106 protein-coding genes, 1 pseudogene and 1 riboswitch (2 of these 108 only partly in view) are annotated in these 113173 nt (G+C 62.9%); of the genes and pseudogenes, 54 read left to right on the top strand and 53 right to left on the bottom strand.

Translation table 11 applies throughout. From position 1 onward, the window contains the following. The 6 genes in view from NCT04_RS28475 to NCT04_RS28450 are tightly spaced (at most 56 nt apart) and all read right to left on the bottom strand, a layout consistent with a single transcriptional unit that may run on beyond the window. On the bottom strand, positions 1–819 hold the 5' portion of the coding sequence (locus tag NCT04_RS28475; protein ID WP_244830962.1) for a GntR family transcriptional regulator. Its footprint begins 201 nt before the window's first position; 819 of the gene's 1020 nt are visible here — the first part of the coding sequence; its start codon is at positions 817–819; its stop codon lies off the left edge, out of view. Between the two features lie 56 nt (positions 820–875). After that, entirely contained in the window at positions 876–1871 is a 996-nt protein-coding gene (locus NCT04_RS28470) for an alpha/beta fold hydrolase (protein WP_250469188.1), read from the bottom strand. Positions 1872–1880: 9 nt separating this feature from the next. Beyond that, entirely contained in the window at positions 1881–2990 is a 1110-nt protein-coding gene (locus NCT04_RS28465) for a Zn-dependent alcohol dehydrogenase (protein WP_250469187.1), read from the bottom strand. A 4-nt stretch (positions 2991–2994) separates the two neighbouring features. After that, the gene (locus NCT04_RS28460) at positions 2995–3831 is read right to left on the bottom strand and encodes a phytanoyl-CoA dioxygenase family protein (protein ID WP_244830965.1); all 837 of its coding nucleotides are present in this window, start codon (positions 3829–3831) and stop codon (positions 2995–2997) included. A gap of 26 nt (positions 3832–3857) precedes the next feature. After that, entirely contained in the window at positions 3858–5051 is a 1194-nt protein-coding gene (locus tag NCT04_RS28455) for an alpha-hydroxy acid oxidase (RefSeq protein ID WP_250469186.1), read from the bottom strand. 12 nt (positions 5052–5063) lie between these two features. Next, positions 5064–6329 (bottom strand): MFS transporter, encoded by a 1266-nt coding sequence (locus tag NCT04_RS28450; RefSeq protein WP_250469185.1) that lies wholly within the window; start codon positions 6327–6329, stop codon positions 5064–5066. 263 nt (positions 6330–6592) lie between these two features. Between NCT04_RS28450 and NCT04_RS28445 the strand changes: the two genes are divergently transcribed. From NCT04_RS28445 to NCT04_RS28435, 3 genes are all read left to right on the top strand, one after another. Next, on the top strand, positions 6593–7783 hold the full coding sequence (locus NCT04_RS28445; protein ID WP_250469184.1) for a GGDEF domain-containing protein: 1191 nt from the start codon (positions 6593–6595) through the stop codon (positions 7781–7783). 414 nt (positions 7784–8197) lie between these two features. Then, a complete protein-coding gene (locus NCT04_RS28440; RefSeq protein WP_250469183.1) occupies positions 8198–10657 on the top strand; it encodes a hybrid sensor histidine kinase/response regulator in 2460 nt (819 codons plus the stop codon). 246 nt (positions 10658–10903) lie between these two features. Beyond that, positions 10904–12280: a CoA transferase gene (locus tag NCT04_RS28435; RefSeq protein ID WP_250469182.1), complete on the top strand. Its 1377-nt coding sequence runs from the start codon at positions 10904–10906 to the stop codon at positions 12278–12280. A 48-nt stretch (positions 12281–12328) separates the two neighbouring features. On the opposite strand, the gene mntP is transcribed toward NCT04_RS28435, so the two are convergent. Further along, positions 12329–12898 (bottom strand): manganese efflux pump MntP, encoded by a 570-nt coding sequence (gene mntP / locus NCT04_RS28430; RefSeq protein WP_250469181.1) that lies wholly within the window; start codon positions 12896–12898, stop codon positions 12329–12331. A gap of 14 nt (positions 12899–12912) precedes the next feature. After that, positions 12913–13080: riboswitch (yybP-ykoY riboswitch) on the bottom strand. 85 nt (positions 13081–13165) lie between these two features. Between mntP and NCT04_RS28425 the strand changes: the two genes are divergently transcribed. Further along, positions 13166–13612: an ester cyclase gene (locus NCT04_RS28425; RefSeq protein ID WP_250469180.1), complete on the top strand. Its 447-nt coding sequence runs from the start codon at positions 13166–13168 to the stop codon at positions 13610–13612. 356 nt (positions 13613–13968) lie between these two features. Continuing rightward, a complete protein-coding gene (locus tag NCT04_RS28420; protein ID WP_250469179.1) occupies positions 13969–15177 on the top strand; it encodes a glycoside hydrolase family protein in 1209 nt (402 codons plus the stop codon). Between the two features lie 6 nt (positions 15178–15183). On the opposite strand, the gene NCT04_RS28415 is transcribed toward NCT04_RS28420, so the two are convergent. Further along, complete coding sequence (locus NCT04_RS28415; RefSeq protein ID WP_250469178.1) at positions 15184–16686, bottom strand: PQQ-binding-like beta-propeller repeat protein; 1503 nt, start codon at positions 16684–16686, stop codon at positions 15184–15186. 83 nt (positions 16687–16769) lie between these two features. Between NCT04_RS28415 and NCT04_RS28410 the strand changes: the two genes are divergently transcribed. Beyond that, positions 16770–16928 carry a hypothetical protein gene (locus NCT04_RS28410; RefSeq protein ID WP_250469176.1) on the top strand — a complete coding sequence of 53 codons (159 nt, stop codon included), beginning with the start codon at positions 16770–16772 and terminating at the stop codon, positions 16926–16928. Positions 16929–17222: 294 nt separating this feature from the next. Then, positions 17223–17360 carry a hypothetical protein gene (locus NCT04_RS28405; protein WP_244830975.1) on the top strand — a complete coding sequence of 46 codons (138 nt, stop codon included), beginning with the start codon at positions 17223–17225 and terminating at the stop codon, positions 17358–17360. A gap of 97 nt (positions 17361–17457) precedes the next feature. On the opposite strand, the gene NCT04_RS28400 is transcribed toward NCT04_RS28405, so the two are convergent. The 3 genes from NCT04_RS28400 to NCT04_RS28390 form a co-directional block, all read right to left on the bottom strand. Continuing rightward, complete coding sequence (locus NCT04_RS28400; protein WP_250469174.1) at positions 17458–20037, bottom strand: glucose/quinate/shikimate family membrane-bound PQQ-dependent dehydrogenase; 2580 nt, start codon at positions 20035–20037, stop codon at positions 17458–17460. Positions 20038–20154: 117 nt separating this feature from the next. Further along, entirely contained in the window at positions 20155–20481 is a 327-nt protein-coding gene (locus NCT04_RS28395) for a hypothetical protein (protein WP_244830977.1), read from the bottom strand. Positions 20482–20531: 50 nt separating this feature from the next. Further along, positions 20532–20780, bottom strand: a complete 249-nt coding sequence (locus tag NCT04_RS28390; RefSeq protein WP_244830978.1) for a hypothetical protein — start codon at positions 20778–20780, stop codon at positions 20532–20534. A 117-nt stretch (positions 20781–20897) separates the two neighbouring features. Between NCT04_RS28390 and NCT04_RS28385 the strand changes: the two genes are divergently transcribed. Beyond that, a complete protein-coding gene (locus tag NCT04_RS28385) occupies positions 20898–21266 on the top strand; it encodes a hypothetical protein (RefSeq protein WP_250469173.1) in 369 nt (122 codons plus the stop codon). Here NCT04_RS28385 and NCT04_RS28380 read toward each other — a convergent pair whose 3' ends face one another. Beyond that, the gene (locus NCT04_RS28380) at positions 21267–22463 is read right to left on the bottom strand and encodes an amino acid aminotransferase (protein ID WP_250469171.1); all 1197 of its coding nucleotides are present in this window, start codon (positions 22461–22463) and stop codon (positions 21267–21269) included. It abuts the gene before it with no gap. A 31-nt stretch (positions 22464–22494) separates the two neighbouring features. Then, entirely contained in the window at positions 22495–23907 is a 1413-nt protein-coding gene (locus NCT04_RS28375) for an amino acid permease (protein WP_250469169.1), read from the bottom strand. Positions 23908–24215: 308 nt separating this feature from the next. Here NCT04_RS28375 and NCT04_RS28370 point away from each other — a divergent pair, with 308 nt between their 5' ends. Both NCT04_RS28370 and NCT04_RS28365 read left to right on the top strand, forming a co-directional pair. Then, positions 24216–24455, top strand: coding sequence for a hypothetical protein (locus tag NCT04_RS28370; protein WP_250469167.1), 240 nt, complete (start codon positions 24216–24218; stop codon positions 24453–24455). A gap of 88 nt (positions 24456–24543) precedes the next feature. Next, positions 24544–24705: a hypothetical protein gene (locus tag NCT04_RS28365; protein WP_250469165.1), complete on the top strand. Its 162-nt coding sequence runs from the start codon at positions 24544–24546 to the stop codon at positions 24703–24705. Between the two features lie 75 nt (positions 24706–24780). On the opposite strand, the gene aroQ is transcribed toward NCT04_RS28365, so the two are convergent. Next, on the bottom strand, positions 24781–25218 hold the full coding sequence (gene aroQ / locus NCT04_RS28360) for a type II 3-dehydroquinate dehydratase (protein WP_244830984.1): 438 nt from the start codon (positions 25216–25218) through the stop codon (positions 24781–24783). A 216-nt stretch (positions 25219–25434) separates the two neighbouring features. Here aroQ and NCT04_RS28355 point away from each other — a divergent pair, with 216 nt between their 5' ends. Further along, the gene (locus tag NCT04_RS28355) at positions 25435–26994 is read left to right on the top strand and encodes a sensor domain-containing diguanylate cyclase (RefSeq protein ID WP_250469162.1); all 1560 of its coding nucleotides are present in this window, start codon (positions 25435–25437) and stop codon (positions 26992–26994) included. A gap of 93 nt (positions 26995–27087) precedes the next feature. Then, positions 27088–28301, top strand: a pseudogene (locus NCT04_RS28350) (MFS transporter). Positions 28302–28315: 14 nt separating this feature from the next. Here the strand turns inward: NCT04_RS28350 and pssA are convergent. Beyond that, entirely contained in the window at positions 28316–28945 is a 630-nt protein-coding gene (pssA, locus tag NCT04_RS28345; protein WP_244830987.1) for a CDP-diacylglycerol--serine O-phosphatidyltransferase, read from the bottom strand. 277 nt (positions 28946–29222) lie between these two features. Between pssA and NCT04_RS28340 the strand changes: the two genes are divergently transcribed. Continuing rightward, on the top strand, positions 29223–29738 hold the full coding sequence (locus tag NCT04_RS28340; protein WP_250469153.1) for a MerR family transcriptional regulator: 516 nt from the start codon (positions 29223–29225) through the stop codon (positions 29736–29738). Next, positions 29735–31300 (top strand): MFS transporter, encoded by a 1566-nt coding sequence (locus NCT04_RS28335; protein WP_502800704.1) that lies wholly within the window; start codon positions 29735–29737, stop codon positions 31298–31300. The genes NCT04_RS28340 and NCT04_RS28335 overlap by 4 nt, the downstream gene beginning before the upstream one ends. 40 nt (positions 31301–31340) lie before the next feature. Here NCT04_RS28335 and NCT04_RS28330 read toward each other — a convergent pair whose 3' ends face one another. The 3 genes from NCT04_RS28330 to NCT04_RS28320 form a co-directional block, all read right to left on the bottom strand. Next, positions 31341–32438: a catalase family protein gene (locus NCT04_RS28330; protein WP_250469143.1), complete on the bottom strand. Its 1098-nt coding sequence runs from the start codon at positions 32436–32438 to the stop codon at positions 31341–31343. A 63-nt stretch (positions 32439–32501) separates the two neighbouring features. Then, on the bottom strand, positions 32502–32945 hold the full coding sequence (locus NCT04_RS28325; RefSeq protein ID WP_244830991.1) for a type II 3-dehydroquinate dehydratase: 444 nt from the start codon (positions 32943–32945) through the stop codon (positions 32502–32504). A gap of 12 nt (positions 32946–32957) precedes the next feature. Continuing rightward, complete coding sequence (locus tag NCT04_RS28320) at positions 32958–34325, bottom strand: MFS transporter (protein WP_250469141.1); 1368 nt, start codon at positions 34323–34325, stop codon at positions 32958–32960. 184 nt (positions 34326–34509) lie between these two features. Here NCT04_RS28320 and NCT04_RS28315 point away from each other — a divergent pair, with 184 nt between their 5' ends. The 4 genes from NCT04_RS28315 to NCT04_RS28300 all read left to right on the top strand — a co-directional run bounded on the left by NCT04_RS28315 (position 34510) and on the right by NCT04_RS28300 (position 38458). Then, a complete protein-coding gene (locus tag NCT04_RS28315) occupies positions 34510–35292 on the top strand; it encodes an IclR family transcriptional regulator (protein WP_250469139.1) in 783 nt (260 codons plus the stop codon). A gap of 93 nt (positions 35293–35385) precedes the next feature. Beyond that, entirely contained in the window at positions 35386–36090 is a 705-nt protein-coding gene (locus NCT04_RS28310; RefSeq protein WP_250469137.1) for a GntR family transcriptional regulator, read from the top strand. Between the two features lie 63 nt (positions 36091–36153). After that, entirely contained in the window at positions 36154–37545 is a 1392-nt protein-coding gene (locus NCT04_RS28305; protein WP_250469135.1) for an MFS transporter, read from the top strand. A gap of 34 nt (positions 37546–37579) precedes the next feature. Continuing rightward, positions 37580–38458 carry an isocitrate lyase/PEP mutase family protein gene (locus tag NCT04_RS28300; protein ID WP_250469133.1) on the top strand — a complete coding sequence of 293 codons (879 nt, stop codon included), beginning with the start codon at positions 37580–37582 and terminating at the stop codon, positions 38456–38458. Positions 38459–38489: 31 nt separating this feature from the next. Here the strand turns inward: NCT04_RS28300 and NCT04_RS28295 are convergent, their stop codons facing one another. Beyond that, positions 38490–39314, bottom strand: coding sequence for an isocitrate lyase/PEP mutase family protein (locus tag NCT04_RS28295; RefSeq protein ID WP_250469131.1), 825 nt, complete (start codon positions 39312–39314; stop codon positions 38490–38492). A gap of 95 nt (positions 39315–39409) precedes the next feature. Beyond that, entirely contained in the window at positions 39410–40477 is a 1068-nt protein-coding gene (locus NCT04_RS28290) for an AraC family transcriptional regulator (protein WP_250469503.1), read from the bottom strand. 161 nt (positions 40478–40638) lie between these two features. On the opposite strand from NCT04_RS28290, the gene NCT04_RS28285 reads away from it, so the two are divergent. From NCT04_RS28285 to NCT04_RS28275, 3 genes are all read left to right on the top strand, one after another. Further along, complete coding sequence (locus NCT04_RS28285; RefSeq protein WP_250469130.1) at positions 40639–41073, top strand: GFA family protein; 435 nt, start codon at positions 40639–40641, stop codon at positions 41071–41073. A 115-nt stretch (positions 41074–41188) separates the two neighbouring features. Then, complete coding sequence (locus tag NCT04_RS28280) at positions 41189–42022, top strand: class I SAM-dependent methyltransferase (protein ID WP_250469502.1); 834 nt, start codon at positions 41189–41191, stop codon at positions 42020–42022. 275 nt (positions 42023–42297) lie between these two features. Continuing rightward, positions 42298–42846, top strand: a complete 549-nt coding sequence (locus NCT04_RS28275; RefSeq protein ID WP_250469128.1) for a DUF4142 domain-containing protein — start codon at positions 42298–42300, stop codon at positions 42844–42846. A 59-nt stretch (positions 42847–42905) separates the two neighbouring features. Here NCT04_RS28275 and katG read toward each other — a convergent pair whose 3' ends face one another. Further along, positions 42906–45167, bottom strand: a complete 2262-nt coding sequence (gene katG / locus NCT04_RS28270) for a catalase/peroxidase HPI (RefSeq protein ID WP_250469126.1) — start codon at positions 45165–45167, stop codon at positions 42906–42908. Between the two features lie 414 nt (positions 45168–45581). Between katG and NCT04_RS28265 the strand changes: the two genes are divergently transcribed. Next, the gene (locus tag NCT04_RS28265) at positions 45582–45884 is read left to right on the top strand and encodes a toxin-antitoxin system TumE family protein (protein WP_250469124.1); all 303 of its coding nucleotides are present in this window, start codon (positions 45582–45584) and stop codon (positions 45882–45884) included. Further along, a complete protein-coding gene (locus tag NCT04_RS28260) occupies positions 45881–46390 on the top strand; it encodes an HVO_A0114 family putative DNA-binding protein (protein ID WP_250469122.1) in 510 nt (169 codons plus the stop codon). The genes NCT04_RS28265 and NCT04_RS28260 overlap by 4 nt, the downstream gene beginning before the upstream one ends. 4 nt (positions 46391–46394) lie before the next feature. Here NCT04_RS28260 and fae (NCT04_RS28255) read toward each other — a convergent pair whose 3' ends face one another. From fae (NCT04_RS28255) to NCT04_RS28245, 3 genes are all read right to left on the bottom strand, one after another. Further along, entirely contained in the window at positions 46395–46928 is a 534-nt protein-coding gene (gene fae / locus NCT04_RS28255) for a formaldehyde-activating enzyme (protein ID WP_244829773.1), read from the bottom strand. Between the two features lie 174 nt (positions 46929–47102). Further along, entirely contained in the window at positions 47103–47483 is a 381-nt protein-coding gene (locus tag NCT04_RS28250; protein ID WP_250469120.1) for a BON domain-containing protein, read from the bottom strand. Positions 47484–47514: 31 nt separating this feature from the next. After that, positions 47515–48630, bottom strand: a complete 1116-nt coding sequence (locus tag NCT04_RS28245; RefSeq protein ID WP_250469118.1) for a porin — start codon at positions 48628–48630, stop codon at positions 47515–47517. Positions 48631–48881: 251 nt separating this feature from the next. Between NCT04_RS28245 and NCT04_RS28240 the strand changes: the two genes are divergently transcribed. Both NCT04_RS28240 and NCT04_RS28235 read left to right on the top strand, forming a co-directional pair. Further along, positions 48882–50135, top strand: coding sequence for an aconitase X (locus tag NCT04_RS28240; RefSeq protein ID WP_250469117.1), 1254 nt, complete (start codon positions 48882–48884; stop codon positions 50133–50135). Then, a complete protein-coding gene (locus tag NCT04_RS28235) occupies positions 50122–50574 on the top strand; it encodes an aconitase X swivel domain-containing protein (protein ID WP_250469115.1) in 453 nt (150 codons plus the stop codon). The genes NCT04_RS28240 and NCT04_RS28235 overlap by 14 nt, the downstream gene beginning before the upstream one ends. Here the strand turns inward: NCT04_RS28235 and NCT04_RS28230 are convergent. From NCT04_RS28230 to NCT04_RS28200, 7 genes are read right to left on the bottom strand one after another with little or no spacing between them, the layout of a single operon-like run. Further along, positions 50561–51259: a GntR family transcriptional regulator gene (locus NCT04_RS28230; protein ID WP_244831019.1), complete on the bottom strand. Its 699-nt coding sequence runs from the start codon at positions 51257–51259 to the stop codon at positions 50561–50563. The two genes, NCT04_RS28235 and NCT04_RS28230, sit on opposite strands and share 14 nt — an antisense overlap. A gap of 59 nt (positions 51260–51318) precedes the next feature. Then, complete coding sequence (locus tag NCT04_RS28225; RefSeq protein ID WP_250469113.1) at positions 51319–52554, bottom strand: metal-dependent hydrolase family protein; 1236 nt, start codon at positions 52552–52554, stop codon at positions 51319–51321. 16 nt (positions 52555–52570) lie between these two features. Further along, complete coding sequence (locus tag NCT04_RS28220; protein WP_250469111.1) at positions 52571–53569, bottom strand: 4-hydroxyproline epimerase; 999 nt, start codon at positions 53567–53569, stop codon at positions 52571–52573. Positions 53570–53582: 13 nt separating this feature from the next. Beyond that, positions 53583–54485 (bottom strand): dihydrodipicolinate synthase family protein, encoded by a 903-nt coding sequence (locus NCT04_RS28215; RefSeq protein WP_250469109.1) that lies wholly within the window; start codon positions 54483–54485, stop codon positions 53583–53585. 21 nt (positions 54486–54506) lie between these two features. Beyond that, positions 54507–55760 (bottom strand): NAD(P)/FAD-dependent oxidoreductase, encoded by a 1254-nt coding sequence (locus NCT04_RS28210; RefSeq protein ID WP_250469107.1) that lies wholly within the window; start codon positions 55758–55760, stop codon positions 54507–54509. Then, positions 55757–56824 (bottom strand): proline racemase family protein, encoded by a 1068-nt coding sequence (locus NCT04_RS28205; protein ID WP_244829787.1) that lies wholly within the window; start codon positions 56822–56824, stop codon positions 55757–55759. Before NCT04_RS28205 ends, NCT04_RS28210 begins: the two co-directional genes overlap by 4 nt. Before the next feature lie 10 nt (positions 56825–56834). Continuing rightward, positions 56835–58148 (bottom strand): MFS transporter, encoded by a 1314-nt coding sequence (locus NCT04_RS28200; protein ID WP_250469105.1) that lies wholly within the window; start codon positions 58146–58148, stop codon positions 56835–56837. 278 nt (positions 58149–58426) lie between these two features. Between NCT04_RS28200 and NCT04_RS28195 the strand changes: the two genes are divergently transcribed. The 7 genes from NCT04_RS28195 (at position 58427) to NCT04_RS28165 (ending at position 64132) form a co-directional block, all read left to right on the top strand. After that, the gene (locus NCT04_RS28195) at positions 58427–59518 is read left to right on the top strand and encodes a toxic anion resistance protein (RefSeq protein WP_244829791.1); all 1092 of its coding nucleotides are present in this window, start codon (positions 58427–58429) and stop codon (positions 59516–59518) included. Between the two features lie 14 nt (positions 59519–59532). Next, positions 59533–60294: a VWA domain-containing protein gene (locus tag NCT04_RS28190; RefSeq protein ID WP_250469103.1), complete on the top strand. Its 762-nt coding sequence runs from the start codon at positions 59533–59535 to the stop codon at positions 60292–60294. 37 nt (positions 60295–60331) lie between these two features. After that, positions 60332–61357 (top strand): DUF475 domain-containing protein, encoded by a 1026-nt coding sequence (locus NCT04_RS28185; RefSeq protein ID WP_250469101.1) that lies wholly within the window; start codon positions 60332–60334, stop codon positions 61355–61357. Between the two features lie 68 nt (positions 61358–61425). After that, positions 61426–62091 (top strand): TerD family protein, encoded by a 666-nt coding sequence (locus NCT04_RS28180; RefSeq protein ID WP_244831020.1) that lies wholly within the window; start codon positions 61426–61428, stop codon positions 62089–62091. A 45-nt stretch (positions 62092–62136) separates the two neighbouring features. Continuing rightward, positions 62137–63006 carry a hypothetical protein gene (locus NCT04_RS28175; RefSeq protein ID WP_250469100.1) on the top strand — a complete coding sequence of 290 codons (870 nt, stop codon included), beginning with the start codon at positions 62137–62139 and terminating at the stop codon, positions 63004–63006. A gap of 28 nt (positions 63007–63034) precedes the next feature. Then, complete coding sequence (locus NCT04_RS28170; RefSeq protein WP_250469098.1) at positions 63035–63679, top strand: HAD family hydrolase; 645 nt, start codon at positions 63035–63037, stop codon at positions 63677–63679. Between the two features lie 111 nt (positions 63680–63790). Continuing rightward, positions 63791–64132, top strand: coding sequence for a zinc ribbon domain-containing protein YjdM (locus NCT04_RS28165; protein WP_244829803.1), 342 nt, complete (start codon positions 63791–63793; stop codon positions 64130–64132). Between the two features lie 27 nt (positions 64133–64159). Here the strand turns inward: NCT04_RS28165 and NCT04_RS28160 are convergent, their stop codons facing one another. Then, the gene (locus tag NCT04_RS28160) at positions 64160–64942 is read right to left on the bottom strand and encodes a phosphatase PAP2 family protein (protein WP_250469096.1); all 783 of its coding nucleotides are present in this window, start codon (positions 64940–64942) and stop codon (positions 64160–64162) included. 220 nt (positions 64943–65162) lie between these two features. On the opposite strand from NCT04_RS28160, the gene fae (NCT04_RS28155) reads away from it, so the two are divergent. From fae (NCT04_RS28155) to NCT04_RS28140, 4 genes are all read left to right on the top strand, one after another. Then, the gene (gene fae, locus NCT04_RS28155; protein WP_244829806.1) at positions 65163–65675 is read left to right on the top strand and encodes a formaldehyde-activating enzyme; all 513 of its coding nucleotides are present in this window, start codon (positions 65163–65165) and stop codon (positions 65673–65675) included. A 10-nt stretch (positions 65676–65685) separates the two neighbouring features. Continuing rightward, entirely contained in the window at positions 65686–66723 is a 1038-nt protein-coding gene (locus NCT04_RS28150) for an aldo/keto reductase (RefSeq protein ID WP_244829807.1), read from the top strand. Beyond that, positions 66720–68159 (top strand): NAD-dependent succinate-semialdehyde dehydrogenase, encoded by a 1440-nt coding sequence (locus NCT04_RS28145; RefSeq protein WP_250469094.1) that lies wholly within the window; start codon positions 66720–66722, stop codon positions 68157–68159. The genes NCT04_RS28150 and NCT04_RS28145 overlap by 4 nt, the downstream gene beginning before the upstream one ends. Positions 68160–68259: 100 nt before the next feature. After that, positions 68260–69618, top strand: coding sequence for an MFS transporter (locus NCT04_RS28140; RefSeq protein WP_502800709.1), 1359 nt, complete (start codon positions 68260–68262; stop codon positions 69616–69618). A 6-nt stretch (positions 69619–69624) separates the two neighbouring features. Here NCT04_RS28140 and NCT04_RS28135 read toward each other — a convergent pair whose 3' ends face one another. The 6 genes from NCT04_RS28135 to aldA all read right to left on the bottom strand — a co-directional run bounded on the left by NCT04_RS28135 (position 69625) and on the right by aldA (position 77638). After that, complete coding sequence (locus tag NCT04_RS28135; RefSeq protein WP_250469092.1) at positions 69625–70515, bottom strand: LysR substrate-binding domain-containing protein; 891 nt, start codon at positions 70513–70515, stop codon at positions 69625–69627. 310 nt (positions 70516–70825) lie between these two features. After that, positions 70826–71743 carry a LysR substrate-binding domain-containing protein gene (locus tag NCT04_RS28130; RefSeq protein WP_250469090.1) on the bottom strand — a complete coding sequence of 306 codons (918 nt, stop codon included), beginning with the start codon at positions 71741–71743 and terminating at the stop codon, positions 70826–70828. A gap of 156 nt (positions 71744–71899) precedes the next feature. After that, entirely contained in the window at positions 71900–73558 is a 1659-nt protein-coding gene (locus NCT04_RS28125; protein ID WP_250469083.1) for a GMC family oxidoreductase, read from the bottom strand. Positions 73559–73579: 21 nt separating this feature from the next. Beyond that, entirely contained in the window at positions 73580–74797 is a 1218-nt protein-coding gene (locus NCT04_RS28120; protein WP_244829812.1) for a mandelate racemase/muconate lactonizing enzyme family protein, read from the bottom strand. Continuing rightward, on the bottom strand, positions 74794–76119 hold the full coding sequence (locus NCT04_RS28115; RefSeq protein ID WP_350030048.1) for an MFS transporter: 1326 nt from the start codon (positions 76117–76119) through the stop codon (positions 74794–74796). Before NCT04_RS28115 ends, NCT04_RS28120 begins: the two co-directional genes overlap by 4 nt. A 94-nt stretch (positions 76120–76213) precedes the next feature. After that, the gene (aldA, locus tag NCT04_RS28110) at positions 76214–77638 is read right to left on the bottom strand and encodes an aldehyde dehydrogenase (RefSeq protein ID WP_250469081.1); all 1425 of its coding nucleotides are present in this window, start codon (positions 77636–77638) and stop codon (positions 76214–76216) included. Positions 77639–77646: 8 nt separating this feature from the next. On the opposite strand from aldA, the gene NCT04_RS28105 reads away from it, so the two are divergent. Both NCT04_RS28105 and NCT04_RS28100 read left to right on the top strand, forming a co-directional pair. Further along, the gene (locus NCT04_RS28105; protein ID WP_250469080.1) at positions 77647–77871 is read left to right on the top strand and encodes a hypothetical protein; all 225 of its coding nucleotides are present in this window, start codon (positions 77647–77649) and stop codon (positions 77869–77871) included. 68 nt (positions 77872–77939) lie between these two features. Then, the gene (locus NCT04_RS28100; RefSeq protein ID WP_250469079.1) at positions 77940–79085 is read left to right on the top strand and encodes a porin; all 1146 of its coding nucleotides are present in this window, start codon (positions 77940–77942) and stop codon (positions 79083–79085) included. 69 nt (positions 79086–79154) lie between these two features. Here NCT04_RS28100 and NCT04_RS28095 read toward each other — a convergent pair whose 3' ends face one another. Next, complete coding sequence (locus NCT04_RS28095) at positions 79155–80924, bottom strand: ShlB/FhaC/HecB family hemolysin secretion/activation protein (protein ID WP_250469078.1); 1770 nt, start codon at positions 80922–80924, stop codon at positions 79155–79157. A gap of 303 nt (positions 80925–81227) precedes the next feature. On the opposite strand from NCT04_RS28095, the gene NCT04_RS28090 reads away from it, so the two are divergent. Further along, positions 81228–82586 carry an MFS transporter gene (locus tag NCT04_RS28090; RefSeq protein WP_244829817.1) on the top strand — a complete coding sequence of 453 codons (1359 nt, stop codon included), beginning with the start codon at positions 81228–81230 and terminating at the stop codon, positions 82584–82586. Between the two features lie 9 nt (positions 82587–82595). Here NCT04_RS28090 and NCT04_RS28085 read toward each other — a convergent pair whose 3' ends face one another. Then, on the bottom strand, positions 82596–83342 hold the full coding sequence (locus NCT04_RS28085) for an Lnb N-terminal periplasmic domain-containing protein (protein ID WP_250469077.1): 747 nt from the start codon (positions 83340–83342) through the stop codon (positions 82596–82598). Positions 83343–83740: 398 nt separating this feature from the next. Here NCT04_RS28085 and NCT04_RS28080 point away from each other — a divergent pair, with 398 nt between their 5' ends. Beyond that, the gene (locus NCT04_RS28080; RefSeq protein WP_250469076.1) at positions 83741–86131 is read left to right on the top strand and encodes an ATP-binding protein; all 2391 of its coding nucleotides are present in this window, start codon (positions 83741–83743) and stop codon (positions 86129–86131) included. A gap of 93 nt (positions 86132–86224) precedes the next feature. On the opposite strand, the gene NCT04_RS28075 is transcribed toward NCT04_RS28080, so the two are convergent. The 3 genes from NCT04_RS28075 to NCT04_RS28065 all read right to left on the bottom strand — a co-directional run bounded on the left by NCT04_RS28075 (position 86225) and on the right by NCT04_RS28065 (position 89998). Next, positions 86225–87379: a porin gene (locus NCT04_RS28075; RefSeq protein ID WP_250469075.1), complete on the bottom strand. Its 1155-nt coding sequence runs from the start codon at positions 87377–87379 to the stop codon at positions 86225–86227. A gap of 514 nt (positions 87380–87893) precedes the next feature. Then, positions 87894–89690, bottom strand: coding sequence for a RecQ family ATP-dependent DNA helicase (locus NCT04_RS28070; protein ID WP_244829821.1), 1797 nt, complete (start codon positions 89688–89690; stop codon positions 87894–87896). Between the two features lie 20 nt (positions 89691–89710). Then, a complete protein-coding gene (locus NCT04_RS28065) occupies positions 89711–89998 on the bottom strand; it encodes a hypothetical protein (RefSeq protein WP_250469074.1) in 288 nt (95 codons plus the stop codon). A 349-nt stretch (positions 89999–90347) separates the two neighbouring features. On the opposite strand from NCT04_RS28065, the gene NCT04_RS28060 reads away from it, so the two are divergent. After that, positions 90348–90662 (top strand): hypothetical protein, encoded by a 315-nt coding sequence (locus NCT04_RS28060; protein WP_244829823.1) that lies wholly within the window; start codon positions 90348–90350, stop codon positions 90660–90662. 25 nt (positions 90663–90687) lie between these two features. On the opposite strand, the gene NCT04_RS28055 is transcribed toward NCT04_RS28060, so the two are convergent. After that, positions 90688–91077, bottom strand: a complete 390-nt coding sequence (locus NCT04_RS28055; protein ID WP_250469072.1) for a hypothetical protein — start codon at positions 91075–91077, stop codon at positions 90688–90690. Positions 91078–91372: 295 nt separating this feature from the next. On the opposite strand from NCT04_RS28055, the gene NCT04_RS28050 reads away from it, so the two are divergent. Then, positions 91373–92389, top strand: coding sequence for an alpha/beta hydrolase (locus NCT04_RS28050; RefSeq protein ID WP_250469070.1), 1017 nt, complete (start codon positions 91373–91375; stop codon positions 92387–92389). Between the two features lie 12 nt (positions 92390–92401). Here NCT04_RS28050 and NCT04_RS28045 read toward each other — a convergent pair whose 3' ends face one another. Then, positions 92402–92692 carry a hypothetical protein gene (locus NCT04_RS28045; protein ID WP_250469068.1) on the bottom strand — a complete coding sequence of 97 codons (291 nt, stop codon included), beginning with the start codon at positions 92690–92692 and terminating at the stop codon, positions 92402–92404. 397 nt (positions 92693–93089) lie between these two features. On the opposite strand from NCT04_RS28045, the gene NCT04_RS28040 reads away from it, so the two are divergent. Beyond that, positions 93090–93533, top strand: coding sequence for an SET domain-containing protein (locus NCT04_RS28040; RefSeq protein ID WP_250469065.1), 444 nt, complete (start codon positions 93090–93092; stop codon positions 93531–93533). A 23-nt stretch (positions 93534–93556) separates the two neighbouring features. On the opposite strand, the gene NCT04_RS28035 is transcribed toward NCT04_RS28040, so the two are convergent. After that, entirely contained in the window at positions 93557–94318 is a 762-nt protein-coding gene (locus NCT04_RS28035; RefSeq protein ID WP_250469056.1) for an SDR family NAD(P)-dependent oxidoreductase, read from the bottom strand. A 125-nt stretch (positions 94319–94443) separates the two neighbouring features. Here NCT04_RS28035 and NCT04_RS28030 point away from each other — a divergent pair, with 125 nt between their 5' ends. The 10 genes from NCT04_RS28030 to NCT04_RS27985 all read left to right on the top strand — a co-directional run bounded on the left by NCT04_RS28030 (position 94444) and on the right by NCT04_RS27985 (position 104216). Then, complete coding sequence (locus NCT04_RS28030; protein WP_250469053.1) at positions 94444–95352, top strand: LysR family transcriptional regulator; 909 nt, start codon at positions 94444–94446, stop codon at positions 95350–95352. A 188-nt stretch (positions 95353–95540) separates the two neighbouring features. Continuing rightward, complete coding sequence (locus NCT04_RS28025) at positions 95541–96155, top strand: sigma-70 family RNA polymerase sigma factor (RefSeq protein WP_244829830.1); 615 nt, start codon at positions 95541–95543, stop codon at positions 96153–96155. Continuing rightward, positions 96152–96880, top strand: coding sequence for an anti-sigma factor (locus NCT04_RS28020; RefSeq protein WP_244829831.1), 729 nt, complete (start codon positions 96152–96154; stop codon positions 96878–96880). The genes NCT04_RS28025 and NCT04_RS28020 overlap by 4 nt, the downstream gene beginning before the upstream one ends. A 233-nt stretch (positions 96881–97113) precedes the next feature. Continuing rightward, positions 97114–97902 carry a DUF1295 domain-containing protein gene (locus NCT04_RS28015; RefSeq protein WP_250469051.1) on the top strand — a complete coding sequence of 263 codons (789 nt, stop codon included), beginning with the start codon at positions 97114–97116 and terminating at the stop codon, positions 97900–97902. Between the two features lie 16 nt (positions 97903–97918). Continuing rightward, on the top strand, positions 97919–99061 hold the full coding sequence (locus NCT04_RS28010) for an SAM-dependent methyltransferase (protein ID WP_250469049.1): 1143 nt from the start codon (positions 97919–97921) through the stop codon (positions 99059–99061). Next, entirely contained in the window at positions 99058–99657 is a 600-nt protein-coding gene (locus tag NCT04_RS28005; protein WP_250469032.1) for a lipocalin family protein, read from the top strand. Before NCT04_RS28010 ends, NCT04_RS28005 begins: the two co-directional genes overlap by 4 nt. A 112-nt stretch (positions 99658–99769) precedes the next feature. Beyond that, positions 99770–101071, top strand: a complete 1302-nt coding sequence (locus tag NCT04_RS28000) for an NAD(P)/FAD-dependent oxidoreductase (RefSeq protein ID WP_250469030.1) — start codon at positions 99770–99772, stop codon at positions 101069–101071. Next, on the top strand, positions 101056–101865 hold the full coding sequence (locus NCT04_RS27995) for a DUF1365 domain-containing protein (protein ID WP_250469028.1): 810 nt from the start codon (positions 101056–101058) through the stop codon (positions 101863–101865). The genes NCT04_RS28000 and NCT04_RS27995 overlap by 16 nt, the downstream gene beginning before the upstream one ends. Positions 101866–101883: 18 nt before the next feature. Then, the gene (locus NCT04_RS27990; RefSeq protein ID WP_250469026.1) at positions 101884–103086 is read left to right on the top strand and encodes an SAM-dependent methyltransferase; all 1203 of its coding nucleotides are present in this window, start codon (positions 101884–101886) and stop codon (positions 103084–103086) included. Between the two features lie 86 nt (positions 103087–103172). Continuing rightward, positions 103173–104216: a sensor domain-containing diguanylate cyclase gene (locus tag NCT04_RS27985; RefSeq protein ID WP_250469024.1), complete on the top strand. Its 1044-nt coding sequence runs from the start codon at positions 103173–103175 to the stop codon at positions 104214–104216. 54 nt (positions 104217–104270) lie between these two features. Here the strand turns inward: NCT04_RS27985 and NCT04_RS27980 are convergent, their stop codons facing one another. The 7 genes from NCT04_RS27980 to NCT04_RS27950 all read right to left on the bottom strand — a co-directional run bounded on the left by NCT04_RS27980 (position 104271) and on the right by NCT04_RS27950 (position 112558). Then, positions 104271–104969, bottom strand: coding sequence for an SDR family oxidoreductase (locus NCT04_RS27980; protein ID WP_250469022.1), 699 nt, complete (start codon positions 104967–104969; stop codon positions 104271–104273). A gap of 48 nt (positions 104970–105017) precedes the next feature. Further along, entirely contained in the window at positions 105018–105812 is a 795-nt protein-coding gene (locus NCT04_RS27975) for an amidohydrolase family protein (RefSeq protein ID WP_250469020.1), read from the bottom strand. After that, a complete protein-coding gene (locus NCT04_RS27970; RefSeq protein WP_250469018.1) occupies positions 105809–106834 on the bottom strand; it encodes a hydroxyacid dehydrogenase in 1026 nt (341 codons plus the stop codon). Before NCT04_RS27970 ends, NCT04_RS27975 begins: the two co-directional genes overlap by 4 nt. A 20-nt stretch (positions 106835–106854) precedes the next feature. Beyond that, complete coding sequence (locus NCT04_RS27965; RefSeq protein WP_250469016.1) at positions 106855–107907, bottom strand: LacI family DNA-binding transcriptional regulator; 1053 nt, start codon at positions 107905–107907, stop codon at positions 106855–106857. A 32-nt stretch (positions 107908–107939) separates the two neighbouring features. After that, positions 107940–109838, bottom strand: a complete 1899-nt coding sequence (locus NCT04_RS27960; RefSeq protein ID WP_250469014.1) for a TRAP transporter large permease — start codon at positions 109836–109838, stop codon at positions 107940–107942. 5 nt (positions 109839–109843) lie between these two features. Continuing rightward, complete coding sequence (locus tag NCT04_RS27955) at positions 109844–110875, bottom strand: TRAP transporter substrate-binding protein (RefSeq protein ID WP_250469012.1); 1032 nt, start codon at positions 110873–110875, stop codon at positions 109844–109846. A 138-nt stretch (positions 110876–111013) separates the two neighbouring features. Continuing rightward, positions 111014–112558 (bottom strand): MFS transporter, encoded by a 1545-nt coding sequence (locus NCT04_RS27950; RefSeq protein WP_250469010.1) that lies wholly within the window; start codon positions 112556–112558, stop codon positions 111014–111016. A 113-nt stretch (positions 112559–112671) separates the two neighbouring features. On the opposite strand from NCT04_RS27950, the gene NCT04_RS27945 reads away from it, so the two are divergent. Further along, positions 112672–113173, top strand: the 5' portion of a protein-coding gene (locus NCT04_RS27945) for a LysR substrate-binding domain-containing protein (RefSeq protein ID WP_250469008.1). It continues 371 nt past the right edge of the window; the window shows 502 of its 873 coding nt (coding positions 1–502); it begins with the start codon at positions 112672–112674; the stop codon falls past the right edge of the window.

Genomic DNA, 113173 nt, shown 5'->3' with positions numbered 1-113173 from the left:
GGGAATCTGCAGATACGGGTCGCTCAAATAGCGCGTCGGCACGAACAGCACATGCGTACGCTGCAGCGCAAAGACGATCTCCTTGTTCGGGCAATGCGCGAGCAGGTCGATATGCAGGTCTGTTTCCGCCATGTCCATTTCGGCGCCGCCGCGATGCGTGGCCTCGATCGCGCCGATGAGCCGCTCGCGCACGCCTTCGAGAAATTCGCGCGAAACAAGCGGCGCGGCATGCACCAGCGCGGTCGGTTCGAGCAAACGGCGCATTTCGAAGAGATGCCCAATACGCGCCTCGGTCACCTGTTCGGCAATCCAGTGTCCATTGCGGTCCTGCGACAGCGCGCCCACGCTATGCATGCGCGCCATGACGCCGCGCGCCACAGTGCGGCTCACGTCGAAGTACTGCGCCAGCGCTTCCTCGGTAATACGCACCGAGCCGAACAGCACGCGCGTACAAAGTTCGCGCTCCAGATCGGCATACATGCGCTGCCATTGCGGCTCGTTAGTGAGTTCGACCTTGTCGAGCACGGCCGCCTTGCCCGCGCGTTCCGCCGATGCCGTTCCCGCCACGCGATACCCGCGCCCCTCGCTCTCGACGATGATCTTGTCAGCGCACAACGCCGCAAGCGCAATACGCGCAGGCGAGCGGCTGATACAAAAAGACTTCGCGACCTGCGCTTCGAGCAGCTTTTCTCCAGGCGCGATACGTCCGTCCTCGATCATCTCGCGCAACAGCCGGTAAGTGCGATGCTGGATGGAGCCGCCTGCATCAAGCGGCGGGGTATCGGCGGCATTCGTCGCGTAGGTGTTCAACTGGCTCATGTGTTCTTCGTGCAGATTCGATCAATGCTCAACCATACCCCAGCACGTATGCGCCGTCACCGCATGAATTCGGCGATGGCGTCGTTCAGCTGCGCCGCCGCCTGAGGGTCCGCTTCCGAGGCCATCATGTGCCCGCTCGTGCAGGGCAGCCGCAGCAAGGTCGCTTGCGGAATGTGCTCCGCGGCCCAGACGCCCGCTTCAACGGGATTGTAGAGATCGAGCGCGGGCACGCAGACGAGCGTGGGTGCCGCAATCGCGGCCAGCGCCTTTGCGGTGTCGCCATCGAAGCCGGGGGTGGTGCCGACATCGTGGGTATCGTAGGCATGCGACTGCGCAATCCAGTCGAGCGGATCGGCGCGCTGCGTCGCCCACCATGCGGCGCGCGCATCGAGCCAGGCGTATGTGCCGCCCGCTTTCGCGGCGTCATCGGCGAAGCGTTCGGGCGTACGCATGGCGATGATCTGCATCACCGCGAGCCACGCGCTCCAGTCTCCGTTCGACTTAGAAAGCGCGCTGCGTCCCGCATGATTGATCGCCTGCGACCAGGGCGTGGTCTTCGCCATCGGCGTTAGCGCGACGAGCTTGCGCATGGAGCGCGGAAACGTCACGCCCCACTGCAACGCCTGCATGCCGCCCATCGACGCGCCGACCACGGCGGCCACTTCATCGATGCCGAGATGATCGAGCAGCGCCTTCTGGCTCTTCACCATGTCGCGGATGGTGAAGCGCGGAAAGCGCTCGCCGCCCTGGCTCAACGCATTGGAAGGCGAACTCGACAAGCCATTGCCGAGCGCATCCACGACGATGATGTTCACGCTTTGCGGGTCGAAGGCACGCGCCTCGCCGATCAGAAAGTCCAGCCGATGATGCGTGCTGCCGATCGCGCACAAGCCCAATACCACGGGCCGTGCGCGGTCGCCGATATCGCCGTGCACGACGTAGGACACGAGCAGATCGTCTATATGTTCGCCCGATTCCAGCGCGAAGCGCCCGAGCGTCGCGCTGCGATGCGGCGCGTCGATCCAGCCGGGTTGCATGTCGGGATGACGCATGACGTTCGCTCAGAATTCGATGACCGCGCGCAGCTCCGCGCCGGTGGCGAGCCTTTGCAAGCCGTCGTTGATATCGGCAAGCGCGATATGCGACGTCACGTACTCGTCGAGTTTCAGCGAGCCGTCGAGATACGCTTTGGCGAGCATCCGAAAGTCGCTGGCCGGGTTCGCGCCGCCGTAGCTCGAACGTACGATCTGTTTCTCGCCCATGAGGCTCGCCCAACGAAACGATGCCTCTTCTTCCGCCGGCAGCTTGCCGAGCCACACGACATGCGCGCCGGGCCTTGCAAGCTCCACGCTTGTTCGCAGCGATGCGCGATTGCCCGCAGCCTCGAATACGTAATCCGCGCCGCGTCCCTGGGTCAGATCGGCATGCGCGGCAGCGAGGTTGTCGTCGGCTGAAAGCGCGTGAGTGGCGCCGACCGCGCGCGCAAGATCGAGCTTGTCCGACGCGCGATCCACCGCGATGATGCGCGCCGCGCCCGCGAGCCGCGCGCCCTGCACCGCCGACAAACCGACCGCGCCGCAGCCGATTACCGTCACGGTACTGCCCGGCTCGACCTTCGCGACATTCAGCGCCGCGCCCACGCCCGTCATCACGCCACAGCCGATGAGACACGCGCGGTCGAACGGCATCTCGTGGGGCACCTTCACCGCACACTCTTCCGACACCACGCACAACTCCGCGAAGCTGCCCGAATACATCAACTGATGCACGGGCGCGCCATCGTCGCGAAAGAGGCGAGGCGCGCCATCGAAATGGAACGACTGCGCCGCGTGATCGCGATACGGCTGGCAGAGAATCGAAAGCTTGCGCGCACAGTAAAAGCACGCGCCGCAATGAGGATTCCACGACGTGACGACATGGTCGCCCACCTTCACGCCGCGCACTGCGTTGCCCGCCCATTCGACGATACCCGCCGCTTCGTGTCCCGGCACGAACGGAAGCGGCGTGCGTAAGTCGCCGCGCACCGCTTCGAGATCGGTATGGCACAGGCTCGTCGCCTTCACGCGCACGATCACATCCGTGTCGGCCAGATTGCCGAGCGTGACGCGCCTGATCTGCAAGGGCTCGCCTTTACGCTCCAAGACCGCTGCTTCGAATTTCGTGTTCGTCATGCGTCTAGCGTCGTCCGGTTGCGGTTTGTCCCGCGCCCTTGTAGAGAATGTTCAGGTTGCGCTCGCCGATCTGCTGATGCAGCGCGACGAACGCCGGGTCCAGTTCCTCGGTCGGACGCGGCTCGTGCTCGAAGGTGTTGTACGTATCGATGCCGCGCACGAGCGTGGCGCTGTCCTCGCCTTCGAGCTGGCGCACGTAAGTCGGGATATAGCGGATGGCATAGCCGATGCGCCGCTTGTCCGAATGGTTGGGCGGCGAGCCATGCACGATTCGCACATGATGAAGCGACATCTCGCCCGGCGCGAGTTCGATCGATACCGCCTGCGCTTCATCCACTTCCACCGCGACTTCCTGCCCGCGTGTGAGCAGATTGTGCTCGTTGAAGGTATCGCGATGCGGCATCTGGTCGAGCAGATGCGTGCCCGGCACGACCTGCATCGCACCGTTCGAACGGTTGCTCTCCGAAAGCGCGACCCACGCGGTCACGACATCGGGCTTGGACAACCCCCAATACGTCGAGTCCTGATGCCACGACACGTAAGCCGGGTCGCGCGCGTTCTTGATGAAGAAGCTGCTTGCCCAGACCAGCAGATTCTCGCCGTAGAGATCGTCGATTGCATCGACTACCTTGTCGTTGCGCACGAGATCGTTGAGCCACGGAAACAGCAGATGGCTCTTTACGTTGAGCGCCTTCTTCGCGAACGAACTTTTCTCGTGCTCGAAGTCCTCCAGGCGCTTGCGCAGTTCGAGCGCGGTCTCTTCGGACATCACGCGAATGGGCGCGACATAGCCGTGTTGCTGGAAATGTTCAACCTGTTGCGGGGTCAATGCCTTCAGCATGATGCGAGTCTCCTTTTTTCCGTGATTCAAGCAACCTGCATGCGCACCGGTGTTTCCAGCGCGCCGCGCCCGGAGGTAAAGCCGCCTGAGCGCAATACGCGGCCGTCTATCGCGCGTGCATCAGTGACGCCTGCGAGGGCCATCGTCATATCGAGTTCATCGCGGATGATTTCGAGCGCACGTGTCACGCCCGCTTCACCTTCCGCGCCGAGTCCATACAGAAATGCGCGGCCTATGTACACGCCGCGCGCGCCGCAAGCGAGCGCTTTCAACACGTCTTGTCCCGAGCGGATGCCACCGTCCATGTGCAGTTCGATATCGCCATGCACGGCTTCTGCGATACGCGGCAGCATGGAAATGCTCGAAGGCGCGCCGTCCAGTTGACGCCCGCCATGATTCGAAACGATGAGCGCGTCCGCGCCGATATCGCGGGCAATGCGCGCGTCTTCCTCGTCGAGGATGCCCTTCAGGATGATCTTGCCGCCCCACTGCTTGCGCACCCAGTCGATGTCCTGCCACGTGAGCGTCGGGTCGAACTGCCGCGCGGCCCAGTCGGCCATCGACGCGATGCCCGTCACGCCCGGCGCATGTCCGACGATATTGCCGAAGGTGCGGCGCGGCGTGCCCAGCATGCCCGCACACCAGCGCGGATAGCGCGACAGATGCGCGAGGTTGCGCAGCGTGAGCTTTGGCGGCGCGGACAGACCGTTCCGTTTGTCCTTGTGGCGCTGGCCTTGAATCTGCAAGTCGAGCGTGAGGACGAGCGCGGAACACCCGGCAATTTTCGCGCGATAAATCAGGTCCGCAATGAAACCGCGGTCCTTCATCATGTAGAGCTGAAACCAAAAAGGCTTCTGCGTATGCGCGGCGACGTCCTCGATCGAGCAGATGCTGACCGTCGATAACGTGAACGGCACACCGAAGCGCGCGGCCGCGCGCGCCGCGAGAATCTCGCCATCCGCGCGTTGCATGCCGGCGATGCCGGTCGGTGCAATGGCGACCGGCATCGAAACGGGGATACCAGCCATCGTCGTCGTGAGATTGCGCTCGCTGAAATCCACGGCGACACGCTGCCGGAACTGCAGTTGCGCGAAGTCGTCACTGTTCGCGCGATACGTCGATTCGGTCCACGAACCGGCATCGACATAGTCGTAGAACATGCGCGGCACGCGCTTCCTGGCGGCGATGCGCAGTTCCTCGATAGTCGCGTAATGTCGCATGATTTTTCGCCGTTACGCGAGTTCGGGTTGAAGCTGCAATTGAGGCTTGGGCGGTCTTACGAACACCGCGACGAAGATCGCGCCGAGCGCGGCGATCGCGCCGGTCAGCAAGAACGCGCTCTTGAAGTTGCCGGACCATTGCACGAGAAAACCCGTCAAGGCCGGCGCGACGATCCCCGCCAGATTGGCGATGAAGTGCACGAAACCGCCGACCGCGCCGACGCGCCGCTTTTCCACGGTATCGAGCACGATCGCGAAGTAGGTGTTGTACGACGCGTACATGAAGAAGACGGCGATGGCCATCAACGTGACCGCGCTCGTCAGGTCCGTCACCGTGCCTGTCACGCCGATGCACACCGCGCCCGCGCCCAGGCTCGTGATCAGCACGATCTTGCGCGCGAAGATGGCGCGGCCGGTCTTCTTGTAGATCCAGTCGCAGACCAGGCCGCCGACCACGAGGCCCGTCGCGCCGACCGCCCACGGAATCACGCTCACCACGGCCATCTTCTGAATGCTGAGGTGATGCGCCATCGTCAGATAGCTCGGGAACCACGACAGGAAGAAGTACAGGATGTAGGCGTAGCCGAAGAAGGCGAACGCTGTCGAAAGGATCGCTGGGCGCAGCAGGTAAGTGGACAGCGGCGCGGGGGAGCCATCGGCGGCGAGGGCCGCGTCGTCTTGCGCGAGGGCTTCGGCGGATTCCTCGATGGGCGTCGACGGCTTGTCCTTCGCCAGCAGCAACCACGCGAGCACCCAGAGCGTGCCGACCGCGCCGATGATCACGAACGACGTGCGCCAGCTCGTCGCCAGCGCGAGAAAGCCGACCACGGGCCCCGCGATCGCCGCGCCGACCGACTGTCCGGAATTCGCGATACCGATCATGCTCGCCTGCTGCCTGCGCGGAAACCAGTTCGACACGAGCTTGTTGATGTTGGCGCAGAGCGGCCCTTCACCCATGCCAAAGACAATGCGCACGAGCAACAGACTGACGATGCCGACCGCCGTTGCCGTCAATCCGCAAAAGAGCGACCAGACGAGCATGGAGACGGCGAGCACGGCTTTCGGTCCCCATCGATCCGCCGAATAGCCGCCGACGAAACAGAAGATCGCGTAGCCCACAAAAAAGCTGGAGAACACGATGCCGAGTTGCGCGGGATCGAGGTTGAGCTCGCGGGAAATGAGCGGCGCGGTGATCGATAACGCCGCCCGGTCGAGATAACTGATCGCTCCACCTACGAACAACAGACTTACGAGAGTCCAGCGCGCACGCGTCTCCATCGATGTCTCCTGGTGAGGGCCTCGGTTTGCGCTGAAAACGTTCAGTGCATCCAATGTACATTCAGCGTAGTTGAGACAAGCGGGGCGTGTCAATGAAGGAGTTGCAGGGGTAAACCTTTACGGCTTCGATCGGTGGAGGCGGAACGCTTCGCGTCGAACGGCCATCATCGGCGCCCTAAAGCTCCCCGCGCCCCCGCCGTTAACCGTTGTGATGGATGGCTTTTCGCCACTCCGGCCTTTGCCGATCCGCGCATCGCACCGACATGGACCAACTGACTGAGGTGTACACGCTGCCCCGCTTGCGGGCAGCCAAGTGGTTACTGCACGCGGGGCCGGACATCCCCCGCGCGATTCGCGTCGCCCTGGTCGGCAGTCTGTTCGGCACGCTGCCCATTTTCGCGGGCGGCGTGCTCAACACGATTCTCGTCGCCTGGGTGCTCACGCGCCGTCATCCGACCATCGCGTTTCATGTGTGGCTCGCGCTCGAAATCGCCGTGTGTTTCGTGCGGCTCGTCGTGCTCGTCCTTGCACGCCGCCGCGCGCGCGAACGGCGCGCCACGTTCACCGATCTCTACGTGCTGCTCGCGCCCATGTGGGGCGCGACGGTCGGCTACGGCGCCCTCGTGAGCGTGCTCTCCGGCGACTGGGTCGCGGCCACGCTCTCGTTTTTGTCGGCGGCCGCGATGGTCGGCGGCATCTGTTTTCGCAACTTCGGCGCGCCGCGTCTGGTCGCCGTGATGATCTTCCTGTCGCTCGGGCCGTGCTGCGTGGGCGCACTCCTGTCGGGCGAGCCGACGCTCTGGGTCACGTGCCTGCAGATTCCGTTTTATCTCTTCGCGATGAGCGCCGCCGCGTACCGCCTGAACGGAATGCTCGTCACGACGATGAAGGCCGAGCAGGAAAACGACCGCCGCGCGCGATACGACGAGCTCACCGGCCTGCTCAATCGCGCCGGTCTGTTCCGGGCGTTGCGCTCGCGCGTGCCAGGCAAGCGTTATCAGAACGATGAAAGCGCGTTGCTCTATCTCGATCTCGACGGCTTCAAGGCGATCAACGACGATCACGGCCACGAAATTGGCGACACGCTGCTCTCGCTCGTCGCAAAACGCTTGCGCCTGGTATCGGGCGAAGGCGCGCTGGTCGCGCGCCTGGGCGGCGACGAATTCGTGATCGTGACGCCTCCCGAAGCCGACCCGCCGGCACTCGCCGACACGCTCGTGCGCGAACTGTCGAAGCCATTCATGGCGAACGACGGGATGGCGCTTGGGATCGGCGTGAGTATCGGCATTGCGAAGTTCAGCGACGACGACCGCGAACTCGACGGTGTGTTGCGCGACGCCGACAACGCGCTCTACGAAGCCAAGCGCGCGGGCAAGAATCGTTGGGTGGCGGCAGAACGCTGGTTCAAGGCGGCGCGGCCATCCGGCATTCGTCCGGCGGCGCGGACTGCATGAGCCCGAAGCCGGAAGCCGGAAGCCGGAAGCCGGAAGCCGGAAGCCGGAAGCCGGAAGCCGGAAGCCAAAATTTACCGGCTTCTGACGAAGGCAAGTAAATCGGTATTCGAAGTTCGCTGTTTTTACCGCTGAAGCTACAAAGAATATTGTTTTTCAATCGGTCCGGCGTTTAAAAGGCATGCATGACTCGCATCCGAAAGGCGGGTTTCGCCGTATCGACTCCTAATCGATTCAGCTTCGCCTTACAAACGAAGTCAAAATTTCCTCTCCTCGCAAACGTTTGCGCAGGATTTTGTGTTTCAATACCAAAATAAAATATCGGCTGCGCTTTTCGATATTTCCGCGATTACAATTCGCGATCCGTCGATTGGAACAAGAGCTATGCACTCGCAATTCGAGGCTTCGACTCCGAACATGAAATCAAAGGCGGAACATAACCGTCAGGCGCACTTTCAGCGCTGGTTCGCTATTTTTGCAAGTCTCGCCCATTCCCGGCTGCCGCTTCCCGCTTATCTGCAAAGAGTCACGGATACCTTGAGGGAAGTTGCCGGCGTGGCGTCTGCGGTTGTCGAGTGGATCGAAGGCGATCAGCTCGTCTATTGCGCGGCGAGCGGAGTCGCCGCGAAAAGCGTCGGCACGCGTCTGCCGACCGCGGGCAGTCTTTCGGGCTTGTGCATCACGCGGCAGCAAGCGCTCATCAGCCGCAATACGGCGAATGATCATCGCGTGGATCGTGCTGCATGCGAAGCCGTCGGCGCTGTCTCCATGGTGGTCGCGCCGGTCATTTACGAAGGCCGGTCGGTCGCGGTGCTGAAACTCATTTCAAGCGAACCCGATTACTTCAGCCAAAGCGATATCTCCATTCTCAACGCGTTTTGCGCGTGCATTGCGGAAACCTTTGCACGCGAGGAAATCGCGCAGGAGAACCGCAAACTCCTGCAAGAGAATCAAAGCGTAAATGCGGACCTGACGGTCGAATTGTCGTTACGTATCGAATACGAAAAAAAGCTTGCCGATGCCATGCGTCGTCGCCGCACCGTGCTCGACAACGCGCATATTGCGTTCGTCGCCATGGACGAAGCCGGCATGGTCGTGGACTGGAACGAGGCCGCAACCAGCCTCTTCGGCTGGCGCGCGCAAGAGGCGCTCGACCGCGAACTCGCGCAGCTCATCGTGCCGGAGCGTTATCGCGATGCGCATCGCGCCGGTCTCACGCGCTATCTCGCCACCGGCGAGGCGCGCATGATGAACACGCGCGTGGAACTGCATGCGCTGCGCCGCGACGGCAGCGAATTCGCCGCCGAGCTGACCATCAGCGAAGTGTGGTTCGACGGGCAGCGGCAGTTCGCGTGCTTCATCCACGACATCACGGATCGCCGCCGCGCGACGGAAGCGGACGAACGCCTGCGGCTCCTCATCCATTCGGTGAGCGACTACGCCATCTGCATGCTCGACCACGACGGCATCATCCGTTCGTGGAACGACGGCGCGCGCGCGCTCTACGGCTTCACCGCGCAAGAAGCGATCGGCCGGCATTTCGCGCTCTTCTATCTGTCGGACGAACAGGGCCGCGACCGTCCTGGCGACGACTTGCGTCTCGCGGCGGAACGCGGCCGCACGGAACACGAGGACTGGCGCACGCGCAAGGATGGCTCGGAGTTCTGGGCGCACGTCATTCTGAGCGCGCTGCCCGCCGCCGATGGCCGCGAAAAAGGCTTCGTCGCCATCACGCGCGACATGACCGCGCGCAGGCGTTTGGAAGAACTCGAGGCGTCGAGCCGCCGCATGAACGAGTTTCTCGCGTTGCTCGGCCATGAACTGCGCAATCCGCTCGCGCCCATTCGCAACGCGGTGAGCATTCTCAAACTGAAGGCTTCCGACGATGCCGATGTCATTCGCAGCCGCCATATCGTCGACCGGCAGCTCGCGCATCTGACCAAGCTGGTGGACGATCTGCTCGAAGCGGGCCGCGTGAGTTCCGGCAAGATCCGGCTCGCGACCGAGACCGTGGATATCGCCGATGTCGTGCACCTGAGCGTCGAAGCGAGCCAGCCGCTTTTCGAGGCGCGCGGGCAGCGGCTCGATGTGGACGACAGTGGCCAGCGCCTCTTCGTCAATGGCGACCCGACGCGGCTCGTGCAAGCGCTCAATAACCTGCTCAACAACGCGGCGAAATTCAGTCCGCCCGAGTCGACCATCCGGCTGGAAATCGGTCCACGCGGCGGCGCGGCGCTTCTGCGCGTGACGGATCAGGGTCGCGGCATTTCCGCCGATGCGCTCGCCTCCGTGTTCGATCTTTTCGTGCAGGAGCATGCGCCGGGCGCGCATCCGGATGAAGGCGGGCTTGGCATCGGCCTCACGCTGGTTCGAGCGATCGCCGAACTGCATGGCGGCCACGTCGAGGCGAAGAGCGGCGGCACTGGCAAGGGCAGCGCGTTCAGTTTGTGGCTGCCGCTCGCGCAACCGCCCACGCAGGGCATCATGCCGCCTTCCGCGCCGAATGCGGTGGCGAGCCGTCAGCTCGACGTGCTCGTTGTCGACGACAATCGCGACTCGGCCGACAGCATGACCTTGCTCGTCGATATGCTCGGTCACGCGGCGCGCGCGGCGTATGACGGCCCGGAAGCGCTGGCATCGTTCGGGACGACGCGTCCGCAAGTCGTGCTGCTCGATCTATCGATGCCGGGCATGACGGGCTTCGACGTCATTCGTCAGATGCGCGATGAAGGCAAGCGTGTGATCGTCGCCGCAATGACGGGTCTTGGTTCCGACGAAGACATGGCGCGCACGCGGGCGGCCGGGTTCGACGCGCATTTGGTCAAGCCGGTGGATTTGCCTGAGCTGGAGCGCGTGTTGGCGATGGCGGGGAAGTGAGGGTGTGCGGGCGGTTGGCGGTTGGCGGTTGGCGGTTGGCGGTTGGCGGTTGGCGGTTGGCGGTTGGCGGTTGGCATCCTGCGGGCCTATGCCAAGCGTTGAGCCGTCGGCGTCAAGTCGCGACCGCCTGCGCCGCCTCGCGGACCACTTTTTCCGCTGATCCACGCGCTGCAGACAAGCGCAACGTGCGCGCTCAATCAATCGGCGCGACAATGCGTCATCGCTGACCCGCGCGCACTCATCGCCATGACTTCTTTCGCAACGCTTACGAATCTCTGGCAACTCGCCGGCCTTCCCGACGATGCCCTCCACCTCGTCGATCTACCCGGACACGACCCGGTGTTCCCGTCATCCTTCGCCGTGGGCGAAGCGGCGCAATCGACCATCGCGGCGGCAGCGCTCGCGGCCTCCGAGCTGGCTCATGCGCGCGGCGTCGACCGCCAGCGCGTGAGCGTCGACATGACGCACGCGGCCGTCGAATGCACCGACTGGTTCACGGTCGATGGCGCCGAACCCGAGACCTGGGGCGAGTTCTCGGGCCTCTACCGCACGGCCGATGGCTACGTGCGCATACACGCAAACTTCGAGCATCATCAGGATGGCGCGTTGCGCGTGCTGGGTCTCGACCCGCACAGCGCCACGCGCGCCGATGCCGAACGCGCGCTGCTCGAATGGCGCGCGAACGATTACGAAACCGCGTGCGCCGAACGCGGCCTCGTCGTGACGATGCTGCGCAGCTTCGAAGAATGGGATGCGACGCCGCAAGCCAAAGCCATCGCCGCGCAGCCGTTGCTGAAGATCACGCGTATCGGCGACGCTGCGCCTCTCGCGCTGCCCGCGCTCGACAATGACGCGCGCCCGCTGACCGATATCCGCGTGCTGGACGTCACGCGCATCCTTGCCGGTCCCACGGGCGGTCGAGCGCTCGCCTCGTTCGGCGCGGACGTGATGCTCGTGAATTCGCCGCATCTGCCGAACATTCCCGCTATCGCCGAGACGAGTCGCGGCAAGCGCTCCGCGCATCTCGACCTGCGCACGGAAGACGGTCGCGCGACGCTGTGGCGGCTGATCGATGACGCGCATGTCTTCTCGCAAGGCTATCGGCCGGGCGGGATCGCCGAGCTTGGCTTCGGGCCCGAGGCGCTGGTGGCGCGGCGGCCGGGCATCGTGTACGTGTCCTTGTCGGCTTATGGCACGGAAGGTCCGTGGGCGGATCGGCGTGGCTTCGATTCGCTCGTGCAGACCGCGATAGGCTTCAACGCCGCCGAAGGCGAAGCGCAGGGCGATGGCAAACCGCGAGCGCTGCCCATGCAGATGCTCGACATGGCGAGCGGCTTTCTGATGGCGTTCGGCGCGGCCGCCGCGCTATGGAAGCAACAAACGGAAGGCGGTAGCTGGCACGTGGAGGTTTCGCTCGCACAGACGGGACACTGGCTGCGCGGGCTTGGACGTATCGACGGAGGGTTGAAGACGGCGCGGCCGGACATCGCCGCATACACCGAGGAAAGCAAATCGGGTTTCGGCATGCTGCGCGCGGTCACGCCGAGCGCGCGCTTCGAGCGCACGCCGGCGGGTTACGCGAGGCCATCGGTGCCGCCGGGAACGGATGAGGCGAAGTGGTGAGTTCGTGGCATGGGCGGCGATTTCAAACGCGACATGCAGAACTTCGCATCAACTCAAGTAACCAAGATGCTCCGCAAGGATCACACTGCCCACGCCGATTAGAATCAGCCCGCCCAAGATCTCCGCGCGCTTGCCGATAGTCGCGCCGACCAGCCGTCCGACCATCACGCCGATGGTCACCATGAGCATGGTTGCGAAGCCGATGGTCGCGGCGGTCGAGAAGATATCGACATCGATGAACGCGAGGCCCGCGCCGACCGCCATCGCGTCGATGCTGGTGGCAAAGCCCGTGACGGCGAGGACCCAGAAGGAATGTGAATTGGGCTTCTCTTCTTCGTGAGCCGATTTGCTTAAGCCTTCGCGGATCATGCGCGCGCCGAGCACGAAAAGCAGGCCGAAAGCGATCCAGTGGTCCCACGCGGTGACGTATTGCGCGGCGGCGCGGCCGAGCGCCCACCCGACGAGCGGTGTGAGCGCCTCGATTACGCCGAAGATGACTCCCGCCTTGAGCGCCTCGCCGATGCGCGGTTTATGCAGGCTCGCGCCTTTGCCCACGGCGGCGGCGAAGGCGTCGGTGGACATGGCGAAAGCAAGGAATACGGTGGAAGCGAGGTTCATCGAGTAGCGCTCTGGTCTGGTCGGGCAAGCACAAGGACAGAAGGCGCGCCCGACCGGAAGCGCATTCTGTCGATGGTCTTGCCAACCTGTGACGGCTGCCCATGCCACGGTCGAAAGACCGAGCGTGTTGACATGGACGCTTTCCCGGGCGGGAAAGCCGGCTACTCCCCAACGAAGAAATGCGAGCTTAACACGACAGATCACCCGATCCGGACCATTGGGTTAAAGTGGGTTGCAACGCCGCATCTCTAACGCCCAGGAGGCACCATGGAGGCAGGACACATCACCCAGTCAGAGGCCCGCGCGGCCGTCGAGCGTCTTTACGCCGCCTTCGCGCAAAAGGACGTGAACTTGCTGCGCCAAGCCGTGACGTCGGACTGGGAATATCTGCCTGAGCCGGCCGGCTTCGAGGCCGGTCCCGACCAGATGATTCCCATCTTCGCGGAGATGGCGGCTGCGCTGCCTGACATGCGCATCGAGATTCTAGACATGCTCACGCAGGACAATCGCGTCGGCGTGCGCGCGGAGGTGAGCGGTACGCAGTCCGGTCCGTTGATGGGCATCGCGGCGACATCGAAGCCGGTTCGATTTGCCATTCACTCGTTCCATGAGATACGCGATGACCGTGTGTCGAAGACGTGGCATCTGGAAGACTGGTTGAGCGTGTTTCGGCAAATTGGCGAAGTGCCGCGCGGTATTGGATCGGGTGCGTAATTCGAGAACGCGCGAAGTCGATTGAAACGAGAAAAGTCTGAAGCGTACGTCGTTTATCTTTCTTTCCAACACGTCGTGCGCGGCGCGTCGCGAATTTTCAATTTTCAAATGCGCCGCGCATTGCCCGCTGACTATTCAGCTTTAATTTTTCCGACCAAATAAATCTCGCAACACGCTTCCTTCTGAAGCCTGAATCGCTTTTGCCATTAAGATTACATCCTCCGCTCTTCGATTATCTCGCAAAGATAAGCGCGGCTCGTGAAAGTGACGCGATTAAGTCTTGATTATCCCGTCTGTCACCGTCTATATTTCTCGACGCACCGCTCCATTCCCATCGGCAAAAGGCGCGGCCCCGCTTGCGCTTCGCGTTATCAGCATCGCGCTATTCTCCTGTCTTCGCGTTCGCGAATGAATTTAATTTTCTGCGACATAAGCGAGCACACGTCATCGGCTTGGTTTGGATTATGCAAATCGCTCATCGCTTAATTAGTTTTTGCAGAAACACAAAACCTGTTTTGCCTGCGATCTTTTCAGCAAGTCTGTTATTAACCGCTTGCGGTGGTTCGGACAGCGCTAACGTGCCATCGAGCGTCGATAATTCACGCTATCGTCATCACGCCGCGTCCGCCGCCATAAATCCCGTCGCCAGCGATTTATTCTACGGAATGAACGGTCACAACAGTTATGGCGATGTCTATTATCTCGCTGGCGCCGCCAGACAATTAGCGCAGCTTCAGGATCTCGGCATCAAACTGTATCGCAACGAGGTGTATAGCAAATCAACCGCCATGCGTCTCGCCAATGTAGCCAACGCGCTGGCCGCCGGTGGGGTGACGGTGTACCCGGTGATCTTGATGGGCATCGATTTCGCCGATGAAGACTCCGCGTATCAATCGGCCTATGCGCTCGCGCGCGACGTCGTGAGTGTGCAGCGTTACGCCTACTACGAAGTCACCAACGAACTCGGCTCGGCAACGGTCGCCGGATGGGTGGACGGCGTGCGGCCCACGGACTTCGACAACCAAAAGTTCCAGATTGCGCGTGGCGTCATCCGAGGCATGATCGCCGGCATCAAGTCGATGGACCCGTCGGGCAAGATCGTCATGGGCGGCAATGCGTGGATGCAATACGGCTTCGTGACGATGCTCGCGAACGGCACACAGCCGGACGGTTCGGGCGGGCATCCCATCGTGACGTGGGATATCACGGCATGGCACTGGTACTCTGACCAGGGCAACATCGAGCACGCGTGCGGCGGCACGGGTTGCTACAACGTCATCGGCGCGCTTGCCCGGTTCGGCAAGCCGGTATGGATCAATGAAATGGGCGTGCGGCCCGACTTCGGCACCGATCAGCAAGCGGCCGCCTTCCTCGCCAACGACATGCTCGGCGGCCTGAGAGCGATCGCGGTGCGCTACGACATCGAATCCTTGCAGATCTACCAGCTCTACGACGATCCGCCAGGCGGCGAGGGACCTTACGGCGTGATCCTCGACGACGGCCAGACGCCCAAGCCCGCCTACGCCGCCGTAAAGCAATTCATCGCCACCAATCCGCGTCCATGACAGGCATCACCGCAAACCGAACACGCCCACGCCGTTGCGCGTCCCCACATAGACCTTGCCGTTCGCGATCATCGGCGTAATGAACTTGTTGCCCTGCCCGAACTGATCGCGCGCGCCCGCCGCCTGGTTGCTGTTGTAAAGCTCGCGCGCGAGATTGCTGGCGTCGTAGGCGTGCAGCACGGCGATGGTGCCATTCTCCACCGCCCAAACGATGCCGTTCGCCGCGCCGTTCGCAGACACGCTCGGCGTGGCGCCCGGCGAGCCGAAACTGTTCGCGGTCTGGCTCGTCGGCGTCGTGGACAAGGCGGCGTTCGCGATGCCGAACGCCTTGATGCTGTCGCCAATCGAGCCGAAATAAACGGTGTTGTTGAAGTACGCGGGCATGGCGAACATCGGGCCGCGAATCTGCCCGACGATCTCCTGATAGACGTGATCCGCATTCGAATCGAACTTGCCCATCGCGTCGCGGTTGACCACGTAGATCGTCGATGTCTTGCCCGCGCCGAGCGCGAGATGATGCGTCGTGCCGCCCGCATCGACGAGATCGGGCAATACGAGCGCGCCGCCCGAACCCAGATCTTCATCGGCCGCCGATTCGTTCACCGTGTTCGACGGCTGGAAATAATCAGTGACGGCGAGGGCGGGCGAAGTCCCGAGTTTCAGAAAGCCGTTGCCGAAATTGCCATGAATCGGCATGCCGTTGCCGTCGAGCGTGGCGTCGAAAGTGCCGTTGGCATCGAGGAAATAGATCGACGTGCCGTCCGACGCGAGGCCCGCGCCGCTCATCCAGATCGCGCCCATCTGGCCGTTCGGCGTGAGATTGAGCACGTTTGCCTGCTGCAGCGTGCTGGCGTTATAGCCGATCACCCAACCGGTGTACGGCATGATGTCGCAATGCGATGTCCACGCGGTATAGACCACGCCGTTTTGCAGCAACAGCGAAGCGCGCTCGGCGTACTGGCCGGGATCGAAGCTCACGCGGCCATTCGCGCTGCCCGCGCCCGTGCCGGGATACGACGCGGCGATTTCGGTCGGACCGTTGAAAAGTTCCGCACCTGTCGTGATGTCGAGCGCATGAATGCGCTGGTGATACTTGCCCGACGTGTCTTTCGACATGCCGACCAGGTAGATCGCGCCATTCGGGCCGCGCGTGCGGTCGATGACCGGCGTCGCCGTAATGCCGATAGTCGGCGTGATCTGGCCGCAGCCATGGTCGTCGCTCGGTGTTTCGCCTGCGCCTAACGTCGACGATTTCCACAGGATCGCGCCGGTGTCGGCGTCGAACGCGTAGACACTGGCGTTTTCGGTGGCGACGTAGAGCACATTGTGCGTGCCGCCCGCGATTGCCACGCTCGTCAGGAAGAGCGGTTCCGCGTCCACGGGTCCGTCCGCCGCAAGCACGTTGAGCTTGCCGAAGGTCGTCGAATTGACGTTCGCGGGCGTGAGCTTCGTTTCCGCGAGTTGCTGGCCGGTGCGGCCGATGTCGTTGTGATAGGTCGCAACGTCCATCGGATGGGCGACAGGGGCAACGACGGTGCCCCCGCCCGCTCCGCCCGAAGACCCCGAAGACCCCGAAGCGCCGGATGCGCCCGATGCGCCTGAAGGGCTCGAAGCGCCCGCAGGACTCGACGCGCCTGACGGAGTCGACGCCGCTGACGGACTTGAAGCCGTCGAAGGATTCGACGCCGGCGCGCTGCTGCCTGCCGCCGGAGTCGAACTGGAACCGCCTCCGCCGCTGCATCCGCCAATGATGGCCGACACGATTACTGCGCTACACAGCCACGGCAACGCGCCGGCACGGCTCGAGCGATCCCCTTTCATACATCCTCCCTTCTGGAAGAACGGCGTAATCAGTCGGTTTTGCCCTGCATTGGAGCAATTTGGATTCCACTTCCATCACATGCGGCCTATGCCCTTCAGCTTGCACGCAAACCACACTTTTGGAAATATTGAAAGCAACTTGTTGCACTGCGTCACAACATGCTAATATAGGGTTATTACCTAGTTAGTTACCCTAGGTCGTTCATTTTTAAGGGAGTTTAGCCATGGCCGTCATCGCCGTTACCTCAAGTTCGTTTGTTTTCGCCATTGCCAAGACCGTGCGCGCCGCTTTTCTGGACGCGCTCAAGACACGCGCAAAAGTCAGCAAGCTCATGGCCGATGCCTATCGGCGCGCGGCTTGAGTCGCTCCACACGCGGCGGCGATCATGCTGTCGCGCAGGTTGAAAAAGGAACGGCGGGCAATTGCCCGCCGTTCCTTTTTTTTGCTTACCGTTTGCGCTACTGCAGCGTGTAGGCAATCACGTAGTCGCCGGCTTTCGTGCCGAGCGAACCGTGGCCGCCAGCCGTGACCAGCACGTATTGCTTGCCGCTGGCATCGGCGTAACTCATCGGCGTCGCCTGGCCGCCTGCGGGCAGACGCGCTTCCCACAGTTTGTGGCCATCGCGCACGTCGTAGGCGCGCACGTACTGGTCGAGCGTACCGGTGAGGAACGCCACGCCGCCTGCCGTGACCATCGTTCCGCCGAGGCTTGGCACGCCGAGCGGCATCGGAATGGGCAGCGGCGCGCTATCGCGGATCGTGCCGTTCTTGTGCTGCCACGCAATCCCGCCCGTGCGCAGATCCACGCCCGCCACGTAACCCCACGGCGGCGCCTGACACGGAATGCCGAGCGGCGAAAGAAACGCGCTGATTTCATAGGCGAACGGCGTGCCGCGCGCCTGCTTGATACCGCTCGTCTCGCTGCCCTTCTTTTCCCCTTGCTGCGCGTCGAGCTTCTCGCGCGGAATCAGTTTCGACACGAACGCCATGTAGTCCGGATTCGCGATGAGGATCTGCCGCACCGGATCGACCGACACGCCGCCCCAGTCGAACACGCCGAAGTTACCCGGAAACACGAGCGTGCCCTGCTCGGACGGCGGCGTGAACGGGCCTTCGTAACGCAGACTCTTGAACTTGATACGGCACCAGAGCTGATCGAACGGCGTCGTGCCCCACATGTCGGCCTCGCGCACGCGCGGCGGATTGAAGTTGAGCGCGGAAACCGCCTGCGTCGGCGCGGTGTGGTCGCCACGCGCAGCGCCTTGCGGCACCGGCGTCTCGGTAATGGGCACGATCGGCTTGCCGGTCTCGCGGTTCAGCACGTAAATGCTGCCCTGTTTCGTCGATGCAATCACCGCCGGTTGCGTGCCCTCCGCCGTCTGCAAATCGACGAGCGTCGGTTGACCGCCCACATCCATGTCCCACAGATCGTGGTGCGTGAACTGGTAGTTCCAGCGCAGCTTGCCCGTGAACGCATCCAGCGCGACCAGGCCTGCCGCGAAGCGCTCGGCTTGCGGCGTGCGCTGTCCGCCCCACTGATCGGGCGTTTGGTTGCCCATCGGCAGATAGATGAGCCCGCGCTTTTCGTCGACGCTGAACATCGACCACATGTTGGGCGAGTTGCGCACGTAGGTGCCGCCCGGCGCGATGGGTTCGGTGGCGTCCGGATTACCCGAGTCCCAGTTCCAGACCAGATGGCCGTCGTTCACGTCGAACGCGCGGATCACGCCAGAAGGTTCGTTGTTCGATTCGTTGTCCGTCACGTGACCGCCGACGATTACCAGATTGCGCACCACAGCGGGTGGCGAGGTGGAGTAATAGCCGCCGGGCGTGAACGGTCCGATGTTCAAACGCAGATCGATCGCGCCGTTCTTGCCGAAGTTCGTGCAGGGCTTGCCGGTATCGGCGTCGAGCGCAAAGAGCCGGGCGTCGGCGGTCGGCAGAAAGAGACGGCGCGAGCACTCTCCGGTGGCGGCGGTTTGAGCAACGGCTACGGGTGCGGCCGGTGCGCCGGGCGCGGATGCTTCGGCGGGCGCGGAGGCGCTGGCCGAAGCGGTGGCGTCGGAAGCCGTCGTATCCGTCGAAGCCGCGGGCGCGGATGCGCTCGCGTCGAGCGCTGGCGCGGAAGCGGAAGCGGAAGCGGAAGCAGCCGCATCGGCGGCGGAGGGCGGACCCACGTGCATTGCCGCATCGTAATAAGCGACGCCCCGGCAAGTCATGTGCTCCCAGTGTTTGAAGCCGATGGGACTTTGAATCTGCGGATCGAAGCGCCAGCGTTCCGCACCCGTCGCGGCATCGAGCGCGATCACCTTGCTATGCGGCGTGCACAGAAAAATGGTGTTGCCGACCTTGATCGGCGTGTTCTCGTCCGTCGTCTCCGTGGGATCGTCGGGGCCGGGCATGTCGCCGGTACGAAACGTCCACGCCACTTTCAGCTGATGCGCGTTCTCGGGCGTGATCTGCGCGATCGGCACATACCGTTGCGCCAGCGGCGAGCCGCCGTAATCGGTCCAGTCGCTTGCCGCGCGTCCGGTGCCGGCGTTCAGATCGGCCTGATTCGGATCGGCGGCTACGTTGACATCGATACGTCCCGGACGGTCATGGAAGTCCTGAAAGTACGTGCCTGCACCGAGCAACAGCGTGAGGATGACGGCAGCGGCCAGCGGCACGCGGGCGGCGCGTGCAGTCGAAGGCGGCCCGAACAGCGCGCCGCGATGCACGAACGGAATTAGCAGCCACAGTGCGAGCAGCAGCCAAATCCAGAGACGCGGCATGAGTTGCCAGAAATCGAACTTGACTTCGAAGACGGCCCAGATCGTCGAGGCAAACAGGAAAATTGCAAACAGCAAGAGCGCGGAGCGCCGCCGTATCAACAGCAAAAGGCCGGTCAGTACGATGGCCGCGCCCGCGATTACGTAGTACCACGATCCTTGCAAGGTCACGAGGTAAGCACCACCGGCCGCAAGCACCGCGCCGATGATGATGAACCCGACGGCCGTGACGAACGTGAGCGGATGAAGTCTTCCGGTGCCAGCCATACTGCTACCCTCCGTGATGATGAATGGCGGAACACAGCCGTCCTGCGGCCGTGGTTCGGACATGGTGAACCGGGGGAGGGTAGCAATTCGCGTGCCGTGACGACACGTCGCAATGGCTCAAGCCAGAGCGCGCGGCCAGCGTCCGAGATGAACGTCGGCCATGGGGAGATCGGCGAGTAATGCAGCTTTCAGATCGCTTCGTTCGGAGAAGCGCGGCGCGTCGAGCCACGCGAGGAACTCGTCGCACCACACGCCCCACGCGTTCTCGTCGAAATCGAAGTCTTCGTCGATACGCCCGTTATCGCGCAGGTACGCGCCCATCACTTGCTTGCCGTTCCAGTAAGCCACGGCCACGTCGTTGAAATCAGCGGTCATGCCGCGCGGCAGGTCGCGCAACAACATGGCGACATGCGCTTTGAACGAGGCAAAATCGGTCGGTCTCATCGCGTGCTCCGCTTCAAGGATGTCATCGTGCCCGATATCGCGTGCCCGCCTCAGCCGAACACGCGCTTGTTCAGATCCTTCTCGAAGGCAACGGTCCAGTGGGAGCCATGCCCGATGCGATATTCGCGTTCCTTCGAAGTGGATCGCCGCACGATCGTTACATAGCCCTGCAATGGATAGACGTCGTCGACGACATCCGACGCGCCTGCTTCGGTCACGAGGAAATCGCCCTCGGTGAAACGGTGGCGCGCGAGAATCGCAAGAAACTCCGCTTTCTCGTCCGGTGCGATCACTGACATGGCGGCCCTCCGGGACTGAACGCTGCTTCATTCAAGGTAGCACACGCGCGCGGGAACGTCGGGCAAAACGCGCGCGGAGTGTGGGGCGCAGCCCTTTATCGAACGAGGCCGATACTAATGAACATTCGTGTGATTTCGCTATGCGCGATGGCGTTGATGCTTCGCGCTGTCGCGGCTAGCAGCGCCGAAGCCGCGCCATGCGGCACACTCGAAGGCGCGGCGGGCAGCTCATTCGCGCTGCGCGAAGGCGAAAGCGTGAATCTGAAACGCGGCGACGAGACGATACACGGCGCGCTGCACGTCTATCGAGACGATGCGGTGTATCGCGTGTACTGGCAGCCCGATGGACGTCCCGAGCAGTACGTGCTCTCGAATGCGGGAGAGAACAGCGTGCGGCTCGTTGCGACGCCGCCGCGCGGTTCGAAGGTGGATGCGGGACCGGGCACGCTGCCTTCGCAGAGCGTGCTCTCGTGTCCCGCTTTATGACTAGCGCGCCAGCACCTTGCCGATGGAGTCCGCCACCACCTGCACGTTGCTGTCGTTCAGGCCCGCGACGCACATGCGGCCGGAGCGCAAGATATATACGCCGAACTCCTCGCGCAGACGGTCCACTTGCTCCGCCTGCAAGCCGGTGTACGTGAACATGCCGCGTTGCTTGATATAACGCGCAAGCGCCTCGCCGCGTACATGCTCGCGCAGGCCGTCGTGAATCGCGTGCCGCATACGCGCGATGCGCTGACACATCGCCGCCAGTTCCTCGCGCCACGATTGCGCGAGTTCCGGCGTGTTCAGCACCTTGGTCACGATCTTCGCGCCGTGCGTCGGCGGATTACTGTAGTTCGCGCGCACCGCGCTCGTCAATTGACCGAGCACGCGATCGGCTTCGGCGGCATCGTCGCACACGACATGCAGACCGCCACAGCGCTCGCCGTACAGCGAGAAATTCTTCGAGAACGAGTTGGCGACGAACGCCGGCACGCCGCGCCGCGCAATCTCGCGCACCGCGAAGGCATCGGCGTCGAGCCCTGCGCCGAAGCCCTGATACGCCATGTCGACGAAGGGCAGCAAGTCGCGCTTTTGCAGTACGTCGATGACCTTCACCCACTGCGCTTCGTCTAGATCGACGCCTGTCGGGTTATGACAGCACGCATGCAGCAGCACGACGCTCTTTGCAGGCAGCTTGTCGATGGCGTCCAGCATGGCATCGAACAACAGCCCGCCGGTTGCTTCGTCGTAGTAGGGATATGTGTTCACTTCGAAGCCCGCGCGCTCGAAGATGAAACGGTGGTTCTCCCACGTCGGATCGCTTACCCACACCTTCGTGTCCGGAAAGTAACGACGGATGAAATCCGCGCCCACTTTCAACGCGCCCGAACCACCGAGCGTCTGCACGCTCGCAATGCGTCCGTCGGCACGCGGTGCGCTCTCGGCGCCAAAAACGAGCGTCTGCACGGCATCGCGATAATGCGCGAAACCGGCCATCGGCAGATACGGCTTCGGGCCGAGTTCCTGCAAGAGCGAAAGCTCGGCTTCGCGCACGGCTTGCATCACGGGAAGGCGGCCGGCATCGTCGAAATAGATGCCGATACTCAGATTGACCTTGTCGGTGCGCGGGTCCTTCTGAAAGTTTTCGTTCAGCGTGAGAATCGGGTCGCCGGGGTAGGCATCGATATGTTCGAACATGGTGGTGGTTTCAGGACTTCGGGACGGGAGTTCAGCGAGTCGGCGCGCGGCGCGATTGGCCCGCGCTGCCGTTCCTTTTTCCGAGATAGTAGCCGATTCCGAGAACGGCCAGCCAGATCGGGATCAGCCAGACGGAGAGCCGCAAGCCCGGCGTCTCGAACATCACCCAGACTATGCCCGCGACGAATGCAAGACACAGATAGTTCGTGAGCGGATAGCCGAGGCTCGGGAACGCCGTCACCGAGCCGCTCGCGCGCTTCCTAGCGCGGAACTTCAGATGGATGATGCTGATCATCGCCCAGTTGATGACGAGCGCGGATACCGCGAGACCCATCAGCAATTCGAAGGCGCGTCCCGGAATGAAGTAATTGATGAGCACGCAAGCCGCCGTGACGAGCGCCGACACGCCGAGCGCAACGAGCGGAATGCCGCGCGCGCTCACCCGCAACAGGGCGCGCGGCGCATTGCCTTGCTGCGCGAGACCGTAAAGCATGCGGCTGTTGGCATAGACGCCGCTGTTATAGACCGAGAGCGCGGCCGTCAGCACGATCACATTGAGCACGTTCGCGACGAGGCCGCTGTTCATCTCGCGGAAGATCAACACGAACGGACTGCCGCCCGTCACGACCTTGTCCCACGGATACAGCGAAAGCAGCACGCCAAGCGCGCCGATATAGAAGATGAGAATGCGATAGATGACCTGATTGGTCGCGCGCGGAATGCTGCGCGACGGGTCTTCCGCTTCCGCTGCCGTGATGCCGACGAGTTCGAGCCCGCCGAACGAAAACATGATGACGGCCATGGACATGACGAGCCCGCTCACGCCATAGGGAAAAAAGCCGCCGAGCTTCCACAGGTTGGTGACGCTCGCTTGCGGCCCCGCGTGACCCGAGATCAGCAGATACGCGCCAAACAGGATCATGCCGACGATGGCCGCGACCTTCACGATGGCGAACCAAAACTCCATCTCGCCGTATGACTTCACGCTCGTCAGATTGATGGCGTTGACGAGCGCGAAGCACACGAGCGCCGACACCCACGCGGGCAGCATCGGCCACCAATACTGCATGTAGATGCCGATGGCCGACAGCTCCGCCATGCTCACGAGAATGTAGACCGCCCAATAGTTCCAGCCGGAGATGAAGCCCGCCGCGTTGCCCCAATAACGTGCAGCGAAATGGCTGAACGAGCCGGCCACCGGTTCATCGACGACCATCTCGCCCAACTGCCGCATGATGAAAAACGCCGCCAGCCCGGCGATGGCATAGCCGAGCAGCACGGACGGCCCCGCGAGCCGGATGGTCTGCGCGACACCCAAAAAGAGCCCGGTGCCAATTGCGCCGCCAAGCGCGATCAACTGGATATGCCGGCTCTTGAGTCCTCGGCGGAGTGTCGTCTGCGATGCCTGTACTGCCTGTTCTGTCTGTGAAGTGCCTGAAGCCATGTCGATGCCTGCCTGAACTGCGCGAAAACCCCTAGGGTTCTTTTGAGCCGCAAAGCGGCCCACTGTTGTTTTTTTGTCCGAATGACACGCAAACGTTGCTTTTATCGTTTTGGCCAGCGAAGCGGACGAAACGCGATTCTACCGCCTGGCCGCCGCAGAGCCTTATCGGGCGGACCTTGCTCGCCGTTCCCGGCAACTTTAGGCCTACCGCGCAAACGATTTGAGGCCGGAATCAGGGCTTGTTCGGAGGATTGATTCGGCACCCGCGACCGCAAAATTCATCTCATGCACTCAACGGGGAAGTCGACATGTTTCAGACGATGGAAGGCAACGCGGCACCGCATCGCGTAATCGGTTCGAAAGCGGATTCGGAAGCGGAACTCTTGAGCACGCTGCAGGCGGCGTCGGAAAACATCATGCGCCTCGCGGGCAAGCTGCTCGCCGGACGCGACGCCTCGGCGCAAGACGCGGTCTCCATCACCGAACAGAAAGAACTGGCGCAACTGACCATCGGCCGATTGCTCGCGCTACCGGCATCGAAAATTTAAGCACCAAAGAGAAGCGCGGCGGCTCCATGTGGAAGCCGTCCGCGATCAGGGAATTAGACGCGCAAGCCCAAAGAATCTGGAAGAGAACATGAACTACCTGACGATCATCGCAACTGTGTGGGCGATTTGCGCGATCTGCGCGGTGCTGTTCATCCGCGGCTCGGCGGCGCAGCAAATGAAGCCGGCGCGCGTGCGTCGTGACCAACGCACGCTTGCCGAGCGCATCAAGGATTTCAGCCACACGGCCTGAAGTAGCGCGGTCCCGAAGTACCGCGTCCGAATACGGCAGGCCGTTGTCGCCCGACAAACGGCCGCTGCCGATAAATTATTTGATTGCCGCCACCGCCGCGCGCAAGCCGAGCAGATAGCTGTCCACGCCGAAGCCGGAAATCTGACCCTTCGCGACTTCCGCGAATACCGACTTGTGACGGAACTCCTCGCGTGCATGCACATGCGACATGTGCACTTCGACGATAGGCACGGTGAGAATGGCGAGTGCATCCCGAATACCGTAGCTGTAATGCGTCCACGCGCCCGCGTTGATGATGATTGCATCCACCTTGTCTTCGAACGCCTTATGGATGCGCGCGCACATCTCCCCTTCGATATTGGTCTGGTAACTTTCCACCTCGACGCCCAGTTCCTTGCCGAGCGCTTGCAACTGTTCGTCGATCTGCGCGAGCGTGGCCGTGCCGTACTGCTTTGGGTCGCGCTTGCCGAACATGTTGAGATTGACGCCATGCAGCGTGAGGATCTTTGCCATAACGAATTCCTTTCGGTGGATGAATGAAGCGTGGAAAGCTCGAACCTCGCTTTCGACGATGCGCAGATTCTGCAACCCGCGGCGCGCACTGACAATAGCCATGCGTCGCGCGTTGCGCGCTAAAGCTCGTTACCGGGCAGCCGATAACGCGTATACCGGCGCTAACGGCGATTCATCCGCTCTCCCGCGCAACTACAACGTTTAGCCGGTCTCAGTATGTCAGCCACTTCGTCCTTGCGCGATTCCATTCTGGCCACGCCTTCGACCACGGACGGACCGATCACGGCGGCCATTCGCGCGTCGCTGCTATCCACCCTCGTCGAGGACATTCGGCCGCTTCTGCTCTCCGGTCTTTCCAGCGCTTTCGTCGCGACGATCGCGCTCTTGCGTCTGCATGCGCTCTGGACCGTGCTCTGGCTCGGCGCCGATGTGCTGTTGCTCGCGGCGCGCGTCGGTATCGTGTGCCGGTATCGCGCGTTGAGCCGCCCGGACGCGCCGCATCCCGAGCCCTGGGCCGCGCGCTATGCGCCCTTCGCGCTCCTTGCGTGTCTCGCGCTGGGACTCGGCGCGATGGCCTGCGTCATCTCCGGCGATACCGTGCTGGCCGCGCTCGCGATCATGGTGACGGCGGGATTGCTCGGCGGCATCGCATCGCGCAATGCGGGCACGCCGTATCTCGTCAGCGCGCAGATTTGCCTCGGCGCGGCGCCTATCGGTTTTGGCGCGCTGCTCGCGGGCGGAAGTTTCTGGATGCTCGTGCCGCCGCTTTTCCTGTATATCGGCGCGATGGGCTCGGTCGTGCGCCGCCACTATCGCACGCTCGTCGCGCTGATGATCGCGGAGCAGCGTCACGCCGAACTCGCCGCGCGCTTCGACGCCGCCCTCGCCCACATGCCGCACGGCCTTTGCACCGTCGATGCGGAAGGCAAGGTGATCATCGCCAATCGACGGGCGGCGGAACTGTTCGGCTCGACCGTCGAGATGTTGCGGCTGAACATATCGTTGCCGGATTTCATCGGCCATGCGGGACTCGCGAAGTTCGGCGAGACCTTGCGTGCGCAACTGGTCGAACGTTGCGCGCTGTGGCTGAAAGACGGGCAAGGCGCGCTCGAACTGACTCTCGCCGATGGCCGGCAACTCGAACTTTGCCGTAACGCGGTGCCGGACGGCAGCGCGGTGATCATCATCGAGGACGTGACGGAGCGGCGCCGCTCGGAAGCGCGGCTTCTGCACTGGGCGCATCACGATTCGCTCACGGGACTGCCCAACCGCCGCTATCTCGGCGATCACGCCGAACGGCTGATGGCGAACGGCGCGAGCCGCGAGAAGGTCATGGTGATGTATGTCGATCTCGACGGCTTCAAGCGCGTCAACGACACGCATGGCCACAACGCGGGCGACGAGCTGCTGACCCAGGCCGCCGACCGCCTGCGTAACGCGATGCGGCGCGGCGAGCTGGTCGCGCGGCTCGGCGGCGACGAGTTCGCCATCGTGGCGACTTACATTGCGCGAACGTCGGGTGCGGCATTCGCGCGGCGCATCATTGGCGATCTGTCGGCGCCTTACGAACTCGACGATGGGGGTATTGCGCGCGTGGGCGTGAGCGTCGGTATCGCGCTGGCGCGACGCGGCGAGTTGTTCGAGAGCGCCCTGAAACGCGCGGATGCGGCGCTCTACGAAGCGAAGCGCGAGCAACGCGGCACCTACCGGTTCGCGGCAGGCGACGAGGATCTGTTTCAGGTCGATGCGCACGCGGAAGCGCATCGCGAAGGTTGATCGAACGCGCATCGGCATGCGCCTTTCAAAACGCCGCGCCCTGCAAGCCGCTTCGCGAACACGTATCCTTGCGGCTTCACACAGGGATCATCCATGTCGACACCAGCATCGTCCGGGCTCGATGGCGCGCGGCGCATCGAGCTCACGCGCGGCCTGATCGCGCTTTTTGCGTTTTGCTGCGGCGCCATCGTCGCGAATCTGTATTACGCGCAGCCGATCACCGAACTCATCGCGCCCGATCTGCACATGAAAGGCGGCACCGCGAGTCTGATCGTCTCGTTGACGCAGATCGGCTATGCGCTCGGCCTCTTCTTCATCGTGCCGCTCGGCGATCTGCTCGAAAACCGTAAGCTCATGATCGTGACCGCGCTCGTTTCCATCGCGAGCTTGACGGCCGCCGCGTTCTCGCACGATCCCGTCTGGTTCCTCTGCATCTCGCTTCTCGTGGGGTTTTCATCCGTCGCGGTGCAGATCCTGATTCCGCTCGCCGCGCATCTCGCGCCCGACGAGTCGCGCGGCAAGGTCGTCGGCACGATCATGAGCGGTTTGCTACTCGGCATCCTGCTTTCGCGGCCGATTTCCAGTGTGGTCGCGGGCCACTTCGGCTGGCGCGCCATGTTCGGCGCGGCCGCCGTGCTGATGGTCATCGTGACCAGCGTGCTTGCCTTCACCATTCCGCGCCGTCAGCCGAGCCATCAGGCGACTTACTTCGAACTGATCGCCTCGCTCGGCCATCTCGTGCGCACGATGCCCGTGCTGCGTCATCGCTCGCTGTATCAAGGGCTGATGTTCGCTTCGTTCAGTCTCTTTTGGCCGCCATACCCGCCGAGCTCACGCGCGGCTTCGGGTTGACGCAGACGCAGATCGGCTTGTTCGCATTGATCGGCGCGATGGGCGCCACTTCCGCGCCGATCGCCGGCCGCCTCGCCGATGCCGGTCACACCGTGCGCGCCACCTTCATCGCGCTGGCGCTTGCGGCGCTCGCGTATCTTCCGGCGTTGATTCATCCGGCATGGGGCGTGGGCGCGCTCGTCGTCACGGGCGTGGTGCTCGACTTCGCGGTGCAAATGAACATGGTGCTCGGCCAGCGCGAAATCTACGCGCTGCATGCGACGAGCCGGAACCGGCTGAATGCCGTGTATATGACGAGTATCTTCGTGGGTGGCGCGTGCGGCTCGGCACTGGCGGGCCCGCTCTACGAGCACGGCGGCTGGACGCTGGTGGGATGGGTCGCCACGGCGTTCCCGCTCGTGGCGTTGGTGCATTACCTCGCGCTCGGCCGACACACCGCCGCGCGCGGTCACTGATCTGGGCTCGCCACTCAGGGCTTCGGAATGCGGATACGGCTGATCATCAACGAGCCGGAGACGGCATAAACGAGCGTCAAGGGATGCAGCGTGAAGCCCGCGAATTCCCACGCGCCGAACCAGAGATTCGCGCCGACCGCGTTGTACCAGCCCGCGATGCCGAGCATCAACACGATGGCAAACGACGTCGGAATGGGCGTGCCTTCGAAGTGCGTGACCTTGCCGCTGCCGGCCGACATTTCCTCGGTGGTCACGTTATAACGCGCAAGCCGCGAGACGCCGCACGCGACGAAATACGCGAGCATCACGCGGTCATAGAGGCCGCGCATGCCGCACGCATAACCGATGACCGCCGGCGCCACGCCGAACGAGATCACATCGGCGAGCGAGTCGAGCTCTTTCCCCAAGAGCGACGCCTTCTGGCGCCAGCGCGCGATACGGCCATCGAGTACGTCGAAGACGAGCGCGGCGAACACCAACGCGCACGCAAGATAGATATGGAGGACGTCGTTGTCGTCGAGATAGGACATTGACGAGAACAGCGCGCCCGTGCCGCAGACCGCGTTGCCCAGCGTGAACCAGTCGGCCAGATGAAACTCGCGGATCATCGAGAAACGTTTCTTGCCGGTGTTGTTGGTATTCATGGCGAACTCGTGAGGGCGCGACGTCCCTAATGGTTTGAAAAACTGCTCAAGTCTATCATTCAAAGAGGCCATGGCTTGCGCAGAAAGCGTCGGAAATCGAAAGATCTTCGCCGATTATTTCCACTTTGGCCGATTCACGAAATTTTTTACAGAAACGATTGAACTTCGCCCGAGGCTGGCTATGCTCGATAGCAAGACGCGCGGCCGCTTCAACCTGAACGTGAACGTACACGTTGCTTTATAATCGGCTCGTTTACGTATCCGCGAGTGCATTCACATGACGACGAAGCCCGCGCTTCTGACTATTCGCGACGCCGCCGAGCGTCTTCAGGTCACGCCGCGCACGCTGAAGTATTACGAGGAGCGCGGTCTCGTCACGCCGGACCGCAGCGAGGGACGTTACCGGCTGTACAGCGAACAGGATCTGGAGAAGTTCGCGCGCGTTCTGCGGCTGCGTTCGCTTGGCTTTTCCTTGCAAGGCATTACCGAGATCCTCAAGCGCCCGCTGGAAACGCTCGGCGCGGGACGCACGGGTTTTTCGCCGGATTCGCTGCGCGAGATCGAACAGGCGTTGTCGCAACAAATCGATTCGCTCGATGCGCGGATTGCCAGCGTGCGTCGTGAACTCAAGGAAGCGCAAGCCGTGCGCGGCGAGCTCAACGCGGACCTTGATTACTTGCGGCGGAGAATCGCCGGAGAAAGCAAGGAAGACTTGTTTCAGGAGCGTATGGCCGCGCAGAAAAAGACGAAGCGCGGCAACCAGCCAGGCAGTCAAGAGGTCGATGGCGAATGACCGCAGCACGCTTACCACGCTTACCCGCACCAAAGCTTGGCGCCGCCACGCTTCGCGACGTCATGTTTCCGTGGGCCATCGCGCTTGCCACCGGACTCGATTACTTCGACAACTCGATCTTCTCTTTCTTCACGAGCTATATCGCGGGCGGCATCAACTCATCGACCGACGAACTCGTGTGGGCGTCGAGTGCCTACGCGGTTGCGTCCGTGCTTGGCATCCTGCAACAGCAATGGTGGATCGAGCGGCTTGGCAACCGGCGGTATGTCGGCGGAAGTCTCTTTCTGTTTGCCGCCGGCGCGATAGCCGCGACACTGTGCGAATCGTCGTTCGAACTGGCGCTCGCGCGCGGCTTTCAAGGCTACTTCATCGGCCCCATGATGAGCGCGTGCCGCATCCTCATTCAGATGCGCTTCACGCCGCAGCAACGTCCGCGAGCGACGCGCGCGTTTCTCAACATGATCTTGCTCGGCAGCGCCCTTGCGCCGCTCATCGGCGGATATCTGGTCGCGTCGTTTGGCTGGCGTGCGCTATTCACGAGCACGGCGATAGCGGGAGCCGCGTGCGGCCTCTTCGTGCTGCTCGCCGTGCCGTCGAGCGGACGCGTGCAACCCGAAGCGCGCGGCGAGGCGCATTTCTGGCCGTACATCATGTTCGCGTTTGCGCAAGGCGCGTTGCAGATCGTCATGCAGCAAGTGCGCTTTCAACTCTTCAGCAGCTCGCCGCTGCTCATCATGCTCACGGCGGCGGGACTTTTTGCGCTCGGCTGGTTCGTGTGGCATCAGTGGCATCATCCGCGGCCGCTCATCCGCTTGCATGCGTTGCGCGAGAAGCCGTTTCGCGTGGGCATCATGTTGTATATCGCGTTCTATTACGTGAACACCACGCTCAGTTTTCTTGTCTCGCGTTTTCTCGAAGGCGGGCTGCACTATCCGGTGGAGAACGCCGGCAGGCTCACAGGCTGCACGTCGCTCGTCGCGCTTGCCGCGGCTTATTTGTACTTTCGCTACTCGGCGCGCGTCGCGCACAAGAAGTGGCTGATCGGCACGGGCTTTCTAATCTCCGCGTTCGTCAGCGTGTGGATGGTGAACATGCCGCCCGATGTCAGCCTGCCATGGCTCATCGCGCCGCTCACGCTGCGCGGCATGGTGCTGCTGTTCATCGCGCTGCCGGTGGCGAATATCACGTTCCGCATTTTCGCGATCGAGGAGTTCAACCATGGTTATCGCTTCAAGAACATCGTCAAGCAACTGACGGTGTCGTTTTCCACGGCGACGGTGATCATTCTCGAACAGCATCGCGCGGCCGTGCATCAGACGCGGCTCGTGGAGCGGGTCAACCCATTCGATCCGGTGTTTCAGGAGACGTATGCACGGCTGATAGGCGGCTTCGAGGCCCTGGGACGAAACGCCGCCGATGCAAAAGGACTTGCGCTCGCGGAAATAGGCCGCGCGGTGACCCAGCAAGCGAGCTTTCTGAGTTCGCTGGACGGCTTCTGGTTCGTGATGGGTGTGGCGCTTTGCGGCGCCGCGCTGGCGTTCTGGCAAAAGCAGATCAATTGACGAAGCGCGCGACACTCGCCGCGCGCGCCAACCTTAGCCTTCATGCTTCAACCGATCCCTTCGGCTCATGCATCGGGCAGCCGTTGCGCTCACCACGAAAGCGCGACGACATCTCGTAAGCCGGCTTGCGCGAGCGCATTACGCCGCCCAACGGTCGATGCGCCTCCACCCCATGCCAAGGACTGAACGCCATGCCATCGTCGATAGCGGCCGCGCGACTATCGCTCCACGAAGTCTGCGGCGCCACGCGAATCCGCGCCACAGTCACGTATGGACTTTCATCTTCCGGCCAGCGCTTCGATGCATCTTCGATCGGCATCTTCTCGATATCCGTTGCAAGCTGCACGCGCACTTCCCATTCGCCGCTATTGGCCGCGAAGAAATCGCTGACGGCTTCGCGCAGGCCGTTGGGTTTATCGTCGAGATCGACGGGCGCATCCGTCAAGGCGGTCAGTTCCGGCGATACCGGCGCCACGCTGATCTTCCCGAAGTACTGACCATAGAGGTGCGGCACGGCCGTATAGAACGTTTCGCCGAGAATATGCGTTTCGGGATGTCCGCCAAGACTCTTGATCGTGCCGCTCTCGCCGCCGAGTTTTTCGATCACCGCTTCCGTGCCGCGCAACACAGCCGAAAGCGCCTGCTTCGTGCCGGGCATTTTGTCGGTGGTCTTGGCGAGCAACTTCAGGTTACCGAGGAAGGCTTTGGGCGTCGCCGCCGTGAACGCGGGCGCATTGATCATCACCAAGTCTTGCGTGACATCGCCTTCGCTCCCGGGCAAGCGCGCGCCTTCCACGCCGATCACCTTCAGCGCGAGGCCGCGCGGTGTCGAGACTTTGTCATCGAGAATATCGCCGGGATTCGTCGATAAACGCAGCACCACCGGATACGTGCCGCCGTGCGCGAAGATGCCTTGTGCGAGCTCAGGCGCCAAGCCATCGACCACTTGCAGCTCTCCGGTCAGAAGCCCGTGACTCTTCGCGTGCACGCTGCGGATTGCGTGACCGCTATCGGCGTAAGTCTTCTCCGTGATGCTACGCATGGCTTCGGCGAGTTGCTGCGTGGTCTCGGCTTCGTCGTCGGGGATTTGTTCGAACGAGGGATCGAAAGGCAACGGTTGATAGGCGCGCGTATCCATTTGAACTCCGGGGACGTTGGTATGTTTGGCTACTCAGCAACGCCCGTACCAACGCGCTTTAGCTCACCCCTCGCGCAACATCTCGTCCACGGCGCGGATCGCCAGCACGTATCCTTGCACGCCCAGACCGCAGATCACGCCACGCGCCGCAAGCGAGATCAGCGAGTGCCGATACTGCTCGTCACGCCGATGAATATTCGTCACGTGAACCTCGACGAGCGGCTTCGAAATAAGCTTCACGGCGTCGAGCACGGGTATCGACGAGAATGAAAATCCGGCCGGGTTGATGACCACCGATGCGTCCTTTTCAAACGCTTCTTGCAGCCAGTCGACCATCACGCCTTCATGGTTGGTCTGACGAAAATCGCATTGCAGACCGAGTTCGTCGGCGAGCGCTTCGCAACGCGATTGCACTTGCGCGAGCGTCGTCGTGCCATACAAATGCGGCTCGCGCTTGCCAAGCAAGTTCAGATTGGAGCCGTTCAAAACATAGACGAGAGGTTTCATGTTGTCGATGAGTCAATGAGTGTTCGATTGCATCGGCGCCTGCGCCGTCGCGCCGATCACTTCAGCGGTGGAATCGGTACGGTTCAGGTCGATGCCGAGCGTTTCGGGCGCGGTGAGGATCATCGCGAGCGAGATGACGTTGAAGATCACGCACACCGCCACGACGCCCCACGGCGAACCGTTGCACAGCGCGAAGAGCCAGACCGCGACGACCGGCATCGGGCCGCCCGCGATCAGGTTCGCGCCGGTATAGGCGAGCGCCGAGCCAGAGTAGCGCACGTTGGTCGGAAACGCTTCGGCGAACGCGACCGGTTGTATGCCGCTCTGGAACTGCGTGAAGCCGAGGAAGAAGCCCATCGCGAGGAGCATCGGCAGGAAGCTTTTCGTGTCGAGAATCTGGAAGTAGACGAAAAGCATCAGCAAGGTCGCCGTCGAACCGATTGCCAGCGCCTTCCTTCTTCCGATGCGGTCACTCAGCATGCCGCCCGCCAGCGCGCCCACGATGGCGCAGACATTCGCGCCCATCAGCAGCAAAAAGCCGGTCTGCTTCGGCACGCCGAGCGTCTTCGTCACATAGCTCAGCGAGAACACGACGATCAGATAGAAAATCGCCGCCGGTCCGCAAAAGAAGAGCATCCAGCGCAGCACGGTGCGCCAGTGAAGACGCAGGGCGTCGCGCAAGGGACTGCCGACATCCGCGACTTCGGTTTTCGACAAGGCGACGAACGCGGGCGTCTCCGCCACGCGCAAGCGGATATACACGCCGACCATCACGAGCACGAAGCTCAGGACGAAGGGAATGCGCCAGCCGTAGGCATCGAAGGATTCGGCCGACATGGCCGATGAAAGCGTAAGCAGCACGCCGTTCGCCATGATCTGCGAGAGCGGCGAGCACAGACCGAGGAGGCCCGAATATTTGCCACGCGCGCCGGGGCTCGCGTGCTCGATCGCCATCAATTGCGCGCCGGTCGATTCGCCGCCGAGCGCAAAGCCTTGCAGGATACGCAGGATCACGAGCAGCGTGGGCGCCCATACGCCGATGCTCGCGTAAGTCGGCAAGAAGCCCATCAGCATGGACGCGAGGCCCATCACGGTGACGGTGCCGAGCATGAGATTGCGGCGGCCGAGCTTGTCGCCGAGATGCCCGCAGATGATCGCGCCGAGCGGCCGCGCCGCGAGCCCGACGCCGAAGGTGGCAAGCGAGGCGAGCAGCGCGGAGGTCGAATCCATCGCGGGGAAAAAGAGCTTGGGTAGCACGGTCGCGGCAAGCGCGCCGTACAGGGTGAAGTCGAACCATTCCAGCGCCGTGCCGATGGCGGCGGCCGTGACGGCTCGGGTGCGCATCGACTGGTGCGCGGTGTCTTCCATGTGCGATTGCATCTTGTCTCCTCTTCGGGCGTGTCTCTGTGTACGTTCATTCGCTTACCCGGGAATCGTCGTATCCCGATAAAACGATGTGGCGCACAGATTAACAGCGCCGGGTGGGATACCGTTCCAGCGTGGAATCTCTTCCCGCAATATGCAATCATGCGCGAATCATCGACTCGAACGATAGGTAAAACCCATGCCCGGCGTCACCGAACGAACGCTTTCCGTCCTCGAATTCCTCGCGACGCAAATGGAAGGCACGCCGCTCGCGATGATCTCCGATCAACTCGAAATTCCACGTAGCGCGTGCCATCGGCTGCTAGTCGATCTCAAGCAGTGCGGCTACGTGCGGCAATTGCGCGAACACGGCGACTACGTGCTCACGACCAAGCTCGTCGGGCTCGGCCTCAGCTATCTGGCAACGTCGGGCATCGTCGATATCGCGCAGAGCATGCTCGACCGGCTCGCGGAAAGCTCGGGCGAACTGGTGCGGCTCGCAATCGTCGATGGCGACCGGCTGACGTGGGTCGCGAAGTCGCAAGGCGCGCTCAAGGGCCTGCGCTACGACCCGGACATGGGCATGGACACGGTCTTGTCTTGCAGCGCCACCGGCCACGCCTGGATGATGACCATGAGCGACGAACGCGCGCTCGAACTCGTGACGCGGCAAGGCTTCGGCGCGCCGAAGCAATACGGCCCGCGCGCGCCGACCACGGTGACGGGTTTGCTCGAATTCGTGCACGCCGCCCGCATGCGCGGCTACGCGACCATCTACGAAGTCTTCGCGCCCGGCATGACGGCCATGGCGGCGCCCGTGCAGCGGCGTGGTTATCCGGCAATCGGCGTCATCAGCATCGCCGGGCCGGCCGTGCGGCTCACCGAGAAGCGCATGGCCGCGCTTGGCTCGACGTTGCTTGCGGCCGCCGGCGAACTGGCAGCGGCGAGTCTTGCGTCACCGCTTTTTGGGCGCGTTCGGTAACGTTCGGTCGCGTGATGCTGCGGGAAATCCCCACGTTTCATTTGCGGCACATTGCATACAATGAATCCCGTTCACTCCCATAAAGGGGCCTCGATGGCTGTCATAAGCGCCGCTTTGCATACAATCACGCCTGATACGTCTCGTCCTGGCGATGACGTCTATCTCGCCATCAAGCGCGCGCTTGCCGGCAACGAGTACGGCGCGGGCCAGTATCTGCGCGAGGAACAACTCGCCAAGAGTTTGGGCGTGAGCCGCACGCCGGTGCGCGAAGCGTTGCGAAGACTCGACGCCGAAGGCTGGGTCGAAACGCGTCCGAACTACGGTGTGCGCGTCAAGGCGTGGACCCTGCAGGACGCGCGCGAAATTTTCGAGTCGCGTCTCTTGATCGAGCCGTATCTAGCGGGGCGCGCCGCACTCAAGATCGAGCCTGCCGATATCGAGCGCCTTCGCACGCTGGCGGACGCCATGCTCGCCATTACGCATCGTCCGTCCACGGCCGAATCGTGCGAGGCATGGTTCACCGCGAACGGCGAATTCCACGCCATCGTCACCGCCGCCGCGAACAACGCGCGGCTCGACCGGTCGCTCAAGTCGATGAAGGAAACGCCGCTCATCAAATGGACCTTCGACGCCTACAGCGACGAAGACCGCGAACGCAGCGCGCGTCAGCACTTCGAGATCGTGCTCGCGCTCGAACAGCGCAATGCGGTGTGGGCGGAAGCCATCACGCGCTGTCACATCATGGCCGCCGAAAAGGCCGTGCTGGACCGCCACGAGCGGGAGCATCTCAGTCCGTAGCGTTGTTGCCCCTTGCACCGTCGATAAAAAACCGTCGCACACGAAAGACATCGGAGACACGACATGCAGCCAAGTACGGTGAACGCCGGTCCGCGTCTGGACCGCCTGCCCATTTCCGGGTTCCACAAGCGCGTGCTCTGGCTGATCGGCGCGGGCATGTTCCTCGATTCCTTCGATATCTATCTCGCGGGCGGCGTGCTCGGCGCGCTCTCGAAGACCGGCTGGTCGTCCATGCATCTGAACGCGGCGTTTTTATCGTCGACGTTCATCGGCATGTTGCTCGGCGCGTTCACCGCGGGCGTGCTCGGCGACGCCAAGGGCCGCAAGTTCACGTATCAGTTCAATCTCGCGGTCTTCGGGCTCGCGTCGATTGCGGGCGCGTTTGCCCCGAACATGACCTGGCTCATCGTCTGCCGGTTCTTCATGGGCCTGGGACTTGGCGCGGAGATCGTCGTCGGTTATGGATCGGTCGGCGAATTCATGCCACCCGCCGTGCGCGGCAAATGGTCGGCGTATCTGTCGCTCATCACCAATTCGGCGCTGTTCTTTTCGACCTTCCTCGGCTATTTGATCATTCCGACCATCGGTTGGCGCGCCATGTTCGCTATCGTTGGCGTGGGCGCGATGATCGTCTGGGTCATCCGCAAGAAGATGCCCGAGTCGCCGCGCTGGCTCGAATCGAAAGGCCGTTACGACGAGGCCGAAGCAATCCTGCGCGCCGCCGAGGAAGAGTCGGCGCGCGTGCGTCCCTTGCCGCCGATTGCCGACCTACCGCGCGCCATCACCAAGAAAACCACGCTCATCGAGCTGTTTTCGGGCGCACTGATTCGCCGCACGTTCGTTTCGATCGTCGTGCAGGTCGCGGTGAACATGGTGATCTACGGCTTCATCGTGTGGGTGCCCACGTTCCTGATGAAGCAAGGCATCGGCATGGCTTCGTCGCTCGGATACACCACGCTGATGTCGCTCGGCGGCCCGGCGGGCGCGCTCGTCGGCGTGCTGATCGCGGACAGGATCGGCCGCAAGAACGGTTTGATCGCGGTGGCCGCGCTCGCCGCGGTCATCGGCTGGTTGTACAGCCATTCGACCAGTGTCGAAATGGCGACGCTTCTCGGCTTCATCCTCTTCACGCTGACGTATCTCATGGTCGCGCTCGGCATTGCCACGTATATCCCCGAACTCTTCGCGACCGAAAACCGCATGCGCGCAAATGGCATAGCCGGATGCGCGGGCCGCATCACCGGCATTTTCGCGCCGCAGCTCGTCGTAGTGATGTACGCGACGGGCGGCATCAAGGACGTGTTGTCGATGATCATCGGCGCGTGCGTGGTGATGGCCGTCGTGCTCGCGGTCTTCGGCATCGAAACGAACAAGCGCTCGCTCGAAGAGATCGCGCCGACGCTCGATACGGACGCCGACGCCGCGCTGACGTTATCGCGCGAATCGCATCATTGACTCTGCAACGTCGAACTTCACACAAGGACACGCTATGAACACCACCAGTCAGGCTAAACGGCAGGCATTGAAGGCACGTTTCGCGCAGAAGGAAATCGTGACGGCGCCCGGCATCTTCGACATGATCTCCGCGAAGATGGCCGATTCAATGGGCTTCGATTGTCTCTACATGACGGGCTTCGGCACGGTCGCGTCCTATCTGGGCTTGCCCGATGCGGGACTCGCGACCTATACGGACATGGTGAATCGCGTCGCGGCGTTTTGCGGCGGCACGAACACGCCGATGATCTGCGATGGCGACACCGGCTACGGCGGCTTGCTGAACGTCGCGCATACGGTGCGCGGTTACGAACAGGCGGGCGCGGCGGGCATTCAGCTCGAAGATCAGGAATTCCCGAAAAAGTGCGGCCACACGCCGGGACGCCGCGTGATTCCGCTCGAAGACATGGTGCGCAAGATCAAGGTGGCGGTCGAGAGCCGTACCGATGACGGGTTTCAGATCGTCGCGCGCACGGATGCGCGTACGTCGCTCGGACTCGACGAAGCGTTGCGCCGTGGCGAAGCCTATGCGAAGGCAGGCGCCGATGTATTGTTCATCGAGTCGCCGGAAAGCGTGGAGGAGCTGGAAAAGATCGGCCGCGCCTTCGATATGCCCTTGCTCGTGAACGTAGTGGAAGGCGGACGCACGCCGCAACTCGCGCCCGATGAATTGCAGAAGCTCGGCTTCTCGCTGGCGATTTATCCGGCGTCCGGCTTCCTCACGGTCGCGAAGGCTCTCAAGGATGTGTACGGCCAGATCCTCGCGAAGAAGAGCACCGAAGGCGCGAAGGACGCGATGTATCCGTTCTCGGACATGTGCGAGTTGATGGGCTTCGCGCAAGTGTGGGCGTTCGATCGCGAGCACGCGGATTGATTCGTCCGCGCACTCGAACGCGTCATGCGCCTCATGCGCGCGGCTTGAAGATGCCGTTGAGCTTGTCGCCGGGCGCGGCATCCGCGAAGCCGTCGAAGCGCCCTTCCACGAGGCCTTCCGCCGCGCGCATGACGCCGCCCCAGGCCGCGCGTGCCAGCGCGCCGCCGACGCTCACGCGCCGTACGCCCAGCGCGGCGACATCGGCAAGCGTGAAATCGGATGCCGAGCCAATCAGCAGATTGACGGGCTTCGGCGCGACGGCCGCAACCACCGCCGCAATCTGCTCGCGCGTCTTGATGCCGGGCGCGTAGAGGCAATCGGCGCCGGCTTCGGCGTAGGCCTTCAGACGCGCGATGGCATCGTCGAGGTCCGGTTTGCCCGCGAAAAAATTCTCGGCGCGGCCAATCAGCAACGTGTCGCCGCCGTTCTCGTCGATGGCGCGGCGTGCGGCCTTCATGCGCTCCGCCGCGACATCGATGGCGAACAAGGGCGCGGATTCATCGCCGGTGGAATCTTCGATCGATAGTCCCGCCACGCCGGTCGCTAACGCCAGCTTCACGCTCGCTGCAATCTCTTGCGGCGTCTTGCCAAAGCCGCTTTCGAAGTCCGCGTTGACGGGAAGGTCGGTGGCATCGACCAGTTCCTTCAGATGCGCGAGAACGGCGTCGCGCTCGACCGTGTTGTCGGCGTGACCCTTGGACCAGGCAAAGCCGGAACTCGTCGTTGCGATCGCCTTGAAGCCCAGTGTTTCGAGGTATCGCGCGCTGCCGATGTCCCATGGATTGGGCAAGACGAAGCAGCCGGAATCATGAAGTGCGCGGAAGGCCGAGCGTTTTTCGGCGACGGTGCGAGGCATGAGCGTGTCTCCCTGGTTGGTCGCCCATGATCTTGCGGTTGGAGATGAAGCGCAAGGGCAAGGCCCAAGCAATGCGCTCGCTTCTCGCGCAACCGCTACGCGATCTGGCCTTCGGCCGAACCGCCCGCGGCTCTGACGGCGAGCGCGTCGCCGACATCTTCCATATCGGCCAGCGAATCGCTCGCATCCGCCAGGCCAAGATTGCGTCGCCAACTCGCGGGCGGCGTGCCGAACTCGCGCTTGAACGCGCGATTGAACGCCGCCTCGGATTCATAACCCACTTGCTCGGCGACGGCCGCAAGCGAGCTGGTCCCGTTGCGCAATTCCTGCGCGGCAATCTGCAGACGCCAGCGCGCAAGATATTGCATAGGCGGCTGGCCGAGCAGTTGGGTGAAGCGCTGCGCCAGCGCGGAACGCGAGAGGCCTGCCTTGCGCGCGAGTTCATCGACGGTCCAGCCGTGTGCCGGCTGCGCGTGCAGCAACGCGAGCGCGCGTCCCACGAAACGATCACTCACGCCCGCGAGCCAGCCTTTGCGATCGTCCGGCAATGCGTCGATGCAGCGCCGCACCGCTTCCACGAAAAGCAGTTCCGACAATCGCGCCAGCACGATCGCGCTGCCGACGCGACATTCGGCGGCCTCGACAGCCGCGAGTTTGAGCGATGTTTCGAGCCACGCCGATTGCGGGTCGTTGCGCATGTCGACCTTGAACAAGCGCGGCAGTGCCGCGAGCACGGGATTGGTCAGGGTATCGTCGCAAGCGAGAAAGCCGCAGATCAGGCGCGTGTGCGCGCCGCCTCCGCCATAACTCAGCTTCATCACTTCGCCCGGCGACGTTTCCAGATACTTCGAGAGCATGGCGCTTGCCGACGCGGGCGTGAGTTCGAGCGAACTGCCCATCAGATGCGCTTCGCCCTGAGGCACGACAAGCAATTCACCCGCGCTCACGTGAATGGCGGAAGCGGGGTCGCCTGTAAGCGAGGCCCAGCAACTGCCTTCCGTGATGAGGTGATACGAGACGATGCGCTCGGTGCGCGGCAGAAACGTCGCGCACAAGTCGGGCGTGGCGTGGCCGAAGACGCACCAGGGCGCTGTGAATTCGCCATTTAGATAAACCGCCCCGCCGAGACGCACGAGGCGAAGCACGTCGGAAAGCGCATCCATGTAGGCGCCCATCAGTTTCGGCGTCCTGCGCAAAATATCTGGACGCGTGGTCATTCCATAAGCCGGCTCGCGTGCTGATACTAGCACTCATGCGACCTTGCAACAACGAACACGAAACGGTTCGTCGGACGAGACGCGCATCCACGAAACAGGAGGACGGCATGAGTCAGGCAGAGGAATATCGCGGTCAATGTTTTTGCGGTGCAGTGCAATTCACGGTACATGGAAAACCAGAAGGCATGGGCTACTGCCATTGCGCGTCGTGCCGAAGCTGGTCGGCAAGCCCGCTCAACGCCTTCACGCTCTGGCAGCCCGAGGCATTGGAAGTGACGCGCGGCGCGGATGATATCGGCACTTACAACAAGACCGAGAACAGCTATCGCAAATGGTGCAGGAACTGCGGCGGTCATCTCTTCACGGAACATCCGGGGCTCGGGCTCGTCGATGTCTTCGCCGCCAACCTGACGGACTTTCCCTACGAAGCCGGTGTGCACGTCAATTACGCCGAAACGGTGTTGCGCATGAAAGACGGCTTGCCCAAACTGAAGGACTTTCCAGCCGAATTGGGCGGCTCGGGCGTGAGCGTGGCCGAATGATCGCTAGATTGCCCGTTGCCGCGCGGGCAGTCTCGATTGCGATATCGCGGCGCCATCGGAACAGCAGCACATCATGCATGTCGCATCGCTGCCCTTGCCTTTTCAGGAGTTCGTCATGACCGCAGCCGATCCCGCTTTCTCGCCCGCCGCCGACCTCGCCGCCGTCAAGGTTCGTCAACAAGCCGCCTGGTCGACGGGCAACTACGCCGTCGTCGGCACCACGCTGCAGATCGTCGGCGAGAATCTTTGCGAAGCGCTCGACTTGCGCGCGGGCAGCCGCGTGCTCGACGTCGCCGCCGGCAACGGCAACGCGACCCTCGCCGCCGCGCGCCGCTGGTGCGATGTCACGTCGACCGATTACGTCGCCGCGTTGCTCGATGCAGGCCGCGCCCGCGCCACGGCTGAAGGGCTCGCCGTGCAGTTTCAGGAAGCGGACGCGGAAGCGCTACCCTACGCCGACGCATCGTTCGATATCGTGATGTCCACGTTCGGCGTAATGTTCACGCCCGATCAAGCCAAGGCGGCCCGCGAACTTGCGCGCGTGTGCAAACCAGGCGGCAAGATCGGGCTCGCGAACTGGACGCCGGAGAGTTTCATCGGACAAGTGTTCAAGACGATCGGCAAATACATTGCGCCGCCAGCCGGCGTGACGTCGCCTGCGCTCTGGGGCACGAAGGCGCGGCTCGACGCGCTGTTCGACGGCAGCGCGCAGGAAATCGTCGCGACGAGTCGTGATTTCACGTTTCGGTATCGCTCGGCCGCGCATTTCATGGACGTGTTCCGCACGTATTACGGGCCGATGAACAAGGCTATCGGCGCACTCGAAGGCGAGCGTCAGGCGGCGTTTCTAGGTGAGATGATGGCGCTGATCGAGAGCCGCAATCGTTCGGGCGACGCGACGCTCGTGCTGCCAAGCGAGTACCTCGAAGTCGTGGTGACGCGGCTGTGAAAGGCTCAAAACGCCGCCGGCTTTTCGACTGCGGCTCGCGCCTGTGGTCGTCCGTCTGCCTGTTCGGCCTTCGATACGGCCACGTGCTTCTGGCGCTGCCGCTCTGCTCGTCGGTATGTTTCTTCGGATGGCGGTTCGCGTTGTCGACTTTAGGGCTGGGTGTTTAGGCCGGTTTCGCCACGCTCGCGTGCGCGGCGAAACCGGTGCGGTCATCGTGTGTTATTCCGTCAGGTGCTACCCTGCGAGGCGCGAATGCCGCAAAGGGCCCGATATCCATGAGACAGGCGATCACCATCAGAACCGTTGCGAGCGCGCTCTTGCTGCTGCTCGCTTCGCTTCACGCGTTCGCTCAATCCTCGCGTCCGTCCGATGCGCAGATGCTCGGCATTCTGCTCGTTGCGAATCAGGCCGAGATTGCGACCGGTCAGCTTGCGTTGCGCCGGACGCAATCGCGCAGCGTGCAGAGCTTCGCGAGCCGGATGGTCTCGGAACACGGACAGGTCTATCAGGAAGGCTTGGCGCTGTTGCAAAGACTCGGCGCAGAGGCGCAGCCAAGCGGCGTAAGCGACGACCTGACACGACAAACGCGCGATGACCTGCAAACCCTCGACAACGCCGATGCCCGTGATTTCGACCTTACTTATCTGAACCGCGAAGTCTTCTTCCTGCAACAGCTCGTGAAGTCCGTGGATGGCTTCATCCGTTCGACTACAAGCGCCGATCTCAAGACGTTGCTCGTGCGCTCGCGTCCGTCCTTCATTCTGCAACTGGATCAGGCGCACAGGCTGCAACTGGCGCTCGATCGTCCGGGCTTTTCGCATTGACAAAAAAACGCGGCGGCCCGGAAAGGCCACCGCGTTCGTCGAACAACGCTTTGCAGCGATTACTTCAGGTCGAAGCGGTCTGCATTCATCACCTTCGTCCACGCCGCCACGAAGTCGCGCACGAACTTCTCCTTGCCGTCTTCGCTTGCATAGACTTCGGCGAGCGCGCGCAGTTGCGCATGCGAACCGAAGATCAGGTCGACGCGCGTTCCCGTCCACTTCACCGCGCCGGTCTTGCGATCGGCGCCTTCGAACGCGTCACGCGCTTCCGTGATCGGCGTCCACTCCGTTTCCATATCGAGCAAGTTGCGGAAGAAGTCGTTGGTCAGCGTCTCCGGCTTGTCCGTGAACACGCCGTGCGTCTCGGTCCCGGCGCGCACGTTCAAGACGCGCAAGCCACCGACGAGCGCGGTCATTTCAGGCGCGGTCAGGTTCAGCAACTGCGCCTTGTCGATCAGCAACGCTTCCGCCGGCACGCCGTACTTCTGCTTGAGATAGTTGCGAAAGCCATCGGCGGCGGGTTCGAGCATGCCGACCGATTCCAGGTCCGTCTGATCCTGCGACGCATCCATGCGGCCCGGCTTGAACGGCACGCTCACCTTGTGCCCCGCCTTGTCCGCGGCCTGCTCGATACCCACGCCGCCCGCAAGCACGATCAGATCGGCAATCGACACTTTCTTGCCGCCCGACTGCGCGCCGTTGAACTCGCCCTGAATGCCTTCGAGCGCCTTCAGCACCTTCGCCAGTTGCGCCGGCTGATTGACTGCCCAGTCTTTTTGCGGCGCGAGACGAATACGCGCACCGTTCGCGCCGCCGCGCTTGTCCGAGCCACGGAACGTCGAAGCCGATGCCCACGCGGTCGTCACCAGTTCCCCGACCGATAACCCTGCCGACGCGATTTTCTGCTTCAACGCGGCCACATCCTGCTCGTCGATCACGGGATGATCGAGCGCGGGAATCGGGTCCTGCCAGACGAACTCTTCCTGCGGCACTTCCGGCCCGAGATAGCGCGCACGCGGTCCCATGTCGCGGTGCGTGAGCTTGAACCACGCCTGCGCGAAGGCATCGGCGAACTCTTGCGGGTTGTCCTTGAAGCGGCGCGAGATCTTCTCGTAAGCCGGATCGAAGCGTAGCGACAAGTCCGTGGTCAGCATGGTCGGCCGCAGCTTTTTCGACGCATCGTGCGCGTGTGGAATGGTCTCCGCCGAATCTTTGGCGATCCACTGATTCGCGCCCGCCGGGCTCTTGGTGAGTTCCCATTCGTGGCCGAAAAGGTTCTCGAAGAAGCCGTTGCCCCATTGCGTCGGCGTCGAGGTCCAGGTGACTTCGAGACCGCTCGTGATGGTGTCCGCGCCACGGCCCGTGCCGAACGTGCTGTTCCAGCCGAGGCCCATGGTTTCAAGTTCGGCGCCTTCCGGCTCCGCGCCCACGTTATCCGACGGACCCGCGCCGTGCGTCTTCCCGAAGGTGTGGCCACCCGCGATCAGCGCGACGGTTTCTTCGTCGTTCATGGCCATGCGGCCGAAGGTATCGCGAATATCATGCGCTGCCGCAAGCGGATCGGGGTTGCCATCCGGGCCTTCCGGGTTGACGTAGATCAGGCCCATCTGTACCGCGCCAAGCGGATTTTCCAGGTCGCGCCCGCCATCCGTGCGGCTTTGTTCGATGCCGTGCATTTGCGCATCGGCCGTGATCACGCCTTCATCGTCGTCCTTGCCGGCCGCGCCCTTGCCATAGCGGACATCGCCGCCGAGCCAGGTTTTTTCGTTGCCCCAGTAGACGTCCTGGTCCGGCTCCCACGTATCTTCGCGACCGCCCGCGAAACCGAGCGTCTTGAAGCCCATGGTTTCGAGCGCGACGTTGCCGGTGAGAATCAGCAGGTCAGCCCACGAGATTTTCTGACCGTATTTCTGCTTGATCGGCCAAAGAAGGCGTCGTGCCTTGTCGAGACTGACATTGTCCGGCCAGCTATTGAGCGGCGCGAAACGTTGCTGACCGCGCCCGCCGCCTCCGCGTCCATCGCCGGTGCGATACGTGCCCGCGCTATGCCATGCCATGCGGATGAAAAGCGGACCGTAGTGGCCGAAGTCGGCGGGCCACCACTCCTGCGAGTCGGTCATGAGCGCGGCGAGATCTTGCTTGACTGCCGCGAGATCGAGACTCTTGAAAGCTTCCGCGTAATTGAAGTTGCTGTCGAGCGGATTGGACTTGTTCGAATGCTGACTGAGCAGGTCCACGCGCAACTGTTTTGGCCACCAGTCACGGTTCGTCGTGCCACCGCCAGCGGTGTGATTGAACGGACACTTCGATTCGTTTGACATGCGTTACCTCCTTGGGGGACTTGCCTCTGCTTGCTTGTTTTACATGGCGCCGACGCGTGGTCCCGTGTGGACGAAGAAAGCGCCGGCTGTGTCGATGGGTCCGACCTTGGATTCAGGTTGCCGCCGATCATTCGTTGGCGTCACGCGTCTGACATGGTGCGTCGCACAAGCATCGTGTCGATGACAGCCGGCGGCATCCAACAATATATGTGAGAGCCGTCGGCAGATGAAATGCATTTGTGGCAATGCCGCCGATAGAACGCCCCTATAAGAATAGCGAGGCTCGCGAGAATTTGCAGGTGGAGTGTGAGCGACGGTCCGACGCCCTGGCGTTACGTCAAGTCGTCCATTCGGGAAATAGGCACCAAGTCGGCGATGTTGGACCATTTGACAACACACTGAGGCGTTGTCAAAATGTCCAACACCAAAGCGGTTTTGATTGAAGATCGCCGTAGCGCCATCACTGCGAGCGGGTTTGCCGAAACGGTCATCTGGCGGCTTCCGCATCCTGTACCGGGATGCCGGCACCTTTACAAGTATCGTCTTGCTTACGTGGTTTCCGGCCAGTGCGTGCTGCGTTACGACAACGAGCGAGATAAGGGCGACCATCGCCATTTCGTAGGTAACGAAACGCCCTACATGTTCTCCACGATCGAAAGACTGCTTGCCGACTTTCAAGCGGATGTGAATATATGGAATAGATGGAGGTCAAGATGAAGAAAACTGCGACGATCGGAATCTCCTCGCTCGATGAAGTCACCGAGCAGATTCTCGCGGCAGTGAAAAACGGCAAACCCCTCCACGGCCGCAACTTCTCCTACGCCACGCCCGAGCTCCTCTTTCGCACCTTCACCACGCCGCGCTGGCGCATCATTCGCGTGATGACGGGCGCGGGGCCGATGTCCATCCGCGAGCTCGCCCGCCGGCTCGAGCGCGATGTGAACGGCGTGCATCGCGATGTACAAGCGCTTTTGCAAGCCGGCCTCATGGAAAACGATGCGAACGGCGCGATTGTCTTTCCCTACGACACCGTGCACGTGAATTTCAAACTGAAGGCGGCAGACTTATCGCCGTTGGCGAGCGAGCGCGAGTCGGCAGCCGCGCCTGTTGTCGAAGATCGCGCGGCCTTGCCTCAACGTGCGCCGAGTACGCCACGCACATCACCCGCACCACGCGTATCACGCAAGCGCGCCGCAAGCGCACGACCGGCGGGTAATCGCTAGCCACCTAACTCCAGTCGTCCATGTCGTGCTTGATGCTGTGCCGATTTGCAATGAGCGTCTCAACGCTGGGCTCGTTATTCATCGCACGCTGAATGGCGAGCTTGGTCGCTTCGTAATTCGTGCGATACATGTCTTTCTTGTCGAGGTTCGCGTCGGTGGCGCAGCGCGGGTCGATCCACACGAGGCTGATGATGCACAGATCGTTGGCCTGATCCTTCGGCAAGATGCCTTCGATCAAGCAATCGACCACTGCGTCCGCCGTCGCGGATTGCACCACGCCGCCGAACAGGTCGATATTCGCCATGTCCTTGAGCGTGACCTTCGGGACGATGATCGTCGCGGGACGCACCAACTGGTTGCACGCGCGGATGGCGAACATGGCGGTATGCCCTTTCGACTGCGCCATCATGTTGGCGAAGGCGTGACCGACCGGCCCATCCACGCGGCCGATCAGGATTTCGGGCATTGCGTCGGTGGCTTGTCCGGGGGCGGCAAAAACGGTGGCCTCGCCGGCGCGAAACGTCAGGTCCAGACTCATGGTGTCTCCTTGCAGGGCTCGAAGTGGTCGAAGGAGAACAGCCAATGCAAGGACGATGCCAGAACAGATCCGGAGCCCGAGGCGCTTTACCGATCGACGATCACGCGCTGGCTGTACCAAAACAGTAACCGCTCAGCGTGACACTTTGTCCATCTCGCGACAAGCGCGACCTGCTCAGAACGTCGACAACGTCAACGTGTTCTGCACGGACTTCACGCCCGGCACGCCTTCCGCGATATGCGTCGCCAGATCGACCTGCGCCGTCTCCGGCACCCATCCCTCCAGCACTACGGCGCCGTTATTCGCTCGCACGGTGATGCCGCTCGCGCGCAAGCCTTTCGCTTTCTCGAGCGCATTGAGCACTCGCCGCACGAGCGCGCGGTCCGCAGCTTTCGACGATGACGCCGCCGCGCCCGTTACCGCCGAAGCCACTGTCACGCTTGCGGGCGACGCAAATTTCGCGGCGCCGCCCTGCGCGAACGCACACACCGATGCCATGCCGACACATGCGAGCGCCGCTGCCGTCGCGCGCACTCCAATTCGAATCAGAACCATAACCACCTCTCATGTGAAAATCAGCGCTTACTCAGAACCGATGCGTCATGCCAGCCGCGACCAGCGTTTCCGTTGCATTGAGCCCGTTCGGCGAGATACCCGGCCAGCCCGCCGTCGACGTGCCGTTGTTCTTGAGAAAGCCCGCGCGCCCGTAGAACGCCGTGCGCTTGGAAATGCTGTGATCGAAGCCCGCTTGCACGAGCCACGCGTTGTCGTGCACGCCACGCGCGACGCGCTGCATGGCCGCGATCTCGATGGTGTCGGCGGGCGTTGCCTGGATCGTCGCGCCTGCTTCCATCGTGCTGAACGGATGCCCGGCGTTCAGACGCGCGGCAAGCGAACCCGCGGGCGTATCCTTCGGGCGGTGATAGGCGTAGTTGAACTGGAAATTCACCGGCCCGACGCGATAGGCAAGCGCCCCCGTGAAGTGCTCCGTGCCGAGCGTCGGCAGCGTGGCGGGCAGGCCCGGCATGGTCTTCGAACCCGGATGCTGATTCTGATAAGCGACGCCCGCGTAGAGGCCGTGCCCCGTGTAACTCGCGGCGATGTCGAGCATGTTGCCGGTAGTCAGCGGGTACGGCTGCGCGACACTCGCCGCGAGCGCGTACATGCCCCGCAGCTCGACACCTCCCATGTTCTGGGTCTTGTAGACGATGGCGTTGCTCGAACGCCCGCCAGCCGTTTGCGTGGCGAGCGTATTGCGATCGACAGTCGTCGAGGCGGCGGCGAGCGGCGAGAGCGCTTCGTTGGCACGGAACGGGTCCGACGGATAGAGCAGCCAGAAGGTCGGCTGGTACTGACGCCCGACTTGCAGCGAACCGTACTTTTCGTGCGTCAGGGCAACCCAGGCCTGTCGATAAAACATGGCGGACGAGTCCACCTGCGACGTGCCGTTGTTGACGTTGAAGCCGCCTTCGAGCGTGAATACCGCCTTCAATCCGCCGCCCAGATCTTCGCTGCCTTTGAAGCCGAGCAGCGAGGCGCTATTGCCGCCGCTTCTGAGCGACCACGATTGCTGCCCGCCATTGGCGAGAAACTGGAAAAACGTGTCCGCCACGCCATACAACGTGACGCTGGACTGCGCGGCCGCGCTTCCTGCTGTCAGCCCGAGTATGGCGGCGCATAGCCCTTTGCTGCTGAAGCGCATGCATGTCTCCTGGTTATATCCTGCCGATTCGCGGCGAAACATCGCGATCGGGCGATGACCGCCATTGCAGCCACGTCATCGCCCTTCGCAGCCAGTGTTGCAGCGGCGCGCGGCAAGGCGACCCCCCTTGCAGGGTGGGGGATGGGATAACCCCGATTATTCAGCATGTCTTATTATCGAGATGCATCGCGATTTGAGCACGACGCGCGATTCCGCTATCCTGTTGCAACCGATACCAAAACGCCCCGCCGATGCTCACCCTCGACTCCCGCGACACCGCCATGCTGCAGGGCGCTTTCGGCGCCGGCCCCGCGCTTGCCATGCGCATCGTCGCTGCGACGGCGCGTGTCATGGACGCCAGCGCGCTCATCGACGTCACCTGCGCGCATATCGACGGCTGTCTGTATCACGGCGCGGCGAGTCTCGACTTCGTGGAACGTTTCGTCGCGAGCGGCGCGAAGATCGCGGTGCCGACCACGCTCAATGTCGGCTCGCTCGATCTGATTCACCCGGAGCTGTATCGCGGAGATTCGGCAACGGCCAACGCGGCGAAGCGCCTGATGAACGCGCATCTCGAACTCGGCTGCGAGGCGAGCTTCACGTGCGCGCCGTATCAGTTGAAGCATCGGCCGCGGCTCGGCGATCAGATCGCGTGGGCGGAATCGAATGCCATCGTGTTCGCCAATTCCGTGTTCGGCGCGCGCACCAGCCGTTACGGCGACTTTCTGGATCTCGCGGCGGCCATTACCGGCCGCGTGCCGCATGCGGGCTTGCATGTCACAGAGAATCGCGCGGCGCGGGTGGTGATCGAAGCGCCGGACTTGAACGCGTCGTCACATCGCGACGCCGACTTCGCCGCACTCGGTTTTCTGCTGGGCGGCGAAGCGGGCGCCACGGTCGCGGCCATCACCGGTTTGCCCGGCGACACCAGCGAAGACGAACTCAAGGCGCTCGGCGCGGCGGCGGCATCGAGCGGTTCGGTGGCGCTTTTTCATGCAGTCGGCATCACGCCCGAAGCGCCGACGCTCGATGCCGCGCTGCAAGGCCGCAGGCCCGAACGGACCGTCCGCGTGAGCGCCGCCGATCTCGCCGCCATCCGCCGCCGCTGGAATCAGGCCCGACCCGGCGCTCCGCTCGCCGCCGTGAGCCTCGGCACGCCGCATTTTTCCGTCGATGAATTCCGCGCGCTCTTGTCGCTCTTCGACCGCTACGAAGGCGCCATGCGTTGCGACTTGTACGTGAATACGAGCCGCTACGTGCTCTGGCAACTGGAAGACGACGGCACGGCGGAGCGGCTGGCCGCGCGCGGCGTGCAGATCGTCGTGGACACCTGCACGTACATCACGCCGGTAATGAAGCAGATCACCGGTCTCGTCATGACCAATTCGGGCAAGTGGGCGCATTACGCGCCCGCGAATATCGGCGTGACGGTGGCCTTTGGCAGCATGAACGAATGCGTACGCTCGGCGTTCGAAGGAAAGGTGTGTATCGATGAAGCCAACTGATTCCTTGAGCGCCACCGTGCTCGTTCCGGGCCGGGCGCGTGGCCTTTCCATAGCCCTTGCGCCGCTCAGTTTCTGGGGCGGCTACGACGCAGAGCGCGGCGTCATCGTCGACAAGACGCATGCGGGTTGCGGCCGAAGTCTCGCCGCGCGCGTGCTGGTCATGCCGCGTGCGCGCGGGTCGAGTTCGAGCAGCAGCGTGCTTGCCGAGGCCTTGCGCAATGGCATGGGGCCGTGCGGCATCGTGCTTGGCGAGCGCGATCTGATTCTGTCCATTGGCGCGATCACGGCCAACGAGCTGTACGGGCTGAACGTGCCCGTCGTCATGGTCGATGAACCCGCGCTCGCCACGCTAGGCAAAGGCGAATTCATGCTCGAGATCGACGCACCGGATCACGAAGACCCAACGCGCGAGGCATGCATTCGCGTCACCGCGCCATGATCGCCTCGACCACCGCGACAATCTGCTGCGCCGCGATCTTCACATGCTGTTCGAGCAGCTTCGCGCCGAGTTTCGCATCGCGCTTGCGGCATGCGGCGACCATCGCCATGTGCTCGTCGTGCGACTGCTGACGGATCGGCACCTGCTTCACCTGAAACCGGAAATAGCGGTCGCTGCGGTCGTGCAGCACGCGCAACATCTGCAGCGTGATATCGCGGTGCGCAGGCACGTAGAGCGTTTCGTGAAAGCGCCAGTTGAGTTGCCCCCACATGCCGGATTCCGCGCCGTCCATCTCCGTGACGAGATTTTCGGCCCGGGCAATTTCGCCTTCGGTGATATGCGGAATGGCTTGGGAAAACAGCCACGGCTCCAGACGCAAGCGAATCTCGAACGTCTCCTGCACTTCCTCGATCGACAACTCCGCCACGTACGCGCCTTTGTGCGGCACGTTCGTCAAAAGGCCCTCACCCGTCAGACGCGTGATCGCTTCGCGAATCGGCACGCGGCTCACGCCGAGCTCATCCGCGAGCGCTTCCTGCCGCAGCGCTTCTCCGGGCGCGAGATCGCCGCTCAGAATACGCTGCCGGATAGCGGTCGTGACGAGTTCGACCGTGGTCGTGCGCACGATCTTGCGGGTGGCGTCGCTCGCGGCGGCGGGTCTTGATTTCGGCGCGGCCAATGGCATGGCGTGGGTCTTCTTGGTTTCTGCTGCGGACATTCGGCGCGGGAATCGTAGCACGCGGCCTAGAGCAGCTTCTCGCGCACCCACGCGCCGTTTTTCATCACGCCGGAGATGCGCTCGCCTTGCCCCGTCAAGACGCGAATGTCCTTGAGCGGATCGCCGTCGACGACGAGCAAATCCGCATACGCGCCCGCCGCGATCACGCCGAGCTTGCCCTGCATGTTGAGGATGTCCGCGCCCACGGCAGTGGCCTGGCGAATGGCTTCGAACGAGCCGACGATATCCGCGCGTATCGACAGTTCGTCGCTCTGATACTCGTGCATCTCGCCCAACAGATCCGTGCCGAGGCCCATTTTCACGCCGCGCTCGTGCAGCAGTTCGAGCGCCTTCAACCCTTGCACGCGCACCGCTTCGTTCTTTTCGAGCGACAAGGCCGAAATGCCGATCTGCGCGCCGACGCGGTTCATCGCGTCATAGACGACGAGCGTCGGCACCGCGAACGCGCCGTGTTCGGCCATGACATCGGCGGCTTCTTCATCGATGAGATTGCCGTGCTCGATGGTCCGCACTCCGAGCTTCACCACGCGCGCGATGGCTTTCGGCGTGTACGCATGCGCCATCACGTAGGTCTGATGCGACGCGGCTTCCTCGACGGCGGCCTTCACTTCATCGACGGAGAATTGCAGATTGCCGATAGGGTCCGTCGGCGACGCCACGCCACCCGACGCCATGATCTTGATGTGATGCGCCCCGGCGCGCATCTCTTCGCGCACGGCCTTGCGCATGGCATCGACGCCATCGACCACGCGGCCGATCGCGCCCATGTTGCGGCTGCAGCCGCACGGGTCCGGGTCGGAGTTGTCGAAGCGCTCGCGGAAGTCTCCATGACCGCCGGTTTGCGACAGCGCCTTGCCCGCGACGAACAAGCGCGGTCCCGCGATCACGTCTTCCTCGATTGCGCGCGACAACGCGTAATCCGCGCCGCCCGCGTCGCGCACGGAGGTGAAGCCGCGATTCAACATGCCCGCGAGAATGGGCACGGCGCGCAGCACGGCGAACGTGTTCGGCAAACGGCTGTTGTTGCCGAGATGCGCGACCGATGCAATGACATGCACATGGCAATCGATCAGGCCGGGCATCACCGTCTTGCCGCCGACATCGATCACTTGCGCGCCGCTCGCCTCTACCGGCTCGCGCGTGACTTCGCGGATGGTGTCGCCATCGATCACGACGGAATAGCGGCCGTCGTCGCGTTCGTGCTCCGCGTCCAGCACGCGTGCGTTCTTCAGAATCAGCATGACGTTATGCTCCTTTTCACTTCAGCAGGAATCCGTGGGCCAGGGGATCGCGGTCATCGACGAAGAGAGTGTTGTGGCCCGTGATGCGCGCCCAGCCTTCGATGGTCGGCACGATCGCGTCGTACTCGCCGACTCGCGCGGCCGATACCGGCACGCCTTCGAACAGCGTCCCGATGATGCTTTCATGCACGAAACGCTCGCCTATCTTCAAGCGCCCTTTCGCGACGAGTTGCGCCATGCGCGCCGAGGTTCCGGTGCCGCACGGCGAACGGTCGATGGCCTTGTCGCCATAGAACACCGCGTTGCGCGCGCTCGCGCCTTCGACTGTCGGCGCACCGGTCCACATGACGTGGCTGAGGCCGCGAATCTGCTCGCTTTCCGGGTGCACGAAGCTGTACTTCTCGTTGGCCTTCTGCCGCAGCAGCGGGCTCAGGCGCTGAATGTCCGATGGCTTGAGCGCGTGCAGACCTTCGAAATTGCGCTGCGGCTCGACGATCGCATAAAAATTGCCGCCATAAGCGACATCGAAACGAATCTCGCCTAAGCCTTCCACTTCGACGGAGAGGTCCTGCGAATGCAGATACGAAGGCACGTTGACGAGTTGCACCGAATCCACGTGTTCGCCGTTGACCCGATAACGCGCGATGACCACGCCCGCTGGCGTATCGAGCCGCAAGACGCCCGGCTCGCGCGGCCGCACAAGACCGTTTTCGATCGCCGTCGTCACCGTGCCGATGGTGCCGTGTCCGCACATCGGCAGACAGCCGCTGACTTCGATGAAGAGAATCGCGAGATCGCAGTCGTCGCGCGTCGGCGGATAGAGAATGCTGCCGGACATGACTTCGTGGCCGCGCGGCTCGAACATGAGCGCGGTGCGAATCCAGTCGAACTCGCGCAGAAAATGCGCGCGCCGCTCGATCATGTTCGCGCCGGCAAGCGGCGGCGCGCCGCCCGCGACGACGCGCACGGGGTTGCCGCACGTATGACCGTCGATACAGAAGAACGTGGACTTCACATTAGTGCTCCGTTCATTGAGCGAGCGCACGCACGTTGGCGAGCGCCTTCTCGACGATCGCGATCGTGCGCTGCCGCTCCTCGCCTTCGAGCACGAGACGCGGCGCCTTCACGTATTCCGGATAACCCGCCGTGATGTTTTCGGCGAGCTTGATGTATTGCACGAGTTTCACGTGCGTGTCCAGATGGAACAGGTCGATCAATGCCCGATACAGCGCACGCGCCTTGTCGTATTCGCCATTCACGGCGAGCTTGAGCAGTTCGACGGATTCGCGCGGCACCGCGTTGGCCATGCCCGATACCCAGCCCTTGACGCCGAGCGCGACCGATTCCAGCACGAGATCGTCCACGCCGCAGAACACGGTGAAGCGGTCGCCGAAGCGCGCATAGAGATCGGTGACGCGAGTCGTATCGTAGGTTTCTTCCTTGATCGCGACGACGTTGGCTTCGTCCTTCAATTGTTCGAGCAAGTCGGGCCGCATGTCCACGCCATACCCGCGCGGATTGTTGTAGATCATGAGGCCGAGCTTCGTCGAGCGCGCAATCGACCGATAGTATTCGACGGTTTCTCTATCGTCCGAGCGATAAGTGAGGCCCGGAAACACCATCAGGCCCTGCACGCCGATGGCTTCCGCATCCTTTGCGAACTGCATGGCGTTGGCCGTGTTCAGTTCGGCGAGACCGGAGATCACGGGCACGCGGCCGTTCACCGTTTCGACCGCGAGCTTGAGCACCGTGCGCTTTTCCTCGGGCGTGAGTTGCGCGTTCTCGCCGACCATGCCCATCATCACGACGCCGCCTACGCCGTTGTCGAGCAGACGATTCAGCCCGCTCACGATGGCGTCCTGATCGAGCGCGCCGGTAGCGGTGAGTTTGGTCGTGACCGCGGGGAAAACGCCTTGCCAGTTGACTTGCATCTCTTCTCTCCTGTCGTTTGGTCAGTGCTGAAAACGTGCGATGGAATAAGGTTCGAGGGGCACGCGCGGCATGCGCTCGCCGAGCACATCGGCGACGAGCGCGGCCGTGGTCGCCGATTGCGTCAGACCGAGATGGCCGTGTCCGAATGCATAGACCACGGATGGCGCGCGTGGCGAGACGCCGATTACCGGCAGCGAATCCGGCGTGGACGGGCGATGCCCCATCCAGTTGACCGCATCCGTTTCGTCGATATCGGGCAGAAAGCGCCGGCCGAGCGCAAGCAACGCCTCGCTGCGCCGATAGTTCGGCGGCGCGGCGAGCCCCGCGAATTCCGCCGCCCCGCCGATGCGCAAACCGATATCCAGCGGCGTCGCGACGAACTTGCGTTCCGCGAAGATCACTTCGCGCGACAACGCAATGCCGTGCCTGGGCAGCGTCGCGTTATAGCCGCGTTCGCTGTCGAGCAACACGCGGTCGCCGACAGACTTCGCAAGCGTCGCCGACCACGCGCCCGCCGCCACGACGATGCGGCGGCCGAAGACGCGGGAGCCGTCGTCGAGCAGAACGCCGTCGGCGGGTTCGAGCGCACGCGCGACGCCGGTCACGAAGCGCGCCCCCAACGCCATCACGCGTTCGCGCAGCAAGGTCACGAGCCGGCGCGGATCGCCAATATGCGACCAGTCGTCGAGAAACACGCCATGCCGGAACACCGGCGCAAGCGCTGGCTCGGCGGCGCGTACTTCGTCCTGATTCAGCGTATGCCAGCGCACGCCAAGTTCGCGCTTGAGCGCCCATTCGGGCTGATCGGCGGCGAAGGCCGCATCGGTCTCATAGACGGTAAGCGCGCCGCGTCGATACAGCATCGCGGTGGCGCCGATATCGTCGAACATCGGCAAGATGTCTTCGTATACGCGATTGTTGAGCCGCGAAAGCGCACGCGAGATGGCGTCGAACCGCGCGGGTTCGGCCGCGCGCCGAAACGCCATGAACCACGGCAGCGCGCTTGGCACGTGTTTCCAGTCGAGCGCGAGGGGCCCGAGCGGGTCCATCAGCCACTTGGCCGCTTGCGTGAACATGCCGTGCACGGCAATCGGCGTGTTCTCCGACACGGCGATACCGCCCGCGTTGCCGTGCGACGTGCGGTCGCCTTCGAAGTCGCGATCGATCAACGTCACGCTCGCGCCTTCGCAGAGCAGCGCCCACGCGCACGACAAACCAACGACGCCCGCGCCGACCACGATCACATCCGCTATTTCCTGCCGCGGCTGGCTCATGGCTTCGCGCGCGATTTGATGAGCTTGTCGTCGACGGCTTCGAGCCACGTGTCCGACAACGTGAAACCCGTCTGATAGCGGTCGGTCGGATCCACGCCCACTTGCGATATCGCGCTGATCCACGCCTGTCCCGCGACCACGGGCACGACTGCGGGCACATCGCCGAGTTGCGTCAGCGAATCGATACGGCTTTCGAAGCGCGAGCCGATGATCGATTCATGCACGAAGCGCTCGCCCGCTTCGATCAGCCCTTTCGCGTGCATCACCGCGAGCCGCGCCGATGTGCCGGTGCCACATGGCGAGCGGTCGCAGCGTCCGGGAGAGACGATCACGGTATTGCGCGAGGTCAGGACGCCGTTTTCGCGCCGCAAGGGCATGACGAATTCGGTCTGCGTGATGCCCTTGATGTTCGGGTTCAGCGGATGCGGCGACGGCAATTGCTCGGCCGCGGCGGCCTTGATCGTTTGCCCGAGCTCGCATAGTTGGCGCGCTTCGTCGGGCGTGATGGCAAAGCCGAGCTTTTGCGCATCGACGATGACATAGGTCATGCCGCCGTAGCCGACATCGACTGTCAGCGTGCCGACGCCTTCGACCTCGATCGTCTTGTCCAGATGGTTCGCGAAGGCCGGTTGATTGGTGAACTCGACTTGCGTCACCTTGCCGTTTTCGCAGCGGCAGCGCACGTGAATGAGACCGGCGGGCGCTTCGAGCACGAGTTCGGTGACGGGCTCGGTCATCGGCAGGATGCCGGTTTCGAGCAGCACGGTGGCCACGCAGATCGTGTTGGAACCGGACATCGCCGGATATTCGGTCGATTCCGCGATCACGTAGCCCATCTGCGCGCGCGGATCGGTCGGCGGCAATAGAAAGTTCACGCTCTGGTTGGCCGAACCGCGCGGCTCGAAAATGCAGATGCGGCGCAGGTCGTCGCGCACTTCTTCGAGATGCATCATCTTGTCGAACATGGTGGCGCCGGGCACGTCGAAGACGCCGCCCGTCACCACGTTGCCCACTTCGCCTTCGGCGTGGCAATTGACTACCGTGAGAGTTCTGCTCCAGCGCATGCGAAAGTCCTCATTGCAACGGTTGATGCGCCGTTTCCCGGATCGTCGCGACCGTGATCGTCGAGAGCAGCGCCGCGAGCATCACGAAGTACGCAGGCGAGACGGGCGAACCGGTGGCCTTGATGAGCGAGATCGAAATGACCGGCGCGAAGCCGCCGAACACCGCATTGGCGATGCCGTAGCCGATCGACATCCATGTCGTGCGGATCTTCGTCGGAAAGAGTTCGGAGAGCACGGCGGGGCCGACGCCCGAGAAGATGCCGATCAACACGCCGCCCAGCACCTGCACGAGACCGACGACCAGCGCGGACTTGTATTCGAGCATCAAGTGAAAAATCGGATAAGGCAGGATCAGGAACGCGACGCAGCCGATAGCGTAGATCGGTTTGCGTCCGACGCGGTCCGACAATGCGCCCCAAAACGGAATGGATGCCGTCATCGCGAAGAGCCCCGCCGTATTGAGCCAGAGCGCCGCCGACGAACTCATGCCCGCGTACTTCTGCGTGAACGACGGCAGATAGTTGAGCAACGTGTAGAGCGAGACCGTCCAAACGATCACGAGCCCGCAAGCTTGCAAGCCGAGCAGCGCGGGCGCGCGATGCGGCGGCGGCGCGACATCGCTTGCCTGCGCGAAAGCGGGCGTCTCTTCGCTGCGTTTGCGGATGATCCAGCCGATCGGCCCGATCACCACCGCGCCGATGATGAACGGCACGCGCCAGCCCCAGTCGAGCATGGCTTGCGAGGACAGCGTCGAGGTCATCAACGCGGCCGCGCCGGAGCCGAGCAGCGTGCCACCTAGCGTGCTGCATTGCTGGAAGCTGCCGTAGAAGCCGCGGCGGTTTTGCGGCGCCCATTCGACCAGAAACGCGACCGCGTTACCAAGCTCGCCGCCGACCGAAAGGCCTTGCAGCATGCGCGCGGCGATGAGCAGGATCGGCGCGTAGATGCCGATCGACGCATACGAAGGGATCAGCGCCATGAAGAGCGTGGCGGCGGCCATGAGCGGCATGACGAAGGTGAGCGTCCACTTGCGGCCTTTTTTGTCGCCGAGCCATCCGAAGATGATCGCGCCGAGCGGACGCGCCGCGAAGCCGAGACCAAACGCGCCGAAGGTGCCGAGCAAGGCGGCGAACTCGTCGCCGGCCGGAAACATGACCTTGGCGATGACGGTGGCGAGAAACGCGTATGTCCCGAAGTCGAACCATTCGAGCACGTTGCCGACGACAGCGGCGGTGACGGCGCGACTGGTTTGCGTTCTAGATGGTGCTCGGGCGGTGTCGCTGGTGGCGTATGCGCCGGCGACGGTCTGCGCTTGGTCGGTCATGGTGGCTCCCGGGGCGGTCGGTTCGAAGGCGAAACGGGATGCGGCTGAGGGGCATTCTGAACCAGAAAGTTTTATGAATCAAGGATTTTGGATCCAATATAAAAGAACGATCGATCCTTTAACGCCAGCGCGCTCGCACATTCCGCAGGCATATCTGATTCAAAGTGTTGCTGCGGCTTGCGGAACCTTTACTTCGCGCGTCCAATGCCCGGGGTTGCCGGGGGCGTTCATCGACAAACCATAGCTTGGCATTACTTAGAATAACGAGATAGAGAGAAATGAAGCCCATTTTTGGGGATGGCAACGCGAAGCCTTTTCACCTCGCGACAGACGACACGCGCGGCGATGCATCGCCGTCATCGGCGCCGGTCCTGCGTGACGCGGCTAAAACGGTTCGCGAAGCCTCGGCCGAACTACTCACGGACGATCAGATCGACCAGCTTGGCGCCACGGCCGGCGAGCGCGTCGCCAGCCTTTCGCAGCGTCTTCTGTCCGAGGCGCGTGCCTCCGACGCCGATCACTTTGGCGAGTTGCTCAACAACCTGATCGTGACCGCCAAGGGCCTCGACCCTGCTTCCATCCAAAAACGCGGCCTGGCCGGGAAACTAGTGTCGATGTTCAGATCGACCCGGGAACAGTTGCTCGCCCAGTTCGATTCAGTGGAGAAGCGCATCGGTACGCTCGTCGTCGAGCTGGAGGCCACGGCGAGCCGGCAGAACCGCGATATCGCGGAACTGGATCAGATGTACGCGGACAACTACGAAACGTTCCGCCAGTTCGAAGCGGCCAAGGCGCATGGCGAGGCTTCGCTCGAGTCGTACCGCGTGGCGCTTGCTCAAGAGCCTCAAGCCGGCGACGCGTTCGCCGCGCAACGCATGATGGACACGCGTCGCCGCGCAAACGCACTGGCGCAAAAAATCGACGACTTGAGCCGCGCCATGCTGATGGCCGAACAACTCGCGCCGCAGATCCGCATGGAGCAGGATCACAAGCGAACGCTCATTTCCAAGTTCGGCACGGCGAAAACCGTGTTGATTCCCGCGTGGACCAACGCGTTCTCGCTCTACATCAAGCAACTGAGTTCGAAGAAGGCGGCCGACCTCGCGAACGCCACATTCGATGCCGCCGACATGGCGCTACGCGCGCAGGCCGACCAGCTGCATGCCAACGCCGGCGCGGTGACGAGACTGGCGGAGCGTCCCGTCATCGCGACCGAAACCTTCGAATACACGCAGCAGAAGTTGTTCGCCGCGCTCGACGAAATGGCAAAGATCATCGACGAAGGCCAACGCAAACGCAAAGCCGACGAACCGCGGCTACGCAAGCTCGAGCAGGATCTCATCGCCCGGTTCAACGACCGTAACCACTAAAAGAAAAATCTCGCATGTCCATCATCAACCTCAATAAACCGGCCCTCGCTGCGCGCGCCGACAGCGTTTCGATCATCCTGAGCAAGCGTAGCCTGCCGCGTCCGCCCGTCGTGCGAGTAGCGGCGGCGCTGGACATCTCGGGTTCAGCGAAGGGTCTGTACGAATCCGGGATCATCCAGGAAACGCATGACCGCATGCTTGGCATCGCCATGAAGTTCGATGACAACGGCGAAATCGATACCTGGACCTTCACTGACACCTTCGACCGCCTGCCAACGGCGACGCCCGAAAACTATGGCGCCTATATCACCGAAGAGGTGATGAAGAATGCGTCGGTGCGCAAGTGGGGCGCGACGGAATACGCGCCTGTGATGACGGATATCGTCAATTTCTTCTTCGCGGCGGCAGCGCCCGATGCGAACGACAAGCCTGGCTTTTTCCGCCGGCTATTCGGCGCGCCGCAGAACGACGTCACCGTCGCGAATGCCGCACCCGCCAACAACATGCCCGTGTGGGTCCTGTTCGTGACGGATGGACAGAACCCTGCTTTCGACCGCGCGCGCGTCTGGAAGCTGCTGCGCGAGACGCAGAAGTTCCCGATCTACTGGTCGCTCATCGGCGTGGGTAATCCCGACGAATTCGCCTTCCTCGAAGAAGTCGCCGAGCAATTGCCGAATGCAGGCTTCCTGCATCTCGAATCGCTCGACATCTCCGATCAGGCGATCTACGAGCAACTCATTACCGAGGAATTCTGTGACTGGGTGCGCGGTAAGTAAGCGATTCATCCCGGCCATTTTTTCTCTCGAGCAATACATGATCAAGCAATTCAAAATCCCGTTCGCGTTGACGTTCATCGCGCTCGTGCTCGCATTCCTGATCGGCGGCGTGAAGGACATGATCCTTGTGGCCGTGCTGTGCGTGCTCGAAGTCTCCCTCTCACTCGATAACGCCGTGGCCAACGCGGCCGTCCTGCGCAACTGGTCGGACAAGTGGCGCGACCGTTTCATGACGTTCGGCCTGCCGGTCGCCGTGATCGGCATGCGGCTGCTGTTTCCGCTGCTGATCGTCGCGGTGGCGGGCGGCATCGGCTTGTGGCAGGCCGCCAGGCTCGCGCTCGAAGCGCCGGATCAGTACGCCGCCATTCTGACTTCGGCGCATCACGAAGTCTCGGCGTTCGGCGGCGCGTTTCTCTTGATGGTGTTCTTCGGCTTCATGTTCAACGCCGACAAGGAAGAACACTGGATCGAGGTCATCGAGAAGCCCTTCGCGCGACTGGGCCGCCTCTCTGCGATTGAAGTGGCGCTGACGCTCGGCATCATCGCGCTCGTTTCCACCCAGTTGCCGGACGGCGAGCGCGCATCGTTTCTGCTGGCGGGCGGCGGCGGCGTCATCGCCTTCATCGTCGCGCATGGCGTCGGCGATCTGGTCGGCGGCGACGCGACCGGCGAACGGATCGTGCGCGAAGGCGTCGCGGGTTTCATGTACCTCGAAGTACTCGATTCGTCGTTCAGCTTCGACGGCGTGATCGGCGCATTCGCCCTGACCAACAACATCTTCCTGATTGCGCTCGGACTCGGCGTGGGCGCGGCTTATATCCGTCAGATGACGCTGATCCTGCTCAAGAAAGGAACGCTTGCGCAATATCGCTTTCTGGAACACGGCGCGTTCTGGGCGATCGGCGCGCTTGCGGCAATCATGCTGTGCGTCAACGTCGACGTTCCGGAAGTAGTCACGGGGCTAATCGGCGCATGCACGATCGGCGTTGCGGTCGTCAGTTCGATCATCGTGCAACGTCGCGAAGTCACGCGCGACGCGACTTCCGACAACCCTGCTTCCTGATCCAGACGCGCCGCCCAGAATCGCGGCGCGATCCAAAACCTTCAAACGAGAGCAAGTAATCCATGTCAATGATCAATCTGTCCAAAGGCGGCCGGATCAACCTGTCGAAAGAAGCGCCGCACGCAAGCAAGTTCCGCATCGGCCTGGGGTGGGACGCCAATGCCACCGATACCGGCGACAACTTCGACCTCGACGTCTCCGTTTTCCTGTGCAAATACGACGAACAGAGCAATCCGAAGCTCTTGTCGCAGAAGCACTTCATCTTCTACAACACGGAAATTCGCACGCTCGACCGCGAAACCACGTTTTTCCAGCCCGGCGACGAATGGCCACGAAAGGGCATGTCGTCGTCCGAGTGTCTCGGCGTCGTGCACAGCGGCGACAATCAAACCGGTAGCGGCGGTGGCGACGACGAAGTCATCTTCATCGACAGCAAAAAACTCGACGCTGCGGTAGACGAAATTTCGGTCGTCGTGACGATCGATCGCGCAGCGGAGCGCAAGCAGAACTTCGGACAGGTTCGCAACAGCTACATCGAAATCTCCGAGGAAGATACCGGCAAGGTGCTCGCCCGTTATCCGCTCGAAGAAGATTTCTCGCTGGAAACCGCCGTGCAGGTGGGAAGCTTCTATCGTCGCGACGGACAGTTCATGTTCAAGGCCGTCGGCATGGGCTACAACCGTGGGCTCGCGGATTTCGTCGCCGCTTATGGCGGCCGCGTCGACCGCGCCTGAAACGGAGATTTGTCATGGCGTGGCGTTACCGGCAAGAGTATGCGAATGTCCAGTGAACCCGGACCGCTGAGCTTCCCGGACACACCGGGCACGTTGCAAGTCGACGATTCCCGAGCCGACCGCAGTCCCGATGCGCGCAGCAACGTCGTCCGTGAGCCATCCGTGCGCCCGCTTTTTGTGTCGCGCGAGGAGCGCGCCGCGAGCGCACCGCAAAGCTTGGGCGAGCCGGGAAAGACGCTCTTCGGAGAAGCTGGCCATCCGTTGCTGAACCAGTGTTTCGAGTGCGCGCGCCAACAGTTTCCCGGCCTGTATCCTCGACAGCAGGCACGCATCGAACGCGCGATTCGCCGGCTCGTACCGCCACGGCTCGAACACATCGTCGTCATGGCCGAAGCGCCGTTGCATGCATGCGGCGAGGCTGTCGAAACGTTCACCCGCATGATGCGCGACTTCGCTGAACTGGATGGCGCCGGCCTGATGCGCGACCTGCTCGAGCGTGCTGCACATAGACCCGGTCTGATCGACCGCCTGACAGGCCGATACCTGGGCACGGAAACGCCGGAACTGGATTTTCGCGGCCTCCTGACCACGCTCAAGACTTCGTTGCACTCGTTTCCAGCGCGCGTGAAGTCGTCGCGGCAACACATCGCGGAAGCGCACGACGGTCTGGCTATCGGTCTTGCCGCCTTGAGCGCCGTCGCCGATTTGCCGGAGCCCTGGGACACCGCGAGCGCCGCGCGCGCATTGCTCGATCGCCGCGCGATGGTGCGTCAGGCGTTTCAGCAACTCGAACTGTTGTCCCTGCAAGTCGATGCGTTCGAAACCGATGTTGTCGATCTGCTTTCGCGCGCCGATCAACTGATGAACGTGACCCTCCCCGCCGCCCTGGCTGCGCGGTCGCAGCCCAAGCGTTGAGAAACGAGCGTTTTACATGGAGCCTTCGATGTCCAAGCAACACCGCACCGTCGCCGCATTCGATTTCGACGGCACCATTACCACCGGCGACAGCCTCAAGGCTTTCGTGCTGCACACCGTCGGGCCGATTCGTTTCGCCACATCGGCCATATGGGCGGCGCCGGCGCTGGCAGGCATGGCAATAGGCCGATGCGACCGCGGAACCGCGAAGGCCGAGTATTTGAAGTACGCTCTGAAACACGTCTCGCGCGATGCGCTACAACTCGCTGCCCAAAGCTTCTGTGCCACGCGCCTGCCGGCCATGATCCGGCCGGAGATGATCGAACGCGTGCGGCAACATCAGGCGCTTGGGCACGAGGTGGTGATCGTGAGCGCGTCGCCTTCTCTGTATCTTCGTCTCTGGGCGCAGACCATTGGAATCGGCACGGTGCTGTCGACCGAACTGGAATTGACGGAATCGGGATACGCGGGCCGGTTCATCGGCGCCAATTGCTGGGGGCCGGAGAAAGTCGAGCGTCTGAAGGCATGGTGGGGCGCATATCGCCCAATGACCTTGTATGCCTATGGCGACAGCGCGGGCGACAAGGAGATGGCCGAAGCCGCCGACATTCCATGGATTCGCGGATGCGGCGCCTTGCCGACCTTGCCAGCCCTGAGCGATACTCATTATTAAGACAGCGCGGGAATCGGCAGGCGATCTCCGACCGCTATACTTCGTCCCGCTTTTTCGTTCCGCTTATTCGTTCCGCTTTCCGCACCACCTGTTCGCATCGAAGGACCCCGCATGACCGCCCTGCCCCCGTGCCCCCAATGCCATTCCGAATTCACCTACGAAGACGGCAAGCTCTTCATTTGCCCCGAATGCGCGCATGAATGGTCGGCCGATGAATCTCCCGCCGCCGAAGCCGAAACGAAGGTTTATCGCGATTCGGCGGGCAACATTCTGCAAGACGGCGACACCGTCACCATCATCAAGGATCTCAAGCTGAAGGGCTCGTCCGGCGTACTCAAGATGGGTACGAAGGTCAAGAACATCCGCCTTGTCGATAGCGATCACGATATCGATTGCAAGATCGACGGCTTCGGCGCCATGAGTCTCAAGTCCGAATTCGTCAAGAAGATCTGAGCGCGCACGTCGTGGACGAGGTGCGCCTTACCTCGTCCGCATGCCGCTAGCCGGCACGCGGCGCGCCAACTCCGCCAGGCCGATACAAAACGCGAGCCACGCGCCGCCCGAGGCGAATCCGCCCGCGACATCCGTCAGAAAATGCACGCCGATCACCACGCGGCTCGTGCCGATCAGCAGCACTAGAAGACAGGTCGAAGCGACGATGAGGGCATCGCCGCCGCGCGAGGCGACGCGCATCAGCACATAGGCGCACATGCCGTAGCAGACCATCGATCCGAACGAATGGCCGCTCGGAAACGAATAGCTCTCGGGCAACGGCACGAGCGCGCCGATGGGCCGCTCGCGATGCATCGACAGCTTGAGCACGCGATTGAGCAGACCGCCCAGGCTCGTCGTCGCGATCAGAAAGAGCGCCAGTCCGAAGTGCCGCTTCCACGCCAGCGCCACGCAGACGAGCGCGCACAACAACGCCAGGAACAGCGGATCGCCGAGATGCGTCAAGCGCGCGAAGCTCTGCGCGGCCAGCGGCGGCACGCCTTTGCGAATGCTATCGAGCAGAAGCTGATCGGCGCTCGAAAACGCCTCGCCGCGCTCGACGCGCGTCGCGATTGCCGCGAACACCATTACGCCGCATGCAAGCGGAACCAGCGCCGCGAACACGACGAGCGTCCTCTGCGTGGGCGGTTCGCGCGTGTCGAGCACGCGCACGAACGCGCTCCAGGCGAGCGCCGCGCCAAGCGGCGCCGCCACGAGCACGAACGCGATGACCCACAACGCGTGAGCTTCTGCAAAGCCTGCATAGTCCATCGATCGACAACCTCCGTTTGATTCGACTTGGCTAGACGTTCTACCATGCCTGCCGCCGATGGAAATTAGGACGGACTAAGTCGAGCTTCGGATTCGCCCTACGGGTACTCCCGGAGTTGATTGAATCTCACACCCACGCTGACAAATCGTCGATTCCTCATCGCGCGACGCCCGCCGCAAAATCGGTTCATCCTCAACGTAACGCAAAGGATTGGAGTCCATGCGAAAGAATCTGTATATCGGCGAAGGCTTCGAGGGACCGGGCGTGAATCTCGCCCATATCAACGTGCTGGTCGGTCCGCGCGACGGTCCCGCCGGTCAGGCCTTCGCCACCGCGCTCGCGACGCCATCGGCCGGGCACGCGCCCTTCGTCGTGATCGCACGGCCCGGCGTGCCGACCAAGCCGCTCACGCTCTACGTGAACAAGGCGCCGATCGACGGCGACTTCCACGGCAACGCGACCTGGGGCGCATCGCAGGCCGGCATAGCGAAAGCCGTGGCCGAAGCGCTCGAACAAGGCACGCTGCCGCCCGAGGCGGAGAACGAGTGGGTGGTCGTATCGGCGAACTGGGTGAATCCCAAGACCGACGATCTCGACGCCGTCTTCGAGAACAACTATCGCGCGTGCAGGAACGCAATCGTCGCGGCCATGGAAGGCCTGCCGTATCGACATGCCGTGTTCGAGGCGGCGCGCGATGTCTCGAATCCGTTCTACACGCCGAAGAAGCGCTGAGGAGACGACCATGGAATACGTACGTCTCGGCCAGTCCGGACTCAAGGTTTCGCGCCTGTGTCTCGGCACCATGAACATGGGCACGCCGCAATGGAAGCCCTGGATTTTCGATGAAGCGCAAAGCGAGCCGATCGTGCGCCATGCGCTCGATGCCGGCGTGAACTTCATCGATCTCGCCGATTTTTATTCGACCGGCGTCGGCGAGGAAGTGGTCGGCCGAATCCTGAAGCGGCTCGTACGGCGCGAGGATATCGTCGTCACCACGAAGGTCGGTTACGACATGGCGAGCACGCCGAACGCGGGCGGCCATTCGCGCAAGCACGTGATGGACGGCATCGACGCGTCGCTCAAGCGTCTCGACATGGACTACGTCGACATTTACATGCTGCATTTTTTCGACGTGAACACGCCCGTCGAAGAAACCCTGGCCGCGCTCGACGATATCGTGCGCGCGGGCAAGGCGCGCTATATCGGCGTCTCGACGATGTACACCTGGCAGTTCGCCAAGATCGTGCAGGCGTGCGAACGCCACGGCTGGCACAAGCCGATCAACATGCAATTGCAGTTGAACGCCGCGTATCGCGAGGAAGAGCGCGAGATGATTCCGTATTGCATCGATCAGGGCGTCGGCGTGTCGGTGTTCAGTCCGCTCGCGCGCGGCCTGCTGACGAACGACGCCGGCTCGAATCGCAATCAGACGGACTTCTTCACCGCGCAAATGTATGGCGATGCCGCTTCGCGCAGCGTCGCGGCATCCGTGGCGCGAGTGGCGGCGCGACGCGGCGTGACATCCGCGCAGATTGCGCAGGCATGGGTGCTGAACCGTCCGGGTGTGTCGAGCATGCTGGTTGGCGCGGATTCGGCCGCGCAGTTCGACAGCGCGCTCGCCGCGCTCGACACGCATCTCAGCGACGACGAAATGCACGAACTCGACCGCAACTACACACCGTGCGATCTCATCAACGATTACACGGCGGGACGGCGTATCGCCCGCGAAGCGCGTGAGGCGCGCGGCGCATTCGACGAACTCATGGAGCGCGCGGCATGAGCGACCTTTTACGATCCGGCCATTACATCGACGGCGCGTGGCGAGAAAGCGCAAGCACGTATGCCGTGCGCAACCCAGCGACGGGCGAAGTCATCGCGAACGTGGCGCGCGGCGGCAGCGCGGAGACATCGCTTGCAATCGATGCCGCGAGCAACGCGCTGCCCGCGTGGCGCGCGCTCACGGCGAAGGAACGCGCCGCCCGCGTCAAGCGTTGGGGCGAACTCATGCTCGCCAACCGCGACGCGCTCGCCGCCCTGCTCACGCGCGAGCAAGGCAAACCGCTTGCCGAAGCGCTCGGCGAAGTGGCCTACGCCGCGAGCTTCCTCGAATGGTTCGCGGAAGAAGCGAAGCGCAGCTACGGCGACGTGATCCCAAGCCCGAAGCCGCATTCGCGGATCATCGTCACGCGCGAGCCAGTCGGCGTGGTCGCGGCCATCACGCCGTGGAACTTCCCGCTCGCGATGATCACGCGCAAAGCCGGCCCCGCCATTGCGGTCGGTTGCACGATGGTGCTGAAGCCATCGGAGGAGACGCCGTTATCGGCCTTCGCGCTGGCGGTGCTGGCGGAAGAGGCGGGCATTCCGGCCGGCGTGTTCAACATCGTATCGGGCGATGTGGTGGCTATCGGCGAGACGCTCACGGCGTCGCCGCACGTGCGCAAGCTCTCGTTCACCGGCTCGACGCGCGTCGGCAAACTGCTCGCGAAGCAATCCGCGGATACGCTCAAGAAGCTTTCGCTGGAACTCGGCGGCAACGCGCCCTTCATCGTGTTCGACGACGCCGATATCGACGCCGCCGTGCAAGGCGCGATGACATCGAAGTTCCGCAACACGGGACAGACGTGCGTGTGCGTGAATCGCTTCTACGTGCAGGACGGCGTCTACGATGCCTTCACGCAAGCCCTGACGCGCGCCGTGCACGCCTTGCGAGCGGGCAACGGTCTCGAAGGCGCGTTCGATCAAGGTCCGCTCATCAACGAGGCGGCGCTCGAGAAAGTGAAGACCCATGTCGCGGATGCCGTGCAAAAAGGCGCCAAGGTGCTGACAGGCGGCAAAGCGCATGCATTGGGCGGAACGTTCTACGAGCCGACCGTGCTCGCCGATGCCATACCTTCGATGCTGATCGCGGAGGAGGAAACCTTCGGCCCGGTCGCGGCGTGTTTCCGCTTCGCGACCGAAGAAGAAGTCGTCGCGCTCGCGAACGACACGCCCTACGGCCTGTCGGCCTACTTCTACACGCGCGATCTGGGCCGCGCGTGGCGTGTCGCTCAGGCGCTGGAAAGCGGCATGGTCGGCATCAACGAGGGAATCATCTCGACGGAAGTCGCGCCGTTCGGCGGCGTGAAGCAGTCAGGGCTCGGCCGTGAAGGTTCGAAGTACGGGCTCGATGAATACGTCGAACTCAAATACATGATGATGGCGGGGCTTGGCCGCTGAGTCATCTTCTGTCGGCGCCGCGCGCACGCCATAACCACAAGCACGCACCAGCACGCGCGCGGCAATTCATGCAGTGGAGGAGACACCCTTGGATACTCGAATCGTCATTCCCGATGCGCTCGATGCGCATCTCGCCCCGTCGCCTGGCGCCGGCCGCGTCACGCTCGACGACGTTCCGCTCAACCGCTTTCATATCAAGATCGCGGGGCTGACTTTCGGCGCGCATTTCACGGAAGGTTATGCGCTTGGCACCATCGGTTACGCGCTGGCGTCGATGAACCGGCAGATTCCGCTCGATGCGTTCTGGATGGGCATGCTCGGCTCGTCCGCGCTGATCGGCATCTTCTTCGGCAGCCTCGTATTCGGCTGGCTGTCCGACCGGCTCGGGCGGCAGAAGATTTTTCTGCTGAGCTTCATCATCATCACGGCGGCGGCGTTCGCGCAGTTTTATGCGACCACGCCCGCGATGCTCGTTGCGTTGCGCGTGTTGATCGGCTTCGGCATGGGCGGCGACTTCGCGGTCGGTCACGCGATTCTCGCGGAGTTTTCGCCGCGCAAGCATCGCGGCACCCTGCTCGGCTCGTTCAGCGTGATCTGGACGATCGGCTACGTGATTGCGAACGTGCTCGGCATGCATTACGCCAATGCCTCGCCGGACGCCTGGCGCTGGCTGCTCGCCTCGGCCGGCATTCCGGCGTTTCTCGTACTCGTGTTGCGTATCGGCACGCCGGAGTCGCCGCGCTGGCTGCTCGGCCGCGGTCGTGGCGATGAAGCGCGGCGTATCGTGCGCAAGCACTTCGGCCCGAACGTGACGCTCGACGCCGACGCCGGCGAACACTTCGCTCCGCCCGGCGGCTTCGCGCGGCTCTTCAAGCCGGATCTGATCCGCCGCACCATCTTCAATTGCGCGTTCTTCGTGTGCCTCGTGATCCCGTATTTCGCGATCTACACGTTCCTGCCGAGCATCCTCAAGGCGATCGATCTGAACGAAGGCTCGGGCGCGGATCTGCTGCTCAACGGCGTGCTCGTGATAGGCGCGTTGCTCGGCATCTGGCTGACGATCAAGCTATCGCGGCGCGCGTTCCTGATCGGCTCGTTCGCGGTGACGTGCGTGTCGCTGCTGGCGCTCGCGGTGCTGCCATCGTCGGCGTCGCTCTGGATGATCGCGGCGTTCGCGCTTTTCACACTGACCATGTCCGCGTTTTCAAACCTGGTCGGCGTGTTTCCGCCCGAGTGCTTTCCGACCGAGGCGCGCGCGTGCGGCGTCGGACTGGCGATTGCATGCAGCCGCCTTGGCTCGGCTATCGGCACGTTTCTGTTGCCACTGGGCATTGCGGGCGTCGGCGTCAAGGTAACGATGCTCGCGCTCGCCGCGGTACTGTTCGTCGGGATGCTGGTTTCGATTGCATGGGCGCCGGAAACGAAGCATCTGACGTTGAACGAGGCGAGTGGCAACTGAACTGCTTCAAGGCTGCGCTGCGTTCGCGTTTGTCACCCCTTCGCCGCGCAGCCACTCCGCAAACGCCTGCACATGATCCTGCGCGGCAGCCGACGGCCCGATGTCCAGCCAATATCCATAAGGCCCCGTGGATTCCACCGGCGACAGTTGCGCAAGCGTGCCGTCGTGCAACTCGTCCGCGATCATGTTGCGGTCCACCACCGCGAGGCCGGTTCCGGCTAGCGCGGCGCGAATCGCCTGATCGAGCGTCGAGAACTCGATGCCGTTTTCCGCGAAACCGCGCGACAGGCTCGCGGCATCGAGCCAGTTCGGCCAAAGCGTGAGGCGCGCGTCGTTGTGCAGAACGTGCAGCGCGGGCAGGCGTTGCAGCAGCGCCACGACGTCCTGGCCCGCATACTTCGACGCGCCGACGAGCACATGCCGCTCGATGAACAGCAACGCCGACCGATGATCCGCCCGCGCCTCGTGCCCGAAGCGGATCGTGCATTGAAACTCGCCCGTGGCGTCGGTGCGCACCGAGAGGTCGATGTCGGGCACTGCGTCCATCAGCGAACCGAGACGTGGCGACAGCCAGCGCGATGCGAACGTCGGCGGCGCGCTCACCGTGAGCCGCTTGCGTTCGCTCTTCGGAGAAATCGAGAGCTTGCGGGTCGTGCGTTCAATGGAATCGAACGCCTCGGAGACGCACGCGAGCAACTCCGTCCCTTGCGCGGTCAGGCGTATGCCTTTGTGATCGCGGTCGAAAAGCCGCGCGCCGAGCGCGTCTTCGAGCAGACGAATCTGGCGGCTGACCGCGCCTGGCGTCACGCACAACGCGGCGGCGGATTTGTTGAAGCTCATGTGGCGCGCGCTTTCTTCGAAGAAGCGTAGCGCGGTGAGTGAGGGCAGGCGGCGCATGGTGTCTCGCTAGATTGGTTTTTTTCCTATGGTAACGAGTCGACAGGCGGTTGGGTCCGGCCTTCGCGGCTCAAACCTCAAGGTCGCCGCAGCCTGAGCGCTACAAAAATCCGCATGAGCCTGTTTTGAAGCCTTCAGGCCGCGAATCGTGCGCAACGCCGACCGCCACTCGAAGAACATCGCGCTGTTCTAGTTCACACTCGGCGATGCGGCAATCACGCCCGCCTACAACATCTGACGATGCAGGCTTACAACCCGCCGGGGTTATCCGTGGACGGACGCAAGAGCTCGGCGCCCGGAAACTCGTGACTCATCTTGCCGCCCGCATCCGCGCAAAGCATCGCTGCTGCTCGTCGACCTGTCCGCGCAGCCACTCGCGAAACATCGCGACATGCGGCGCATCGTCCTGTCCCGCGCGCGTCACGAGCCAGTACGACTGATGCCCGTCCACTTCGACATCCAGTAGCGGCACGAGCGCGCCGCGCGCAAGCTCCGGCGCGATCATGTGACGATCCGCGATGGTGACGCCAATGCCATCCACCGCCGCATGGATCGAATGATCGAGCAGGTCGAATTCGTAGCCGTCGTGGGTATCGACATCGTCGATGCCCGCCGCGTTCAGCCAGTGTTGCCATGTGAGATAGCGCTGATCGTTGCTTGCAAGCACATGCAGCAAGGTGAACGCATTCAGGTCCACCGAGGTCGTCGCGCGCTCGCCCAGCAATTCGGGCGAGCACACGGCAACATGCCGCTCGTTCATCAGCAATTGATTGTCGAGCCCGGCCCATTCGCCGTTGCCGAAGCGAATGGCGCAATCGAGCGCGCCGGATTCGACGAGCTCGTCGGTGCGGCGCGTGGTCAGGGTGACTTCGACTTCAGGCGCGGCAGCACGAAGGGATGGCAGGCGCGGCATGAGCCAGCGGCTCGCGAAGGTCGGCGGCACGTTGATGCGCAAGCGCTTGAGATGCGTCTTCTCCTGAATGCTGCGCACCGTCAGCTCGATGCGATCGAACGACATCTTGAGCGCCTGCAGCAGCAGGCGCCCCGTGGCCGACAACTCCAGATGATGATGACGGCGCAGCAGCAAGGCTTCGCCGAGTTGCGTTTCGAGTTGGCGAACCTGACGGCTCACCGCGCTTTGCGTAACGTGCAGCACTTCCGCCGCACGCGTGAAACTACCGGTGTGGCCAGCCACTTCGAAAGCCCTGAGCGCGTTCAGGGCGGGCATCTTCCGCTTCAAAACTGTCTCCTGTCTCGTCTGACGTGCGCGCATTTAACACGCGCTTCACGCCAGTCGTGCCGCTCTTTGGCAGCATTTTACGAATCGAGTCAAATTATGCCGGTTATCCGACCGGCGGCGGCGCGCAACCTAGACCCGCTTCGTTCATGCGGCGACGGGAAGTTCGAGCGGCTTCAACGCCTCGACCACCCCACGACGCGAATCTTCGAGAATCATGTCCGCGCCCTTCTCGGCGACCATCATCGTCGGCGCGTTGAGGTTGCCGGAGGTGATGTTCGGGAACACCGATGCATCGACGATGCGCAAACCCTCGATGCCATGCACGCGCAGACGCTCGTCGACCACGGAGGTGCGCGCGTCCGGACCCATCGCGCAGGAACCGCACAGGTGATAGATCGAGCCGGACTGGTCGCGGAAATACGCGAGCATGTCTTCGTCGCTCTTCACGCCCGGTCCCGGCGAGATTTCCTCGGCCGTGACCTGGCGCAGCGCCTTCGTGCCCATGATGCGGCGAATGAGCTTGCTGCCCTGAATGACTTCGCGGATATCCTTCGCCGTCGTCAGCGCGTTGATGCGGATCTTCGCCGCATCCTCGACCTTCGCCGACGCAATTTCCACCGAACCGCGGCTCGTCGGACGGCACGGATTGAAGCACAGCAAAAAGCCCGAGTACGGTTCCGGTTCGAGTTGCGCCTTGCTGCTCTTCGGAATGCGGTACGACAGCGGGTTGAAGTAGAGCTGCAGGTTTGGCTCCAGCTCGTCGTCGGCGCCCTTGAAGAAGCCGCCCGCCTGGTTCACGCTCATGGCGAGCGGTCCCTTGCGCGTCATCAGATATTGCAGCGCCACCTTCGCCTTGCCGATGAGCGAACCCAACTGGTCGTTCAGCGTCTTTACCGTCGCGCGATAGTAAAAGCTCACGCACAGATGGTCCTGCAGATTCTTGCCGACCGCCGGCAGCTCATGCACGAGCGTCACGCCATGCTTCGCGAGTAACTCCGCTTCGCCGATACCGGAGAGTTGCATGAGCTTCGGTGTATCGACGGCACCCGCCGAGAGAATCACTTCGCGCTTCGCCCGGAACTGCAAGTCCTGGCCATTACGCGAGGCGAGCACGCCCATGGCGCGCGCGCCGTCGAACAACACGCGGCGCACCGTCACGTTGCGCTCGATCTTCAGATTGCCGCGCTCCATCACCGGATGCAGATACTCGAAGCTGCTCGACGAACGCTGACCGTCGCGCGTGTTGACATCGTAGATGCCCGCGCCTTCGTACTTCGGGCCGTTGAAGTCGTCGGTGCGCGGAAAGCCCGCTTCTTCCGCGGCTTGCAGAAAGTCCTGGCAGATCGGATGCGCGTCGTCCTTCATCGGCGAAACGCGGATCTTGCCGTTCGCGCCGTGATACTCCGTGTTGCCAAGCGGATGCGATTCCACGCGACGGAAATAAGGCAGCACGTCCTTGAAGCTCCAGCCGCGATTGCCCGCTTTCGCCCAGTCGTCGAAATCGTGCGGCTGGCCGCGCACGTAGATCATCGCGTTGATGGAGCCGGAGCCGCCCTGCACCTTGCCGCGCGGGCAATACAGCTTGCGGTCGTTCAGCTGCGCTTCCGGCTCGCTGTAGTACATCCAGTTGTATTCGGGGTTGTAGTAGGTCTTGGTGAAGCCGACCGGGACCTTGAACCAGAACGACGCGTCCTCGCCGCCCGCTTCGAGCAGCAGGACCGAATACTGTCCCGACTCCGTCAGACGGTTGGCGAGAATGCAGCCCGCCGAACCCGCGCCCACGATGATGTAATCGAATTCCATGCTTGAGTATTCCGGTGAGTGTCAGCCTTTGGCAGGCGCGAGGTCTTTCACGTCGAAAGGCCGGGGTGTCATCTGCAGATGCAGACGGTCGCCGGTATAAGGCGTATGCGCGCGCACCACGTCCATGTTCAGTTCGACGCCAAGACCCGGCTCGTTCGACGGAATGATGTAGCCGTCTTCCCAGCGAATCGGCGTCTTCAGCACTTCGGCGTGAAAACCGTCCCACGTGCCGATGCTTTCCTGAATCAGGAAGTTCGGCGAGCACGCCGCGATCTGCACGCTGGCCGCCGCGCCGACAGGCCCGTTGTACAGATGCGGCGCGATCTGCGCGTAATGCACTTCGGCGAGACTCGCGATCTTCTTCGCTTCGAGTAGCCCGCCCACGCGTCCGACGTTGAATTGCAGAATCGATGCGGCGCGCGCTTCGAGCAGCTTGAAGAACTCGTACTTCGTGGTCAGACGCTCGCCCGCCGCAATCGGAATGCTCGTCTTCGCGGCGACTTGCGCCATCGCGTCTTCCTGTCCCGGCGGAACGGGCTCCTCGAACCACAGCGGATCGAACTTTTCGAGGCGTTGCGCGAGGCGGATCGCCGACGATGGCACCATCTGTCCGTGCGTGCCGAACAGCAGATCGGCCTTGCTGCCAACCGCTTCACGCACCTTGCGGCAGAAGGTTTCGCAGCGGTCCATGACTTCGAGCGAAATCTGGTGGCCGGAATACGCCGTGTACGGGCCTGCCGGATCGAACTTCACCGCCGTGAAACCGAGTTCGACGTTGTGCGCGGCACATTCCGCCGCGAGGTCCGGGTCGTCGTAGTCGTATTCGCCACGACTGTTCTTCGGATAAAGATACGTGTAGGAACGCAGACGCTCGTGCACGCGGCCGCCGAGCAGTTCGTACACCGGTTTGCCCGCCGCCTTGCCGATGATGTCCCAGCACGCCATTTCGAGGCCGCTTACGACGCCCATCATGGTGAGGTCGGGGCGTTGCGTGAAGCCGCTCGAAAAGGCTTCGCGATAGAAGCGCTCGACATGATGCGGATCGTGGCCGAGCAGATAGCGTTCGAATACATCTTCGATGATCGGCGTCATCGCCTTCGGATGAAACGTGGCCGAGTAAATCTCGCCGACGCCCTCGATGCCGCAATCCGTGCGCAGCTTCACGAAGATCCAGTACATGCCACCGACATGCGGCGGCGGCACGGCGACGATATGAGTTTCCAGTGCGGCGATTTTCATTGCTGCGATTCCTTGCGTTCCATGCGTTTGAGCCGATGCTTGAAGACGAGCGCGGCGACACCGCCGAGCGCGGCCATCACGGCGACATAGCCGAAGTACATTTGATAGCCGAGCACGCCGGGATAGTTCTGCGTCAGATGCCCGTTGACGAGCGGCAGGAATGCGTCCGGCGAGTAGCCAATCACCGAGATGAGGCCGATGGCGAGGCCGCTCGTCTCGGCCGGCACCTTGCAGTCGTCGAGCAGGGACCAGTAGAGACCGCGAATGGCATAGGTCATCACGCCGATGAACAGCACGACCACGGCGATCAGCACGTGACTCGAAATGCCCGGCGCGACGATCAGCACGACAAGCGAGAGCGCGGCTGCGAAGAGGGCGAACACAAGCACGGAAGACTTCGAGAAGCGGTCGCCGAGAAAGCCGCCGCCGATGCCGCCGATAGGACGCATCCACAGCTTGAGCGTGGTGATGAAACCCGCCGCGACCACGGAAAGGCCAATCTCCTTCTCATGCAGATACGCCGAGAAGCTGTACGTCGCCCAGAACACCTGATAGCCGCAGAACACGATGGCCGCGAGCAGCCACAATTGCGGATTCTTCAGCAGCAGGGCAAGGTCGCGCAGCACGTTGCTCTTGCGCTTCGCCACGGCGGTGGCGCCCGCGTCGGGATCGCGAACCAGCCCGAGCACCACGCCAAGCAGGATGCACAGAAACGCGTACATATAGACCACAAGCTTGAAACCCGCCGCGGTGGAGTCGCCGCGCGTGTGCGTCACATAGGCGAAGACCGAAATCGCGATGGTCGCGAGCAGCGCTTCGATCAAGCCGCGACCGCCATCGAGAAAGCCGAAGAAGCGGCCTTGCTCGTCGGCGGCGGCGATCATCTGCACGCGCTTGATGATGGCGGCCCAGAACGTGAGGCCGGTCGTCAAACCCCAGCAGCCGAAGATCACGATCAGCGAGGCGAACGAAGGCGCCGTCGAATACCACAGCCCGAGCGCGCCGGTCGCGATCAACGAAAAACAGATGAGCACGCGCGGCGCGACGCGGTCCGCAAGCCAGCCGCTTGGCAAATAGCAGATCAGGAAGATCGTGCCGAGCGCGGAGTAGAGATAGCCGAGTTGCTCTTCGGTGATGCGGAATACTTCGAGCATCGTCGGCTGATAGACCTGCCGCAGATACAGAATCGGATAGATCGCGCCGGCGGCGACCACGAGCAGCGCGAGTTGCAGATAGCGGTCGGCGCGCGCGCTTTTGAGCGGCAGCGCAGCCGCGCCCTGGCTGGTTTGAGCGGGATTCGATGACACGGGAGGCTCCTCGATGAACCGCGGGCGCAAAGCCCGCAGCCTTCGTATATTTTTGTGTGAGTTGGAAAAGGAAAACGGGCGGCGTCCTCGCGAGAAGACACGGCCTGGGTCAGTACTTCATGACGACGAGACGCGTCTGCGTGAATTCGAGCATGCCGTGCTTGCCGTCGTCACCGCCGATGCCGGAGCGTTTCCAGCCCGCGTGGAAGCCTTGATACGGATCGGCCGGCGTGCGGTTGATATAAAGCTCGCCCGCTTCGATGGAGTTGGCGACCTTCATCGCCGTGCGATAGTTTTCGGTGTAAAGCACGGACGAAAGACCGAATTGATGATCGTTCGCCATCGCGATGGCTTCATCGAGCGTGCCGTAGCGCACGACGGCGAGCACCGGCCCGAAGGTTTCTTCCTGCACGATCTCCATGTCCTGACGGCAGTTGGACAAAAGCGTCGGCGGATAGAAAAAGCCCTTGCGCATCGGCACTTCGCCGCCGGTTTCGAGCACAGCGCCTGCCTCGACCGCGCGCATCACCATGGCGTGAATGCCTTTGCGCGATGCCTCGTTGACGAGCGGCCCCATGAAGCTCGCGTCTTCGAAACGGTCGCCGATCTGCTTGTCCAGCATCTGCTCCTTGAGCAGGCGAACGAATTCATCGTGGATGCTCGCGTGCGCATAAACGCGCTCGATGGCCGTGCAAAGCTGACCGCCATGCGTGAGCTTCGAGGCGACGAGTTCGCGCGCGGCCTTCTGCAAGTCGGCATCCGGCTCGATGATCGCGGGCGTCTTGCCGCCCAGTTCCAGCGAAGGCTTCGCAATATTCGCCTTGCAGTATTCGAGCACCTTGCGGCCCGCGGAAACGCTGCCCGTCAGCGTGATCATGCCGACGGCCGGATGCGTGCAGACGGCTTCGGCGGTGGCGTGATCCATCGCCAGGATATTGACGACGCCCGGCGGCAATGCAGCGCGTTCGACGGCGCGCGCCAATTCGAACGCGGACAGCGGCGTGTTGTTGCTCGGGCGCACGACCACCGTATTGCCCGCGATCAACGCCGGCGCAACCTTGCGCAGCAGCGTGTAGATGGGGAAATTGAAGGGAATCAGGCAGGCGACGACGCCTATCGGCTCGCGATGCAGCACGAGGTTTTCGTCGGGCGTATCGCTCGGAATGACTTCGCCTTCGATGCGCCGCGCCCATTCGCTGTGATAGCGCGTGATCTGCGCGGCGTAGATGGCTTCGTTGGTGGCGTCCGTCAGGCTCTTGCCCGACTCGGAGGCGAGCGCCGCGCCGATATCGGCGGAGGCTTCGACGATGGCGTCCGCGAGACGCTGCATGTGCACCGCGCGCTCGGCGGCGGGCATCACGCGCCAGCGCTTTTGCGCGGTGGCGGCGAATTCAACGGCTTGCAGCGCCTCTTCGCGCGTTGCGTTGTGCACGTGGCCGAGCACTTCTTCGGTAGCCGGATTGACGACGGCGGTGCGTTGATCGCTTGCGGGCGCGATGAAACATCCGTTCACGAAATTGCGTTCTGACTTCATGTTTCTCGATGATTCCTGGTTCGATGACGGGCGACGGCGGCCGCAGCGGAAAAACCAGCGCCGCTGATGTCGCGGCTGCCTCTTACGACTTTCGGCCCATTTTTCCGCGCTTCGCGCTGCAGCGACAAGCGAAGAATTTGCTGGCAGAACATTCAAAAAACTCACGTTCGATGTTCGGCGAAATCCCTTTGCAAGCGCGCGTCGATCACGCACAATCCGTCGCTCATCGTTAGCCATCCTTGGCGTTTTCGCGTGAGCGACACGGACGTCATCGGATAAAACAAGAAAACTTGAGACTTTCATGAGAATTAAAGCCATTCTGTTCGCAGCGGTCTGCTGCCTGTCTTCCTCCGTCTTTGCAGCGAGCAGCGTCACGCTATACGGCGTGCTCGACGAAGGCCTCGACTACACGAGCAACGTCGGCGGAAATCACGCCTACGAATTGACGAGCGGTTATGCGTCGGGCAGCCGCTGGGGCTTGCGCGGGGTCGAAGATCTCGGCGGCGCGACTCAGGCCGTGTATCAACTGGAAAGCGGTTTGAACCTGAGCAACGGCGCGGCGGGTCAGGGTGGCCGCATGTTCGGCCGTCAGGCTTTCGTGGGCGTGCAGAACGAACGCTTCGGTTCGGTGACGCTTGGGCGTCAGTACGATTCCGTCGTCGATTACCTTGCGCCGACCACCGTCAACGGCAACTTCGCGGGCTATCTGTTCGCGCATCCGTTCGACAACGACAACACGGACAACTCGTTTCGCGTGAACAACGCGGTGAAGTATGCGAGTCCGTCTTTCGGCGGCTTCAAGTTCGGCGGCTTGTATGGCTTCAGCAACAGCACGGGTTTCGCGGACAACCGCTTGTATAGCGTCGGCGCTTCGTATGCGAATGGCGGCTTGCTGGCCGGCGCGGCATATATGCGCGCGGACGGCGTCGGCGCGGGTGGCATCGGCGCCATCGCGGCCAACGATGCGAGCTTCGTCGCGAGACGCATGCAGGTCTACGGCGCGGGCGTGAACTACTCGTTCGGCCCCGCAACGGCAGGCTTCGCCTATACGAATTCGAGTTATCGCGATCCGTCGACCAATGGCTATATAGGCGGCACGCTCGTGGCAGCAGGCAACACGCTCAACGCCGTCAAGTATCAGAACTTCGAAGTGAACGGCAAGTACCAGTTCACGCCGGCGTTCTTCATCGGCGCGCAGTATGTGTATTCCATCGAGACGTACGACGCGGCTTCAGGCACGGTCAAGCCGAAGATTCACTCGTTCGGCTTGATGGCGGATTACTTCCTGTCCAAGCGCACGGACGTCTATGTGCAAGGCGCCTATCAGAAAATCCACGGGCCTTCGACGGATTCGGTGCTGGACAACGCGTATATTCCGGGCGCGCAGCAAGTGTCGTCGAATTCGAATCAGTTTGTCGCGCGAGTGGCTTTGCGGCACGCGTTCTGATCTAGCTGACATTGAGTTCGTGGTGCGGAAGGCCGGACGCTCGTTCGGCCTTTTTCTTGGGCGTGACGCTCAACTCCCGATCACCACCGAAATCTCCCCTAACGGCGCCTTCGAGCCATTCGGCACGACTGCCCTGAGCGGAAACCCGAGCGTTCCCCTGAACGTGACGAAGCGGCTCATCTGAAAACGCACACCGCCGCCGATGCTCGCAAGCGATGCATTGTTGACCTCGCCCGCTTCGGAGATTCGGTTCCACACGTGCCCTGCATCGAAAAACACAAACGGCTGCATCGCCGCGAAGCCGAACGTGATGGCCGGCGAGCGCAACTCCGTCTGCAGGTTCCAGCCGCGATCGCCTTGCGCCGCGTACGGGTCGTAGCCGCGCACGGTCGAGTCGCCGCCAATCCCGAGTTCCTCGCTCGGCAAAAGCGTGTTGTTGGTCCACTGCACGAGCCCGCGCGCGGATACCGAAAAGCCCGTCGCACCCAGCGGCGTATCGCGTTGCGCGGACAGTTGCAGATACTGATAGCGCGGCTTCGCGCCGAGACGCGCGGTATCGAAGGCGTCGCTGTTGTTGCTGCCGTCGAGATAGCCGGGGCTCGCGTAGAGCGATGCATTCAGATGCGTGTCGCCGGATGCGTCGCTCTTCGTCAAATCGTAGGCAAGCACGAACTGATGGACGTGCGTATTGGCATTGAACACCTGAAAGCCGCCGAATTCGAGGTCGTTGTTCGAGCGCTTGAAGTCGTAGCCGAGTTGCAGTTGCTGCTGCCACGCACCCGCCTTGTCGAGCGGCGGAAGGCGCCAGTCGTAGCGAAAACTGAGCTGCGCGCTCGTGCCCGTCTGTCCGTAACTGTCCGGCAAGCGTGGCGTACTTTGCGCATACACCCCGAACAGTTCGATACGGTCAAGCCACGGCAGCGGCGCAATCAGGTTGAACGAATGCGCGATGAAGCGCGCCCGGTTGGGCCGCCCTTCGATATCCGGATTACCCGAAATGAGGTCGTTGCTCGCCGTCGCCTGATAGCCGATGCGCGCATCCGTGCCGAACAGATTGCCATAGTCGAAACCCGCAAGCAGCCGGTCGCGGCCCAGGTCCGGCACGCCGTCGTTGTTGTAGCCGCCGTAGACGCGCAACGGCAGCCGGTCTTCGGTCTGCAGGACGACATCGGTGGTATTCGCGGCGGCGCCCGGCGCATAGATCACGTCGACACGGCGATACGGGTTCGAATTCAGGAGCGCGAGGCCCGCGGCGACATCGGCTTCGCGGATCGGCTCGCCGGTGGGCAGCGGCATCTCGCGGGCAAGGAGCGCATCGGAGAAATAGCGATTGCCTTGAGGGAGCACGCGCCCCGCGCGAAACTCGGCAATCGCAATGCGCACCACGCCGTCGCTCACGTCCTGCTCGGGCACGTAGACATCGACGAGCGGCAGGCCCGCCTCGCGATAACGCTGCACGACGGCGCGGCGAATTTCGGCCAGACGCGCGAAGGTGAGCGGATGGGCGAGATCGGCCGCGAAGGTATCGAGGAAAGCGGAATCGAGCAGCGGCGCGCCACTGGCCGTGATCGCAGCGCTCTGCGTGCCTTGCGTGCTGGCGGAACCGGCCGCGCCGTCCGAGCGCACGAAAGCGATGCCGCGTAAATCCGCGATCGCTACGGCCTGCGACGCATCGCCGGATTCGGCGGGCGGCTGCGGTGCACGCGGACGCTCGGCGGCGGGCGGGGCAATCGGCGCGACGTCTTTATATGATTGCGCGTGCGCTGCATCGGTATAAGCGGCGGCATAAACAGCGGCATGAGCGGCGGCAATGCAACACGCGAGCCGCGTGAACCGCACGCTCCCCTTCGATGCCCGCGTCATGCGCTACCAGCGCGCCGATGCGCGGGCCAACCACGGCGAATATCGAAAGTCTGTCGCAAAGGCGCTCCTCGTCTCAATGTCCGCATCGTCACGCGGCGGCCTGACATCGTACTCGCTAATGGCGTGACCGTGAGCGCGCGAGGCGAAGCTCGAAAGCGCCACGATGTCGGTGTCGATCACGAATTGGTCGCACACGTGCTCAGGCGCCGTTCCGGTTTCAGGTAGCATCGGGTGCGAACGCGCCTCGACCAAGGGCCGTTCCGAACGCAAACGAGTGTCATGACAAAAATAGCAGACGAAACGCCGCAGTTTTCCGATCAGACACAGAGCGAGACAACGCCGGAGTCCTCATCCATCGCACGGACCGGACCGCTCACCGAAGCCAAGCTCTTCGGCCGTCAGACACCGCCTTCGGGCGGCGACCCGCTTCCGCCGCCACCGCCCGGCGGCGCGGGCAGCAGTTATCGCGCGCTCGCGGGCCTATTGTGCGGCTATGCGCTGCTCGTCGCGGGAAACGGACTCTTCCAGACGCTGATACCGCTGCGCATCCTGCAGGCGGGTTATCCGACGCTCGTGATCGGCCTCATTCAGTCGTGCTATTACCTGGGCTTCATTCTCGGCGCGGTGGTGAACCGGCGGCTCATCGACCGGATCGGGCAGCATCGGACATTCGTGGCTTTTTCAGCGGCCGCGTCGATTCTCGCGCTGGCGTTCGGCGCGAGCGAGTCGCCGTGGCTCCTCGCGCTCGTGCGTATTCTGACGGGCGTCGCGTTCATGGGGCTTTATACGTCCATCGAGAGCTGGCTCAACGGCACGGTGGAGAACGAGCGGCGCGGCCAGGTCTTCGGCTCGTATGCGGCCATCAACTATCTCGCGGTCGGCACCGGGCAGTTCTTGCTCAATGTCGGCGCGGGCACGGGTGCGCAGCAATTCTCCATCGCCGCCGCGCTGTTCGCCGCCGCCGTGCTGCCCGTGACCTTGCTGGAAGGCTGGCCCGTCAAGGTCGCCGATGAAAACCTCGACCGCGTGCCCGCCCGAACCTGGCGCGAGAGCCTGCGCGAGATGATGGCCGCGACGCCGCTCGCGGTTCCGGGCTGCATTCTCGCGGGCTTTCTCTACAGCGCGTTCTATTCGATGACGCCGGTCTATCTTCAACGCTCCGGTTTTTCGACGAGCGAACTCGCGACCTTCATGGGCGTGGCGCTGATCGGCGCACTCCTGCCGCAATGGCCGATGGGCCGTCTCTCCGACAAAGTGGACAGACGGCGTCTCGTGTTTTACACGGCATCGATTTCGGCGACCTTGAGCTTCGTGCTGCTGTGCTTCGATTTTCGCGCGGTGGTGTGGTGCGGCACGCTGGCGTATGTCGCGGTGACGTTCACGCAATACGGGCTCATCGTTTCGCACGTGCATGATAGAACGGAGGCGCATTTGCGCGTCGCCATCTCGGCGACCTTGCTCGTGCTGTTCTCGCTCGGCGGCATGACCGGTCCGGCGCTGGCTTCGCTATTGATGACCGTCTTCGGTCCGCGCGGACTCTTTCTCTTCAACGGGCTGTCGTGCGTGTTGCTCGCGCTCTGCGCACGCCGGGCCCTTCATGCCGGTTCCGGCAGCGTCGCCGCGAGAACGGCTGGCTGACCCAAGCACTCAATGAGCGCGCCGGATCGCCGCCGAAAAGTCTTCGTCGATCAGCGCGCCTTCCGGCCGTACGATGAGACTGCGCCGCTTGAGTTCATCGAACGTCGAGGTGTTGTCGAGCAGGCCCATGCGATAGGTGTAGTCGTCGGCGTGACCGCTTAGCAGCACCTTCCAGCTATAACGAAGATGCGGCGCGACCGTTCGCGCGTGATGCAGGATATTGCTCGTGCAGTTGTTGAAGAGCGTGTGATAGAACTCGGGGCGTTCGTTCAGGTCGTTCACGCGCCGCATGTAGTCTTTGAACAGCGCGCGCACGGTGGCGGCCGTGACCTGCGCGCGATACAGCGACACGCGTTCGCGCCGTATATCGGTACGCACGCCGATCAGATCGCGCTCGTCGGCCACGACATAGATCAGATCGTAATGCTTGAAGAAGCCGCGCCACGTCGAATAATGCTGCCCTTGCCGACGGCGCGTTTCGATGGAGATGGAGAGATAACGGCCATCGTCGAAACCGAAGCTTACGAACACATGTGCAATGGATTCATGCGTCCAGCGCGACACCACGAGATCGACCGTCTGTAGTCGCGAGATCTCATAGATGGCGTCGAAATAGGCGGGCGTGGCTTCGTCCCGCGTTCGGTAGACAAAGTTGCGGACATTGCGAATACGCACTTGGTCGCCGCACCACATGGCGGACGCGGTCCGTGCATATTCCTCCACCCAAGGCGCGCTCTTTTCAGTGCCGGATTTCACGGTCGGACTCCATGAAAGGCTCGTGACCAACCGCCACTGTACCGCGAGACTTCGCGCGACTCGAAGCGCGGAACGATTCATGCGAAAGCGCCGGTATGCCCGAATATCCGCATGAATGCGCCGGTCTGAAAACAAGGATTGCGATGCCCGCTTACAATTGCTTCATCAGCCAGGATGCGCCGCCCGGAGTAGAAATGACCGGCCGTGCCGCATCGACATGCAGAAAAAAATCCGGTTCAAAGACCGGCGTGCGAACCGTAAATCGTCTTCGACCATCGAATCACGGCCGTACGAAGCCCGCGACCCGATCGTCGTCTTAATGCGTCTGCTGCCTGGAAGCTTGCGGCCATTGGACAAACCGGCGCGCCTTTGCGCCGCCGAAACGCCTTATCGAGACAATGACGGACAACTCCTCCACCGCACACAGCAGTGAATTCAATGCGCCCGATGCATCGGCGTATGCCGAATGCGCGCGCGAGCCCATTCACGTTCCTGGCGGCATCCAGCCGCACGGTCTTCTCTTGAGCATCGACGCACAAGGCACGATCTTGCAAGTGAGTGGCAATGTCGCGCAACTCACGTCGATCGCGCCCGAGCGTTGCCTCGGCGAGCCGCTGTCGTTCGTCATCGGCGATGAAGCCAGCCGCCGCGCCGTCGCCGAATTGGGAAGGCTTACGCGCGATGGCGCGACGATCCACACGGGCAATGTCGTCATCGATCATTGGAGCCAAAGGGGCCCGTTCGCGCTCGTCGTGCATCGGCATGAAGGCTTGCTCTTCGTTGAACTGGAACCCGCGCAACATACCGCCGAAGTGTTTTCGAGCATGTATCCGCTCGTGCGCTCCTTCGTCACCGAAGTGCAGTCCATGCGCACGGTCGAGCAGCTTTGCCAGTTCGCGGCGACGGAGATTGCGCGCATTACCGGTTTCGGGCGGACGCTCGTCTATCAATTCGACGAAGCCGGCAACGGCCACGTGCTCGCCGAAGCCATTGAGCCGGGCTATCAGTCATACCTGAACCAGTATTTCCCCGCGTCCGACATTCCCGCCCAGGCGCGCGAACTCTACAAGCGCAATCGCATCCGCCTGATTTCGAACGCCGATTACGAAGCCGCGCCGCTCGTGCCCGCGTTGCATCCGCAAACTGGCCGGCCGACCGATCTCACTTACGCGTCCTTGCGCAGCGTCTCGCCCGTGCATCTGCAATATATGCGCAACATGGGCACGCTTGCCTCGATGTCGATGTCCATCGTCGTCGACGACGCGCTCTGGGGATTGATCTCCTGTCATCACGCGACGCCGCGCCTGCCGCCCTTCGAAGTACGCACGGCTTGCGAGCATGTCGCGCAGATCGTCTCGCTGCAGATCGAGGCGCGTGAAACACAAAACGAAGCGCATTACCGGCTCGAACTGCGCCGCATGCTTTCGAAGCTGCTTTCGTCGATGGCCAATACCGACAGCTTCGTCGAAGCCCTGGTCAACGACTCGAACGACCTGCTCGGCTTGACGCGGGCATCGGGCGCGGCGGTGATCTTCGAGGGGCGCACGTCGCTCATCGGCGTGACGCCGAGCGAGCACGACGTGACAGCGCTCGTCGACTGGCTCGATCAGCAAAGCGAGGACGTGGTGCTGTCGGATCGCGCATCGGCGGATTGTCCCGTGCTGCCAGATTCGCCGAATGTCGCGGGTTTTCTCGCAGTATCGATCTCGAAGATCTATCGTAATTACGTGATCTGGTTTCGCCGCGAGGTCGTGCAGACGATCGAATGGGCGGGCGATCCGCGCGCGAAGCTAACGGGGCTTTCCTCTTCGCTCTCACCGCGCGTGAGCTTCGAAACGTGGACCGATGAGGTGCGCAATCGCTCCTTGCCGTGGCGCACCGCCGAGCGCGAGATTGCGCTGGAGTTCCGCGCGGCCGTGCTCGGCATCGTGCTGCGGCGTGCGGAAGAGATCGCGCAACTGGCGACTGAACTCGGCCGCGCAAATCACGAACTGGAAGGCTTTTCGTACACGGTGTCGCACGATCTGCGAGCGCCGTTGCGGCATATCGTGGGCTTTGCGGATCTGCTCAAGCAGATGGACGGCCAGAAACTGTCGGAGCGTGGGCGCGGCTATCTGGAGCGTATCGTGACATCGGCACGCTTCGGCGGGCGTCTCGTCGACGACCTGCTTTCCTTCGCACAACTCGGCCGCGCGGCGTTGCGGCCGCATAAGGTCGATATGCATGCGCTCGTGCATACGGTCATCCAGACCGACATCGACGAGGAAACGTCAGCGCGTGTGCACTGGAAGGTGGATGCGCTGCCGCCCACCGAAGCGGATCACGTTTTTTTGCATGTGGCGTTGAACAACATCATCGCCAATGCGGTCAAGTTCAGCGGCGCGCGCGAGCAACCGGTCATCGAAATCGGCTCGCGGGAAGGCACGGCCGAACTCGCGGGCTACACGGTGTACTTCGTGCGCGACAACGGCGTGGGCTTCGACATGCGCTACGTGGACAAGCTCTTCGGCGTGTTCCAGCGGCTACACGTCGATGAAAAATTCGATGGCACGGGAATCGGACTTGCGAACGTGCGGCGGATCATCGAGCGTCATGGGGGCAAGGTCTGGGGCGAAGGCCAGCCGGATCACGGCGCGACGTTCTTCATTGCGTTGCCTAAGCAGTATCGACCGGAAAGCGGCGTGCGGCGCGATACGGCGGCTTCGGCGCTGGCGCGGCTGGCAGCGGGAACGGGCGGCGCGGCGCAGGATTTCGAACAGCTCGTCAAGCGCTCGGAAGAGAAGAAATAAGCGCTTCGTTATTTGAGCAAAAGGGGCTGCAATCATGAGATCGCAGCCCCTTTTTTATCGCGTGATGCTACGGCAACAACGAAGCACGCACGCTTAGAAGCGGTGACGCAAGCCGACCGCCGCCGCCACTTGATTCTGCGTCGTCGAAGGCGACAACGTGTTGATCATCGCGACATTGGCGCCTGCATTGCCAAGCTCGCCCGAGGCATGCTGATACACGCCTTCGACGTACACATCCGTGCGACGCGAGAGCGAGTAATCCGCCTTGAGCGACACCGTATGCCACTTCGGATCGCCCGAGCCGTTTGCGCCGTTGATCTTGCCGTCGGTGTACGCGTAGGACGCGTCGAGATCGAGCGCAGGCGTCAACGCATAGCGGCCGTTCAGTTCGAAGTTGTTCATATGCAGGTTCGTGCCGCCCGGCAACGCGAACGTGGAGCCGCCTTGCGACGCCGCGATCAGGTTGTCGTAATGCGTATTCGTCCACACGAAGCCGACGGTCGCCGGGCCATAAGCGTAATTCAAGCCTGCGCCGAAGGTGCGTTGCTGATCGGCGGTCAGATTGTTGTTGCTGCCTTGACCCGCCGCTACCGCGCCGCCCGTATTGCCCGTGCGCGAGTTATTGATTTGCAGGTAAGACGCCGCAAAGTTCAACGGACCCGTGCTGTACGAAGCACCCGCACTCCATGCGCGATTGTTCGAGAACTGGCCGGCGTCATTGCTGAAGCCATACAAGCCGCCGAACTTGAAGCCGCCGTAGTTGGCGCTTTGATACTTCACTGCATTCTTGATCGAAAACGAGTTGTCGAGGTTGTCGTTATCGAACGGATGCGCCGTCAGGTTATTGCCATAGCCGCCGCCCGGTTCCGACAAGGGCGCGAGGTAATCGACCATGGAGTCGTATTGGCGACCGAGCGTGATCGTGCCGTACTGGTCATGTTGCAAGCCGACATACGCCTGACGACTGAACATGGAGTTGCTTTCGCTATAGCTGCCGTTGTTGAGGTTGAAGCCGCTTTCTAATTTGAAAAGCGCGTGCATTCCGCCACCCAGATCTTCAGACCCGCGCAAACCGAAATATGTATCCGATACCGAACCACTGCCTTGCTGCCAGTTACTGTGTCCCGCAGAGTTGTTGGTGTAGACGAGGCCCGCGTCGAGCGTGCCGTACAAGGTGACGCTGCTTTGCGCCTGAGCCGTGGCGGCGAATGTGCCAAGAACGCCTGCGATGAGAAGAGTTTTTTTCATGGTTCTCTAAGTGCCCTGCTAAGTGTTCATGTTCAAGACCAGGCTTCTTCAAGATCAGGCTACCGCGCAAGCAGAAGCTCGCTCCTCAAGAAACTTGAGGGACACTATATGTGAGCACTTCGTTTATTCCGCTGCGGTCGCCAGGAAACAATATTTTGCTAAAACCGCACTAAGCTAAGTGGACGCTTCATATCCCTTTAAGCTCAGACGCTTAGGTCTCTTGGCGAGTAATACAGACGAGGTTTCGTGTTGTGCATGAACGACGGCATTCCACCGATCCACGCAAGAGCCATTTGCGAGCCATGCGGTTTGTTGTTGGCAATCGGGTTGTTACGCTTCGTCATGTCCTGAAGAACTCCGAATTGCAGTCCAGGGACAGGGGCGGCTTCGCGAGAGGAAGCCGCCCTTTTACGCTTCGATTGCGCTTAATTGTCAAGCGTCGCTAAACGCGCTTTCATGACTTAAAGCGCTTAAGCCGCACGCTTGGGAAATGCTAAGAAAACGCTAAAAAAACTTAAGAAGCGCGCTTGACGAATTGCGCGACGAACGTGCGCGTCGAGTCATCGGCGAAGCGGACGGCAACGCTTTCACCGCTCATCATTTCCACCGTGCCCACGCCATAGCGACGCACGCGAACACGATCGCCCGCTTCGAAAGTCTTTAGTTTGCCCAGCGGCTTCGACGCTTCATCGACGCGTGCGTGCTCACGTTCTTCACGCGCGCTTATGCTGATCTCCGGCGGATGCAGGCAATTATCGCAAGCGCCGCATGTCTTGCCGCCAAGCTCGTCCTCCGGCGATCGATAATTCATCTCCGCCTGACGCAGAAGCTCATGCGACTTTGCATCGTCGATATCGGCAGCGAAATAGTCGAGCACGATGCGCCAGCGGCATTGCGCGCTCTGCACGTACGTGATCATTCGTTCCAGCACCGCGCGGTCACGCTCCGCTCTCGCGGTGTACGCGCCCGCTGCTTGATCGAGATGCGCGAAGGCCGCGCCATCGTCGATGAGTTTCATGCCGCCGCGCTGCGTGCGCCGCGTCATGCCGAGTTCGTTCAACAATGTTGCCGCCACGCGCAACTTGTTCGCACCGATATTCGGCATCGCTTCCTGCAAGCGTTCAAGCGGCTTCTGCAGCGTGTGGCCAGCGTCTTCCTTGGCGAGCTTGCATACGGTTTCGGCCACGAGTCGAATAGTCTCCGCACTCGGATAGCGGCCACCGAGAAAGAACTGCTGAACCTGCTTGTCCTTCATCTCGAAGAGCAGAATGCAATCCGCAGGCTCGCCATCACGGCCCGCGCGGCCTGCTTCCTGATAGTACGCATCGAGGCTGCCGGGCATCTGCGCATGCAGCACGAAGCGAATGTCCGGCTTGTCGATCCCCATGCCGAATGCATTGGTCGCCACCATCACGCGCACGCGATCTTCCATGAAAGCGTCCTGCGCTTCCGAACGTACACTCGCCGCGAGCTTGCCGTGATAACGCTCGGCCTCCACGCCGGCATCGACGAGCGCGGCATGCAGCGCCTCGCACTCGGCCACTGTCGAGCAATACACAATGCCGCTGCCTTGCATTGCGCTCACGCGTTCGATTGCACGCGCGCGTTTTTCCTCGGGATTCGTCAACTGCTCGACGGAGAAATGCAGGTTCTCGCGATACACGCCCGTATGGATCACGTTTGCATGGCGCATTTGCAATTCGCGCACGATGTCCGTGACGACCGCGGGCGTCGCGGTTGCCGTCAGCGCGAGCACGGGCGGTCGGCCCAGCGTCTTGACCGCATGAATGAGTTCGACGTACGCAGGACGGAAGTCGTGTCCCCACTGCGAAATGCAATGCGCTTCGTCGATCACCACGAGCGGAACTTCGGGCATGCCATCGGCAAGAAGTGTTGCGTTGAACTCGGCATCGACGAGACGCTCGGGCGTGACGAACAGTATGCGAACCGCATGATCGGCGATGGCCTGCATGGCTTCGCGCGCTTCGCTTGCCTTGAGCGTGCTATTCAGAACCCTCGTCGCCACGCCCGCTTCCGCGAGCTTGGCAGCCTGATCGCGCATCAACGATATGAGCGGCGATACCACGATCGTCATGCCTTCGAATTGCAGCGCCGGCAGTTGATAGCAAAGCGATTTGCCGGCGCCTGTCGGCATGACGGCGAGCGTATCGGCGCCGTCGAGCACGCTTCGAATGACCTCTTCCTGACCCGGCCGCAGGTGCGGAAATCCGAATACCTTGAGTAGTGCCTTTTCCAGTTCGGCGTCGAGCGGTCGCGACGAACGGCTCTTGCGTGTGCGGCTATCGTTCATAAGTCGGAGATGGCGAGGGCTTAGTCTTTCCAGTCTTTTCTTTTCGAATCGGCCTTGCCAGAGCCACTGCTCTTGGCGTTCTTCTGTTTCACGCGTTCCTCTTCGGTACGCGCGAGCGTCGTGGGATCGGTGCCCGCCTTGCCTGCGGCGCCCGCGCCACCTGCCGTTCCAGCCGACTTGCCGGATGCGCCGGAGCCCGATTGCGTGTTGCCCGGCACGGTGCTCTCTTCAGCATGCGCCGCGATCGAGCCGATGAGTCCGGTCAACGCAACGGCGCAGCACAGGATGGAAGACGCTGTCTTTTTCATTGTCGATACCTCGATGGAGGCTGGCGCTTATGCAGGAGTTGCCGCGCTGCCTTCGAACAGCATCAAAGCAATCAGCAGACCCAGCACCACTTGCTTGAAGAAAGCGCCAAGGCAATGAAGAAATGTCCCGTTGATTCTTCCGTGCTTTGCATGCGTTCCATGCCTCGAACGGTCGTTCGTAAAAAAATCAGGGAAAACCCGCTCGATGCCAAAAGGTGCGGAAACGAGACCAGATAAGCCTCACCGCAAGCTGGTTTTCAATTGGAAACAATTTCGAAGAAGGTAAAGCGAACCATCGGAACGTCAATTGCTCAGATGTTTACTTTACGATTCGAGCAGGAAAAGGACTATGAAGAAAGGCATCGATGCCGCCATCCCCGAGTTTCGACAGCGCCGAACCGCGCAACTCGCGGAAAGCGAACTCAGGCATCTGGAATTGATTCTCGCAAGCTATGCCGGGCCGCCCGACGTGGCGCCGGGACGCTTTCCGACCGGATATTGGGACAAACGCATCGCCCAGCTCGATGCCGACTACGATCTCGTCCCGTCGCAGTGCCATCGCGTCGCCTCGCTGCAACGCAAGCTTGCCCTTTTGGATAACGCGCTCGACTCCGCGTACCCCGAGTCGCATGAGGACGCTCAGAACCGGCGCGCAGCCGCCTGAGTTTGGTCCGTTCCAGGCCCACCGACTACTTTGCTCGCCGGATAGCCATACGCGCTACATCCGCCGCGAGATCCGCGCAAAGCTCGGCCCACTTGCCGAGCAGCGATGAATCGTTAGTCAGGAAGTACGGCGAGCCTGCCCAGACCGGGCCGTTTTCATCGTCGTAAGCCACTTCGAAGATTCGCAGGTCTTCGTCATCGCCTTTGCCCATTGCGACGAGTTCGGCAAACGAGTGAACGTGTTTGAGCGCGACATCGTAGATGCCGATGCCGCGCAAGACCGCCATCACCGTCTTGCCGATTCGCCATGCCGCTTCGCGGCTGTCCGCCATGACGAAGGCCACGCCTTCCACGGGCGTTTCGAGTGTGATCCGGAAAAGCCGGGTCCTGCATTCGTTGCTGAGTTGGGTATTCATGGTCCGCAAGCTGGCGCGCCGCTTTGGCTCTACTCCAATCGAAGAAAGAGCCGCCGCGAGGCACGCGTGTGTCGTGGAGGCGATCGGCGCCTGAGGCACTGTCGCGTGTTTGTCGACCCCTTAGAGCCACACAATAAGCCGTTGTTCCCGAGTGAAAGCCATTCGTCTGCGCGTAGTGTGCACCACGCGCCGGGGGACCGCGTGAAGCGGTTTGTAATTGCGCCGGTGCACTTCGTGGAAGCATCTAGAATGAGGAACGATCCATCCCGCGTGCCCACCGAAAAAGGCGCCATCCATGACCGATCATCCCCACGCAGCCGACACACAGCGCCAGTTGCAAACCTGCATCTCGGTACGCGACATCGGCAGCTTCTTCGTCGGCGGCGAGATGCTTACGCTAAGCGGCATGCCGCATCGCGACCGCGTCAGCACGAACCAGGGCGCGGTGCATCCTGTCGATCAGAATGGCGAGATCATCGCGGGACAGATGTACGTGCAATACATCAGGCTCGAACGTCCCACCGGACGATGGCCGCTCTTGCTCTGGCATGGCGGCGGCATGAGCGGCGTCAACTGGGAGACCACGCCCGACGGCCGTCCCGGCTGGCAGATGTTCTTCCTGCGCTCGGGTCTGGATGTGTATGTCTCCGATGCGGTCGAACGCGGACGCGCGTCGTGGGCGCCGTATCCCGAGGTATTCGCCGAAGCGCCCTACTTTCGCACGGCGCGCGAGGCGTGGGAAGAAACCTTCCGCTTCGGCCCGGCGGGCTCGTGGCATCCGGATGAAGCGGCAAGACGCTCGCACGAAGGCGTGCGCTTTCCTGTCGGGCGGATGGAAACCTTCATGCATCAGTTCGTGCCGCGCTGGGCGACCAACAATGCCCGCACGCAACATGCTTACGACGCGCTCATCGCGAGCCTCGACACCAGCATCATCCTCACGCATAGTCAGGGGGGCAACTTCGGGCTGACGGCCGCGCTCAATGCGCCGGAACGCGTGAAGGCGGTGATCTCGCTGGAGCCATCCGGCGCGCCGTCCCCTGACGATCACGACGCCGCTCTTCTGCGCGATGTGCCGCATCTCTTCCTTTGGGGCGACTATCTCGATCAGCATTCGTTTTGGGTCGATTCGGTGCCGAACGTCCGGCGCTGGCATGACGCGCTGGCCGCGGCGGGCACGGATGTCGAATGGATCGATTTGCCCGCGCGCGGCATTACCGGCAACTCTCACGCGCTCATGGCCGACGACAACAGCGACGCCATCGCTGCGATCGTGCTCGATTGGCTGCGCAAGCACAGCCTCGCGGCCTGAGCACATGCGTCCTTACGATCCCGTTATGCCGTTCGCCGGGTTCGCATGTCCCATGATCGCCGCGATATTGCCGATGGCCGGTTGCACATAAACTGGCGGCGGTGCATCGAGCGGCAGCGGCGCGGGGCCGGAGTACATTGCGTGCGGGTAGACCGGCAGCGGCGGCGCGCTCTGCGCATTGGAAGCCACGGGAAACACGGGCCCGCCCACGATACCCACGCCAATGAACGGATGTGCCTCTGCCGCCGTCATGCAAGCGGCGCTCAAGGCCAGTGCCAGCGTGATGTTTCTGATCGTCTTCATGTTCGTCTCCTGTTGTTTCCGGTTCGTCGATGAAGCCATTCTGCGAGCCGAAAATGAGAGAAGAATGAGGACGTAGTGCAAGTCAGAAGAGTTCGGTATCCATCGGCAGCAGGTTGATCCACTTGACGGCGGTGCGCCGCTCGACGCCATCGTCGTGAATGGAGCGAATCATGACGCGTTCGCCGCGAGCCTCTCCCAACACTTCGACGATACGGTTACGATAGCGCGCGAGCGTGCCTCTGAGTGGCTTGCGTCTCTTGCGCCTGCGGGTTAAAACAGCGTGCATGGGCGTGACAGCGATTTATGACGGCATCATCATAACCATCGCCGCGCACAGGCTCAAACAAATCTCCCGTCTTCGCGCGAATTCAAGCAAACCCAAGCGAGCCGCCACACCATGCGACGAATCACAGTACGAACTTCTCCCGTCCATGGCCGGGGCGTTTTCGCCCTCGCCGATCTACCCACCGGCGCGCTGCTGCTCGAATACAAGGGGCAGCGGCTGACGTGGAAGCAGGCGCAACGCAGCCATGAACGCTCGACCGCCGAGGACGGTCACACCTTCTTCTTCGGTCTCGACGATGGCAGCGTGATCGACGGCGCACGCGGCGGCAACTCCGCACGCTGGCTCAATCACAGTTGCGCGCCGAACTGCGAAGCCGAGCAGGACGGCGAGCGCGTCTTCATCTTCGCCATCCAGCCCATTCGAAAGGGCGATGAGCTCTTCATCGATTACCGCCTGACGGTGGAAGGACGGCGCACGGCGGCAATGAAGCGGCTTTATGCATGCCGATGTCAGGCATCGGGCTGTCGGGGAACGATGTTGTCGGCGGGAAGGTAGTGCCTCGCCGACAACGTCGACGCTTAGATTTGCGCCATCCCTCCATCGACGAACAACTCGGCCCCGTTCACGAAGCTTGCGTCAGCGGATGCAAGAAACACCACCGCGCGTCCGATCTCACGCGGCTCGCCCAGTCGCGCGAGCGGCACCGACGAAGCCAGATGCGCATACAACCCTTCCTGCTGACCTTCGGGCACGATGCCCGCAAGCCCCGGCGTGCGCACCGGGCCCGGGCTCACCACGTTCACGCGAATGCCGCGATCCTTCAAATCCAGAATCCATGAGCGCGCGAAGTTACGCACCGCCGCCTTGCTCGCGCTGTAGACGCTGAAATTTTCCGTGCCTTGAATTCCAGTGGTCGAGGCCATCAGGACGACCGAGCCGCCATCCACGAGCAAGGGCAAGCTCTTTTGCACCGTGAACACGAGCCCCTTCACGTTGGTTCCGAAAATGCGGTCGAAGTGCTCCTCGTCGATCTGCGAAAGCGGCACCATGTCGCCACCGCCTGCATTCGCCACGACGATATCGAGCCGCCCCGCACGCTCGCGAATCTCGCTGAAGACGCGGTCGAGATCGTCGAGCTTCGACACATCCGCGCGAATGCCCGTCGCGCCCGCGCCAATGGCCGCGACCGCCGCATCCAGTTCCGCCTGACGACGGCCTGTGATGAACACCGTCGCACCTTCCGCCGCCAGTTCCTGCGCCGACGCGAGACCAATGCCGCTCGATCCGCCCGTCACCAGTGCAATCTTGTTTGCCAGCTTGCCTTGCGCTTCTTGAGTCATGATGTTCTCCGATTCGATCAGTTAAGCCGGCGTCGTCGCCAGCGCATGAACCTCACTGTACAAACAATGGATTGTTGAATAAAGTCGTCGAACGCGATTACTTTATCCACCTGCGTAGATAATCAATGGACCAGATTCTTGCCATCCGGGTGTTCGCGCGCGTCGTCGAAACCGGATCGTTCACGCGCGCCGCCGGCTCGCTCGACATGCCGCTTGCAACCGTGAGCAAGCTCGTCGGTTCGCTCGAAAAGCATCTCGGCATGAAGCTGCTGCAGCGTACGACGCGTCAAGTCTCCGTTACGCCGGAAGGTAATGCGTACTATGAACGCACCACGCGCCTTCTGCACGAACTCGAAGATATCGACGCGAGCTTCAGCGCCGCGCAGAAGCGGCCACGCGGACGGTTGCGGATCGACATCGGTTCGTCCACGGCGAGTTGCGTGCTCATTCCGGCGCTGCCCGAATTCACCGCGCAATATCCGGAGATCAACATCGGGCTCGGCGTGAGCGACCGTCAGGTCGACCTGATCGGCGACAACGTCGACTGCGTGATTCGCGGCGGCCGGGCAGACGAACCATCGCTCGTTGCCCGGCCGCTCGGACGCGCGCGCTTCGTCACGTGCGCCACGCCCGGCTACATCGAACGATACGGCAAGCCGCGGCATCCGTCCGATCTGGAGAAAGGGCATCGCGTGGTGAACTACATGTCGGCACGATCGGGCCGCGTCGTGCCCATGCGCTTCGAAAAGGGTGCGACGAAGATCGTCGTGGACGGCGTGCAGAACCGCTACATGGGCGTGAACGAAAGTACGGCGCACTTCGCGGCGGGGCTGGCGGGACTCGGCGTCATTCAGACGTTCGCCTATGCGGCCAATGCCGCGATCGCGCGCGGCGAACTCGTGCCGCTGCTGCAAGGCTGGCAGCCGGCGCCTTATCCGTTCTTTCTCGTCTATCCGCCCGACCGGCATATGAGCCAGCGGTTGCGCGTGTTTATCGACTGGGCGATGGCGCGCTTTTCCGAGGCGTTCGAATAGCCGCGGCTTGCATCCCGTGCGCGTTGTGATCCGTATCTTCCCTGAGAATACGAACGGGATGCCGGAAGGACACGGACATGACGAGGCTTCTTTATAGCGCCCTGGCGACAGATTGCTTGCAGCGCGCCGGCACGGTGATATATTTCGGCAGGACCTCACCCCCGAGCGCGGCTCGACCCATTCTGCCCATGACGGACACTACCTCCGGCAGCACCGGCAATTACTCCGACCGAAACGACGGCAGCGACACCGACGCCGGCCTGTTGCGGCGCGAGCGCCTGAACGACATGCTCGTGCGCGTCGCGAAGGGAGACCAGAAAGCGTTCGCGGAGTTATACCGCGTGACCTCGTCGCGCGTTTTCGGCGTGATCTTGCGGATGATGCACGACCGAGGCGAAGCCGAGGACATCCTGCAAGAGGTCTACGCCGCCGCCTGGCGTCGCGCCGATTCCTTCGATCCCGAACGCGGCAGCGCCATCACCTGGCTCATTACGCTCGGGCGCAATCGCACCATCGACCGCATGCGTCAGCGCCGCGAGGAATTGCTCGGCGACGACGAAACCCCCGAAATCGCCGACGATGCGCCGACGCCCGCCGCCGCGGCCGAATCGAGCGAAGAGCGGCGGCGGCTCGAACAATGTCTCGACCGTCTGGAGCCGCAGCAAGGCCGCGCGGTGCGCGAAGCGTTCTTCACGGGCGCGACGTATAACGAGCTGGCGCAACGTCTGGCAGTGCCGCTCGGCACCATGAAGAGCTGGATTCGCCGAAGCCTCATGCAACTCAGGACGTGCCTCGAACAATGAACACGCCCGCCCAAAACGAAGACGATCTGCGCTGCGCCGAGTACGCGCTCGGCGTGCTCGACCTGCAGGAGCGCCGCGCGCTGGAAACGGACGTGACGCGCAATCCCGGCCTGCAACGCACGCTGGATGACTGGCACGAGCGGCTCGCTCCGCTCGCGCAGGACATCGCGCCGGTGACACCGCCCGCACGCATCTGGACGCGAATCCAGCGCGATCTCGGTTTCCTGCCGGAAGGCTCGGTGGCCAAGAAGAGCGGCTGGTGGAACAGCCTCGATCTGTGGCGCTGGCTGGCCGTCGGCGCGAGCGCCGTCGCTCTGGTGCTGGTCGCGGTGAATCTCACGCGCGCGCCGCAAGCGCCGCCGCAGCCAACCGTCGCTCAGGCGCCGCAATACATGGTGGCGACCATCGCGCAGAAGGACGGCGTCGCGCACTGGACCGCAACCGTCGATGTCTCGCGTTCGCGCATGGTGGTCGTACCGGCGGTGCAATCGGTCATCGCGGCGGATCGCGCGACCGAGCTCTGGCTGATCCCGCCGGACGCGAAGCCGATCGCGCTAGGCGTATTCCCGTCGAACACGCCTGCGACCATGAACCTTCCGCCCGAGATCATGGCGCTGCTGAGCAACAAGGCGGTGCTGGCGGTGTCGGTGGAACCGCCGGGCGGATCGCCGACCGGTGCGCCGACGGGTCCCGTGATCGGCACGGGCGAGATTCGCGGCACGTAACGCGCTACGTTACATAGGCGGTGCGCTTGCATTCTTTGCAGCGCACCGCTTGGCTTCGCGATCGAAAGTAGTCGTCGCGCCGCCTAACAAGCCTGCTTCACCGGTGATCCGACGAACCAACGCCCACGCCGACGTCGAGTTTTCGTTCGCCGTCAACAAGACGCGCTCTAACTGCATCCATCTCAAACCGGCATCCGTATTGCTCTATCGAACGCATGTTCGTGGAGCTTCGCATGCCCGTTGTCGTCTCCTTCCTGATTGCCTTCGCCGGCCTCGTGCTGCTCTTCAGCGCCGTATGGCTCTGGCAATTGCGCTCGAAAAACGCCGGCATGATCGATCCGATCTGGGCGGCATCGCTCGCACTCGTCGCGCTGTTTATCGCGGTGGCCGGGACTGGCGCGTCCATCAATCGTCTATGCGTCGCGGCTGGCGGATGCGTCTGGGGCGCGCGCCTTGCCTTGCATCTGTGGCGGCGCAATCACGGCAAACCCGAAGACCCGCGTTATCACGCGTTTCGTGAACGCTGGGGCGCGGCAGCGGCGCGCAACATGTTCTGGTTCTTCCAGTTGCAGGTGCTCATCTCCATCTTGCTCGCGCTCGCGTTCTTCGTGCCCGCATATTCGGTCGAGCCCGCGCATTCGGTGGCTATCGCGGCGGCGGTCGTGGTGTGGATCATCGCCGTGGCAGGCGAAGCGCTGGCCGACCGCCAGTTGAAGCGCTTTGCCGCCGACCCATCGCATCACGGCAAGGTGTGCCGCGACGGCCTCTGGCGTTACTCGCGTCATCCCAACTATTTCTTCGAGTGCGTGCACTGGGTTGCCTACGCGGTGCTGTCGATCGGCCTGCCGTGGAGCTGGCTCACCATCGCGCCGCCGCTGTTGATGGCGTGGCTCCTCATCAAGGTGTCGGGCATTCCGCTGCTCGAAGCGCGGCTTGCCGAAACGCGCGACGGTTATCGCGACTACATGCGCACGACCAGCGTGCTGGTGCCGTGGCCGCCGAAGCCGCCCGTGCATTCATAACCCCAGGATTTTGCCGATGAACGCATCGACACGACAGGCCAGCCCGCTCGACAATTCGAATCCCCCGTTGGACAAAAGCTGGATGATTCGCCTCTGCGAACGCGGCTGGCTTCCCGACGCGCTGGTGCGCGCCGGCATGCGCGCTTTCATCCGCCAGCGTCTGCGCGACGAACACGCGGGCGACGGCGAGCGCCGCACGCAAGCGCTCGATACGCTGCTGGCCGATTTGCGCACGAGCCCCATTGCCATCGAAACGCAAGCTGCCAACACGCAGCATTACGAGTTGCCGGGCGCGTTCTTCGAAGCTCATCTCGGGCCGCGCCTCAAATATTCGTGTGGCTATTTTCCGAGCGGCCAGGAAACGCTCGCACAAAGCGAGATTGCGATGCTCGAAAGCTATGCCGAACGCGCGCAACTCGCCGATGGCCAGCGCATTCTCGATCTCGGCTGCGGCTGGGGCTCGCTCGCGTTGTGGCTCGCCGAGCGTTACCCGAATGCGCGCATCGTCGCGTTGTCGAATTCGCATGGACAGCGCGCGTTCATCGAGGCTCGCGCGGCCCAGCGCGGTCTCACGAACCTGCTGGTCACGACCGGCAATATCGTCGATTTCGATTTCCCCGCCGATGGCGACGCCGTCGCGTTCGACCGCATTCTGTCTGTCGAAATGTTCGAGCACATGAAGAATTACGGCCTGCTGCTCGAAAAGATTGCGCGCTGGCTCGCCGACGACGGCAAGCTCTTCGTGCATATTTTCGCGCATCGCACGCTCGCTTATCACTTCGCCTCGCGCGACAGTTCGGACTGGATGTCGCGCTATTTCTTCACCGGCGGAACCATGCCGTCCGCCGCGCTGCTGCTCAACTTCCAGGACGATTTGCGCGTGACGCGCCAATGGTGGGTCAACGGCTCGCACTACGCGCGCACGTCCGATCTCTGGCTCGCCGCGCTCGACGCGGCGCGCGCTCGCGTCATGCCGATGCTTCAGAACACTTATGGCGACGACGCCGCACTCTGGCTGCAACGCTGGCGCATGTTTTATATGGCAGTGTCCGAACTGTTCGGCTATGCGTCCGGTAGTGAGTGGGGCGTCGCGCACTACCTGTTCGAGAAGCGGCTGAACACTCGGCCGAACACTCTTCAGTCAAAGGTCATCTCATGAAACGCGCACTCATTGCCGCGCTCGCTGGCGCGGGCATCATCCTGCTGGTTGCAAGCTGCTCGAATGGTCCGCCGAATCCGAACCCGCGCGCCGAACAGCCTTTGGAAAGCGTGCCTGTCGATCTGCCGCGCTATATGGGACGCTGGTTCGTGATCGCGAATATCCCCTACTTCGCCGAACGCGATTTCGTCGCGAGCCATGTCATGTGGACCTTGCGCGACGACGGCAAGATCGTCGACGAGTTCTTCGGCCGCAAGAAGGGCTTCGACGCGCCCGAAACGCATCATCAGTTTCTCGATTCGGTGAAGCCCGGCAGCGGCAGCGGCGAATGGAGCGTGCGCATCTTCTGGCCGATCCACGTGACGCAGATGACGCTTTATGTCGATCCGGATTATCGCTACACCATTCTCGGCTATCCCAACAAGAAGCTCGGCTGGATCTTCTCGCGCGAGCCGACCATGAACGACGAGACGTATCGCTCGCTCCTCGCGCGTCTGGACGCAATGGGATACGACACGACGCAGTTCCGGCGCGTGCCGCAAAGCCCCGAGCAGATCGGACAGCCAGGCTTTCAGAGTCCCGGACAGGGCGACTGAAAACCTTTGCATGCCATTTGCATCCGGCGGGCGCGCCGCATCGTATTGATTTGCGACGACACGTTTGACCGCTGCCCGCAATGGCCCACTCGGCGCGAGGAGACCTCTCGACATGAACCGAAGAGCACCAGGACAAGGTCAGCGCATCGCCGTGGTCGGCGCGGGAATCGCCGGACTGGCGAGCGCGTGGCTGCTCGCGCGCAAGCATCGCGTGACGTTGTTCGAATCCGCGGATTATCTCGGCGGCCATACCAACACCGTGGACGTGGAACTGGATGGCAAACGGCATCCCGTGGATACCGGCTTTCTCGTCTTCAACGAGCGCACGTATCCGAACCTGATCGCGATGCTCGCAGAACTCGGCGTGGCGACGCATCAAAGCGACATGTCGTTTTCCGTGTCGCTCGATGGCGGGCGGCTCGAATGGGCAGGCACGAGTCTGAACACGGTCTTCGCGCAGCGGCGCAATCTGTTTTCGCCCGCGTTCATCGGCATGTTGCGCGACATTCTGCGCTTCAATGCATCGGCGCAGCAGCATTTGGAGCGTGCGACGCTCAACCGGTGTTCGGTCGGCGAGTTGCTGCTCGAAGGCGGTTATGGCGCGCCGTTTCAGCGTCACTATCTTTTGCCGATGGCCGCCGCGATCTGGTCGAGCGCCGCCAGCGACATCCTGCGTTTTCCCGCCGCGACCTTTCTGCGCTTCTGTCTCAATCACGCGCTCTTGCAGGTCAACAACCGGCCGCGGTGGCGCACCGTGACGGGCGGCGGACGCGAGTATGTGCGGCGTATCGCGGCAACGCTCGACGATGTGCGCATCGGCACGCCCGTGCGCGGTATTCGTCGCGATGACGAAGGCGTCGTCGTCATGACCGATGACGCCGGACCCGAGCGTTTCGATGCTCTCGTCCTCGCCACCCACGCGCCAACGAGCCTGCATCTGCTCGACGACGCTTCGGCCGGCGAGCGCACATTGCTTTCTGCCGTGCGCTATCAGCGCAATCTTGCCGTGCTGCATACGGATCGCGCGTTGCTGCCGCGCCGCCGCCGCGTGTGGTCGGCGTGGAACTATCTCGGCGCGCGCGCGTGGGCGGGCCACGGTGAGGCCGAACCGGTGTGCGTGAGCTATCTGCTCAATCAGCTTCAGCCGCTGCCGTTCGAGACACCGGTGATCGTGACGCTCAATCCCGTCGATGAACCCGCGCCCGGCAGCGAACTCGGCCGCTACGAATACGAGCATCCGCTGCTCGATCTCGCCGCCGTGGATGCACAGCAGCGCCTGCCCGAGATTCAGGGCGTGCACAACACCTGGTTCGCGGGTGCGTGGACCGGATACGGCTTTCACGAGGACGGCCTGAAGTCGGCGTTGAGGATCGCGCGGGACTTTGGCGTGGAACCGGAATGGGCGCGCTTGTGAAGGTCGCGCGCGGCCACGGCGAGGCAGCACGTTTGCTCACGGGCCGCGTGATGCACGAGCGCCTGCGGCCGGTGCATCATCGCTTCGAGTATCCGGTTTGTTATGTCTCTTGCGACCTCGCGCGCCTTGGCGAAGTGAAGCGTGCGTGGTTCGGCATCGACCAGGTTCGGCCGTTCGCGGTTTTCCAGCGCGACTTCGGTCCGCGCGATGGCAGCGATCTGCAAACGTGGATGCGTGCCCGCCTCGCCGATGCCGCGATTCCCGCCGATGGCGAAATCCGGCTGCTCTCCATTCCGCGCGTCTTCGGCCATGCTTTCAATCCCGTGAGCTTCTGGTTCTGCCATGACCGCGCGGGCAACTTGCGCGCGCTGTACGCGGACGTGCGCAACACCTTCGGCGAGCATCGCGGCTATCTCTTGAGTGCGCCCGACCACGCGCCTATCGTCGACGACACCGAGCTCGCCTGCCGCAAGACGCTGCACGTATCCCCTTTCTGCGACGTCGATGGCGACTATGCCTTTCGCGTGCGGCGGCATGGCGACCGGCTGTCGGTCGCGATCGACTATCGCGACCGCGACGGGCTATTGATTCGCACGGCAATCGGCCTGAAGGCGCGGCCGCTAACCGGCCCGCTTGCCTTGCGCACGCTATTGAGCCAGCCGCTGCTGGCTGTCGCCGTCGTCGCGCGCATTTACTGGCAGGCGCTTCGGCTCTGGATCAAGCGCGTGCCGTTCCACGGCAGACATCCGCCATCGGCCGAGGACCCGAACGCGATGAAAGAACGGACCGAATAACAAAACACAAGGCTAGACATGAATCTTTTGCGGACGATTTCCGCGCAGGCGGGCATGCCGCTTTCGGCGCGGCTTTTCATGGGCCTCCTCAAACGCATACGCGTGGGTCATCTCGTGCTCGTCACGCCCGACGGCGACCGCTGTGTATTCGGCGATGCCCTGCAGCAGCCCGCGGCCACGCTGCACCTACACGACTGGCGCGCGTGCCGGGCCGTTCTCCGTTCAGGCGATATCGGCTTTGCGCAGGCGTATCGCGATCACTGGCTCGATACGCCCGATCCCGCCGCGGTATTGCGGCTCGCGATGCGCAATCAGAAGGTCGTCGAGCGCACCGTGAACGGTGGCTGGATCGCGCAGTGCGTGCATAACGTCAGGCATCGGCTGCGGCCCAACACGCGCGCCGGCAGCCGTCGCAATATCCACGCGCATTACGACATCGGCAACGACTTTTACGCGCTCTGGCTCGACCCCACGTGGACCTATTCGAGCGCGTGGTTCGACGGCGACGCGAGCCTCTCGCTCGAAGCGGCGCAGGAACGCAAGTACCGGCGCATCGTCGAGACGCTCGGCTTGCGCGCGGGCATGCGCGTGCTCGAGATTGGCTGCGGCTGGGGCGGTTTCGCGCGGCATGCGGCGCGCGAGGGCATTCGCGTGCATGGCGTGACGATATCGGCGGTGCAGCATGCGTTCGCGCGCGAACGCATGGAACGCGAGGGTTTGAGCGAACTCGTCGATATCGAGCTACGCGATTATCGCGATCTGCGTGAGCAATACGACGCCATCGTGTCGATCGAAATGTTCGAGGCGGTCGGCGAGCGCTTCTGGCCCACGTACTTCCGCACGCTGCGCCGCTGTCTCGCGCCGGACGCGCAGGCGCTGGTGCAGTCGATCACGATCGAGGATGCGCGTTTTCTAGCGTATCGCGCGTCGAGCGATTTCATCCGCGAGCAGATTTTCCCTGGCGGCATGTTGCCGAGCCCCGAGCGCTTCGTGCAGGCGGCGCAGAAAGCGGGGATGAACGCGGCGCCGTCGCTTGCGTTCGGCGCGGACTATGCGCGCACGCTGCATCACTGGCGCGCCGCTTTCGAAGCGCGGCTAGACGCAGTGCGTGCGCTTGGTTTCGACGATGCGTTCATTCGCACGTGGCGGCTGTATCTGGCTTTTTGCGAGGCGGGCTTTGGTGAAGGGCGGATCGATGTGATGCATTTCGTGGTGCGGTAAGGCTTCGGGACAGGGCGGAACGAATGCGTTAAAGACGTGCGCTTAACGGCCGTAAACACGCGCAACGAACCATTCCGACCGACACGATGAGCCAAGACCCATTTGAAAGCCCGCTCAAGGCTGAATTCCTGCGCCACGAAGACACGCTCGCGCCAGCCGAACGCGCGCTCGGCGAAGACGATCACGCGGTCTATCGAACGCTGCTCGAATCGACCAAGGCGATTCCGTGGAAGATCGATTGGGCCACCATGCAGTTCGCGTATATCGGACCGCAAATCGAGGCGTTGCTGGGTTGGGCGCCATCGTCGTGGAAGGACGTCAACGACTGGGCCGCGCGCATGCATCCCGACGATCGCGAGGCGGTCGTGAACTTCTGCGTGGCGCAGTCGCAGGCGGGCGCGGATCACGAAGCGGACTATCGCGCGTTGACCAAGGATGGCGGCTATGTCTGGCTGCGCGATGTCGTGCATGTAGTGCGCAACGAGGCAGGCGGCGTGGATTCGCTGATCGGCTTCATGTTCGACATCAGCGAACGCAAGCGCACCGAGGAAGAACTCGCGCGCCTGCATAAGGAACTGGAACATCTGTCGCTGAGCGACGGCCTCACGGGCGTCGGCAATCGCCGCATGTTCGACAACGTGATGCAGCGCGAATGGCAGGCCGCGAAGGAGTCGGGCAAACCGTTGTCGCTCGTGATGGTGGATATCGACTTCTTCAAGTCCTTCAACGATTACTACGGCCATCTGCAAGGCGACGAATGCCTGAAGCGCGTTGCCCGCGTGCTCGCCGAGGCCGCCGGGCCAAAGCATTTTCTCGGCCGTTTCGGCGGTGAGGAGTTCGTGCTCGTGCTCGCGGATACCGACGCCGAAGCGGTTATGCGTATTGCCGAGCGCTGCCGGGAATTGATCGCAGATGAAGACATCGCGCATCTGCGCTCGCCGCACAATCAGCGCGTGACGGCGAGTTTCGGCGTGGGCACCGTCGTGCCGACCGATGGCATCGATCCGACGACGTTCATCAATCTGACCGATGCGCAGCTTTATCAGGCGAAGGAACACGGGCGCAATCGCATCGCGTCGGTGGATCGGGCGGGGATTCGTGGGGAGGCGTTCAGGTTGCAGTCGCGATGAGGTGAATCAGCCGCGCGGGGTTTCCGGCCTCGATGAACCACGCCAAGCCAACACTCAAACCCGCCCCGCCACCGGAATCGCCGCGCCCGTGATCGAGCGTGCATCGTCCGATAGGAGAAACGCGATCACCGCGCCGAGTTCCTCCGGCTGTACCCAGCGCGAGAAATCCGCCGATGGCATATCGGCGCGATTCTGTGCGGTATCGATAATCGAAGGCAGGATCGCGTTCACGGTAATGGCTCGATCCTTGAGCTCTTCGGCAAGCGCTTCGGTCAGACGCAGAAGCGCCGCCTTCGAAGCCGCATAAGCGCCCATCCCCGCTCCCGCTTTCAACGCCGCCAGCGCGCCCACGTTGACGATTCGCCCGCCGCCCTCGCGCATGAGCCCGAGGGCCGCCTTCGATGCGTTGAGCGCCGTCTTCACGTTCACATCGAACATGAGGTTCCATGTGTCCACGCTGCCATCCGCGATGGTTTCCCAGCGAAACGCGCCCGCCACGTTCACCAGCGCCTGCACGCCGCCGAACTTTTGCGCGATTGCGTCGAACGCGGCTTGCGCGGCTTTTGCATCCGACAAATCGGCGCCCGTGACGATGAACGCATCCGCAAGCGGCGCGGGCAACGGGTCGTGCCGCGCGTCCCTGCCGATGAGCGCGATGCGTGCCCCGCGCTCGGCCATCACGCGCGCGGTCGCAAGCCCCAGACTGCCGAAGCCGCCAGTGATGACAACGGTCGTTCCTTCGAGTGTGTTCATCGCGTGCTCCTTGAGCCGTGGCTGTTCAAGCATAGGATGGAACAGGCTTCAGAATTCGTAAAGCTCGGCGGGGTTATCGACGAGGATTTTGCCGCGCGTGGCTTCATCGGGCATGCAATGAGAAAACCAGTCGAGCAGGCTCGCGTTATCCGGAACCGGCTGCACGTTCGGATGCGGCCAGTTCGACGCCCACACGCCGCGCTGCGGATAGCGCGCGGCCAGCGTGCGCACGATCGGCGCGATGTCGTCGTATTCCGGCGCACCGCTGCGTGAACTCTCGTAAGGCGCCGAGAGCTTGATCCAGCAGCGCGGTCCGTCGAGCAGGCGGCATAGGGACGCGAAGCCATCGCTTGCAGGCGTGACCGGCCCCTGAAACTTGCCGATATGATCGATCACGAGCTTCGACGGCAAACGCGCGAGCAGCGCCTCGTGTTGCGGCAGCGTGTGTCCGTCGAGCTGAAGATCGATGTTCCAGCCAAGCGGCGCGATACGTGCCGACATCGCCTCGATGCTGTCCCACGCAAGCAGCCCGCCAGGAAACATCATGTAGCGCACGCCGCGCATGCCGGCTTCGTGCAGACGTTGCAATTCGGCATCGTCGACGTCGGGCGGAACGACCGCGATGCCGCGTGCGCCCTCGCCCAGTTGTTCGATGGCCGCGAGCGTGCAGCGATTGTCGAAGCCGTAGCCGGTCGGCTGCACGACGATCGCACGCGACAAGCCCAACGCGCGCTGTACTTCGCGATAAGCCGATGCAGGCGCCGATGGCGGCCGGAACGTCGCGCTCGGTGCAAGCGGGTAAGCGTCGTCGTAGACGTGGAGGTGGCAATCGCAGGCGTTCATCGCGCGTCGCTCGAAATGGCGTCGACTTTCGGCGCTTCACGCTGCGCGAGCCTGAACGCATGCCGTGGATTGACCGCGCCCATCGGCATGCGCCCTTGAAACAGCGCTTCGGTTTGCGCGACCGTTTCCATCGACTGATGCTCGATCGCAGCCGGCGTGAGGCCGCCGACATGCGGCGTCGCGATGACACGTTCGTGCGCGCACAGCGCCGGCGAAGGCATCTGGTCCGGCGCACGCCCCACGTCGAGCGCCGCGCCCGCAAGACGGCCGCTTTGCAGCGCGGCCAGCAAGGCATTGTCGTCGACGAGTTCGCCGCGCGCCGCATTGATGAAATACGCGTCCGGCTTCATCGTCGCGAAGGCTTGCGCGTTCATCAGATTGCGCGTCGCATCGTTCGCGGGCGCGAGGCACACCACGAAGTCGGCGGCGGCGAGCAAGGCCGGAAGATCGCTCTGACTCAGGCGAGCATCGTCGATCTTCGCGTGCGGATCGGACACGACCACGCGCATGCCGAACGCCAGCGCAAGCTCGCACAGATAGCGCGAGATCTGCCCGTAGCCGATCACGCCGAGCGTGCTGCCGCGCAACTCGCGACCCATCTTCGGCGCCAGCATCTCTCCGCGATGGTATGCCGACGCATAAGCCGTGGTGGCGCGGCCCAGATCGATCATCGCGCCGATTACCCATTCCGATACCGCCGGCACGAAGCCCGCGCTCGCCTGCGTGACGAGCACGCCATGATCGCTGGCGGCATCGACATCAATGGTACGGATATCCACCGCGCAGCGCACGAACGCGGCAAGCCGCGGCAAGGCTGCGAACAGTTCGCGTGGCGCGGGGGTCTGCCGGTAGCCGATGATCACGTCGGCATTGCGCGCGGCCGCGATGAGTTCGGCGGTCGTGAGTTCGCGGTCTTCCGTGTTGTAGGTCGCATCGGCGATGGCGTCGAGCGCCGCGCTCGCGCGTGCGCCGAAATAGTGTTCCAGCATGTGCCGGGGATGACTCACGAAAACCTTGTTCATGTCTCGGTCCTGAAGGGCTTCTACGTTGCTTTTGCGGCAGGCGGCGCCACGGATTCGCGCTCGACGAGCGTGATGTCGGTGAATAGCGCCTGCGCGGAATCGATTACAGCGTCGTCTTGCTGACGCATCACGCGCTCGACCATGGCCGCGGCCATCGCAGGAACGGGCAGTTGCACGGTCGTGAGCGCGGGGTTCGAGATAGCGGCGAGAAAGTGCCCGTCCATGCCGACCACGGACATATCGTCCGGTACGCGCAAGCCCGATTCGCGCAGACCGGCCATCAGACCAAGCGCCATCAGGTCGTTGACCGCGACGATTCCGGTCGGCCGCGCGGCGTCTTCCGAGAGTTGGCGTGCGAGCGCGCGACCGTTCTCCGCGATCATCGAGTCGCCGTATTCGTTCACCGGGCCGCTGTCGAGCACGCGCGCGCCGTGGCCGAGGCCCGCTTCCTCGGCGGCGGCGAGAAAGCCGCGAATCTTGTCGCGCCGGCTCAGCGTCATGCCGGCGAGCGTCGCATAACCGAGCCGTGTGTGACCATGCGCGATGAGATGCCGCGTCGCGAGCCGCGCCGCCTCGAAATTGTCCGGCGTGACGTGATCGATGCGCGTGGTCTCGCCTTCGGTCGCGCGCCGGTCGTAGCTCACGACGACCATGCCGCGCTCGGCCGCGGTTTCCAGATGGCGCTCATCCGCGAGCGATGAGATCACGATCACGCGCCGCACGCCGTGCGAGAGCAAATCTTCGAAGAACGACGCTTCCTTCGCCGGGTCGCGATACGTATTGCCGATCAGCACGCGATAACCGTAGCGCTCTTGCGCGTAAGTCTCGACCTCGCGAGCGATATAGCCGTGCATCGGATTGGCGATGGACGGCACGAGCAAGCCGACGAGCGGCGTCTGACCGGTCTTCAGCTGGCGCGCAAGCGTGCTCGGACGGTATTGCAGCGCGGTCATCGCGGCCTGCACCCGCGCGAGCGTTTCCTGACGCATCTGGTCGGTACGGCCGTTGAGCACGTTGGAAACCGTGCTCACGGATACACCAGCGTGGCGGGCTACGTCCTGAATGGTGCTCATGACAGTTCTTGTTTCGGACTTCGGACAACAGGCTACAGGCCGAGCCGGGTCGGCAGCCACAGAGAAAACGATGGCACCAGAATGAGTACCACGAGCGCGGCGCACAGCACCACCAGATATTTGACCATCGGTTTCGCGACGGCCTTCATTTCCGTGCCGGTGATCGCGCAGGTCGCGAAAAGCCCCAAGCCGACGGGCGGCGCGAACAGACCGAGCCCCATCGCCACGACGATCACCGTGCCGAAGTGCAGCGGGTTGATGCCGAGCTGCGTGGCGATCGGCGTGAGAAGCGGTCCAAAGATGATAAGCGCGGGTGCGCCTTCCAGCACCGCGCCGAATACGATCATGATGAGCACGGACAGCAGCAGGAACATCGTCGGTCCGTATTGATGCGCGAAGTTGATCATGGCATCGGAGACGAGCGCGGGAATCTGCTCGATGGTGAGCGCGAACGACACGCTCGACGCCGCCGCCACGATGAACAGGATGCTGCTTGCCATCGACGCCGAACGCACGAACACGCGCGCCACCTTGCGCGGCGTGAGTTCGCGAAACGCGAGCCAGCCGACCACGAGCGCATAGACCACGGCGAACGCCGACACTTCCGTCGATGTCGCGATACCCGAGGTCACGCCCTTGCCGATCATCGCGATCATCACGAGCGCGACGAACGCGCCGCCCATCAGCGGCAGAAACGCACGCGGGTTCTTGAGCGCATCGGCCACGTTGATACGACGCCCGAAGATCACCGCGACGACGGCAAGCGCGAGCGCCAGCACCGCCGCCGGGACCACGCCCGCGAGAAACAGCCCCGCGATGGAAATGTTCGCGACGAAGCCCATGATGATCATGTTCACGCACGGCGGAATGGTCTCGGCCATCACCGCGCTGCACGCGAGGAGCGCCGCCGCTTCGTTCGGGTCCTGCTTGCTCTGACGCACGGCCGGCATGACCACGCCGCCGACCGCCGCGATATCCGCGAGCTTCGAGCCGGACACGCCTGAGAAGAACGCCGTCGCCATGATGGTGATGAGTCCGAGCCCGCCGCGCACGCGACCGAAAATACGCAGCAGGAGTTCGATCAGCCGCGACGACATGCCGTTGGTTTCCATCAGCAAGCCCGCAAGCACGAAGAACGGAATGGCGAGCAGCACGAAGTGGTCGGCGCCGGCCATCACCTGTTGCGAGTAGACGAGGATCGGCAGGGTCGGCTCGGCGAGAAAATACAGCAACGCGGAAAACGCGAGCACGAAGCCGATGGGCACGCCGAGCACGAGTCCGCTGACGAAACCGGCCGCGAGCAGAATGCCCGGCTTGATCGCGTGATCGGGCATGAGCGCGTTCCAGCCGAACAGCGCCGCCGCGACCACGACGCAACCGATGAGCGCGCCGAACACCGTCTTGCGCGGCCCGTTCAATGCATTGGCGAGCGCGAACACCGCCATGAACACACTGCCCGCGACGAGCGGATACACGTTGATCCACGCGGGCAGGCCGCTTGGCGTCATCTGGCCGTAGGAATCGACGAGCAAGAGGCACGACGAGAAGCACAGATTGGCCGCCACGCCCGCGATGATCCAGTGCCCGGCCTGAATCAGCGCCGGTTGCCAGCGTGCGGGCAGCGCCGCGCGAAACAGATCGACGCCGACATGCTGACTGCGCGCAAGCACGGTCGCCGCGCCGAAGAAGACCAGCACAATCATCAACGCACGCGCGATCTCCTCGGCCCAATCGACTGGATCGTGCAGAAAGTAGCGATAGATGACGGAGACGAACACCACGATCACATCGGCCGCGAGCACGGCGGCGCAAATGTATTCGATCCAGCGCATGACGACGGCGAGCGCGCGCGTGAGCGCGGTCTTCTGGCCGAAGCCGGGCGCGGCCGCAAGCTGCGCTTCGGGGCCGGGCGTCGCGGAGAAAGAGGTCATGGCGTTCAGCCTCGTGCGGCGGCGATGGCCGGAAAAAGCGGCGCGGTCGCGGGATACTGTTTCGCGAAATTCGCGTACAACTGCGTCTGCATTTCGTGACGCGCGGTCTCGCGGTCCGCGGGCGACATCGGGAAGAAAGTCATGCCGCGCTGCTTCAGTTCCTGCTCGGCGCGCGCCGCCGTCTGCACGGCTACCGTGCGTTGCTTCGCCGTCGCATCCTGCGCGGCCTTCTGGAAGGCCGGCCGAAGATTCGCGGGAATCTTGTCGAGCGAGCGGCGGCCCATCACGACGACGAGCGGGCTGAACACGTGCTGCGTCTGCCAGCACGACTTCACCACTTCGTCGTATTTGCTCGCGAGCACGGTCGCGCAATCGTGCTCGAAGCCGTCGACGACACCGGTTTGCGCCGCCATGTACAACTCGCCGATGGGAATGGGCGTCGGCACCGCGCCCATCAGCTTGAACGTGTCCATGAAAGCGGGCGTGGGCAGCACGCGCAGTTTCACGCCCTTGATTTCCGCGAGCGAGTGCGCGGGCTTCTTCGTGAACACATTGCGGCCGCCGAACGAATAGCCCCACGTGATGACCGAGCAACCCGCGCGCTTTTGCAGCAGGCTGTCGAAGCTCTGGCCGACGCTGCCGTCCATCGCGCGGCCGACGTGATCGAAGTTATCGAAGACATAACCCAGGTCGAGCATGCCGAGTTCGGGCAGAACCGTTGCCCAGATGGACGAGCCCGTCACCATCATGTCGACCGCGCCGACCTTCACTTGCTGAACGACGTCGCTTTCCTTGCCGAGTTGATTGTTCGGAAAATAATCGATGCGAATCTGCTCGCCCACGCTCGCCTTCAGGTTTTCAGCCAGGTACTGATACCAGACGTAGTGCGCGGCGTTTTGATTCGCGGGCATCGACGACGAAAGCCGCAGCGCGACCGGCGCCTGCGCGCGTGCGAGCGACGGCAACGCACCGCCCGCCACCGCGAGCGAGGCTGCCGAGGCGGTTTGAAGGAAGCGTCGCCGGGATGTCGATTGCATGTCTTGTCTCCTGAGAGCCGCGGATCGCAGTGCGCCGGTTGCGGCTGTATCGATTTAGTGTATCGATACAGTAAACGGCGGGCGGATCTTCACCCATAGGGGTTATCCCGCTGATTCTGCCGCGCTCCGGATGGTTCTCTACGCGTCGACTCGCACAGCGCTAGCCCGCTCGCTGCGTCCGGCAAGCACCCACACCGCCGACGCCACGAGCAACGCACTCACGCCCGCCACACCTAACGCAGCCGCGAAGCCGCTCGCGAAACTCGCACGTGCGATCGCGACGACAGCCGCGTTGCCGCCCGCGCCCGCATGTGCCAGATCGCCCGCAAGCACGCGCGAGAGGAAGGTTTCATCGAACGCGTGCATGAGGGCAGGGAAACCGCTTGCATGCAGATCGAGCGCGCTTTTCGTGCGCGCCGCGAGCACCGCGCCGAGCACGCCCACCGACGTGACGATGGCCGTAAAGCGCGTCGTCGTGCTGATACCCGACGCCATGCCCGTGCGATGCGCCGGCACACACGCCATGATCGCCTTCTGCGTGTCGCCGTTGAGGATGCCCGCGCCGAGTCCGGTGACGATCATCGAGACCGCGATGAGCCCGTAATACGACATCGACGCGAACCACGCCGTCAGCAGATTGCCCACGCCGATGGTCGCAAGCCCGAACGTGAGCAGCGCCATTGCAGGCACGCGCTTGCCGAGCGCCGCGCCGAGATGCGGCCCGGCGATCATCGCGAGCGCGAACGGCAACATGCCGACGCCCGCGCGCACCGCGGTCAAGCCGAACGCGTTCTGCAGATAAAGCGGCAGGAACGTCATCATGACTTGCGCGCAGGCCGCGTAGCCGAACATGGCGAGCACGGCGGCGACGAAGCGCGATTCGCGAAACAGCGAGAGATCGATCATCGGATGCGCGCGCGAGCGTTGCACGCGCACGAACAAGACCAAGAGCGCCGCGCACGCGGCAAGGCGCGCTTCGGTACGCCAGCTCGTCCAGCCATCGGCCTGACCGCCGATCAGCGCCCAGATGCCGAGCGAAAGCGACGCGGCAAAGATCGCGCTGCCGAGCAGGTCGAGCGATCCCGCATGCGGATTACGCGACTCGCGCATGCCGCGCCACGCGCACCACGCGAGCAGCGCGCAGATCGGCAGGTTCATGAGGAAGATCCAACGCCAGCCGAACCATTGCGTGATCGCGCCGCCGACGAGTGGCGCGACGGTCGTCGAAATACCCATGCAGGTGCCCCAGATCGCCCATGCACGAGCGCGCGCCGCGCCTTCGTGGAAGGTGTTGGCGATGATCGCGAGCGCGGACGTGAGCAGCATTGCCGCGCCGACGCCCTTCGCCGCGCGCGCCAGATTCAGCGCGAACGCGGAAGGCGCGAGGCCGCAGCCGAGCGAGGCCAGCGCGAACGCCGCGAGCCCGGCGATCAGCATCTTCTTTCTGCCGATGCGGTCGGCGAGCGCGCCCGCCGGCAGCAGACACGCGGCGAACGCGACCATGTAGGCGCTCACGACCCATTCGACATCGGCGAAACCGGCGTGGAAATCGCGCGCGATGGATGGCAGCGCCACGGCGACGACGTTGGTATCGAGCGTGATCAGCGCGCAAGTCGCCGATGCGGTGAGAAGCACGAAGCGCGCGGCGGACCGGTTCGGCGAGACATCGGCGGTGTTGGACATGGCGGGCGAATGTTGACGATGAAGCTATCGATGCTAGTGAGATCGCTCTTGTCTGTCATTGACATAGAATCTCCAAATAATTGATGCATTCGACAATACGAAGCGAGGCTCTCATGCCAGTGGAATTGCGCCATGTGCGCTGCTTTTTGAGCGTCGCGCGGCATCTGCATTTCACGCGTGCCGCCGATGAACTCGGCATTGCGCCGCCCGCGCTCACGCGACGAATTCAGGAAGCGGAGCGGCTCCTTGGCGTGCGGCTTTTTCAGCGCACGAAGCGCTCGGTGGCGCTGACCGCGGCGGGCGAGGCGTATCTCGTCGAGGCATCGAGCGCGCTCGATCATCTCGCGCGCGGGGCCGAGCGCGCGGCGCTGGCGGAGCGCGGCGAGCTGGGCAGGATCGTGATCGGCTACGTCGGTTCGGCGGTTTATTCGGGCGTGCTGCAGACACACGTGCGCGGCTTTCGTGTGCGCTATCCGCAGGTTGCCATCGGTATCCGCGAGATCGTCATGCGCGAGGCGGGCGCGCTGCTCATCGACGGTCATATCGATATCGCTTACGTGCGGCCGCCCGTGCCGTATCCGGATGGCGTCGAGGTGCGCACGGTGCGTCGCGATG

This window comes from Caballeronia sp. GAFFF2 (assembly GCF_023631485.1).
Classification (GTDB): Bacteria; Pseudomonadota; Gammaproteobacteria; order Burkholderiales; family Burkholderiaceae; genus Caballeronia.
The sequence above is the reverse complement of the archived record's forward strand: the minus strand, read 5'-3'. Positions and strand labels throughout refer to the sequence as shown.

Excerpts from the sequence above, each read along its gene's own strand:
- NCT04_RS28130 (WP_250469090.1), bottom strand. The coding sequence starts at position 71,743 with ATGCCCGCCCTGAACGCGCTCAGGGCTTTCGAAGTGGCTGGCCACACC.
- NCT04_RS28060 (WP_244829823.1), top strand. The coding sequence starts at position 90,348 with ATGAAGAAAGGCATCGATGCCGCCATCCCCGAGTTTCGACAGCGCCGA.
- NCT04_RS28245 (WP_250469118.1), bottom strand. The coding sequence starts at position 48,630 with ATGCGCTTCAGCAGCAAAGGGCTATGCGCCGCCATACTCGGGCTGACA.
- NCT04_RS28170 (WP_250469098.1), top strand. The coding sequence starts at position 63,035 with ATGTCCAAGCAACACCGCACCGTCGCCGCATTCGATTTCGACGGCACC.
- NCT04_RS28250 (WP_250469120.1), bottom strand. The coding sequence starts at position 47,483 with ATGGTTCTGATTCGAATTGGAGTGCGCGCGACGGCAGCGGCGCTCGCA.
- NCT04_RS27970 (WP_250469018.1), bottom strand. The coding sequence starts at position 106,834 with ATGAACAAGGTTTTCGTGAGTCATCCCCGGCACATGCTGGAACACTAT.
- katG (WP_250469126.1), bottom strand. The coding sequence starts at position 45,167 with ATGTCAAACGAATCGAAGTGTCCGTTCAATCACACCGCTGGCGGTGGC.
- NCT04_RS28175 (WP_250469100.1), top strand. The coding sequence starts at position 62,137 with ATGTCCAGTGAACCCGGACCGCTGAGCTTCCCGGACACACCGGGCACG.
- NCT04_RS28265 (WP_250469124.1), top strand. The coding sequence starts at position 45,582 with ATGTCCAACACCAAAGCGGTTTTGATTGAAGATCGCCGTAGCGCCATC.
- NCT04_RS28165 (WP_244829803.1), top strand. The coding sequence starts at position 63,791 with ATGACCGCCCTGCCCCCGTGCCCCCAATGCCATTCCGAATTCACCTAC.
- NCT04_RS28030 (WP_250469053.1), top strand. The coding sequence starts at position 94,444 with ATGGACCAGATTCTTGCCATCCGGGTGTTCGCGCGCGTCGTCGAAACC.
- NCT04_RS28395 (WP_244830977.1), bottom strand. The coding sequence starts at position 20,481 with ATGAGACCGACCGATTTTGCCTCGTTCAAAGCGCATGTCGCCATGTTG.
- NCT04_RS28385 (WP_250469173.1), top strand. The coding sequence starts at position 20,898 with ATGAACATTCGTGTGATTTCGCTATGCGCGATGGCGTTGATGCTTCGC.
- NCT04_RS27955 (WP_250469012.1), bottom strand. The coding sequence starts at position 110,875 with ATGCAATCGACATCCCGGCGACGCTTCCTTCAAACCGCCTCGGCAGCC.
- NCT04_RS28225 (WP_250469113.1), bottom strand. The coding sequence starts at position 52,554 with ATGCTGATTCTGAAGAACGCACGCGTGCTGGACGCGGAGCACGAACGC.
- NCT04_RS28045 (WP_250469068.1), bottom strand. The coding sequence starts at position 92,692 with ATGAAGACGATCAGAAACATCACGCTGGCACTGGCCTTGAGCGCCGCT.
- NCT04_RS28435 (WP_250469182.1), top strand. The coding sequence starts at position 10,904 with ATGACTTCTTTCGCAACGCTTACGAATCTCTGGCAACTCGCCGGCCTT.
- NCT04_RS28065 (WP_250469074.1), bottom strand. The coding sequence starts at position 89,998 with ATGAAAAAGACAGCGTCTTCCATCCTGTGCTGCGCCGTTGCGTTGACC.
- fae (WP_244829806.1), top strand. The coding sequence starts at position 65,163 with ATGCGAAAGAATCTGTATATCGGCGAAGGCTTCGAGGGACCGGGCGTG.
- NCT04_RS28300 (WP_250469133.1), top strand. The coding sequence starts at position 37,580 with ATGAACACCACCAGTCAGGCTAAACGGCAGGCATTGAAGGCACGTTTC.
- NCT04_RS28280 (WP_250469502.1), top strand. The coding sequence starts at position 41,189 with ATGACCGCAGCCGATCCCGCTTTCTCGCCCGCCGCCGACCTCGCCGCC.
- NCT04_RS28465 (WP_250469187.1), bottom strand. The coding sequence starts at position 2,990 with ATGACGAACACGAAATTCGAAGCAGCGGTCTTGGAGCGTAAAGGCGAG.
- NCT04_RS27975 (WP_250469020.1), bottom strand. The coding sequence starts at position 105,812 with ATGAACGCCTGCGATTGCCACCTCCACGTCTACGACGACGCTTACCCG.
- NCT04_RS28285 (WP_250469130.1), top strand. The coding sequence starts at position 40,639 with ATGAGTCAGGCAGAGGAATATCGCGGTCAATGTTTTTGCGGTGCAGTG.
- NCT04_RS28190 (WP_250469103.1), top strand. The coding sequence starts at position 59,533 with ATGTCCATCATCAACCTCAATAAACCGGCCCTCGCTGCGCGCGCCGAC.
- fae (WP_244829773.1), bottom strand. The coding sequence starts at position 46,928 with ATGAGTCTGGACCTGACGTTTCGCGCCGGCGAGGCCACCGTTTTTGCC.
- NCT04_RS28240 (WP_250469117.1), top strand. The coding sequence starts at position 48,882 with ATGCTCACCCTCGACTCCCGCGACACCGCCATGCTGCAGGGCGCTTTC.
- NCT04_RS28180 (WP_244831020.1), top strand. The coding sequence starts at position 61,426 with ATGATCAATCTGTCCAAAGGCGGCCGGATCAACCTGTCGAAAGAAGCG.
- NCT04_RS28020 (WP_244829831.1), top strand. The coding sequence starts at position 96,152 with ATGAACACGCCCGCCCAAAACGAAGACGATCTGCGCTGCGCCGAGTAC.
- NCT04_RS28330 (WP_250469143.1), bottom strand. The coding sequence starts at position 32,438 with ATGGATACGCGCGCCTATCAACCGTTGCCTTTCGATCCCTCGTTCGAA.
- NCT04_RS28440 (WP_250469183.1), top strand. The coding sequence starts at position 8,198 with ATGAAATCAAAGGCGGAACATAACCGTCAGGCGCACTTTCAGCGCTGG.
- NCT04_RS28210 (WP_250469107.1), bottom strand. The coding sequence starts at position 55,760 with ATGAGCCAGCCGCGGCAGGAAATAGCGGATGTGATCGTGGTCGGCGCG.
- NCT04_RS28375 (WP_250469169.1), bottom strand. The coding sequence starts at position 23,907 with ATGGCTTCAGGCACTTCACAGACAGAACAGGCAGTACAGGCATCGCAG.
- NCT04_RS28365 (WP_250469165.1), top strand. The coding sequence starts at position 24,544 with ATGAACTACCTGACGATCATCGCAACTGTGTGGGCGATTTGCGCGATC.
- mntP (WP_250469181.1), bottom strand. The coding sequence starts at position 12,898 with ATGAACCTCGCTTCCACCGTATTCCTTGCTTTCGCCATGTCCACCGAC.
- aldA (WP_250469081.1), bottom strand. The coding sequence starts at position 77,638 with ATGAAGTCAGAACGCAATTTCGTGAACGGATGTTTCATCGCGCCCGCA.
- NCT04_RS28000 (WP_250469030.1), top strand. The coding sequence starts at position 99,770 with ATGAACCGAAGAGCACCAGGACAAGGTCAGCGCATCGCCGTGGTCGGC.
- NCT04_RS28275 (WP_250469128.1), top strand. The coding sequence starts at position 42,298 with ATGAGACAGGCGATCACCATCAGAACCGTTGCGAGCGCGCTCTTGCTG.
- NCT04_RS28055 (WP_250469072.1), bottom strand. The coding sequence starts at position 91,077 with ATGAATACCCAACTCAGCAACGAATGCAGGACCCGGCTTTTCCGGATC.
- NCT04_RS27990 (WP_250469026.1), top strand. The coding sequence starts at position 101,884 with ATGAATCTTTTGCGGACGATTTCCGCGCAGGCGGGCATGCCGCTTTCG.
- NCT04_RS28075 (WP_250469075.1), bottom strand. The coding sequence starts at position 87,379 with ATGAAAAAAACTCTTCTCATCGCAGGCGTTCTTGGCACATTCGCCGCC.
- NCT04_RS28325 (WP_244830991.1), bottom strand. The coding sequence starts at position 32,945 with ATGAAACCTCTCGTCTATGTTTTGAACGGCTCCAATCTGAACTTGCTT.
- NCT04_RS28160 (WP_250469096.1), bottom strand. The coding sequence starts at position 64,942 with ATGGACTATGCAGGCTTTGCAGAAGCTCACGCGTTGTGGGTCATCGCG.
- NCT04_RS28405 (WP_244830975.1), top strand. The coding sequence starts at position 17,223 with ATGGCCGTCATCGCCGTTACCTCAAGTTCGTTTGTTTTCGCCATTGCC.
- pssA (WP_244830987.1), bottom strand. The coding sequence starts at position 28,945 with ATGAATACCAACAACACCGGCAAGAAACGTTTCTCGATGATCCGCGAG.
- NCT04_RS28290 (WP_250469503.1), bottom strand. The coding sequence starts at position 40,477 with ATGGATGCGCTTTCCGACGTGCTTCGCCTCGTGCGTCTCGGCGGGGCG.
- NCT04_RS28015 (WP_250469051.1), top strand. The coding sequence starts at position 97,114 with ATGCCCGTTGTCGTCTCCTTCCTGATTGCCTTCGCCGGCCTCGTGCTG.
- NCT04_RS28310 (WP_250469137.1), top strand. The coding sequence starts at position 35,386 with ATGGCTGTCATAAGCGCCGCTTTGCATACAATCACGCCTGATACGTCT.
- NCT04_RS28200 (WP_250469105.1), bottom strand. The coding sequence starts at position 58,148 with ATGACCGACCAAGCGCAGACCGTCGCCGGCGCATACGCCACCAGCGAC.
- NCT04_RS28450 (WP_250469185.1), bottom strand. The coding sequence starts at position 6,329 with ATGGAGACGCGTGCGCGCTGGACTCTCGTAAGTCTGTTGTTCGTAGGT.
- NCT04_RS28150 (WP_244829807.1), top strand. The coding sequence starts at position 65,686 with ATGGAATACGTACGTCTCGGCCAGTCCGGACTCAAGGTTTCGCGCCTG.
- NCT04_RS28205 (WP_244829787.1), bottom strand. The coding sequence starts at position 56,824 with ATGCGCTGGAGCAGAACTCTCACGGTAGTCAATTGCCACGCCGAAGGC.
- NCT04_RS28445 (WP_250469184.1), top strand. The coding sequence starts at position 6,593 with ATGGACCAACTGACTGAGGTGTACACGCTGCCCCGCTTGCGGGCAGCC.
- NCT04_RS28100 (WP_250469079.1), top strand. The coding sequence starts at position 77,940 with ATGAGAATTAAAGCCATTCTGTTCGCAGCGGTCTGCTGCCTGTCTTCC.
- NCT04_RS28135 (WP_250469092.1), bottom strand. The coding sequence starts at position 70,515 with ATGCGCCGCCTGCCCTCACTCACCGCGCTACGCTTCTTCGAAGAAAGC.
- NCT04_RS28090 (WP_244829817.1), top strand. The coding sequence starts at position 81,228 with ATGACAAAAATAGCAGACGAAACGCCGCAGTTTTCCGATCAGACACAG.
- NCT04_RS28040 (WP_250469065.1), top strand. The coding sequence starts at position 93,090 with ATGCGACGAATCACAGTACGAACTTCTCCCGTCCATGGCCGGGGCGTT.
- NCT04_RS28025 (WP_244829830.1), top strand. The coding sequence starts at position 95,541 with ATGACGGACACTACCTCCGGCAGCACCGGCAATTACTCCGACCGAAAC.
- NCT04_RS28260 (WP_250469122.1), top strand. The coding sequence starts at position 45,881 with ATGAAGAAAACTGCGACGATCGGAATCTCCTCGCTCGATGAAGTCACC.
- NCT04_RS27985 (WP_250469024.1), top strand. The coding sequence starts at position 103,173 with ATGAGCCAAGACCCATTTGAAAGCCCGCTCAAGGCTGAATTCCTGCGC.
- NCT04_RS28010 (WP_250469049.1), top strand. The coding sequence starts at position 97,919 with ATGAACGCATCGACACGACAGGCCAGCCCGCTCGACAATTCGAATCCC.
- NCT04_RS28050 (WP_250469070.1), top strand. The coding sequence starts at position 91,373 with ATGACCGATCATCCCCACGCAGCCGACACACAGCGCCAGTTGCAAACC.
- NCT04_RS28035 (WP_250469056.1), bottom strand. The coding sequence starts at position 94,318 with ATGACTCAAGAAGCGCAAGGCAAGCTGGCAAACAAGATTGCACTGGTG.
- NCT04_RS27995 (WP_250469028.1), top strand. The coding sequence starts at position 101,056 with ATGGGCGCGCTTGTGAAGGTCGCGCGCGGCCACGGCGAGGCAGCACGT.
- NCT04_RS28185 (WP_250469101.1), top strand. The coding sequence starts at position 60,332 with ATGATCAAGCAATTCAAAATCCCGTTCGCGTTGACGTTCATCGCGCTC.
- NCT04_RS28215 (WP_250469109.1), bottom strand. The coding sequence starts at position 54,485 with ATGCAAGTCAACTGGCAAGGCGTTTTCCCCGCGGTCACGACCAAACTC.
- NCT04_RS28145 (WP_250469094.1), top strand. The coding sequence starts at position 66,720 with ATGAGCGACCTTTTACGATCCGGCCATTACATCGACGGCGCGTGGCGA.
- NCT04_RS28380 (WP_250469171.1), bottom strand. The coding sequence starts at position 22,463 with ATGTTCGAACATATCGATGCCTACCCCGGCGACCCGATTCTCACGCTG.
- NCT04_RS28105 (WP_250469080.1), top strand. The coding sequence starts at position 77,647 with ATGATTCCTGGTTCGATGACGGGCGACGGCGGCCGCAGCGGAAAAACC.
- NCT04_RS28400 (WP_250469174.1), bottom strand. The coding sequence starts at position 20,037 with ATGGCTGGCACCGGAAGACTTCATCCGCTCACGTTCGTCACGGCCGTC.
- NCT04_RS28295 (WP_250469131.1), bottom strand. The coding sequence starts at position 39,314 with ATGCCTCGCACCGTCGCCGAAAAACGCTCGGCCTTCCGCGCACTTCAT.
- NCT04_RS27980 (WP_250469022.1), bottom strand. The coding sequence starts at position 104,969 with ATGAACACACTCGAAGGAACGACCGTTGTCATCACTGGCGGCTTCGGC.
- NCT04_RS28340 (WP_250469153.1), top strand. The coding sequence starts at position 29,223 with ATGACGACGAAGCCCGCGCTTCTGACTATTCGCGACGCCGCCGAGCGT.
- NCT04_RS28460 (WP_244830965.1), bottom strand. The coding sequence starts at position 3,831 with ATGCTGAAGGCATTGACCCCGCAACAGGTTGAACATTTCCAGCAACAC.
- NCT04_RS27965 (WP_250469016.1), bottom strand. The coding sequence starts at position 107,907 with ATGAGCACCATTCAGGACGTAGCCCGCCACGCTGGTGTATCCGTGAGC.
- NCT04_RS28305 (WP_250469135.1), top strand. The coding sequence starts at position 36,154 with ATGCAGCCAAGTACGGTGAACGCCGGTCCGCGTCTGGACCGCCTGCCC.
- NCT04_RS28390 (WP_244830978.1), bottom strand. The coding sequence starts at position 20,780 with ATGTCAGTGATCGCACCGGACGAGAAAGCGGAGTTTCTTGCGATTCTC.
- NCT04_RS27950 (WP_250469010.1), bottom strand. The coding sequence starts at position 112,558 with ATGTCCAACACCGCCGATGTCTCGCCGAACCGGTCCGCCGCGCGCTTC.
- NCT04_RS28410 (WP_250469176.1), top strand. The coding sequence starts at position 16,770 with ATGCGCCTGAAGGGCTCGAAGCGCCCGCAGGACTCGACGCGCCTGACG.
- NCT04_RS28370 (WP_250469167.1), top strand. The coding sequence starts at position 24,216 with ATGTTTCAGACGATGGAAGGCAACGCGGCACCGCATCGCGTAATCGGT.
- NCT04_RS28320 (WP_250469141.1), bottom strand. The coding sequence starts at position 34,325 with ATGCAATCGCACATGGAAGACACCGCGCACCAGTCGATGCGCACCCGA.
- NCT04_RS28120 (WP_244829812.1), bottom strand. The coding sequence starts at position 74,797 with ATGAAAATCGCCGCACTGGAAACTCATATCGTCGCCGTGCCGCCGCCG.
- NCT04_RS27960 (WP_250469014.1), bottom strand. The coding sequence starts at position 109,838 with ATGACCTCTTTCTCCGCGACGCCCGGCCCCGAAGCGCAGCTTGCGGCC.
- NCT04_RS28070 (WP_244829821.1), bottom strand. The coding sequence starts at position 89,690 with ATGAACGATAGCCGCACACGCAAGAGCCGTTCGTCGCGACCGCTCGAC.
- NCT04_RS28005 (WP_250469032.1), top strand. The coding sequence starts at position 99,058 with ATGAAACGCGCACTCATTGCCGCGCTCGCTGGCGCGGGCATCATCCTG.
- NCT04_RS28315 (WP_250469139.1), top strand. The coding sequence starts at position 34,510 with ATGCCCGGCGTCACCGAACGAACGCTTTCCGTCCTCGAATTCCTCGCG.
- NCT04_RS28335 (WP_502800704.1), top strand. The coding sequence starts at position 29,735 with ATGACCGCAGCACGCTTACCACGCTTACCCGCACCAAAGCTTGGCGCC.
- NCT04_RS28470 (WP_250469188.1), bottom strand. The coding sequence starts at position 1,871 with ATGCGTCATCCCGACATGCAACCCGGCTGGATCGACGCGCCGCATCGC.
- NCT04_RS28230 (WP_244831019.1), bottom strand. The coding sequence starts at position 51,259 with ATGCCATTGGCCGCGCCGAAATCAAGACCCGCCGCCGCGAGCGACGCC.
- NCT04_RS28080 (WP_250469076.1), top strand. The coding sequence starts at position 83,741 with ATGACGGACAACTCCTCCACCGCACACAGCAGTGAATTCAATGCGCCC.
- NCT04_RS28235 (WP_250469115.1), top strand. The coding sequence starts at position 50,122 with ATGAAGCCAACTGATTCCTTGAGCGCCACCGTGCTCGTTCCGGGCCGG.
- NCT04_RS28125 (WP_250469083.1), bottom strand. The coding sequence starts at position 73,558 with ATGGAATTCGATTACATCATCGTGGGCGCGGGTTCGGCGGGCTGCATT.
- NCT04_RS28415 (WP_250469178.1), bottom strand. The coding sequence starts at position 16,686 with ATGGACGTTGCGACCTATCACAACGACATCGGCCGCACCGGCCAGCAA.
- NCT04_RS28425 (WP_250469180.1), top strand. The coding sequence starts at position 13,166 with ATGGAGGCAGGACACATCACCCAGTCAGAGGCCCGCGCGGCCGTCGAG.
- NCT04_RS28455 (WP_250469186.1), bottom strand. The coding sequence starts at position 5,051 with ATGCGACATTACGCGACTATCGAGGAACTGCGCATCGCCGCCAGGAAG.
- NCT04_RS28355 (WP_250469162.1), top strand. The coding sequence starts at position 25,435 with ATGTCAGCCACTTCGTCCTTGCGCGATTCCATTCTGGCCACGCCTTCG.
- aroQ (WP_244830984.1), bottom strand. The coding sequence starts at position 25,218 with ATGGCAAAGATCCTCACGCTGCATGGCGTCAATCTCAACATGTTCGGC.
- NCT04_RS28195 (WP_244829791.1), top strand. The coding sequence starts at position 58,427 with ATGAAGCCCATTTTTGGGGATGGCAACGCGAAGCCTTTTCACCTCGCG.